The organism is Algoriphagus sp. AGSA1 (assembly GCF_021390545.1).
Taxonomy (GTDB): domain Bacteria; phylum Bacteroidota; class Bacteroidia; order Cytophagales; family Cyclobacteriaceae; genus Algoriphagus.
Map to the genome: position 1 here is coordinate 1 of NZ_JAJUWR010000003.1, position 115,343 is coordinate 115,343.

Consider the following 115,343-nt stretch of genomic DNA (forward strand, 5'->3'; position numbering starts at 1 on the left):
CTTCTCCGACACGGTGATGCTTACGGCCGAAGAGACCGCTGTGGCACCTTTGTCATCCGTGGCCTTGGCGGTAAGGACGTGGCTTCCCTTGGGAAGATCCCCCCAGGTTATGCTGTAGGGGTAAGCGATGTCCGTCCCCAGCAGCGTGCCGTCCCGGTAAAAATCGACTTTGGCAATCTCCCCGTCCGCATCAGATGCGTCTGCGGCGATCGTCACGCTCTCTCCAACCGTAAATCCCTCTCCTTCTCCAGGGCTGCTTATACTGACTTTAGGGGCGGAATTCTCCTTATCCGACACGGTGATGCTTACGGCCGAAGAGACCGCTGTGGCACCTTTGTCATCCGTGGCCTTGGCGGTAAGGACGTGGTTCCCCTTGGGAAGATCCCCCCAGGTTATGCTGTAGGGGTAAGCGCTGTCCGTGCCCAAGAGCGTGCCGTCCCGGTAAAAGTCGACTTTGGCGACCTCCCCGTCCGCGTCAGATGCGTCGGCGGTGATCGTTACGCTCTCTCCAACCGTAAATCCCTCTCCTTCTCCAGGGCTGCTTATACTGACTTTAGGGGCGGAATTTGGTTTATCGATAACTGTAAAAGTTCTGATTTCTGAAATAGCGAATTGCCCACTCGTATCATAGGCTTTTACGAATACATCATGCTCCCCGGGAGAAGGATTATCCCATATAAAAGTATATGGCAAATCGTTGAGCGAGGCCTCAACATTCCCATTTACAAAAAATTCAACTTTTGTGATATAAGCCTTGTTGCTTTGTACATCTGCTGAAATATTGATTTTTTCTTCCACCAAATAACTGGAATTTAGAGATGGAGTAGTAATTGTAATAATTGGAGGCTCGATTTTATCAAAATGACCTATAATAGAAACGTCTTCAAAGGGCATTACGAACTCATAGTTAATCGAAGAACTTAAAAATTCCCCGTTCAAAGTCCACTGTTTAAATACATACCCTATTTCGGGTTCTGCAGAAAGAAAAATCCGCTTTCCACCTTCAGATTCCAAAATTTCAGTAGAAATATTTTTTTTAGTGACCTCAGGAAAGTTACTGCCGTCCAAATCTGCCCATTCATCAAATCCGGGCTTTCCATTAAGACAAAGCATGAAATTCATCCAAGGCTTATTAGGCTTTTCTGAGATGTACCCATCCTCACAATTCTTATATTTTTCATTGATTATCAAACACTTATTAATTTCTCTTACTGTTTGTTCTATTACCATCCTATCTAAACCGGAGATTATGTCGGAATGAACCTCAAGGATGTTAAAAGAGAACAATAAGATCAAGAGTAGTTTTTTAGCATACATTTTTAACAGTACTTATATTTCATTACTACTTAATTGTCGAAAACAGACAGAAATACTAATTTCATAAATATAGATACTATTTTATGCTATTAGTATTCAACAAAATGCAACTTCTATTTTGCTCTAATTTTGATAAATAAGTGCTATTTTTCCCCAATTACAAAATGCTTTTTACCAGAAATTTGAAATCTGTCTAGGTAAAAATGGTAGTCGCTCAAAAATATCATGATATCTGATTTTGGAATAATTTATTTTGTAAATCATCTTTAAAAAGTCCTATAATATAAGGTGATATTTTTTTTTATTAGCATAAGAAAATATTATAAATATTAAAAAAGCCACAAACAAACCATCTTATTAGTAGATATTTCTCTCAAACAGTTGCCCTTCCGAGTGTTTTAACAAAAAACGGAATTCTTCAAACTCCCACTCGCACTTTTGGTAATTTGAAGAAACAACACCCCTCTATTAACTATTTAAACAGATGGATAATGGGTTTATTATTCAGCCGAAGGCCTCTCCCCACTAAAATTAGAGAAAAGGCATGGTGTTGAAATTCAGAATAAACCTCAAGTAAACATCTTCTAAAACCACAGATTAGCTCCGTTCATTGAAGATTAATATCCATATTGGTCAATATTTGCAGTCAATGAAAGAAAGTTTAAAAACATATTAGGGATTTGTAATTCATCCTTTTCATACTTCCGGAAAGAACATGTTTTTAGTTGGGCTTATCCTACTCAAATTTGCGCTTCAATACCTGTTGATTCATCCTGGTTATGCTTCCATCTGGATCAAGCACATCACTTGGATTGGGGGTATATCTCTGTTCCATCGGTGACTTCCTGGTTTTCTTACTTGATATACCTCCTTGGCTACACTGCGTTTTGGTTCAAGTTCTTTCCTGCCACTTTTGGAGTGCCGTATGATTTTGCTGATATGTTAGGCTGGAAAAGTTGATCTCGCATATTCCAAAGCACCTCAGGGGGGATATACTGTAATTATTTGTGACAACTACGATCAGGCTGGAGCGATTAACTTTTACACCAAAACAAAAGACTTAAGAGCGACCACTTTGAATGCCGATTATGTCAATTGGATAAATTTAACACGGGAAATCAAAAACGTGATTTTGGTGCGTGATGCAGTAGATGGCGTAAGCGAGCGAGAAATTTCATTTTTTGAAGAATCCGAAGAAATAGGAACCATCACTGACCCAGACGCCAGGGAATTTGGCACTTCTATCCACTTACTTATAGGAGCCAAAATAGACATAAATGCGATTTTGGCCGGGGAAATTGAAGAGAAAAGAGCTGAGTTAAGGGATTGAGTCTAGGCAATTGAATTCTATCTGCCCTAAACCCTAAATAAAAATGGTCAACCAACTCAACAACCTGTTTTGAACAATGACCACAATAATTTCCCTAATCCATATAAATAAGAAATATCGGATTCCATTAAGTCGGGCTTGCTGAAAAAAGCCTCAGGTATAAAAGGCCTGCCAGCCGGCTGGTTCAAAGCGGTCAAGTGAATATTATGGAGAAAAAAAACACCGTGAGAGCAATTCGCACGGTGTTTTACAATTAATCCTATCTATATAAGTTAATCCTTCAGTGTCACCGTTCTGCTTACTTCGTTGAATCCTCCCGGTATCAATTTACCAGCTGAATCCAAAAGTTCCAGTTTGACAGTAACTTCACCTTTCGGAAGACCTTTGATGACATAAGGTGCCCATTCTGTAAGCATAAACTCATTGCCGTTAATTGTCGCCCTTACTTTGTTTCCATCCTCTGAGAGGGTTGTGTTAAGCAAAAAGAAATCAAGCAATAAGTTTTCTGTGTCTTTTCCGCTATACTCTCCTTTTGGCCGACTATAAATCATAGTTGGCTTAGCAAAATCAACATTTTTGTCGTCCCCTTCTTTACCTACCACCATTTTCTTGGCGATAAAAGACTTTTCGTTTTTCACTGATTCATGATAAGATCTGCTAAGAAAGGCAACCAAATAATGAGTTCCTTCTGGCATCTCACGTTTAAACTCACTTTCATAATGTGCTGAGTAAGGCATGTTATCCAAGATAAAATGAATGTGCTGACCATCTCCTGAATTGGCAAGGTTAGCTGCCATCCCATTTTTCTCAGTTTGGGCACCAAGTTCATAATCCCCTACTTCAAATTTAAAATCAACCTCACCTGCTTTAGAAAGGGTGGTGCTAGAAGGACTCTTCAAAGTCAGAGTAGATGTCGAATAACCTGGTGAATCTGTAAATTTCTCAATTGAAATTTCCGCCGGCGCAGCAATTTCTGTTTCCTCTACCGTTACGTCATTTTCTGCTTTTTTGGGTTGGCAACTTATTGCAATTAACAAAGCCACTGCAGATGTTCCCCATATTTTCGCATTCATAATTTTCAATGTTTAGATGTTCATGATTTTCTTACAACACTTCAAATGTTATTCCATCGTCAAGGAGAATAAACTTTATACCCAAAGCTACCTAACTTGACCTAGAAATCACATTTTTAAGTTGTCCATTTCTATGAAAAATCCCGAAAACGGCAGGATTATGCCGCATACTGCTTATATTTTTGACTACAAAAAATCAACTATTGGATTCTAAACTGTATGTAAAACCATAGCAACGTAGAACTTCTCCGTCCCCAAGCACTTCCTCAACGTGGCCAAAATCACCCTTTTACCCTAAACAGAGGAATAAACTCCCCATCCACCCCTATCTATTTGATCACTTCCAACACTCCTCTTACGTCAACTTCGGAGTCTATTTCCTATTGTGGGCTTCCTCAGAACATAATATAGTAGCCTAACTGTTTTTCGAATGAAAGCCGTAATACGGCAGCCATAAGATGGATCTAAAGAAATAAATGTAAGATCCCCGGATGCCGCATTAAATAAGACCTCCGAAGATTTTATCGACATAGTCCATCTTTATCAGCTTTAGCAAGCTGACCAGTATGCTGCATCAATCTTATCTCTTCTAGCAATTGATCTAACCTATCCCTGATCTCAGGTGGTTCTTTGACTTTGGCCACATCCCCCATGGATATTATCCACCGGACAAATCCTTCGATTGAGGAATTCATAAATGTCATATACGTTTTCCCTTCACCTTTTTCCTCTGACACAAACCCATGGTTGTATTTTGAGCTGGAAAAGTATTTTATGGAATTATCAGGAACTTCAAGAAGGATTTGATGTAATTTCTGCTCGCTGGCAACCTTATCCAAGTAGGTTTGGAGGGAAGGATGGTGTGAAGTGGAATAGAAACTTTCAGTTATCTGCAATTTGCTAAAGCGATCTAGCCGAAACGTGCGGTAATCGCTTCTCAATCTGCAAAATGCCAATAAATACCATTGTTCAAAGGAATGAAACAATCCCAAAGGCTCCAGTTTTCGTTCGGACTTTCGCTCTGGATCAAAAGTCATATAGCCGGCATCCAGTACTTTTTTCTCTGAAATAGCACGAAGGATTATCTGGAATGCCTTGCTGGATCTAGTTGGAACATGCGAAGGGTTGAATTTGAGTACCTTGATAGTATCCTGCACTTCCACCAATAAGTCTTTCTCTGTCGATTTTAATACAGCCTTGATTTTGATCATGGCTTCTTTGAAGAACCTGCTGCTCTGTTCATCCACGTTTTTTTCCACCAGTTTTTCGGCTACCAGCATAGCCAGTGCCTCTTCCCTGCTGAACATGATGGGGGGTAGCCTATAGCCCTCCACCAATGAATAGCCCTGGCCAGCCTCCCCTATAATAGGGACTCCTGCTTCCTCCAAAGACCTTACATCCCTATAGATAGTACGCAAACTGACATTAAATCGCTCTGCAAGTTCAGCGGCACGTACAGTCCGCTTCGACTGAAGATGTGTGAGAATGGCTGTAAGCCGGTCTATTCTGTTCATGGATATGCTGTACGGTTGCCTAAAAGTAATGAAACTTAAAAAAAACCGGGAAAATGTTCATAATAAGAAATCCTACTGACATAGGGCTGACACTATGCGGTTGTTTATTTGAGTATTCTTAATCAAAACATCATAACAATGGAAACAACGAAAACAACAACTTCGACAATCATCCACAAGGATCAATTATTAACCCACTGGCTGGGACATCGCAAGCTTACCCGAAAAGTATTGGAAGCTTTTCCTGAAAAAGAATTATTTGAATTCAGTATAGGAGGAATGAGACCTTTTGCCAATCTAATCAAAGAAATGCTAGCAATGGCAGCACCTACAGCACAAGGATTGGCTACAGATGAGTGGGAAACATTTGATGAGGAAAAAAAAGAACTGACCACGAAATCCTCGCTTTTGGCCAGCTGGGATGAATCCACTGACACGATAGAACATTTTTGGAAAACCATTCCTATGGAAAAATTTCAGCAACATATTGTCTCCTTCGGACAATATGAAGGAACTGGGTATAGCACACTGTTCTATATCATTGACAACGAGATACATCACCGTGGGCAGGGGTATGTGTATCTGCGTGCCTTAGGAATCACTCCTCCTAACTTCTGGGAACAATACTAGTACCTATTGTCTTATATGGAAAAGAAATGGTGGCCTGAATACAAATCAGGCCACTTTAATTTAATGAGAACATAAAAAAGCTATGAAGTCAAATTCCCGCTTCAGCTAAAAATTGCAGATAAAATACTTGTCTTTTTTGTAGCGAAACAAGCTTAGCATGCGTCATGGTATCGTATTAAAACTAAACCAACGATCACTTATGATGAGTTTAAAATCATTTGCAAAGAAAAACTTTAAATCACTTGCTGCTATAGCATTAGTATCAGGAACCCTTGGGCTTACAAGTTGCTTGGACAATGACAATGACCCGATTGATTACCCACCTGCAGGGTATATCTCCATTTACAACGGTGCTCCAGATAATAACGGAGTGATCATATTTGCTGACCAAAATCAAGTAAACAATTCTCCACTGAAGTACTCTGAGGCTTTGGCCTACAGAAACTTTCACCCAGGAGACAGACTGTTTAAATTTTCTGAACCAAACTCCCTTACCTCTCTTTACGAAGAGGAATATGAGATAAAAGTAGATTCTGTCTATTCCATGTTTATGGTAGAAGAGGCTGGTGAAATTGACGCATTTCTCGTAAAAGACAATTGGTCAGAGCCGTCTTCAAATAAAGCACAGATCAGATTGGTCAATCTTTCACCTGATGCAGGAAATGTATCTCTGTTGATAGACGACAGCGAAACTCCCCTATTCGATGGTATTGTGTTTAAGAATATCTCTGATTTCGAAAGCATAGATACTAAAAAGGTGAAAATGACTTTAGTATCCAGTTCAGGAGACACCCTCGCTACCGCCACAAACGTAGATCTACAAGGTAACAGGGTTTATACCCTTATCGTGAGGGGTTTTGTGGAATCCGCAGAAAACTCTAAAAAACTTGACCTGCAATTGCTGACCAACTATATAGAATTCTAAACCAGCTACCATCAGTCATTCTTTAGAAGAAAATCAAAAAGAATGACCCCAATCACAAGTGGGTAACCAGCCAATAACTTGTTATTCATTTGTAATTCTGCTGAGCAAGGATTGTGCACACAACTATATCACGCAAACTGAAAATCCCGATCTAAATAGACGGGATTTTTTTGTTCTTGTTTACCGCAGAAGTTCTCATGACGAAAAAGACCGCCTTTGGATCAGTTGTTAAGTGAAAAGTTAAATTAGAGGACAGAAAAGCACTGTGCGTTCAACTTGTAATAAAACAAGATCGGCAGTCGGCAAAACACCAGCCGGATTCTACCAGGACCTACTTTAAATCAGTGGAATTAATTACAACTCCTCCAGCACAGACAGAATATTTCCCGCAGGATCCTTAAACCAAGCAATCATTGGGCCACCCCCTCCACGGCAAATACCCTTTTCATCTGTTTTAATGGGATCTTCATACTGTTCAAACTTCACCCCTTTTGACGCCAATTCATCCACTGCCTTGTCCACATCCTCTACGGGGAAATTAAGAACGGTAAATGTGGCAGGCGTATGATTTGGTTTGGGATAAACTATTACATCGGCGCCTTTACTGAAATGTAGCGATAGAAACCCCATTTCATCTTCTTCTACATCCAATTCAAGTATTTCATGATAAAAAGTTTTGGCTTTTGAGAGATCACCTACGGAGAAGCTGCTGAATGCTTTGGATTTTCGGAGCATGGAAAAGGAAGTTTATATGTTCAAAATCAAATTGATAGAAGCAAAATTTCGTAAAAAAACATCAATCTTCCCAATTCCCGGGCAAGACATTTTAGAAACATGTTTTTTAGCGAAAGCTTCTGAATTTAAGCAAAAAAGTATTTCAGCAGAGAACAACTACTGTATTAATATTAACCTCGGCCTACATTTTTAATTCTGGTCAGAGTATAAAATCATAAAACTATTGCGTAGTCAAATAGCTACATATATATTTGTAGCCAAATGACTTCAGGTTGATTTTGATGCCATAGTTAGAGCCTATTAAAATTATGAATTTAAGACGGGACGTATTTCAGGCTATAGCCGACCCTACACGAAGGACAATTCTCCTACTACTTGCTTCACAGTCAATGACAGCTGGGGTAATAGCCTCCAATTTTGACAGTGCAAGACCGACAATATCAAAGCATCTGCAGATTCTGACTGAATGCGAATTGCTCAAACAAGAACAACTAGGCAGAGAAATGTACTATCACCTGAATGCTAATAAAATGAGGGAGATAGCCGATTTCCTAGAGCCATTCAGGCAGTTCTGGGATCAAAAATTCAATAAACTAGAACAAATAATGAAAGCTTATAACCCTAAAAAGTAAATGTATGGAAAACAAAACCCACATCACTGCTGAGGACAACAAACAGGAAATCCTCATTTTAAGGCAATTTGACCTGCCGGTAAACTTACTGTACAAGGCTTACACAGAAGCCGAATTAGTAGAGCAATGGATGGGTAATAAAGTGCTGAAACTAGATAACAGAACTCACGGGAGCTATTTATTTGAAACTAAGGACGCACAGGGAAACGTACTCTTCCGGGCCAATGGCTCCATTCACAAAGCGGTAGAAAACCAAACGATCATAAGGACTTTTGAAATGGAAAACAGCTCCTTTCCTGTCCAACTTGAATATCTTGACTTCAAGGCAGTAAGTGAGGATACCAGCATGCTCGAAATTAAAATAGTTTTCCGATCCATAGAGGATAGAGACAATATGCTCAGGCTTCCATTTGCCTACGGAATAAATATGGCTCATAATAAGCTACAACAAATCATCAAGACTTTAAAATAATAGCAATTAATGAAAAAGAGCCACAAAATCACTTATTGGATCGCTACTGTCTGGCTGAGTCTGGGTATGGTATCAACTGGCATAGTACAACTTATCCAAATGGAGGAAGAAGTCGAAAAGATGGGTATTTTGGGTTATCCTTCTTATTTCTTGACCATCATAGGAATCTGGAAACTCCTTGGAGTCATTGCAATTCTGGTTCCTAAGTTCCCTTTGATCAAAGAGTGGGCCTATGCAGGTTTTTTCTTCCTGATGTCCGGAGCGATTTTAAGCCATTTGGCAGTCAAAGATGAAGCTGTTGCTTATTTTGGCCCAGGACTATTACTCCTATTGACCCTGTTTTCTTGGTATTTCCGTCCAGTTGATCGTAGAATAACACGTGACTTATTATGAAAATCACGCTTAATGAAAAAGTAGATAAGTATCTGATTGACGGCTGCATGCGCTGCAAATATGGCGGCACTCCACAATGTAAAGTCAATAACTGGAGAGAAGAACTGGAACTCCTTAGGCAACTTGTGCTGGAAACCGGCCTAACGGAAGAGTTAAAGTGGGGAGTCCCCGTCTATACCCATAAAGGAAAAAATATTCTTACAGTAGCAGCATTAAAAGGTTCCGCTAACATGGGCTTCTTCAAAGGAGCACTCTTGACTGATAAACATAAAATCCTTCAGCAACAGGGAAATCTTCAATCCGACAGAATTGTGAGATTTACTGACACTTCCGATATCCACCGCTTAAAAACCATCTTGCAGGAATACGTTTTGGAAGCTGTCCAGATAGAAGTAAGCGGAAAGAAAGTAGTGTCCAAAAAGAATCCTGAACCCATTCCTGAAGAACTTCAGCAGGCATTTGAAGATGATCCAGCATTCCAACAAGCTTTTTATGCTTTGACCCCAGGAAAACAAAGAGGCTATATCATCAACTTCTCACAGCCAAAGCAAGCCCAGACAAGAATTGGAAGAATAGAGAAATATAAAGAGCAGATTTTTAGCGGATCTGGACTTCACGATAAGTATGGAAAGTAAGGCAAGCAAAGTTATCTTGAGGTGGCAATTCATTCCGTAGTCATCAATGAATGTTTCATTGGCTTACCATTACACGCCCAATTGTCCCTTGGCTGCATTAATATGGGTATCATCTTGGGTTTCTATTGCAAAGAACCCATAAGCCAAGGGGGAAGCCGCTGCTCGTTCCAAGGTTTGCTCATAGAGCTTTTCCCATATTGCACCTCCCTGTTTCTCGTATTCCGCTATAAGTTCTTTCAGACTGTCTTCACCAAAGACAGTAACATGGCCAGAAAAATCCAGGGATATATCTCCTATATGCGCAGTAGACCAGTCGATAATCCCACCAGTCACACCATCTTTTGTAGTCAGCACATGTCCTGCATATAGATCTCCATGAATAAAGCGCGTAAAACCCGGCCAGAGGGAATCATTGTCGAGCCACTGTCTATAGCGTTTTTCTAATTCTTTACTGATACCAAGTTCAGATTTCACCAATTGTAAACGGTCTGCAATTTCAGGTCGTAGTTCACTGGCATGCATTACCTTCAGTCCACTTGTCAATACTTCTGTTTCACTGATGCTATGTAATTCTACCAAGGCTTTGGCAAGAGAAGGTACATACTTTGGACTATTCTGATCGATATTCCAAGTCACAGCATAGGTACTCGCATCAAAGGTTAACGCAGGATTGTCTTTTAATAGTGGATAAGCAATAAGTTGTGGAGAGGCAATTAGCCAATCAGGCACTTGGATAGAAAGATGTTTTCCTACCAACTGAAGGATCCGTTTTTCTTTGTCAATCTGCTCCCCCAAATCACTACGCCTGGGAATTCGCAGTACCCATTGTTTTCCACCGTTATCTGTGGCAAATCCAACTTTAAAGTCGATTCCCATTTCGTTGAATTTCATGTCATCCGACAGAGTCAAGCCATGTTTTTTGGCAAGATTTATAATTTCATGAATAGTCATAAATACTCTTTTCGGTTTTTATTTTATATGTATATCCGCATTCTGCCCGTAAAACAATAAATGGACCATAGGATTCGGAAAACACTAGCGCCAAGGCTTCTTCCGTCACTTTTACTGAGCGCGGTCGAAGTATCTATCCCGTAGCAAAGAAAATAATACCACTGGCATCATTGCGGATATACACAAATTATACTAATCCAGAACTTGAATTGGGAATTTATGCCTGCAAATTTATTACGGCTTAGAGCCTACCTAACATCATCACTATGACACTATAGTGGGCTATAAATGCCATATTCGGCAGTGATCACTTTTCTCCACCACCAAAATTCAATTTCAAACTGGCTCCGAACAAGCCGAAAGTATTTCCATATCCGGACACTTGCCTCACCTGGTAGTTGTAAAACGGCATTACGACATAGTTGGCACCTTTGGTCTCCAACACTCGGAAATTAAGCCCGAAATTAAGCGTGGCAAAAGGGTAAAACCTTGCGCCGGTAGATTCCAATGAGGCACTTTGTGTCACTGCCTCCTGCTTCAGGGATACAGAAGACAATCCGGCCACATCATTATTGTAATGAGCCATTTGGCGTTCAACAGTATTTTCCTGGCTGGCAGTCTCATTCAAGGCATAGAAATTAGAAAACCCAGCCTGTATAGAGATAGAATTGCTCCGGGTCAGCGGATATTTGATAAAAACCGGCACCTCCACTTGCATTTGCCTAACCTCAAGTTTCTCTGTTTGAGGAAAGGAATTCCCAAAAGCCATTACTGTGCTTTCCTTTTCGGCATTTTGACTGAGGTAATTGACCCCAAGCCCAGACCCAAGAATCAGCTTCCCGGGAAGTTTGATGTCCACGAGCATCCCAAGGCCAACGGAAGAGGCTACAGCCACCTGATTATCGTTCTGTAAAGAACCAAAACCAGGGGAAACCCCCACACCAAGCCCCACGTTCATTTTGTCTTTAGGGATACTCGGGATTTCATTCTCCGCGACCATCTTCTCCATCTCATCAGGCATCTCGGCTTTTTCATCCTTAGCTTTAACTAGATTTTCTTCTATCGCTTGTTTAATTTCATTCTGCTTTTCTTCAGTTTCTGCGACAAGTGTAGGTTCTGTTACATTTGGATTTTCGGCTTTCTCCACCTGGGCTATAAGTTCCGGCATTTGAACTTCTACTTTTTCCGCTGACGGATCCACAGATTTTTGATCAGAACCCGTAGATAATTTGGGGGCAGATTTCAGGTCAGCCACTGTGGGCTTTTCTTCAGTCTGAGGGATAATTGCCAAAGCTCTGGCTCCGGACGGATTCTGCGATGCTTCATTGCTTTGGGCTTTATTGATCTGGGCTGGTTCATCGGGGGCTTGGTCAGTAGAACTCAGCTCCTCCTCTTTCGCTATAGGAGAATCCGCAAGCAATTCCCGATTTTCCAAGGTATCAACTGGCGTCGTTTCCACGGACACCCCTGCAGGATTTTCCTCATTTGTTGAAAGCTGGATGTTGACCAAATCAGCATTTTCGTTTTCAAAAAGCCCAGCAGAATTCAATCCCACACCCAGCAGGATCAAGGATGCGGCAATCCCTGTCACCCATGTGGCAATGGATTTATATTTAGTAGCCTTACGTTTTTTCTGGAAACTTTCCCACGCACCTATCTGGTAGGGAACGGAGGCCTCAGCTAACTTCTTTTTAAGGGAAGCAGCGATTTCCTTATCTAGCTTATCTTCCTTCATATTCTTTCAAGTGTAGTGATACTAATTTGCGAAGCTGTGCTTTTGCTCTCGCAAGGTAAACCCTGGACGAACTCTCCGTAAGACCGAGTTTTTCTCCAATTTCCTTATGGCTATAGCCCTCTATTTCATAGAGATTGAACACCATTTTGTGATCTTCTTGAAGCTGATTGATCAGTCCAATTATATCTTCAAAAGCAAGATCATGAAGTGCATTTACATCATGAAACACTGAGGTTTCTTCAGACACATCAGTTTGACTATTGAATTTTTTCTGTTTTCTGAAATAGTCTATTGCGGTATTCACGGTAATGCGGCGAAGCCAAGCCTTCACAGACTGGAAGTCATCGAATTTCTTGATCGATCCGAAAAACTTCAGGAATGAGTCATTTGTGATTTCATCAGCAAGGTTTTTATCCTTTGAATAAGACAGACTGATCCCCATGACGTAGCCATAGTATTTTTTATAGAATACCTCTTCATACTTAGCTGACCGTCGTTTGCAACCTTCGATCAGCTCCTCGTCTGTCCAATTCAATTCAAACCTTTTAATCTATGGTTTACGACATTCCTAACGGAGTCGGAATTTTCATTTATGCTGTTTATCTGCTTAGAGTTTTAAGGGGGTAATATACCTAAAACTCAGTAGCAGTGGATTTTCTGTTATTTTCCTCCTGAAAGGCAGATTTCATACAATTTGAAATTCCTTCCAGATTAGGATTATAACCAGAGTCCAATGCAAAATTAGTTGCTTCTATCGGAAATCCAGCCTTGACCTGCTGATTCTCTGAACCAGCGTTTACTGCGCTTCCCACAAATATCAACACCAAATAGATCCGTAGTAACCTTTTCATCTTGCTTTTCTACTATGACGGACGCTACTATCAATTCGCTACAGTGGATTTGAAAATAATTTCATCTTTCATTCCGTGGTATAATAATCAATATGTATATCCGCCATATCGCCGATAGCCATATTTTCTTTGTTTTACCGGCAGAAAGACGGAAACGGACTTGACGCTAATGTTTTCCGGAGCAAATGATGCTCTTATCCCATTGCTGATATGAAAACTGACAATCACGGTATTAAACAGAACCAATAGGGATTTCACAAATTCCATTGATCGCATCGAATCTCTGCAGACCTGATTACCCAACTGAAATTGCCCCGATAAACTAAAACTGATAAAAGTCAGGAGAAAAACTGAGCGTTGATAGGCGAAAGGACAGGGATAGGGACTAGTTTTGCTCCCAAATTAGGCTTATCCAAAAACCATGCTGCAACAATGATTTGCTTCTTTACAGATGACAGATCTATGGCCACAGATGATTAATGCCTGGTGACCCTACACATCAAACTGGCCAAACTGGCACGGATGCTTATGCCAGTGGTTGATGCTTTTGTCACTTAATCGGTGGAAAGACGGATATCGTATGTTCAAAATGCTTAAAACCCAACACTCTCTAAGATAATGGATTCTAAATCTCCTACACATACCTTTCACATTCCGGTAATGGGGCTAGGCTACACGGTGGACACCCCGATCAAAGTTGCCAAATATGGCATCTCCAGTGTAGTCTCCATTATGGATGACCAACTGTTGGAGGACATGCGCAAAATCTATTCGAAAAAATATGTCCGTAAGTTTACTCCTATCCCTGATAATGAAGATGATTATCGGGCAAAAAGGATTACTTCTTATCTGGACCTGACACAGTCTATCATAGAAGAGCAATTCAATAAACTGGTAAATGATGAAAGTGGACCACGCGATGAATTCCATAAATATCTTAATCTACTTCCAGTAGAATCTCCCCTGATCCCGTTGCTCGCCAAGCAAAAGTCCTCATCTGGTAATGAGAAAAATGAACTGAAATCCATGATGAAGATAGGCTCTGTTGATGTGAACATCATGACTAAAGTGGACAAAATCAACTACGACAGGTCAGGGAATGAACTGCCCAGGGAATACTCAGATGCTCTTTCTGCTTTGAGAGGATTTGCCAACAGTAGGGCAAAAGGTTCAGTGGTGTTTTCTGCGGGAATGAACCCTACATTATATAGCTACGCCGAGCAGTTTCCAGTTTTTTTTCCCGATGAAACAGGGAAAGTCGAAAAGGGAATTATCCTCAAGGTAAGTGATTACAGGTCTGCGCTGATCCAGGGAAAATTTCTTGCAAAAAAAGGGCTTTGGGTTACTGAGTTCAGAATCGAATCAGGACTCAACTGCGGAGGGCATGCCTTTGCCACAGACGGCTTACTGATCGGGCCAATTCTGGAGGAGTTCAAAAACAAGAGAACCGAGCTTTTTCAAACACTTTATGAAACATGCCAAAAAACTTTGGAAAGCAAATCATTAAATAGGCTTTCACAAAGCCCTGCTTTTAGAATCACCTATCAGGGAGGAATAGGGAATTCGACAGAGGACAGCTTTCTTCGGGCGTACTATGAGCTGGACGGGACTGGTTGGGGGAGCCCATTTCTCCTTGTTCCGGAAGCCACTTCCGTCGATGAAGACACGATGCGGCGATTATTGAGAGCAAAAAGAACAGATTACTTTCTCAGCCATGCCTCACCACTAGGGGTACCTTTTAATAACCTGCGGACATCCTCTGGAGAAGAGCAACGTATCAGTAGGATTGAGAAAAATCGCCCAGGAAGTCCTTGCTACAAAAAGTTTCTTTTAAACAACACTGAGTTTACTGAACAGCCTATCTGCACCGCATCCAGACAATACCAGAATTTTAAGACAAAACAGTTTGAAGCAGGAGAAATCCATGCCGAAGAAATGGACATAGTAAAGGCGAAGGATTGTCTTTGTGAAGGTCTGGGAGCACCTGCGATCTTGGCATCCGGAGAAACTCCCCGTAGAAACCTCACCGCGGTCACCATCTGCCCCGGACCAAACCTGGCATACTTCAATGGCATATATAGCCTTAAAGAAATGACTGATCATATTTATGGCAAATTGTCTCTAAAATCAGCTTCTGAGAGACCTCATGTCTTTGTAAAAGAATTGCAGCTGTATGTGTCTTATTTGAAAAAGGAATTTGAATCCAAGCTCACTGAAAAAGTAACAAAAAGAGAAGCGCACCTAGAAAAGTTCAAGGGAAATCTGATTGAAGGGATTGCATATTACCAGGATTTGTTGCACAATATTCAATTTGATTCCGGGAGTATTTTGCAAAAAATGAGAGAGCAGTTTACCAATTTGAAAGAAGAAATTGAATCATTCCGAATTCAGCACCCTATAGCGGTTTCGCATTAAAATGCCCAGCATACACCGTACCGCGTTCTTTCATCATGAAAAAGCAAAAAACTACAGCTCCACGACATGCTTGCCCAAGTATTTCCTTTATTCATTTTGCAGGATTCCGGCGGGATTTGTCTGATCGATTTTATATATCTGGGTACTGATAGTTGCTGAAATGACTAGGAGTAAAACAAGCACCCCAAATCCAAGAGGAATGATGCCAACACCGGCATGAAAAGCAAAAAAACTATCCAAAAAACCAGATATTATCAGCGCAGAAAGTGTTGCTCCCAAAACTGAGGCTATGCCCCAGATGATCAGGTATCTCTTCAGTAGTTTCATCGATAAATCTGCTAGGTTGGCACCAAAAACCTTTCTTACACAATAGTCTTTGATATGTGAATTCATATTCAACGACACCAATCCGAACAGTCCCAGCGCAGCCAAAACTACAGCAAGTATTGCCGAGAATAAAATAATGGCACTTACTCCCCGAACGTCTTTTGATTCACGGTCAAACACCTCATTTTGTAATCCTCCTTCAAATAATCCTCTTGGCACAGTTTCGTGCCAGATTTTCTTCACTAATTCCATAGAAGATGCTGCCGATCCCGGAGCCATCTTCAATGTAAGGTAATTGAACGTAGTGTCCGGGGAAGCCCGGATCACCATGGGTTCAATTTCACTTTGGAAAAAAATAGTATGAAAATTCTCCAATACACCGACCACTGAAAAGTCCATGCTATCAAGGGTTATCTTTTCCTTCAAAGGAAACTCCAAGCCTAATCTGTCCAAAAAAGTCTGATTCACCATGACCGACTCTTGTGTATCTGAAACCAGCGATGGATTAAACATCCGACCTTCCTTGAGTTTCAAATCCATTAGATCAGGATAAGTAGCCTCTGCGTTCAACAGCATCACCTCATACTTTTCTTCATCATAAACCAACTCATCTTTCCTGATCCAACTACCTATGTAATCCTGGCTCCCACTGATTTCATTGACAGATGCAAGTGCCGAAAGCTTGTCTTTGAGCGGTAAATAATCTTTGGAGTTGGGTATGTTCACAATGATTTTATCCCCACTGTCATACCCCCAATCCCGATTCGAATTGATGTGATTTGTCTGGACAAAAGCCACCCCGGCCACGATACTGGTCATCGCAAGGGTAAATTGAAAAGTCAGTAATACACTGGTAAAGAAACCCTTGCTTCCAATCTTCTGATTGCCTTTGAGAATGTTGATTGACTTGAAGGAAGACACATAAATAGCAGGATACAATCCCGATACAATGGTGATAAACAAGAGCATCGCTCCCAAAAACATCCAAACGTACTTATCGTTAAACAAATCAATTTTTAGACTCTTGGAAGCGATATCGTTGAATCCCGGAAGGAAGATAAAGCCCGCAAAAAGGCAGCCCAGCAAAATAGCGAAAAAACATACTATGAGATTTTCGCTCAAAAACTGAAACACAAGCTGAATTCTCCTGACCCCGATCACCTTGCGAACTCCTATTTCTTTCAGTCTTCTAGAAGCCATCAAGATGGAAATATTGATGTAGTTAAAAATTGCCAATATCAGAATAAACAGTCCAATAGCCCCTAGAAGAATCTGTGGCCCAACCCCCAAAAAATCCCTGACTCCATTTTTGATCTCACCTATTTTATGCACTAAATCCGTATAGGCGACTACTTCCAAATTCCGGTAAGGTTTCTCTGGATTAATCTGGTTTTGTTGATTTTTCAGTGCGGATAAGCCATAGTTCAGTACGCTCGGACTGGTTCCCTTTTCCAATTGGACAAACGTCCACAACTCTCTATTCCAAGCATCTTTAATCGGCAACTCAGTAGTAGAAAATGGATGTGTCTCAATATTGACCAAAAGATCAAAATTGAACATATCCATATCTTTCAGATCGGCCAAAACACCCCCTACCTTGTATAGTTTTTCATGTCCATCAACCACCAATGAAAGTTCCTGCCCTATGGGATGCGTATCTCCAAAGAGCTTTTCAGACAGTTCATTTGTCAAAATCACCTGATTTGGCTCTCTCAATGCTCCCGGATATCCGTAATCCATCCGATACACAAACATTTCCATAAACTCAGGATCCACAAATAAGGAACGCTGCCTGTAACTCTCATTATTTTGGATCAAAATGGAGAAATCAACTGAAACCCGTGTGAGTTTTTTCACCTCACCTAGTTCTTTGAAAATAAGTTCCGAAATCGGTTCAGCAACAGTGCCATAAGTCACCAAACCACTTTCCTCCTCCACAGTATAGGTTAGTTGATAGATTTCGTCTTTGTTCGGCTGAAGCATACCTTTGAACCAAATCTGGGCGATAAAAAGATATGCTACCATACAGCAACCCACAGCACAGGCCAATCCAAACACAGAAATAAACGTGGTTCCTTTTTGCTTAAGGAGATTCCTCCAGCCGATTTTAAAATAGTTCTTTAACATAGCCCCTTGGTTAAATGATCGATTAGTTGGTTTGGTACGTCTGATGTTGCACCACCTGAAAAAACTGAGCACATGGATAAAAAACCGGAACCTTGCGTACCGGAGGCCTTTTTCCTCCAAGTCCAAGTAGAACAATTCATGCGCATCTCCCTGTATCTGCTCCAATCGACTCGGGTTGCAGTAGAATTCCAGAAAACGATCCGGCCATTTGGGAGGATAATGCTTGAGCTTACTGTCCATTGGAGAAGTCTAAGGCTAATGGAGGAAGTTGGTCAAAAAGTCTGTTTCTCTGGTTTTTGACTTCTTCAATAGCCGATCTGCCTGCCGCAGAAAGTGTAAATAACCGCTTACGCCTACCTCCCCGTTCTTCAGTGGCTCCGCCCATGCAGGATTTTAGAAACCCCTTCTCTTCCAACCTATTCAACACAGTATGTATTGCCGAAATATTGACTTTTCTGCCTGTTTGATTTTTGATCTCTTCCAATACAGCGACTCCATAAGCCTCCTGATGCAAGATCCCCACTGTCAGCAAAATCAACTCTTCCAATTCACCCAAATGATAACCCTTCATCTATGTTCTATTATATTTACAAATATAAATGTAATACATTATTTCCATATTTGTAAATATAATAGCTGAAAAACAGTTATGAACAGTCCCTTAGTAATCCGTCTTGATCAGAAAAGCGGCAAAAGTCTGGAATAATTAACCAGACCTGTTTCGAAGCCTGCTGGGCTTTAGGGCTCGCAGTCATAGAGTAATTGAAGGATAACTAAACTTCAGAAAAATTTCAAATTGAATACCTTAACTTGGGAACCTGAATGTTGAAGTAACGACAGGTCAACAATTAAAAGAATCTATTCTAAATAAGTTTTCTAGCAAAACCCCTTTCTCATGCCAGTCCATACTATTCTAGGTGCCAATGGCAATATTGCTAAAATTGTATCGGAAGAACTCGCCAAGTCAGGAATATCAGTCCGTCAGTTCAGCCGAACTCCCAAAAAAGTAAATCCCTCAGATGAACTGATTTCCGGCGACTTACTGGACTCCACTGCTGTGTCGAAGGCAGTAAAAGGCTCAGAAGTAACATTTTTATTGGCGGGAATCCAGTACAAATCCGCTGTTTGGGAAAGAGACTGGCCGATAATCATGAGGAACACACTAGATGCCTGTATCGCCCATGGATCCCAGCTGGTTTTCTTCGACAACATGTATGCCTGCGACCCATCACAAGTCAGTCATCTCACAGAAAAAACCCCACTCAAACCTCAAAGTAGAAAAGGAAAAGTCAGAAAGCAGATTTTGGACATGCTATGGGCTGAAGTGAAAAGCGGAAAAATTTCCGCTATTGTGGCTAGAGCCCCAGATTTCTACGGGCCAGGTGCCAGCAATTCGGTGCTGGATGAACTGGTGATCAAACGGATGAGAACCGGTAAAAACGCACAATGGCTTTACTCCGGAGATAAAAAGCATTCCTTCATCTATATCCCTGACGCAGGAAAAGCAACGGCATTTTTGGCATTGCAGGAAGACTCCTGGAATCAAACATGGAATTTGCCAACCGATGATTCCTATCCTACTGTAAAAGAAATTGTAGAAATGATCAATCATGAGCTTGCCACACAACTCAAACTGCAAGTGATGCCGGCTTGGCTGGTCAGTACCCTCGGACTTTTCATGCCTGTAATGAAAGAAATCGCCGAACTCCGCTATCAATTGGATTCACACTACTGTTTTGATTCCTCCAAAATCGAGAAAGCTTATGGGCTCAAGCCTACCAAGATGAAAGAAGGGCTGAGGTTTTGCTTGAAAGACTGAAATTACTTGGCATTAAGCTGTAATGTGTATAGTATAACCCCATCATCTTCTGTCTCAGATAAGCCGGCTACTTTTGAAACAACCAATTCTCCTTCATTATTGACCACCATCGGGTAGTTGCTTGTGCTTGGAAATGGGACATTTGTTGCCAATTGGTTAAATTCCTTGTCAAAAACCGCAGCATAGTTTGGATTCTTTTTGCGCTGGGACAGCCCGCCGTCATTTGGTTGGCCAAGCTCAGCCATCTGCGCTTCTGAAATGCCCTTAGTATAGACAACCACATAGTAATTTCCCACCTTGAAAAGGTTGGTTAAATTGCCTGACAATTTCTTTGAAAAACCTTCAAAAAATTGCTCTGCCTTATCCATAGGGACAGGATCATAGTGAACCCAATCTGGAATGTTCACCTCCACAGTTCTTTCATATTCAAACTGATCCCCTACTTTATTGTACACATAGATTCTTGGTTCTAACCACATACTTAGGAGTAACTTATTCTGATCCATGGTATAAACCGGTATAGGAAATCCGTGAACCTGATCATCAAGTAAGGGAGAAGTTTCCGGTAATCTCAGCACTGCAAGTGTATCACCCGTGGTTTTATCCTGGGATTCAATTATCGGAAGTCTATACAAGGTTTGAAAGAATTCGCCTTCTTCGATATTGATGGCAAGGGATTCAGGCCAAGGCTTCGGATAATAGATTTTGTTACTGGATTCGAACAAGCCCAGCTTTGGGTAAATCATAAAAATTACATGAGGATATGAAATAGTGATTTCTCCTACTTTAAGAGAATCCTGAAATCTAGAGTAACCCTTTGGAGGATTGAAGACAGTCACATCTCCATTGAAATAGCCCAAACCAAGTGGAGAGCTCACGGCGTCTATTCCATCCTCATTGAATTTATTGTGATTAAGAATTTTTCCCTGTGCATCAACCTCTAAGTATTCCTGATAAAATTCCGTGGAGAGCAAGTATTTTTCGGTTTTCGGATCAAAGTCGATCAGCATCATTTCCCCGAGATAATCTATCTGAACCGAGTCAATGATGTCGAGGGAAAAAGTCTTAGGAACGGAGTTTTTTCGGTTCTCCACCACAGGATATAAGTCCGAAAACTGTCGTGCAGCGTGCAAATAAAACCAAGTAGCGTCTCATGGGAAATGGAAAAAGTCAGAAAGTGAAAAGTTTTACATAATTTTCTATATCAATGGTAAAAAACTAAATGCCAAGCAATTCCCCAACTAAACCTACGTGAGTTAACCCATTTTAACAGAATGAAAAAGTGTGATCAACGACAAAATTGAAACAATTATCACTCAAAAGTTATGGCTACTGAAGTACTAAGTTAAGTAGGTGATAGATTATCTGATTTTTGAATTGTGATTCCAAAAAACGACTGCGATATCCCCAATCAAAAGATCTGCGGGAATTTGGGTCTTTTCTGCGCTAATCAGCGGGAATGCTTCTTAACTTTTCAGGAAAAAAACTTTAAAAAAGATCACATTTTTGTCCAGATCCGGAAATATGATTGTCATAGAGGTATAACAATCAAAATTCTAACATCATGGAAAAGCGAATTAATTTATTTGAAAAAGCAACAGACGGACTGAAACCAATCTATGCTATGGGAGCTTATTTAAAAAAGGCAAGCATTGAAAAACCCTTACAAGAACTGCTTCTCTTTAGAGTTTCTCAGATCAACGGCTGCGCATTTTGCCTTGATATGCACTCTAAAGATGCCCGGGCAGCAGGGGAAACAGAGCAGCGACTTTATGGATTAAGTGCATGGAGGGAAACTCCCTACTATACGGATCGCGAAAGAGCCGCCTTGGCATGGGCAGAAGCAATCACTGCTTCAAAAGTCAGCGATGAAATCTATGCGAAAGTAAGTGGACATTTCACCGAAGAGGAATTGATCGATCTCACATTCATTGCTACTTCCATCAACACCTGGAACCGGTTGCAATCGGCTTTTCCTGTAAAAGCAGGCTCTTACACAGTGGGTCAGTTTGGTTGATTCTGTAACTTTAAAAAAAAAATAGTACTATGGAAGAGTTCTTATTGATATTCAGGAGAGATTTCAACTCCAAGGAAAACCAACCATCTGCCGAAGGTTTGCAAAACCATTTGAAACAATGGCAGGATTGGTTTGCAAAGTTATCCGAAGAAGATAAACTTTCCCGGCCGATTCAGCGCTGGGACAGAGAAGGAAAAATTGTGAAATCAAAGAATCAGATTCTTAATGGCCCGTACGTTGAGATCAAGGAAGCTATTGGAGGTATGATTTTCATCAAAGCATCCAGTTACGATGAAGCTGCAGAGATAGCCAATGGATGTCCGATCTTGGAACTCGGCGGAAATGTAGAGATCAGAAAAGCAGTAACGCCTGTAGAGCATTGAGCGGAAATGGAAAAGCAGTTTTCAGTAATTGCTTTTCCATTCTAATTTTATTTTAGGTTTTCACTTTTTACAGTCTAAAATGTCGGACAAAGAAGAATTACTCCCCCATCTATTTCGAAATGAGTATCAGAAGATCGTTTCAGTCTTAATCAATCTATTTGGTATAGCCCATGTGGAAGTGGCTGAAGATATCGTCAGTGACACTTTTTTATCCGCTACAGAAAACTGGAGCCATCATGGATTGCCGGATAATCCAACCGCTTGGCTTTATACCGTAGCCAAAAACAAGACAAAAAACCATCTGAAGCGGAATCGATTATTTGAAGCAAAGCTCGTCCCACAAATCAAAATAGATTCTTCCTTGAGTGAGGAACTTGAATTGGATCTGTCCTATCAAAACATCTTTGATAGTCAGCTGGCAATGATTTTCGCAGTATGCAATCCCATCATTCCGTCTGAATCCCAGATCGCATTAGCCCTAAACTTACTTTGTGGCTTTGGCGCACAGGAAATCGCTGATGCTTTTGTGACCAACAAAGAGGTCATATATAAGCGGATTAAACGGGCTAAAGAAACCCTGAAAGAAGCTAATCTCCCGATTTCCCAACCGAGTATATCTGAAATCGCCGAAAGATTGGAAACTGTCCTGACTACGCTATATCTTTTGTTTTCGGAAGGTTATTATTCCACTTCACAGCAAACCAATCTCAGAAAGGACTTTTGCATGGAAGCAATGCGACTGAATTACATGCTTATCCAAAATGCAGCCACAAATTCTCCAAAGGTAAATGCATTGATGGCACTCATGTGTTTTCACTCTTCCCGCTTTGATGCCCGAACCGACAAGCTGGGAGAAAGTGTGCTATATCATGAACAAGATGAAAATCTTTGGAACCAAGAGCTTATTGAACGGGGAAATTACTTTCTCAACAACGCTGCGACAGGGAACCATCTTTCAAAATATCATTTGGAAGCGGGAATAGCAGCCTGGCATACCCAAAAGGAAGATACCCCAGCTAAATGGGAGCAAATCCTGCAAAGCTATGATCATTTGCTTCAGTTGGAATATTCCCCAATAGCTGCCCTCAATAGAGTCTATGCACTTTCCAAAGTATCCGGAGCAAATCCTGCTATCAAAGAAGCTGAAAAACTAAATCTCAGGGACAATCAATTCTATTTTTCACTTTTGGGCAAACTCTATGCTGATGTAGATGCTAAAGTGGCCCTTTCGCACTATCAAACTGCCCTCGGATTAGCTCGCGCCGAAACAGATCAACTGCTGATCAAACGAAATATAGAAAGTCTCCATACCCAATTATGAAGTATGGACATAGCTGCTAATTAGCCAAAATCAATTGACAATTTGATTAAAGCAGGTGGCAAAAGCACTTCGATTTTCCAGCTCTATCATTCTATTCTTAGCGTAAAAATGGTGCAACAATAGTTCTCAACGTAGGTACTACCTGCTCTTCAAACCAAGGGTTTCTCCTCCTCCACATAAGATTGCGCGGTGAGGGATGTACAAGCGGCATAAATTCCGGTAGGTATATTTCATAATTCCTTACCGTCTCTGTGAGGGTTTTCTTCCGGCTGTTTTTCAGGTAATAGTTCTGGGCATATTGCCCTATAAGCAAAGTCAGTTGCACCTCCGGCATCGCCGCACGCATCTGCTCATGCCAAGTAGGTGCACATTCTGGCCTAGGCGGCATATCTCCACCCTTCCCTCTGCCCGGATAGCAAAATCCCATAGGCATAATCCCAAAAACCTTTGGGTTATAAAACTGCGCTCTATCCACACCAAGCCAGCGTCTGAGTTCATTTCCGCTGGCATCGTTCCAGGGAATTCCAGTGGCATGCACCTTAGTCCCCGGAGCCTGACCGATGACCAGAACTTTACTTTCAGGGTGAACAGAAAAAACCGGAAGTGGGTCGAGAGGCAAAACTGCCGAGCAAAGTGTACACGCCTGAGCGTTAGCGACTAATTTTTCAAACCTATTCATTATACATAATTATCTTCACCGACATGCTTATTTCCCTGAGAGAAGAAAGTTATTTGAGTTCATTTTACTTATTCTATGGATTTTACATTAAATTAATTGACTACTTAATTGAACTTCAATACATTAGATCAAACAATTATTGTTAATTTAAGTTAATCCATCTTTAGGATCCATACGTATCTCATCAAATACCTTCAACCACTCAATCCGAATGATATGAAAAATACCTACCTCGCTTTCATCCTGGTGATTTTTATTTGCTCAGGATGTTTTTCGTCCAAGGATTATGTAACTGACTATGACTACAATTACCAAGCTTCTTTTAAAAAATACAAAACGTTTGCATTTGTAGTTCCAACAGAAAAGGACACCAGTCTGATTTCCCCAGTTCTGAGCGCTACTATCGGAGCCAGACTTGGATCCCAGGGATTTAGAGAACAAGAATCAAAACCGGATTTGCTGGTCAGCTATAAAATCTTCACTGACTCCATTAGATATCGTGGGTATGTACAGCCAGAATTTGATTACTATCTGCAGCGAGTGAGTAATGTGCCGGAGAAAGAAGACGGAGAGCTCGACAAGGAGCAGGAAAAAGACGAAACCTATAATCAGGTAAGATACAGTGAGAATAGAGGAATGCTGGTCATCTATGTGATCGACAGCAAACGGGGAAATACAATCTGGCAGGGATACACCGCTGCTAACTTCAATTATGACGACCCTAACTTTCAGTCAGACATTACCAGGGCTGCTTACCGGGTGATGAATGAATTCAAAGTACTAAACAACAGACAACTGGAATAATACCTTCCAATGAGTATCTTCATAGGCAACCTGTGTAGCCATTCCACAGTTTTGAGAAGAAGTCCCAAACGAAATTCGGGACTTCTTTTTTATTAAAAAACCTTCTTTGTGCAGCTCAGACGGTTATTTGGTGACTTTTTCAGGAAAGTGGTGATGATTTTCAGTTGTGGCAATTCCTTTGAAATGTCTTAACGAGATACAAAGAACTCAACTATGAAAAAATCACTAATTGTTACCGGACTGCTGAGCGCCACTGTGATGGCCTCCTGTGTTTCCAAGAAAAAATACACCGAACTGGAAAGCAATCTTTTTAGAACCCAAACCGAACTGGCTACTACTGAGCAAGAAAAAGCTGAGCTAGAAGAGAAGATGCAGATCATCGAAAACAGAGTTGCTGAATACAATGCAAGAATCAACTCTCTCCGTGATACTAATGACGCATTGACCTTGCAGAATGATGGGATGTACAGCTTGGAAGGAGCTACTATGATGTCCAAAAACTCCAAGGAAAAAATGAAGCAAACCTTGGCAAATGTGGACCAGCAGAAACTAGCCCAAGCACAGACTTTAGAAGATTCCGTCAATCTGGCCGTGGAATATAACCTGAAGAAAAACATCACCGAAACCACCGTAGATGGTGAGGAAGATGATGTGAATATCAGCATTGACCAGACGGTAGTAATGATCTCCGTATCGGACAAACTTCTTTTCAATACTGGCAGCTATAGAATCAATAGCAAAGCAAATCCTCTTCTTCAGAAATTGGCTGAGGTGATCAACGCTGAGCCAAGCCTCCAGGTGATGATCGAGGGACATACGGATCCCAGAACAATCTCCACAGGAGTAGTTCAGGATAACTGGGACTTGTCTGTCAAGAGAGCGACCAGTATCGTAAGGAAACTTCAGCAAGATTACAATGTAGCTCCTGAGAAAATGATCGCCGCAGGAAGGGCTAGTTATATGCCGATAGTAGAAAATGATTCACCGGAAAATATGGCGATCAACAGAAGAACCAGAATCGTTTTGATACCAGATCTGGACATGTTCTTTGCGATGCTTTAAAACATAAAAAACCACCGATTAATTTTAACCACCACAACCGTAAAGCAGGCCCTACAGCCTGCTTTTTTTTATCCCATTTTCAGTAAATTATCCCCTCATCAAGAATTTATAATTGTGACACAAAAGGAATTAGATGAATTAACCTACAAAATAAATGGTGCTGCCTTTGAGGTTCACAAGCATCTAGACCCTGGACTATTGGAAAGCGTATATCAAAAATGTCTTGCAGAAGAATTGAGGCTACGAAATATCTCTTTCCAACAAGAACTTATTTTACCTATTGTGATTATCCGCAATGATGCCAGTAACCATATTTTCTTTGCTTTACTGTACGGAAGACCGAAGACAGGTCACCGAAGTGGCCTTGACGCTGGTGTTCTCCGAATCCTATGATGCTTTTGTTGTTTTACTGGCAAAAAGGCGGATATACATATTACCTATTCAATACAAAGGCATTTCAGTTTTAGCTGATTTAAGGTTAGACTTTTTCATTGAAAAAAACATAGTCGCAGAATTAAAATCTGTTTCAGAAATTCTACCGATTCATCAAGCTCAATTGATGACCTATATGAAGTTGATGAAAGCACCAAAAGGCATTTTACTGAATTTCAATGTTGTAAATCTATACCATGAAGGGCAAAAAACTTTCGTAAATAATTACTTCTCAAATTTAGACAGAGGCCAAGATTGCTTAACCACAAAGTCATAAAGAAAGCAAGGAAGTTAGATTTACCTCCTTATACTTTCTTATACTTTGAAATATTTTAGATTTCTCTTCTTTGTTGATTTTGCGACTTTGTGGTGACAATTAATAGAACAGTTTCAATCCAATACTTCTAAGGTACCCAAGGCATGCTGCATCAACACATCCTGAAAAAAGCGTGTGTAAACAGCCTGCGCTTGGTCAGCCTGCGCACTTACCAGTTGCTGATTGGCAGTGGCAAGATCTACAAAATTGGAAATCCCCAATCTGAACCGCTCTGAAATCGCATTTTGGGCTTCTTCTGCAGCCATCACCTGAACCTCCGTATTTGCCTCCTTTTTCACTGCCGCCATGTAGTTCATATAAGCCAGTTTTACATCCTGGTAGATTTTCCTATCGATGGATTCTTTTTGTAAAACCTGATTTTTGTAGGCCACTCTGTTACGGCTTACGTTCAATTTATTTTGGAAATTGTTGAAGATGGGTATAGCGAGGCTTAATCCCATAGAATTCTGCGGGTATATTTTCAAGAGTTGGTCTTGTAGTGTCCTATCATCCAACGAAGTGAAAAACGTGTTATAGTTATAAAAGGCCGTTACCCTTGGATAATACATCGCCTTGCTGGCTTTCAGGTTTTTCTCTAAGGATTCCACAAGTAATTTCTGCTGTGTGCCATCTGGTCGGTTCACTAGCGCTATATCGTATAGTTCCTTCATACTCATATCATCAAAACCCATAACATCCGTCCCAGGATCAACAGATTCCAACACTGGAACCACTCCAGGTTCCAGCTGCAAATATTCGGACAGATCCCACACATCATTCTGATACTGCAATTCAGCATCTACCAACACAGACTCCAGTCTTGCCACTTCTGATTGCTGATTATATTTGTCCGATAAAGTTCGAAGTCCGGCATCCACAAAACCATCTATCTGCCGCAATGTCTCCTTTTGGTTCTCTAAATTCTCTATAGAGATTCTCACCAATTCCTGGTCCAGAAGCACCTGAAGGTACCTTCTGGCAACATCGAACACGATTTGCTGAGAGGCTCTGTCAAGCCCTTTTTCCCCTGCTTCATAAGCGAGTTTTGCGGACTGGGTGTCCAGAATCCTTCTGCCTGCATTGAAAATAGGCATACTCATATTCAATCCTGCGTTCACCACTTCATTCGTCACACTGGTCACCACTATCTGCCCTTCTATCTGTTGCGTTTGCTGGCCTTTCTGTTGGGAAAATGAGCTATTGATATTCACATTGGGAAAATGTGAGAGAAGTGCTGACTGCTTTTGAACCTTCAGTACTTCCATGTTATTTGATAGTACCTGATAATCAACATTCGCAGAAAGAGCCAAATCGACCGCCTGACGAAAATTGATTTTCAAGGTATCCTGAGCCTGTACTGTTACTGAAAGCAGGATGCCAACAACTAAAGCACTATATTTTCTATGCATGAACAATCGCTTCATCTTTTTCTATTTTACCATCCAGCATATCGATCAGTCTGGTTCCATAATCCGCATTTTCTCTCGCATGGGTGGCCTGTATAATTGTAGTTCCCTCGCGGTGCAATTCCTGGAAGACTTCCATGATCTCTTTGGCCTGACCTGAATGAAGATTTCCAGTGGGCTCATCGGCAAGCAGCACTCTAGGCTTACCGGCGACAGCTCTTGCTATGCCGACTAGCTGCTGTTGGCCACCCGAAAGCTGGGCAGGAAACAAATCTTTTTTTGCCACCATATTGAACCTGTCCAGCAGATTGGCGATGATGCTTTTGCGCTCATTTGATGACACATTTCTATACAGGAGAGGTGTCTCGATGTTTTCATACACCGTCAGTTCGTCAATAAGATGGTAAGCCTGAAAAATGTAGCCAAACTCGCTTTTATGCAAAGCAGCCCGTTCACGTTCCTTCATTTTTTTAATATTCCTATCGCCGAAAAAGTATGCCCCATCATAATCTTCATCGAGCAAGCCAAGGATGTTCAACAAAGTAGATTTCCCTGCCCCACTTGGCCCCATAAGTGTGACAAACTCTCCTTCGTTTATGGTGAGATCTATTCCTTTGAGAATAAATATGCGTTGAAACCGTGATTCAATGTATTTATCTACTTCTTTGAGTTCAATCATTTGAATGATACTTATATAGTTAGTATTAATTAATCGCTTTTTAATGTTTTGGATGGATTCAATCTGAACACCTTCCAACTTCTATAACTAATTGTCAATCCAGCCAGGAATAATACCAGCAAAATCGCTAAAACATATGGCCATGGCGAGAATGAGACACGGTTGGCAAAGGACTGCAGCCAAGTATCACTAAACCAAAGTCCAAATCCTACCGCCAATACCGAAGCTACCGAGAGCAGCTTGAAGAAATCAGATGCCAATACTGAGATGACATCCTTTTGAGTAGCTCCAAGTACTTTTCGGATACTGATTTCCCGTGTTCTACGAAGTGCTACATAGGACACTAGACCAAACAATCCCATACAGGCAATCAAGATAGCTATGCCCGAAAACAGGGTGAAAATCACACCTACACGCTCTTCTGAGCGGTAAAGCTGAGCATATTCCTGATCTATAAATTTATAGTTGAACGGCCGTTCCGGGACAAACTTCTTCCACACCTCTTCAAGTGTTGCAAGGGTAGCGGCGGGATTTCCCGCAGGTATTTTCACCAGAAGCACATTCGCATTTCCCTGATCTTTAAATATGCCCAACGGACCAATATTTTCATGCAAGGAATTAAAATAGAAATCTCCCACCACCGCTTTGATTCTTGCATCTGAATATCCAAAATTCACTGTTTTTCCGATGGCCTCTTCAGGACTCCAACCCATTTCCCTGATAGCAGATTCATTGAGGATAATCGGAACCAAGTCTTCATTATCATTAGCCTCCTCTCTGGAGAAGTCATTTGCATTGAGATCAGTACCTGCGAGAATTGCCAGGTTTAGCGTTTTGACAATATCCTCATCAGTGGAATATCCCGTAATCATAAACTCGCGCTGATTGTCCCCTCCCGGAAATATCCTATATCCTGCCTTGATGTGTACAGGCATGTCTCCCGCAAGGGCTATGGAATACGCAGCACCAGATTTCAGCATTTCAGCCTTCATGGTCTCAACCGCATTTCGCATCTTGTAGTGATAGGGCAGCGCTACCACTTGTTCCCTATCGTAGCCTAAACTGACGTTTTGCATGTAGTCCAGTTGGTTTTTTACGATAAAAGTAGCTATCAACAGGCCAATGGAAACGAAGAACTGGAACACTACCAGAGATTTTCTCACCCAAGCTCCTCCACCCATTTTCGTTTTATTTGCCAGTGCTTTGATCGGCTCCATGCCTGACAAAATCAAAGCCGGGTACATTCCTGCCAACAAGCCCACAATCACTATCAACCCTATCATAAGACCGAGCCCGCCAAAATTCATTAAGGAATCCGTGCTTAGCAGCACCCCGCTGATCGTCGAGAATTTTGGTAGAATCAAGTAAAGGCACACAATACTCAATAGCGTAGCTGCAAAAGTGAGTAGCATAGATTCGGAGACAAACTGACCAAACAACTGTCCTCTCCCTGCTCCCATTGCTTTGCGAAGCCCAACTTCCTTATTGCGCTCGGTAGCTTCTGCCGTGGCCAAGTTCACATAATTGATAATCCCTATTGCAATAAGCAACAAAGCAACTATACCGAAAATATATAAGTAGCGAATGTCTGTTCCCGGCTTGATACTGCCAAGTGATTGATCTCCCAAATGTATTTCACTGACTGGCTGCAGGTGGAAAAACGTTCTATAGCCATATTCTGCCAGTTCCTTGCCAAGGTATTTCTCCTTGATTTCCTCTACTTTGGCCTGAAAAGCACCCACATCCGTTCCGGATTTCAACTTCACATAAGTATAGTAATTACTTGGAGACCATTCAGGATTCTTTCCGTGTCTGTGCGATTTGAAAGATGCCAAAAAATCAAATTCCATGTGACTGTTGCTAGGAAAATCCTCCATCACTCCGGATACCGTAAAATCATTCCCTTCCACCTTCATTATTTTGCCGACAGCAGTGGCTGCGTCACCAAAATAGCGCTCAGCAGTTTCGTTTGTTAGCACCAGCAGATTTGGCTCTGACAATACTTGGCTGGAATTACCTGACAAAAGATCAAAGTCAAATACGTTGAAAAAGTTTTCATCTGCATAAGCAAAGGATTGCTCCTCCTGATTTCCCTCACCGCCATCTATCAGTACAGAAGAGAAGATACTAAGGTCAAAAACCAATGTACCTGTCTCCACCTCCGAAATTTCCTCTATAAGCGTAGGAATCAGACTGGACGGAGTGGAACTCACTAACTGGCTTTCTCCTTCAGACACGAACTCCTGATTGAATTTATATATGCGCTCATAATCCCCATACATTTTATCATAACTCCATTCATGTTGGATATAGAGGCAGATTGCCAAAAAACTCACAATGGCTACGGTCAATCCGATAAGATTGATGCCGGTGTAGAGTTTGCGTTTCTGCAAATTACGAAAGGATATTTTAAGGTAGTTTTTCCACATAGAATAAGGATTGAATATTGCCAAATTCAAAAGACTTGTCTGCCGTGGCAGATTTGGAGATTGAGTATTCCCAAGTATTTATTTTAAATTTTAAGTCTATTCGTACATCCTCCCTCCTCTTTTCCACTTTTATGCCACAAAAAAATGCCTCTGAATAAACCCCAGAGGCATTTTTACACTTTTGATAGGATTACTATCTCGAACATTTTTGTCCGCTGGCGAACAAAACAACTTATCAATGATCAATTCTCAAGACAAATGACAAACCTCAAATCTATTCTAAACTCTCGATTCTTGGCTCTTGCATCTAAAATCTTATGTCTTATACCTTGATACGTATGTCTTGATACTAGAACTTTCGGTACTTCCCTTTCAAGAATTTATTTGCTTTCTTCTCGGCAAACTTCGCTTTTTTGCTGTCCCAATGAAGGGTTTCATTAGGGAATCTGCCTGCGATTACACCCAATAAAATGGTCTCTGTCAATCGTGAGGCGTATGAGAATGGTGCGGTAGTTTCTCCCTTTCCCAGACAGGCATCCACAAACTGGTGGTAATGCTTCTTGCTTTCGGAATCGTAATCCTTCACGGGTTTGCCCAGATTGAATGATTCTATGTCCATTTCCACATACTTACCATCGACGATTTTTCTTGGCAACTGTTGAAAATGCGGTAATAGTAACCTGCCCTTTTCTCCCATAAACATCGCTCCTTGATCAGGCAATTCATCACCATTTGGCAATACCAGATCTTCATGTGCTTCAGGGGCCCCGATTCCATCATACCATACCCACTTCAGTGTTTCTGCAGTATGCTTGGTTCCCGGAAACTCATAAGTCACTACATTGTTTGCGGGAAAACCAAATCCTGTAGGTTCGCGGCATTCATTGATGATGGTTCTTGGCACATCGAGTTCAAGTGCATTATATGGCGTATCGAAAATATGCACCCCCATATCCCCTAGCGTACCACAGCCATAATCCATTATTTTTCTCCAATTGCCCGGATGATAAAAGCCTTCCTTGTAAGGCCTCTCGGGAGCAGTTCCCTGCCAGAGGTTCCAATCTAAGTTAGCAGGTACAGGATCAGCTCCTTCCGGCTCAGGGCCATCATAACCCCAATCCTTTGGGGACCAAGCACGGACGGTATGCACCTTACCGATGATTCCAGACTGAATCAGTAAGGTCGCCAACTTATAATCGTAAAAAGAATGCACCTGAATCCCCATCTGGGTCACCAAATTCTTCTTAGTCGCCAGCTTATTCATTGCCCTGGCCTCTGACACATGGTGAGTCAATGGTTTCTGGCAATATACAGGCTTACTCATCTTCATTGCCATGATCGAAGCCGGTGCATGGGTATGATCAGGAGTAGATACCACTACAGCATCTATTTCATTTTCCATGTCTTTCAGCATCTCCCGATAGTCAGCGTAGGTCTTTGCATTTGGATGAAGCGCTTTCGCATTGGCCATCATATTCGAATCCACATCGCAAAGTGCTACCACGTCCACCAACTCATGGGACGAAATCGCATCCAAATCGGCCATGCCCATCATTCCAAGTCCTATATGGGCAGTCCTTAGACGTTCGCCTGCATTTAATCTGGCCAAAAGGGAAGGAGCCAAGGCGGCACCCAATAATCCTAAGCCACTCTTTTTGACAAAGTCTCTACGGCCTATACTTTCAATGTTCGTACTCATGTTTCAGTGAATTTATTTCAAGGTTATTTTATAGTTCTTTGATTCTGATATTCTTAAAGCGGACTACATCTCCGTGGCCTAAGAAACCAATGTGGCCTGAACTCCGCTGCAATCCAGGATGATCCTTATTGTCCAGAGTTCCGTTATCGCTTGCCTCAAGATAGTCACCATCCAGGATGGTTTCTCCATTAAGGATAACTTTAATATGTGGATGATTAACGACAACCTCTTGCTGATTCCAATCTCCCACAGGATTCAAATATCCCCTTTTGGCTGGAATCACACCATAGACCGAACCGTGGTATTGGTACTCCTTCAAGTTCGCAAATTTGTCTGCGGTATTATCCAATATTTGTAGCTCTTTGCCTACGTATGCAGCATCGCCCTCAAGAGGCGCATGGATACCCAAGCCATTATTTGCGCCCGGGGTAAGCTGAAATTCAAACCTGAGGATAAAATCCCCATATTCCTTTTCAGTAAATAAATTCCCTCCTCCAGTTCCTTGGGGATCTATTACAATCATGCCATCCTCTGCATGATAAGACGTTTTGTTACCAATCCATCCATCGAGGTTTTGCCCATTGAAAAGCGAAACGAATTCCTCATCTGAAATGCTTTTCTGCGAGCCGCATGCATACACAAGAATTGCAACAACAAAAAAAACGAGACTTAAAACAGAATTAGATTTGGTCATCAGAGATTATTTAAAGCGTTTTTGGCATTTAGCGCCACAAACAGGAATGCAATTTAAGGTTTCATGCCAATTTGCGAACAATAAACTTAATTAAAAATTTTATTTACACCTCAGGTATTTAAATGATTTTTTTGGAAAAGGTGGTTTCCCAAAAGTATTGAGTAGCTAGTATCAAGATTCCAAAGGAGCCGCTTGCACCTAGCTCAATACTTCAGTCTTGGACTTAATGCAATGCGGTCTTCAGATTGCCGTGACGATCCGATATGCGACTAACAATTTCATGAACTTCGTAATTGCTTCACCTAGACAATTACATAAATTATCTCCCACAACCCCGACACTTTCCGTCCATATCATTTTCCATCCTTTTACGTATCCTTATCTCCCGGTATATTGAAATCAAATGGAGCAGAACGAAGCAGAAAGCTATTTCAAAGGGCGTGGGTCGCAGATTAAGACGGACAACAAATTCCTCAAATATCGCTATGTGAGTGAGCATATTGAGGGACTGGATGAAGCCTTGATCCAGTCTCCACACACCAAAGTCTATCAGGAGCATTCCAAGAGCATAGTAAACAAAATCGAAAGCCCTGATCTGGGCATGATGTACTCACTAAATCCTTATCAAGGCTGTGAGCATGGATGCAGCTATTGCTATGCTAGAAATACGCATGAATATTATGGATTTGATGCGGGTCTTGACTTCGAAAGCAAAATTATAGCTAAAGCAAATGCCGCCCAGCTTCTGGAAAAGTTGTTTCACAAACCTACTTGGAAACCCGTCCCTATCAGCATAGCCGGCAACACTGACTGCTATCAACCACTGGAACGCAAGATGGAACTTACGAGAAGTTTGCTGAAAGTCTTTGCCCGCTACCGTCACCCTGTAGGAATGATCACTAAGAACAGTTTGATCTTAAGAGACAAAGATTTACTTCAAGATTTGGCCATGGATAAACTGGCCAAGGTTTTCATTTCCATCACTTCACTTGATGAACATGTGAGACGTAAAATGGAACCACGAACTGCCAGTGCATCCAAACGGTTAAAAACCATAGAAGAACTTTCTTTGGCAGGCATCCCCGTCGGGGTCATGTGTGCACCCATCATCCCGGGCCTGACTGATCATGAGACACCCGCTATCCTCAAAGCTGCCGCGGATCATGGAGCACTTACGGCCGGAATGACCGTAGTTCGTCTTAACGGAAGTGTAGGCCCAATTTTCGAAGATTGGGTTCATAAAAACTTTCCCGACCGAGCGCATAAAGTAATAGCTCAAATCTGCTCAATGCACGGCGGTCAACTCAATGATTCCCAGTTTGGAAGAAGGATGCGGGGCGAGGGTAAGGTAGCTGAGATGATCAATCTGCTTTTTGCCACCTCAAAGAGGAAGTATTTTGCAGGCAAGACTATGCCCGAATTCGACCTCTCTAAGTTTAGAAAAGGTGGGAATTTGAATTTGTTTTAGTCTCCCATTATAAATCCCCCTGCCCCCGTTGTAAAGGGGGAGTCACCTCAACTGAACCTCAGATATCAATCAATACAGTGAAAAATATTAATAAAGAGGGGTCAAAGTACCATTGAGGCTATTCCCTCCGCCGTGGCGGAGAGTTAGGGGGATTTCTAGGATTTCCTAAATCTCAAATCCACCCTACTCACTCTTCAGCACTTTGGCAGGATTGGTCTGCGAAGCCACATACGAGTGAATACCCACGATAAGCATACATATTACCATCACTCCCAGACCCGCTCCCACAAACATCAAATAAGGCATTTCCACCCGGGTATTGAAGCCGCTTAACCAATCGTTGAGAAAATAATAGGCAGGGAATACGGCGATCAGGAATGAAACTCCCACCAAAATCATGTATTCTTTGGAGATCAGAAAGAGAATCTGCTGTAGAGTTGCCCCCAAGACCTTCCTGATACTGATCTCTTTGGTGCGCTGGGCTATGGTGAAACTGGAAAGTCCAAACAAGCCAAGGCAAGAAATCATAATCGCAAGCGCACAGGCAAAGCCAAGCACATTTTTGATTTTCACATCTTCTTGATAGAATCTATCTAGTTGAGTATCCAAGAAATTGAAAGACACTGATTCATAAGGATAAACTGTTAGATAAATCTTCTCCAATTTCTCCTTTGCCGCAGCCAAGTTCTGATCTGAATTCAGCTTTACATTCACCGTTTGAAAAAACTTGGGATTATAGGTAAAGAGAAGTGGGCGAATCCCCTCTCTAAGTGTCCTGGAATGAAAATCAGCGACCACTCCGATGATTTTGCGTTGCTCCCCGCTATATCCTATCTCTACCCCCAGCGCATCTTCAGCACTTGTGAAACCGGCTTCTTTCACAAATTGCTCATTGACCAATAGCTCATCTTTTCGATCTATCCCATCCGAACCTGCTATCAGCGGAATACCATTTACCCGCACAAAGGCTGAATCCACATTCATCACCTGTATATACATCTCCTTTTCAGTCGTGTCCATAGGCACTTTGGCATCAGACGTCCAAAGGCTCGTGGACGACACTAAACTACCGCTCAAACTGGCACTTTGCACCATTGTCTCCTGATTAAAGCGATCCTGAAGCTGAAGCATTTTATCGGGATCAGACATGAATGGAAGAGAGGCGTACACCACGGCTTCCTTATCAAACCCCAGCGGCTGGCTGGTCACGTACTTCAGTTGATAGTTCAGTACCAAAACCAGAATAATAAAAGCAATAGAAGATGACAGTTGAATCACTGTCAGGTTTTTTCTCAGAAATACTCCCACGGAAAACTGACCGCTCTTGATCAATTCCCCTTTCAAAGCCCGCTGTGGGTTATAGTTAGAAAGAATCAGAGCCGGATAAATCCCCGCAATCATGGAGACCAAAACAGGGAACCCTGTATAGAAAAGAACATTGTAAACAGAAAAATATTCAATACTGAAATTCTTAGGAAGATAGTCTGCGAATAACCCTCTAATTCCTTCTACGAATACCATAGCTAGGATGGTACTGCACAAGACGATCAAAAATGTCTCCGCAAGAAATTGAGTAATCAGCTGCAGCCGGGTTCCACCTATTGTTTTTCTGATCCCCACTTCCTTGGACCTACTTATCGCCTGGGCGGTTTCAAGGTTTACAAAGTTCAGTACTGCAAGCACAAGAATGATCAAACCTATCAGAATCAAACCGTTCAGGAAAACTTTAGAAACGTTGTCATAGGAATAATTCTCTCCAAAATGCATTTCGGACAGTGGTTCTGTAAAAAATCTTGTGCCATATCCACTATCGGCTTTAGCCTCCATATTTTTTGCAATCAGCGGTTCAAAGGCATTGTCCACTGACTCACGAGACACCCCTGTAGCCAGTTTGACAAAAAGTTGACTGCTTGAATTGACCGATGTCCAGTCATGCAAACCATACCATTCTATTTGCTCCTCTGTCCGAATTGTGCTAAAAGAGATGAAATCAGTGAAAATAAAGTCTGTTTTTTCCTTATAGTCAGCAACTACACCTGTAACTTTCGCATAAATAGAATCTGAATCCGCAAACATCAACTCCTGTCCCAGTACATCGGACGCTTCAGAACCAGGAAAGTACTTATGCAAGCTCTCTTCTGTGATCACGACTGATTCAGGCTGGAGCAAGGCGGTTTCAGGATTTCCTGCCAACCACTCCCTCGGGAAAATCTTAAAGAATCCCCCATCCGCAAAAGTTGCATTATTCGATCTTCCAAACACTTTGCCCGAGGAAGGCAAGGCTACTAAAGTCTGAGACATCGTATAGAGTCTCCCCTTATCTTCTATCCCCGAAACTTCTTCCTGAATCACTTCTCCAAGTGGCCCCGGGGTTCCTGAATTAGGAAAAACCCCCTCATCCCCCCAGTCCGTCAGGGTATTTATCCGGTATATTCTCTCCTTGTCCGGATGAAAGCGGTCAAAACTATAAGAATGCGTCACCACGTTGAAGATCAAAAAACAGATGGCAATCCCTATAGAAAGTCCAAGGACATGGATAAACGAACGCATCTTATTTCTAAGAATGTTTCTCCAGGCTATTTTAAAGTAGTTCTTTAGCATTTTATTCGAATTGGAAAATTGGAAGATTCTAAAATTGGAAGATTGACACAAGCAAAGCGCATAATTATCAATTTGATTTTTGGTTTTAGAATCTATATTCTTGAATCTAAAATCTTGATTCTAGATACTCTCTACTTGATACTTGAAACGCTACTCATCCTTCAACGTCTTCACCGGATCCATCTGAGTGGCCCTAAAAGACTGGGCAGAAACTATTGCGATAGTAAACGCGATTCCTCCCAATCCCAAAAAGGTAAAGTTGACCCAGGACGGCCATTCTTTCACTGCAAACTGCTCAATCCATCCCTGCATAAAATACAGGCTTAAGGGTAAAGCCACCAGTACCCCTACGCAAGTAATGGCTAGGAATTCCTTGTTGAACATCCAGGAAATGCTCCAGCTGGAAGCCCCCAGCACCTTTCGGATGCCTATTTCTTTGGTTCGTCCGGCTATACTCAGTGCCGCCATGGCAAACAATCCCATTGCTGCGATCAGGATAGCAACACAAGCGGCCAGAAAGACCATTTTCCCCAATCGCTCATCTGCTACATATTCTTTTTGAACGGCCTCATCAAGAAAGCTGAAACTAAAAGTCTCCATTGGAAACACCCGACTCCATTCATTCTCAAGCATAGACTTGAAAACTTCGAAATCCGTCCCGCTGCTTTTCGCCATGACCTTCGGATTGGTGCCTGAACTGATCATCAGCATATTGATTCCGCTAAATACTGTTTCAGGATTTTTCGCCAGGATTACCGGTTCTATCTCCTTATACAGGGAATTATGATTAAAATCCTTTACCACGCCCACGATTTCATGGTTGCCTATTTTATTACTCGGAAGTGATTCCCCTAGAGGATCCTCCCATTTCATAGCTTTTGCAAAAGTCTCATTGATCAATACCGCGTTGCCGTCTGATCCGGTTTCAGGATTGAAATCCCGACCGCTTACCAGCTCCAGACCAAGGGTTTTCAGATAATCCCCACCCACAAAATTCAATCGGAAATTAAACTGCTTGCCATCTTCCGTAGGAAATCCTCCATCCCAAAACGCATCGTCACCATAGGTTGCGATAGTAATTCCTGCAGATTGCACTTCTGATCTGCCTTCCAAAGCCTGGCGGTATTTCTCCGCCTGCGCAAAGCTCTCATTTATCGATTTCACAAAACTCGTACTCGGCACATCAGGAATATCCACCAGCACCACCATATCCTGGTCAAAGCCCAAGTCATAATCCCTAATTGCTTTCATCTGATTGACCATAATCAATGTCGAGGCTATTAACACAAAGGAGATGAAAAACTGAAATGCCACCAAACCCTTTCGCAATGCCTGCTTCCCAAAGCGTATCGAGAGATTTCCTTTCAGTACTTTGATCGGCTTCAGGCTGGACATAAAAAAGGCCGGATATGCCCCTGCCATCGCAGTAATCAAGACTACCAAACCACCTAATATCAAGAGTTGAGTCGGCCCATAAACCAGGTCAAGTTGCTTGTCAAACAGATTGTTAAAAATAGGAAGCAGAGCTTCTGCCAAGATCAATCCGAAAACCAATGCTGCGATAGTGATCAGAAATGCCTCTGTCAGAAACTGAAAAACCAACTGTCCGAAATCTGCTCCCATGGTCTTGCGAACACCCACTTCTTTGGCACGGGTAGTTGACCTGCCTATTGCCATGGTGGTAAAATTGATGCAGGCTATCAACAGAATCAAAAATGCGATTCCAGCCAAAATCCACAATAACGATGGACGGGTGGTTTCTACCATTCCCGTATCGGGATTCTCTGTCAGGTGCATTTCAGCAATCGGCTGGAGCGTGAACGTATATTCCCCTGGCTTGTATTGTTCTCCCAGAACCTTTTTCATCATGTTTTCCACCCCAGCCTCTACCGAGGCTTTGTCTTCTGCACTTTTTAATTTGACGTAGGTGTCCCCATAGACATTAAACCAAGAACTCTGATTTTGTTCCGCAACATTAAAATCCAGGTTGCTGTCGTTCATCAGCATATCAAACTTTATACTGCTGTTTGATGGCAGGTTCTCCAAAAGACCGGAAACTTTATACTCCTCGTAGTTGTCTCCCATTTTCAACCGGAGAGATTTGCCGATGGGATCAGCATTGCCAAAGTACTTTTTGGAAACTTCTTCAGTGATCACCACACTAAACTTATCTTGAAGTACTTGCTCTTTGGCCCCCTGAAGCAACCTAAAACTAAAAATCTCCAAGAACTCCGGGCTCACCATCAAATAAGGTTGATTTTGGGTAGTCTCTTCATCGAGATAAGTCTGGGCTGCGCCGCTCACTAAACGTGTGGTATGGGTAACTTGGGAAAATTCATTGGCAAAAGTAGGCGCAGTGATAATAGGAGTGGAAAAAGAAGCATTCATTTCCCCATCTTCTACCTCAAATCGTTGTATTCGAAAAATATGATCGCCTTCGCTATGAAAATCATCAAAATTGCTCTCAAACTGTACAAAAAAGAAAATCAACGTGCTAACACCCAAGCCCAGTGTAAGACCGATCAAATTGATTCCTGTGTGTAATTTGTTTTTGGACAGATTACGGATTGCGATTTTAAAGTAGTTCTTCCACATTGTGTAACTGTTGTTGGTTTTTAATTTCACCTTTATACAGGCACCTTAGTTTAACCCTGTAGGAGTGCTAAACACCTGCGTTAGTATTCTCAAGAAAAGAGAGTTCCGTAATACAGCTATCAAATTTCTATGCCATTAAAAAAGGGTTCCTAAACCAATGATTTCGCCACTACAACCTATCTCAAGCAAATCAATCGGACATTTTTGTCCGCCAGTGGTCAAAAACCATAAAGCGGCAATCAGCAAAGAGTAGTTTTTGACGCTAAAGTGTACTGAACTTTATCGGCTATGCAATTAATAATAACCTATGCTTAATACCACTTAAAGAATTGTCCGGGTCAGCATGCCGCAATAACCCGCAAGATTTTTAATTTTACCAATAGGTACTTTCTCTACTCTCTTATGACTAAACCTGAAATAAACAGCACAAAGGATACGCAAAACATACTAAGGGATAGGCGCTCTTTTCTAAAAAAAAGTACTTGGGCAACACTGTCAACGCTGCTTGGTGCAGAGATTGTCCATGCGGCCACCATGCCTGAGGATTATATTCCTGTAGCCTTGGAACAGGAGTTTGATCCAATGAAAGGCAAAAGCGAAGGAATGATTATCCGCAATGAAAAACCATGGAATGTAGAGCCTGCCCCACATCTATTGAATGATCCTATAACCCCTATTGCCAGCATTTTCATTAGAAACAATGGGTTGATCCCGGAGGATGTGGATGCTGCCACCTGGACGCTGACCATCGGCGGTGAATCTGTGGTAAAAGAGAAAACCTATACCTTGGATGAGCTGAAGAAAAATTTCAAATCCTACACCTATCAACTACAACTGGAATGCGGTGGGAATGGACGGGCTGGTTTCTATCCTCCAGCCTCTGGAAACCAATGGGCGGAAGGAGCTATTTACTGTTCGGAATGGACAGGTGTACGACTAAAAGATGTTTTGGAAGATGTGGGGGTCAAATCGGATGCGGTGTACATAGGCTATTACGGAAAAGACAAGCACCTCAATGGCGATCCAAATAAAGTGGTGATCTCCCGCGGAGTGCCTATTGCAAAAGCAATCCAGGATGAAACCCTGCTGGCCTTTGCGCTTAACGGAAAAGAAATTCCTTTAGCGCATGGCTACCCACTTCGCTTGGTTTGTGGAGGTTGGCCTGCTTCCGCTTCTGGTAAGTGGCTTCACAGGCTAGTAGTAAGAAACAAAGTGCATGATGGCGAGAAAATGATGGGTGATTCATATAGAGTCCCCAAATATCCCGTGGCACCCGGCGAAAAAGTCCCGGATAAGGATATGAAAATCATAGAATCCATGCCGGTAAAGTCCATCATCACCTATCCAAAATCGGGTGCGATGTTCAATACTTCTAAAAAGCTAACCGTACAGGGACATGCTTGGGCTGGGGAGTATGAAGTAAGTCAGCTGGAGGTCAGTACGGATTTTGGCGCAACATGGAGAAAATGCAGTCTTAAAAAACCGGTAAACCGACTCGCCTGGCAGCAGTGGTCCATTGAGTTGAGTTTCCCTCAGGTCGGTTACTATGAGATCTGGGCAAAAGCAACGGATGAGCAGGGGATCTCCCAGCCTATGGTGATGCCGGGATGGAATCCAAAAGGGTATCTGAACAATTCCTGTCACCGAATTGCAGTGAAAGTAAGCTAAGCCCATGAAGAATTTCATCGACCCTAAGTCCCAGTCTTCCAATTCTGAGAAAAACAAACTGTTCAACGGGCTGATGAAGTCTGTGCTGGGAATAGTTGTGATTCTGTTTTTACTGCTTGGACTCATTGTCTTTTTGATTATCCAACCTGACCTATCAGGCGTGGTAAACTCAGGATCTGAAGTGCCTAAGGCTGAACTTCCAGAAAGTGGTTTTTCAACTTCGTCCGAAGTAGTAGATGGAAAAGATATGGAAACCGGCTTGATAGCCTCCAAAGGCTTGGAACTGGTAAAAGCAAACTGTACCAATTGCCACTCCAGCGCACTGATATTACAGAACCGGTTTACCCGGGAAGATTGGCACGCCAAGATTGTATGGATGCAGGAGACCCAAGGATTATGGGAATTAGGAGAAAGTGAATCCCTTATTCTGGACTATTTAGCGGAAAACTATGCACCGGAAGCCCCTAAGGGAAGAAGAATTCCGCTTAGTGGGATCGAATGGTATGAGTTGAAGGATTGAAATCACCTAGCCAATTTCTCTTGAAACTTCTCCATCCAAGTCTCTCTATTAGATATCACAAAATCATACTCACGTCCGTCCACTAGTGTGAGCCGCAAACCATTGCCAACCAGCATGCCAGTCTTTCTTGGTGAGACTTCGGAGATCAAGTTATACGAAATATCAGACTGCCCGGTATTGATATTGAATTTATGGGATTTAAAAATCACTCGCTCATTTGTAAGGAAAAGCTTGCCTCCTACCGCCTCCGCACCTCGGAATAAATTGGCAGACTCTTCAGTTTCTATTATTTCCCCTGGTTCCAGATCAGGGGAGATAATTTTGCCCGCCTTCTCCGCCATCTTTCTAAAAATCAAAGGGTAAACCAAAGCCATAAATAACCCGAAGAAGAATCCCTGAAAAAGCAGGCTTTTCCAGTCATAAAATTCACTGGTGCAGATTAACATCAACCAAAATCCCCAAAGTATCTTTTACCTTGTTAGGGATTTCTTCTAATAATTTTTTAGCCTCCTTTAAGTCAACTACATTTCCGGTATCGTTCTTTCCTATAAAAATGGTTCCGACATAAGCATTTGCAAAACCACAAATCCATTTCAAGTATTAGTCTCGCCAAGTTACTTTGAACTCAATATTTTGTGATTCTGAACTCACTGCCGATAATTAATCATGTTTTAGTTTCAAATTTACTCTTTTTCCTAATGTCATTTTTATGTTCGGGTTTTCCACACTGAGCGATAACGAGTCGCTATACGCAACTCCCTTCCCTCCCTCTAAACCTACTAAACATTTTTAAAACTTCAATCATCACAGAAAGCCGATAAATTCACTTTATCCGACAACAAACGACTACTATCGAATACAAACGACTAGCTACCGACTAAGCGCTGCCACATCCCCCAACTTTGGGTCATAAGTTTTACCTCTGGCGAAAACGACAAACAAATTTTCTAACCAAAACAACAAACATCATGAATGCGCTAAGAAACAAAGTACAGCTAATCGGTCACTTAGGAACCAAAGTAGAATTAAAAACCCTGGAAAGTGGCAAGACCGTAGGGAACGTAAACCTTGCGACCAACGAATATTACAAAAATAAAAAAGGCGAACGTGTCAGCGAAACTACCTGGCACAGACTCGTGGCATGGGGTAAAACCGCAGAACTGCTCGAAAAATATACCGACAAGGGTTCAGAGATCGCCATCGAGGGAAAAATCACCAATCGAGACTACAGCGATAAGGATGGCGTGAAGCGATACGTCACTGAGGTGGTGGTAAACGACTTCCTCTTTTTAGGGGAGAAATCTTCCAAAGTAAGAGAGGAAACCGCTCTTCCTTTCTAAGAGAAAAGAAACATATTTATGGAAGGCTGGATGTTTTATGACTTTCAGCCTTCTCACTATTTTTCAAATACCTTCATCCTAGTCTCTGGATTTTTCAAAATAAAGCTCCGGTAGAATGATTTTAACCTCCTTACCAAAACCTTCTTTCCGCCAATAGAGAATGAAATTAACTTTAGCACTTTTCAAATAATAATTCCTTTCTTCCAAATCTTCAATCTTTTTTATAAAATCTCTAGAGAACTTCAATACTATTCTGCAAGATTATACAAATTGAAACCTTCATTGCTCTGAATGAGCTTTGCCTGCCAGCCATTTTTTATGAGAAGTCCTGTGATTTGAAGTGCTTTCCCAATAGTCTTTGTAAGCAAACAACTAGTTCCACTGAGCCCAGTCATAAGTATATTTTGATCGAATCATTCAAAGGATTTTTAGTATCATCAGACTGTAGCTTGTCGTCTTTTAATAATGCGTGATAGGGTCTGGTAGGAAAAAGTAGCGGTGAGAGATACTATGTATAGATGATATTTGAAGCGTCCACGCCCGCAACAGTCACTGCTTTACCAATGTAGTTCAGATCGTGCTTAAGATCATTATGCCCGCAAATGTATCGGATGCCATTTAGGAACTGGCTAAACTCAGAAACCGACGATTTGTGAAAAGAGCTACCATCATCTTTGATACTTCCTATGTCAAGAATCTTACGGCTTTTTGACTCAATCTTGGTATCAATAAATGCAAGGACTTCATATTCCTATAATGATCATTCTATTCATTTTTCAAGGTGATCATGTCTTTTTTATACTGTGGAAAATGGGAACTTTTGTTTAGTTGATCAGTAAATCCAAAATAATAAATTAATTTTCAAGCACATTCATCAACCTCTTATTTAGGTATAGCTTTTCCTTCCCCCCTACTAAACTTTTTTATAACCTCCTCCCCTCAGAAAGCGAAATATCCCGCTTTATCCGACAACAAACGACTACTATCGAATACAAACGACTAGCTACCGACTAAGCGTTGCCACATCCCCCAACTTTGGTTCATAAGTTTTACCTCTGGCGAAAACGACAAACAAATTTTCTAACCAAAACAACAAACATCATGAATGCGCTAAGAAACAAAGTACAGCTAATCGGTCATCTGGGCACCAAAGTAGAATTAAAGACCCTGGAAAGTGGCAAGATCGTAGGGAATGTAAGCCTCGCGACCAACGAATATTACAAAAACCAAAAAGGCGAACGTGTCAGCGAAACTACCTGGCACAGACTCGTGGCATGGGGCAAGACCGCTGAGCTACTCGAAAAATACACAGACAAAGGTTCAGAGATCGCTATTGAGGGAAAAATCACGAATCGAGACTACAGTGACAAAGATGGTGTGAAGCGATACCTCACAGAGATCGTGGTAAGTGACTTCCTCTTTTTAGGTGAGAAACCAGCTAAAGTCAATGAAGAGGTGGATCTCCCTTTTTGAGGGATTCTGCCCATCAAATTCAAAAGGCCGGAAATCTGAATTTCCGGCCTTGTAATACCTTTTGAATCTCACCCCATTATTGGTGCTAGAAGTTCTTGTCGAACTCACCTCCTCTTTCCAGGCACATAGCGTTCCTCTGCCCTGGCCTCCACATCTTCCCTGTAGAAGGCCACATCCTTAAACTTACCATCCACATAATCCTGAACTTGATCATAAAAATGTGGAGAATCCGGATCTGAGCTTTGTCCTCCCGCAAGAATCGACTTAGCTTTTACTTTTTCACCAAATTCCACAGCTGCCACAAAGCTATTCCCTCTATAGCCGTACAACCGCTTCGTACCAGGATAGGCCTTTGCTCCGAAAGCCGCCAAAGCCCCCCAAGTCCCGGAAGCCATACCCACTGGAGTATATTCCTTCGAATCATCGAAAGGCATATCAATTTCCCCGGTCAAGCGCTGAAATCTATTGATCTCAGACCATGGGATATTCCAGGTTCCAAAATCAGCATTCATCTCATCAAGAGTCTGACTAAATGTCGCCAGTAACTCATTGGGTAATGGGGTAGCGATTTTACTTTTTCCTTCTTGATTGAATGCGATGAAGTTGTTGATACTTCCGTGGTTCCTCATGAAGTTCATACCATAGAAATGTGCCAATGACATAGCCACGGATTCTTTGGAAGTGCGATAGTCCCAAGCTTCTAAAACGCTGATCGGCTCCTTGAATTGTGGATCGGCCACCCCTCGCTTTTCATAAGCTTTTAGCAGCATAGGTATCAGTTTTTCAAAGGCGGGCAAGTAAGGATCATGAGCCAGCTCTATCAGCTCATCCAATGTCAGCTGTGAAGCTTCATTCAAAACCTTAACCGCGTGAACCCCCCGATAATTCTCCTGATCAGGAGCCATGTACAACGGATAATTCTCCCGCTTAGGGCTAAATTCTCCCGCTGCGGTAAATGGCGTGGAATTACAGTTCTGTATCCAGCCTGTGCCGGGATTTAAGATCATAATACTTTCGTCCACGGTATGTAGCCCTTGCCAATCGGAATTGGGGTCTGAGCCTTCCACTGGGTTGGAAAAGTCAAATCCTTCGTTTCTCTTTGGGATAAAATTGCCGTGGAAATAGGCAATATTTCCTTCTGCATCAGCAAAAACCGTATTGTTGGAAGAGTTTGTACGGATATCCATCATTTTCTTAAACTCAGCATGATTACTCAGTTTAGTTCTCGTAAAACTCTGGATAAGGGCGTTTACCGGATCCCAATTGATTTTAGTAGCAACCCATTTGTCATCAATTTTATGAGTGATCGGGCCATGATGGGTCCTGTAAAAAGTGAAAGGCTTTTCTTTTAATTCCTCCTCCACCTTATATTTCAAAGAAACCTGAAATTTTTCCAACGCCCGGCTTTCCTCTCCATACCGATACTCATATCTCCCATCTTTTTCGGTAATATCCTCCACAAACTCATCCATGAAATCCACTTGGGTGGAAGTATGCATCCAGCCTGTTTTTTCATTAAATCCCTGATAGATAAAAAACTGCCCCCAGGTCACCGCACCGTAAGCATTCAACCCCTCTTCGCTCACCACATGAACTTCCGGTCTGAAATAGAATGAGGTATGCGGATTGATAAGCAGCATGGCATTGCCGGAGGCGGTCATCCTACCATTCAAAGCGATTCCGTTAGAGCCCTTTGGTTCATCCAAAAGAGAATGACGGTCAAACCCTTGATCATAAAAAGCCATGACATCTGATTCCTTTTCCGCATAAAAGGCCTGGATCTTTCGAATCGGAATCTGCTCTATATCACCTCCTATAGATCCTTCACTAAAAAACATCGGCATCCAAGGTTCATAGCGGGTGATTACCTGAGGCTTAACTTCAGGATGTGTTGCCAGATAGTAATTCACCCCATCGGCAAAGGCCGTACAAAGTTCCTTAAGCCAATCAGGAGCTGACTCATAAGCGGCTTTTGCTTCGGCTTCGGTCATATAAAGATTAGCTCTAAGATCACTGTATATAGCCCCATGTCCTTCCAGCTCGGCCAGTCTTCCCGTGGCCCATATATAATTACGCTCCACTCTTCTGAAATCATCCTCGCACTGCGAATACAGCAGTCCGAACACAGCATCTGCATCGCTTTTCCCGTATATATGAGGAACTCCATAATCATCCCGGATAATTTCCACCCGACTGGCTGTATCCTCCCATCGCTCAGTCTCGGTAAGTTCCTTGGGTTCGCATGACCAGATTAAAACAGGTAAAACAAAAAGTAACAGTCTAAATTTCATATTTGGGTATTTTTAAAGGCAAAGTAAAATATACTCTTCCAAAATAGACTATTTGTGGAATCTAGGCAATGCGAATTTTATCTGTGCTGAGTATATCTGTTCAGCGGTATGTTCATAGAGATTCTTTTTACCACCTCATCAGAAATCATTTCTTGCTGCCGATAGGCGAAAATCAATTTTTCAACCTGCTCTACCGAACTTGCCCCTATCACCAGGGAACCAACAGCTGGCTGGAGCAATCCAACCCGAATCAAAAAAGCCTCTGGAAGCAAACTGGATTCTGTGATCAACTCACGGATTTCTTTTACCTCAGCTGCTGAATAATCCAAAAACGGTTCTTCTGATTTATTGATCAAAAGCCCTTTTGCGAAAGCTCCCCGAACCAAAACTCTCGTATCTGATTCAGCGATCATAGGAAAAACCGTTTCCTCCGGTCTTCTATCCAAAGGGCTGTACTGCATCATGATTGTGGCTGGTTCACTCATTCCCAGCACCTTTCGGATCACATTGGGGCGAATAGACGAAATACCAAAAGCCCGGATTTTCCCTTGACTTTTCAAGAGATCAAATGCTTCAAGTGTTTCTTCCCAAGGATCTTCCAATGTCCCTCCATGCAATTGATAGAGGTCTATGTAGTCGGTTTGCAACCTTTTCAAACTTGCTTCTACTGCTTTCAGAATATAGGATTTTCTAGGATTCCAGTCCCAGCCGCTACCATCTTCCCTCCATTGGTTTCCGACTTTGGTAGCCAGGAACACATCTTTTCTTTTATGCCGAATAGCAGCCCCTACTACTTCTTCATTCAACCCTTTTTGGTACAAATCTGCAGTATCCAGCAGATTGATGCCACCCGACAAGGCGGTGTCTATTATATTCTTATCCTCTTGCAATTGGCCTTTCAGCGACATGCATCCCAATCCCACAGGGCTGATATCTTCATTTAAAGCAGGCAATCTTCTTTTTTTCATACACCCAAATTCAGCTTTTTAGTGCTGGAATTCAAGTGCTTTTCAAAATCAGGATTTATTAAAAGTTTAATAATTTAAGAAACTGAGAGCATTCTTTCTATAATCCTTATTTTTGGGCTTTAAACCTACTAACATGAAATCGGGTCTGCCTACCTGTGGGGCAGGTAGATTCAGGGCAGGTTATGATCAATGAAAGACAATTGGATATATGAAATCGAGCATGTCGCAGGCGACACACAGAGAGATGATTATCTACTATGCGAGATTCCATGTGACCTATAAAAATCAAAAATAAACACATGAAAAAAATAGCAGTTTTTACTTCTGGAGGGGATAGTCCCGGCATGAACGCTTGTGTGAGAGCAGTCGTTCGTACAGCTATTTTCAAGGGATTGGAGGTATATGGAATCTATCGCGGGTACGAAGGCATGATCGATGGTGACATCAAGCGCATGCAGTCCCATTCGGTAAGCAATATAGTACAAAGAGGAGGTACTGTGTTGAAGTCTGCCAGATCCATGGAATTCAAAACTCCTGAAGGAAGAAAAAAGGCATACGATAATCTCACCGCTCATGGTATCGAAGGATTGGTGGCGATAGGTGGGGACGGTACATTTACGGGAGCCAAAATCTTTTTCGAAGAATATGGAATCCCCACTGTAGGTTGTCCTGGCACTATCGATAACGATCTTTATGGCACTGATTATACGATTGGCTTTGACACGGCAGTCAATACTGCTCTGGAGGCCATAGATAAGATCCGGGACACTGCCGCGGCACACGATAGGATATTCTTCATAGAAGTGATGGGCAGAGATGCCGGATTTATAGCGGTAGAGTCAGGAATTGGCGGAGGTGCTGAGTTCGTGATGGTACCGGAAGCCAAAACCGACCTGGATTTTGTGGTCAAATCCTTGAAAAACCTAAGGAAAAGCAAGTCTTCCAGTATCATCGTGGTAGCTGAGGGTGACGATGCCGGGAATGCCCAGACAGTGATGGAAAAGGTAAAAACCAAACTCAATGACCCTACCAAAGACTTCAAGGTAACTACCCTTGGACATATACAACGTGGTGGCAATCCCACAGCCCGCGACCGGGTTTTGGCCAGCCGATGTGGAATGTCTGCCGTGGAAGGACTGCTCGCAGGATACCAGTATCACATGGCAGGGATCGTAAACCACGAGGTGGTGTTTACTCCGTTTGCGGATTGTATCGGAAAGACCAAACCTCTAAACGAGGACCATCTCAAATTAATGAAAATTTGCAGTATATAAGATGGGGTTCATTCCACTGTTTATCATGCTCGGAGGTGGATGCCTCCTGTTTTTTCTTACCGTAAAAAACACCCTGCAACGCAAACTCAATCACCAGAAGGAGCTTTTATTTAAGTTGAATTCCTTAAATCCGGCATTGGGAATAGTGGTGGAAGACGCATCTGACCCGGATTGGCTGATCGCAGAACTTAAGGACAAAAAACTTGAAAAAGGTATCACCCAAAAGGCCCTGACAATTATCAGGGATCTTAAAGTCAATCGCATCCAATACAACAATCTGCTCCAAAAAGCCCCTTACAACTGGGTAGGAAAAATCGCTCGTTTTCAGCCTATCTGAGATTCTATATAGGCAATGATTTGATCTTTCATTTCAGGTGAAAACCACCTGACCGATTCATCCTTTTTGAACCAGGTCATCTGCCGTTTGGCATATCGTCTTGAATTTCTTTTGAGCAGACGGACTGCTTCTTCCTTGTCGTACTTGCCATCCATAAATCCGAAAATCTCAGAATAACCTACGGTCTGCAATGCATTGAGGTGCCGCCTATCATAGAGCCCGGATGCTTCATCGAACAACCCTGCCGCTATCATACGATCCATCCGCAGATCAATCCTTGTATATAATTCTTCCCTCTCCCGCTCAAGTCCTATTTTGATAACTTTAAAGAACCTATTCTTTTTCGATTTCACTCGGAATGAACTGAACTTTTCACCTGTTCCCCTCCAAATTTCCAACGCTCTCATCAGACGTTGGGGATTTTTTTGATCCACATGGGAATAATACTCAGGATCGTGGGCAGCTACCTCCTCCTGCAGAAACGCTATCCCCTTTTCCTCATATTCCTGGATTAGCTGCCGCCTCACTTCTGCCGGGACAGTGGGCATTTCATCCAGACCATTGACCACCGCATCTGCAAAAAGCCCGGATCCTCCGGTCATTACCACCACTTGATGTTTTGCAAATAAATTTTCAAGCAAAGCTATTGCGTCCTGTTCAAACCTTCGGACATCGTATTCCTCCTCAATGGACAAACTATCCACAAAATGATGGGGAACCTGATTTAATTCCTCAGCAGTAGGTTTGGCAGTACCTAAATTCATTTCCCGGTAAAATTGTCTACTATCGCAGGATACAATTTCAGTCTTGTAATTTTTGGCTAGATTTAAACACAGGTTGGTCTTCCCAACTGCCGTGGGACCCACTACTAGAATCAAATAGGATTGGTGTGACAAAATCAAATCGGATAAATTGCTGAATGTCAAAATTCCAAAGTATTGTAATGAAAAACAAAAAGGTCTTGATTGTAGATTACAATGATGTACACAGACAGCTGATGAAAAACCTGATTGGTCAGCTATACACCGTAGAATCAGTGAAATCTGGCAATCTCGCACTGGAAAGAGTGGCCAACAATAAATTTGATCTGATACTCATAGCCATACAAATGCCTGACCTGGATGGAATCTCTATAGCTAAAGCCATTTGGAGACTATCAAGCTACCAGTACCCCATCATCGCTGTTTCTTCTTATTCTGCAGAATCCGCCAGACAGTGTTTTCTGGAAATCGGCTTTATCGATTTGATCAACAAACCTATCAGACCAAAAGAATTTCTAGACAAAATCGCTGGGTTTTTCACCTCCCAAATTGAAAATGAAAACGGATCAAAAGACAGCGTATCAATCTTGGACAAAAATATTTTACACCAATTATCAAAGTATAAATCTGCAAAGAACATAAGGTCTTTGTATATTGATTTTCTTGCTGAATTCGACCAATTGATGGAAAAGCTGGAAATAGCTTTTGAAGAAAAAAACAAAAAAAACCTGATCGAAAATCTTCATACCATAAAAGGAAATTCAGGAAGTTTGGGTGCAAATGTGATTTATACAGTAGCTACAAAAGCTGATAGGCTGGCACGTGCCGAAGATTGGGATACTCTGGAAAACATGCTTGAAAAACTCAGAAATGAACGCGTTTTATTTGAAAAATATCTCGAAGAAGAAACTACTTTTAACCTATGAATGACTCCAAAAAAATTCTCGTCGGCGAAGACAGTTCTATTATTCTAAACTTGACGAAGAGCATTCTTTCTTTTGAAAATTATCAGATGAAAGCAGCTAAAAACGGCAAACAGGTACTGGAAATGCTCGAAAAAGAGAATTTCGATCTAATCTTAATGGATCTAAACATGCCTGTGCTGGACGGGGCTACCTGTACCAAAATGATCAGAAGCTTATCCGACGAAACTAAATCCAAACTGCCTATTATAGCCATTACAGGCAATATGGGTAATTTTACAATGGATGAGTTCAGGAGACTGGGTTTTGATGACTTCATACAGAAGCCACTGGATTATGACAAACTACTGGCTACGGTCAAGAAATTTCTAAGTTGATATGGTAATCAAACACACCAAGCACTTTTTGGACAAACTGGAAAATCTATTCGCTTCGTCAGAATACATGCTGCGTTATGAAAAAGGAAACTTCAAATCCGGCTACTGTGTATTGAAGGATGCTAAAATCGTTATAGTAAATAAATATTTCCCCCTAGAGGGAAAAATCAATGCACTTATAGATATTTTGATTGATCTGAACCTTGACCCCTCAGACTTCCAGGACAAAGCAAATCATGACTTTCTCACCGAGCTGAGGCAAACCCAATTAAAGTTTTGAAAGTTACTTTTTTAGGAACCGGCACTTCTCAGGGAGTACCATTGATAGGATGTAATTGCAAGGTATGTAGATCGCTGGATTTCAGAGATAAGAGATTCAGGGCTTCGATCCATATCCAGATCGGTGAATTGTCACTCGTCATCGACACCGGGCCGGACTTTAGAAGCCAGATGTTAAGGGAGGGGATTACCAGGTTAGATGCGGTGGTTTATACCCATGAGCACAAGGATCACACAGCAGGCCTCGACGATATCAGACCGTTCAACTTTAAGCAACAAAAGGACATGCCAGTCTTTGGCAGAGTTCAGGTGTTAGATCAGATCAAAAGGGAATTCTCCTATATTTTCACGGGGAAAAAATATCCCGGTGTCCCAAGGGTAAGGACTATTGAAATCGACGAGAACCCTTTTACCATCCATGGAATCACGATCACCCCTGTTCCGGTGATGCATTATAAACTGCCCGTTTTAGGTTTCAGGATCGGTGATTTCACTTACATCACGGATGCTAACTATATCCCAGAAGAATCATTCAGACTTATGGAAGGTACAGAAACCCTGGTTCTAAATGCTTTGCAGAAAGAACCCCACATTTCCCATTTCACTTTGGGAGAGGCTATAAGTGTCGCAAAGAGAATCGGGGCTAAACAGACCTATTTCACGCATATCTCCCATAAACTGGGCCTGCATCGTACAGTCGAAGAGGAATTACCTGCAGGAATAGCCTTGGCCTATGACGGGCTTCAGCTAACTTTGGGATAATGCATCTTAATTATCACTTTCTGAAATACCTCTGCCCCGAGCTGGAAGCAGCTTTTATAGGCAAACGATTCACTTCCTGTTTTTCACAAAACAAGGACGAATTGATCTTAGAAGCGCATGATGGGATAGAGTCAAGGTATATCCGTGCACATTTTCATCCTCCCCAGATTTATCTTTCCTTCCCTGCAGATTTCCAGCGCGCCAAACGCAACAGCATAGACCTCTTCAAAGAACTGATCGGGGATGACATTGTAGCTTGTAAAGCAGTGGATTTTGAACGTGCTTTTTATTTCAAACTCGGATCAGGCAAAACCCTCCTTTTCAAACTACATGCAAACAGAAGCAACGTATTGCTTTACGAGCCAGACAGCGAGTTCCCTAAAATAATCTTCCGAAATGGGATTGCTGAGGACAGAGAGCTGAATTGGATGACTTTGAACAAGGAATTTGACTTAAGCAGGAAAAACTTCGAAGTGTTAGCCGGGAATGCTTCCAAATTCCTTCCGACATTAGGCACTGTTCCCAGACAGTGGCTTAAAGAAAAAGGCTATCCCGAGACAGATCTTGACAGCAAATGGGCTCTCATGCAGGATCTTCTGGACATGCTGGACACACCGCTCTTTTCTTTAGTTGAAAAAAAAGGAGAAATCCATCTCAGCCTCCTACCTGAAGAAAATCCAATCAAGACTTTTTCCAATCCGATCCAGGCAGTCAACGAATTGTTTTATTTGGCACTGGTTAGGGGGAATTTTGAAAAAGAAAAAAACACGCTGCTGAAAAAATACCAAGAACTCCTCAAAAGAACCAATTCCTATATCTATAAATCCGGACAAAAACTGGATGAACTCCGAAATGCCGCACCTCCATCCCAGCTAGCGGATGTCATCATGGCTAATTTACATGAGTTTCAAGCTGGGAAACTGCAAGCTGAATTGATGGATTTTTACACAGGAAAAACTATCCTGGTAAAGCTCAAGCCCAACCAAAAACCCCAAGATTATGCGGCTTCCCTTTACCGGAAAAATAAAAACAGGAAGCTGGAATGGGAGCAACTGGAAAAAACCATAGAGTCAAAAATAAAACTGGCAACCTCCTTGGAATCTAAAATTGAGGAGCTGGGCACTATAGAAGATTTCAGAACTTTAAAGGCCTTCCAAAAGACACATGGCGAGGACAAAGCAATACTAAAGGAGGCTGTGGTATTGCCTTTCAAAACATTTGAATTCGGCGGATTCCCTATATATGTAGGCAAATCCTCACAGACAAACGATGAAATGCTTCGTGGCTATAGCAAGAAAGACGACATCTGGTTACACGCCCGAATGGTAGCGGGCTCCCATGTGTTGATCAAGACCTCTGGCCTGAAGCACATTCCCGGAGCAGTACTGGAAACTGCCGCTGCTTTGGCGGCATTCTATTCCAAAAACAAGAATGAGACCCTGGCTCCGGTCATCTACACAGAGGCAAAATATGTAAGAAAGGTAAAAGGATCACCTGCAGGATCGGTGATGGTCGAAAAGGAAAAAGTCTTGATGGTGGTACCACGAGGCCCAGAGGAGATTTTTGGCAAGGCAGAATAGCCTATAGCCAGTCGCTGTGACCAACAGTTAAAGTTTAAGGACAGCCACCTTTTATAGTTGGGATCTTATTAGACATCATCTGTTCTCTTTACCCCCTCAGCCCAGAAACAAAAAAAGTCCTCGGTAGATCCAAGGACTCTTATTTTGATCAAGGAAAACCTATTCTACAATGTGAATCTTGAGCATATTGGTTTTACCATTGGATTTAAGCGGCATGCTGCCTGTATTGATGATTATATCCCCTGACTTCACATGATCATCATTTTTCAGCGTATTTTCAATATCCAAGAATGTCGCATCAGTGGAAACTTGATTTTCGTAGAAGTAAGCCCTTACTCCCCATACAAGGCTCATCTGCGTGATCAGAGGCTTATTTCTGGTGAACACAAAAATGCTCGCTGATGGTCTGTGGGAAGCAATTCGAAATCCTGTAAATCCAGAAGAAGTGATTCCCACAATCGCTTTTGCCTTCACGTTTCTGGACAATCTGGAAGCCATCAAAACCAAATTGTTGCTTAAGAAGGTGTCGTCATCTTCAGGGATTTTATAAAGGTTATGGTAGATATCAGCATTTTTCTCGAGGTAACTGATGATGCTGCTCATGGCTTTCACCGCATTTACCGGGTATTTCCCAGAAGCAGTTTCTGCAGAAAGCATCACTGCGTCAGCACCGTCCAATACGGCATTGGCAACATCATTCGTTTCCGCCCGTGTAGGTCGTGGATTAGTGATCATACTTTCCATCATCTGGGTAGCGATGATCACAGGCTTACAGGCTAGTTTACATTTCTCCACTATTCTTTTTTGCCAAAGGGGGACAATCTCCATAGGTACCTCCACTCCCAAATCACCTCTTGCGACCATTATAGCATCAGTAGCATCTATGATAGCATCTATATTCTCAAGTGCTTCCGGCTTTTCGATTTTGGCTACAATCTTACAAACCTTGTCTTTGGCTTCTATTCTTTGTCTTAAATCAATGATATCTTCTGCCGATCTCACGAAGGAGAGCGCTATCCAATCTACCTCTTGTTCTAAGCCGAAGGCTAAATCTTCAATATCCTTTTCAGTAAGAGAAGGGGCACTTACTTTGGTACTAGGCAGATTGATTCCTTTTCTTGATTTCAATATCCCCCCGTGGATGACCGTACAATTGACATTTTTCCCGTCAGTATCATTTACCACAACCTCCAGATTACCGTCATCTATTAGGATTCGGTCACCTGTCACCACATCGTTAGGAAGGTTTTGATAAACAGTACTCACGAGGCTGCTATTGCCTACTACTGGATCATTGGTAATTGTGATTGAATCCCCCGCTTTGATTTCCACGCCATTATTTTCCACTTCACCTACTCGGATTTTCGGGCCTTGAAGATCCTGAAGGATCCCAAGATTGAGTCCATCTTCCTTGTTTATTCTACGGATAATATCCGCTACTTCAGCATGGATATCATGTGTGCCATGGGAAAAATTGAGTCGAAACACATTGGCACCGGCTGCCGCAAGGCTTTTGATGGTTTCGTAATTATTGGAAGCTGGGCCTATTGTTGCGAGAATCTTAGTTTTATTGAAATGGCTCATTATTGAATTAATAAGTTAATAGGTTTTCTTTTGATTTAAGTTTACTTACGTCCAGCTTCATTACATTTTGTACGTAGCGATTTTTTGCCAGCTGGTTGGCAAATGTATTAATACTTATTTGAAAGGTCTCGTCCTGGACCAAAAGGAAATAGTCCATTGATTTCAGTTCAGGAATCAAATAGGCCACTTGGTTGGTAGAGTTTAACGCCTTATTTCGGAGTAGCTGAACAAATCCATGCGGTAAAGAAAGGAAATATTGGGCGATTTTCAGGCTTGGTTGGGTCATAAATTCCAAAGAAAGATCATCTGATTTGATTAGATTGAGGTCTAATTCTCTATTGATCACCCAGGCCATCTTATAATCCCTAACAGGCGATACAAGACCCAAAACCTCGAAATCATACGTATGTTCTATTAGTAATTTGACCTTCTTCATGCAGGGAAAAAATGAATCAAAACAAAGTTAGAAAATATAATTCAACTTCCGGGAACTATCAATTGCATAAAAATTTACTTGGATCTTTTCTTTGTCAATTAGGTATTAAATATATTTCTTTGCGAAGTGTTATTAACTAAACTGATCACAAAATGTCTGAAATTGCACAAAAAGTAAAAGCCATCATTGTTGACAAACTTGGCGTAGAAGAGTCTGAAGTTACTTTGGAGGCTAGTTTTACCAATGATCTTGGTGCTGATTCTCTTGATACTGTAGAATTGATTATGGAGTTCGAAAAAGAATTCAACATCTCTATCCCTGATGATCAGGCAGAGCAAATCGGGACTGTGGGACAAGCAGTTACCTATTTGGAAGCTAACGTAAAATAATAATTCCTAAATTCATTATATGAATTTAAAAAGAGTTGTTGTAACAGGTATAGGTGCCCTCACACCAATAGGCAACACCGCAGAGGATTTCTGGAACGGTCTGGCTAATGGTGTGAGCGGTGCTGCGCCGATTACCAAGTTCGATGCTTCCCTTTTCAAAACACAGTTTGCTTGCGAGGTCAAAAACCTTGACGTAGAGCAGTTCATTGACAGAAAAGAAGCTCGGAAAATGGATCCTTTCACCCAATATGCCATGATTTCCGCAGAGGAAGCTATAGCGAGTTCGGGGCTGGATCTTGAAAAAATCGATAAATCTAGAGCCGGAGTCATCTGGGGATCAGGAATAGGGGGATTAAGGACATTCCAAGACGAAGTGACCTACTTTGCAGAAGGAGACGGAAATCCCAGATTCAACCCATTCTTTATACCCAAAATGATCGCTGACATCAGCGCTGGTTTCTTATCAATTAAATATGGTTTTCGCGGTCCAAACTTTGTGACGGTTTCTGCCTGCGCCTCTGCTACCAATGCCCTCATCGATGCATTCACTTACATTCGAATGGGCAAAGCTGATATATTCATCAGTGGCGGTTCAGAAGCAGCGGTGACCGAAGCGGGTATTGGTGGGTTCAATGCCATGAAAGCCCTTTCCCAAAGGAATGATTCCCCGGAGACAGCTTCCCGGCCTTTTGACAAGGACAGAGACGGCTTTGTGTTGGGGGAAGGTGCAGGAGCTTTGATCCTGGAAGAATACGAACATGCAAAAGCCCGCGGTGCCAAGATCTACGCAGAGCTCGTAGGTGGAGGGATGACTGCTGATGCGCATCATATCACGGCACCCCATCCGGAGGGGTTAGGTGCCAGCAGTGTGATGAAAATAGCTTTGGAGGACGCAAATCTCCAGCCTGAACAGATCGATTACATCAATGTACATGGTACCTCCACTCCTCTAGGGGATGTGGGAGAAATCAAGGCAATACAAAAAATCTTTGGCGAACACGCCTATAAGCTGAACATCAGCAGTACCAAATCCATGACTGGTCACTTGCTGGGAGCAGCAGGAGCCATAGAAGCCATCGCTTGTATTTATGCTTTGAATAAAGGTATCATCCCTCCTTCCATCAATCATTTCACAGATGATGAGGCATTTGATCCTAGGCTGAATTTGACTTTCAACAAAGCACAAGAAAGAGAAATCAACTATGCTTTGAGCAATACCTTTGGTTTTGGTGGACATAACTGTTCGGTAATTTTCAAAAAACATAATTAATCTGGATTTTGAAATTATTTCAAAGGCTCGGGTTTAACAATCTCTTCTTAAGTAAAAAAGACAAAAGGCTTGCTGCCTCCATCAGACTGATGACGGGGAGCAGGCCTTTTAATTTATCACTCTACAAGCTGGCACTGACACCCTCCGGACTGGGAGCTGAAACTTTGCAGGGATTCCGGCTCTCCAATGAACGCCTTGAATTCCTCGGGGATGCGATTCTGGGAGCTGTCATTGCCGAGTACCTCTTTCAAAAATACCCTTTCCGCGACGAGGGCTTTCTCACAGAGACCAGATCAAAGCTTGTCAACAGAGAAACACTCAACGACACGGGTATAAAAATAGGCCTGCGAAAAGCACTGGATATGGAAATCGGAGAAAGACATTTCACCGGGAACAAATCGCTCTACGGCGATATGTTGGAAGCTTTCCTTGGGGCTATTTATCTGGACAAAGGGTATCATTTCACCAAAAAATTCATAATCAAACGTATCCTTCTTCACTTTGATGTGGATAGCATGATCGCCACCACAACCAACTACAAAAGTAAAATCATAGAGTGGTCACAGCGCGAAAACAAAGTGATAGAATATCTGGTAATAAGTGTGACCGGCAATCAAAGATTTAAGGAATTCAAGGTCGCCCTTCACGTAGAAGGGAAGGAAATAGCGCTTGGAAAAGGAAGTACTAAAAAGAAAGCGGAGCAAGAAGCATCCAAAAATGCATGTGATGCACTGGATATTGCCACCTAGCTGATTAATTTTAGAATTAATTAAATCTACCATGTCTTCATTAAAAATAGCGGGAGCCACCGTCAATCAAACCCCTCTGGACTGGGCTGGCAATTTAAACAGGATAATATCTGCCATAGAAGAAGCCAAAAGGCAAGGAGCGGAAATTCTGTGTCTACCTGAACTGGCAATTACTGGATATGGATCAGAAGATTTGTTTTTAAGCTACTGGTATCCCCAAAAAGCTCTTTCTCAACTTGCTCTATTGCTCCCGCATTGTAATGGGATAACGGTGGCTGTAGGGTTACCTGTCAGGATCCAGGACAAAGTCTATAATACCATCGCAGTCATTGAAGGCGGCGAAGTGGTTGGTTTCGTGGCCAAGCAGTTCATGGCTATCGACGGAGTGCATTACGAATTCCGCTGGTTTACACCCTGGCTGGCTGATGAAGTCACAGAAATAGAGTTTCAAGGAAAGAAAGTAGCATTCGGAGATCTTACTTTTCATCACAAAGGAATTAAGTATGGATTCGAGATCTGCGAAGATGCCTGGAGAAGCCTGCTGAGACCTGGATTTAGACTTTTCAAACGGAACGTGAATCTGATATTCAACCCTAGTGCAAGTCATTTTGCAATGGGAAAGACACAGCTCCGCAAAGAATTAGTGGAGGAAAGCTCCAAATCTTTTGATTGTTACTATTGCTATGCCAATCTACTGGGAAATGAAGCCGGCAGGATGATCTTTGACGGGGAGATCATGCTGGCTAAATCAGGGGAGTTGCTTTTCCGAAACCGCCTCCTTTCATTTAAAGACGTCCATGTCGCCAGCTTTTATCTGGAATCAAAAGACCAGGGTATCGCTCCTATCGATTCAAAAAATGAAGAATTTGTCCAGGCCTCTGCCCTGGCACTTTTTGACTATATGAGAAAAAGCCGAAGTACTGGTTTTGTACTTTCCCTATCTGGAGGGGCAGATTCCTCATCAGTAGCAGTACTGGTGGCGGAAATGGTGAAGCGAGGGATAGCTGAACTGGGACTTGCTGCTTTTTGTGAAAAAGCCGGGATTAAAAAAATCCCTACTTCAGCAAACCCTGAAAAAGAATTGATGAAACAGCTTCTCACCACTGCCTATCAGGGCACTAAAAATTCATCTGAAGATACCTTCTCTTCCGCAAAATCTCTGGCAGAAAGTATAGGAGCGACATTTTATCACTGGGAAATCGATGAGGAAGTCAACTCCTACACTGCCAAAATAGAAAAAGCAATTGGAAGAAAACTGAGCTGGGAACAGGACGATATCACCCTGCAGAACATCCAGGCAAGAACCAGATCGCCAATCATCTGGATGCTCGCCAATATCAATAATGCCTTGCTCTTGGCCACTTCCAACCGCAGTGAAGGGGATGTAGGGTATGCTACGATGGACGGAGACACATCCGGAAGTATCTCTCCAATAGCTGCCGTGGATAAATATTTCATCCTAAACTGGCTTCGATGGGCTGAGCGAAATCTGGATCAACCCGGACTGGCAAAAGTAAACTCCCTACAACCTAGTGCCGAGCTACGTCCATTGGAAGAAACCCAGACAGACGAGAAGGACTTAATGCCTTACGCTGTAATTGTGGAAATAGAAAAACTTGCTATCCGCGACCGCCGTTCACCCATGGATATTTACCTCATCCTATCCGATGAACTGGACTTACCTACTGATACTTTAAAGGGCTATATCAAAAAATTCTTCCGACTTTGGTCACGCAATCAATGGAAAAGGGAAAGATTGGCTCCTTCCTTCCATTTGGATGAATTCAATGTGGATCCCAAAACCTGGTACAGATTCCCTATTTTATCTGGGGGATTTGCAGAAGAACTCATACAACTAGATCAACTATAAACTTGAAACTATGCTTGAATTAATCATGAACTATATCGTATGGGATCCCAATCCTTCTGTGATCCCCGGTTGGGAACGCCCGCCATGGTATAGTATTCTTTTCGCGGCAGGATTTGTTATTTCCCAACAGTTCATGGTTCATTTTTTTAAAAAAGAAGGCCAGAACCCTGAATTGGTGGATAAGCTGACTATCTATATGGTCGTGGCTACGATCATTGGTGCCAGATTAGGTCATGTCCTTTTCTACGAACCTGCAAAATACTTAAGCAATCCGATAGAAATCCTTAAAATCTGGGAAGGAGGACTTGCCAGTCATGGAGCAGCTATTGCAATTCTGTTCGCTTTGTGGCTTTATGCAAAAAAAACACCGGGGCAAAGCTACCTGTGGGTAGTGGACAGGATTGTAATCGTGACCGCATTGACTGGAGCATTGATCCGCTTTGGCAACCTGATGAACTCTGAGATAGGGGGAAAAGACACAGGATCAGATTATGGTATAGTGTACGCCTGGGACTCGGAGGAATTACTCTCCACGCTCAAGGTTCCCATAGAGTCTGTCGATCCGTACAAGCCTGCTGACCGCCAAAATGAAATGGTTGGAAATGGTATCGTTCCGCTCAATATTGACTTGGAGATCTCTAAAGGTTCCTATTCTTTGGATGAATTGGAAAGCACCTTAAGGAGGGATGTCAAATACGCTTTGACCCAGTTCAAATCCAGCCAAGAGTATCTGGCAGAGCCAAAAGAAAGCCCGCTGGATCTAGCTATCGTGGACAAAGGCGATCATTACTTAGTAACGGTGAGAACATTTGGAAGAGCCAAACACCCTACACAAATCTATGAGTCACTCTCCTACTTGGTGATTTTCTTAGTGCTTTTTGGTCTTTGGAATAAATATAAAGAACGCTTGCCTGAAGGAATACTCCTTGGTATATTCTTGATATCCGTATTTGGAATGCGATTTATCTGGGAATTCTTCAAAGTAAGCCAGGTGGATTTTGAAGACTCCATGGCCTTTAACATGGGGCAATTTCTAAGTATCCCGCTGGTGATTGCCGGTGTGATCCTTGTGGCACGTGCGCTGAAGAATGGATTAAAACCTCTAAAGAACTAAGGTACTGGATCATGCCCGTGGCCTCCCCAGGGATGGCAACGGGCAATCCGCTTAGCCCCCAACCATCCACCTTTGAAGACCCCATGCTTCAAAATTGCTTCCTTTGTATACTGGCTACAAGTAGGTGTGTACCTACAGCTTGAAGGAAACAAGGGCGAAATAGTATATTGATACACCAAGACTGGAAATATAGCTATCTTTCGAAGAATGGATTTGGCCATGGATTTAAGTCTTCCTGCTAAATGATTCCGTAAGTAACCAAATATCAATCTGAATTCCCTCTTGATTACCAAGATTAAAAAACCACTTCTTTTCTTTTTTCTGTTTTCCGCTCTTTGTATGGAGTCGAGAAATAATATTGTCTATGCGCAGGACGACACTTCCTTTGCGCCGGCAAACACAACTGCCCCTGATAGTGTCAAGGTTAATAACATATTCATCGTAGGAAATGTAAAAACAAAAAAGAGCGTAATACTACGGGAGTTGGATTTCATCACAGACTATTCTTACGACTGGAATACATTTTTGCAAATACTCCTCGCTGATCAGAAAAAGATTTACAATCTCCAACTTTTCACTTCAGTAGAAATCACCCCACTTCTTACAGGAGACAATGAAGCGGAAATACTTATCACTGTAAAGGAGAGATGGTACATCTTACCTCAAGTGATTTTTGAACTGGCTGACCGGAATTTTTCAGAATGGTGGACGAATCAAAACAGGGATTTTTCCCGAGTGAACTACGGAATTAGGTTAAGCCATAATAATGTAGGGGGAAGGAATGAAAGACTAAAATTTGCCGGACAGTTAGGATTTACCAGAGCATTGGATCTCCAATACAGCAAGCCTTACATCGATAAAAACCAAAAGCATGGATTGGCCGTCCAGCTCACCTTCAAAGAGAACAAGACCATTCCCCTTAAGTCAGAATACAATAAGCAGGTTTTTTACACCAATGAAAACGAAGATATTATCAGGAAAAATTTTGCTGCAGCCTTGCGGTACACCTATAGGAGGAGCTATTACAATTACCACTTCCTTAGCCTAGGATACAGCAATACCTGGGTTGCTGATGATGTTCTGATCGAAAATCCGGATTACTTCCAGCATGGTGGAAATAACCTGAGATATTCCTTTGCCTCTTATACTTTCCGCCACGATCGTAGAGACAATGTCTCCTATGCAACTGATGGTGAGTTGCTCCAGGCATCTATCACTAAATACGGGATTTTTTATACGAAGGATTTAGATGAAGTAGAGGTAAATCTTACCGCCAATAAGTACTTCAAAATCACTGATACATTTCACTTCAACACCGGCCTTACAGCCAATTGGTTTTTGAGTCAAAGCCAGCCTTACACTTTGGTAAGGGGGGTGGGATATACCCCGAATTTCATCAGAGGATATGAGCTCAATGTGGTCGAGGGCCAGCAGCTCTATGTACATAAAAACAGTTTCAGGTGGAAATTCGTAGATTGGGAAATAGATATTTCCAATTTGACCAAGCTGGAACAGTTCAGTACCATACCTATTCGCCTGTATCTCAGTGCCAATTTTGATCATGGATATGTCAAAGACAGAAACCTAATCCCTGAAAACGCACGTTTGTCCAATAAATACTTAATGGGATACGGTACCGGGATAGACTTAGTAGGCTTTTATGATGCTGTGTTCCGCTTTGAATACTCCATGAACAATAGCAAGGAAGGCAACTTCTTTTTTAACTTTTCCGCACCGTTCTGACCTGATTGCCTAAGAGTTAAAATCGAAGCGATAGCAAATCGTGAAAGCTCAGGCAGTTGTAACTTGAGCTAAAACCTCCAATTCACCCCAAATCCCAATGTTTTACTGGGATTAACTACTTTTTTTAGTAAAAAACAACTAATACTTTGCGTTGGTTATCAATATTTTAACTAAATTAGTTAAGGTTTTTTTCGATCCAACATGAAGCTGTTGACTTTTTCATTCTTCCTGCTTTGCCTGCATTCAACGGCACTGGCACAAATAGACCCGCTCACTCAAGTTCACGGCGCGAGAGGTCAGGGAATGGGGAATCTGCGTGTCCACGGTATGGATGTATGGAGCTATTTTAACAATCCAGGAGGGCTCGCTAAACTGGAATCTTCCGCAATTTCAGTAGGATATGATAGCCGTTATGGACTAAAAGAACTCAACACCGTAGATATGATAGGTGCCTGGAAGATAAAGCCAGGGACCTTGGGTTTTGGGATTTCCCGCTTCGGAGGCAAACTATTCAACCAGCAATCCCTAGGTATGGCGTTCGCCAATCAGTTGGGGATAGTCAGTATTGGTGGAAGGCTGGATTGGTTTCAAACCCAGATAGAGGGGTTCGGGACTGGCAACAGCATCATCTTCAGCATGGGTGGTATAGCTGAGCTGAGCCCTGAATTTTCGATTGGGGCGAGTATTTTCAACCTAAACCGAGCCGGTATCTCCAAAAACTCCGAATCAAGGCTTCCAACGGGCGTAGTAATGGGTATATTCTATAACCCCATCACCCAAGTCCAGATCCATCTCGAAGTGGAAAAGGATATACAGATCAAACCCATCGTAAAAGCCGGTTTGGAGTACGGAATCAAAGATTGGGTTTTTCTCCGGGCTGGCATTAACAGCAACCCAAGCAGATTGTTTTTTGGAATCGGACTGAAGTCCACACGCTTTACTGTGGACTACGCATACGGACAAAATCATGCCCTGGGCAGTACCAGTCATGTAAGTTTAGGATTTAGCTTCAGTGAAAAATGAGAAGCTTTATTCTCATAGCAAGTATGTGGCTTTGTCTTCTTACGTGCGCCTTTGCCCAACAGCCCCCTCAGCAGGATATAGATCTGGAATCTTTTATAGAGCGTCTATTTCCCGTACAGGATGAAGACATAGATTATGAGTCAATTTACGAGGTACTCCTGCAGTTATACCTAAATCCTATGGATATCAATAAAGCTAATGCAGAAGCGCTTGCCGCCTGCTACCTTTTGGATCCCACCCAGATCAGTAACTTAATTTCCTATAGAACTAAATTCGGCCCCTTGATATCGCTCTACGAATTACAGGCTGTACCGGACTTTGATCTGAACACAATAGAAAATATACTTCCATTTTTAACGCTAGGAACTGGGAAATCAACCCAAACAAGACCTTTATGGCAGCGAATTGTAGGTGAAGAGCAAGCTTATCTCCTATTCCGACACCGTCGCACTTGGGAGACACGCAAAGGTTTTACTCCGGCAGACACAAGTTCCTCCGGAAGAATCTCAAGTCGGTATCTAGGTGATCCCAATGAATTTTACGTCAGGTTCCGAATCCAGCATACCCGGGATTTCAGTCTGGGATTTACGCTTGACAAAGATCCGGGTGAACAGTTTATCTGGGATAGCAAAACAGCTAGATACGGTTTCAACTTTTTTTCTTTTCACTTTACTAAATATTACACAGGCAAGTGGAAGACAATCGCTTTGGGAGATTTCCAGGCTCAGTTCGGACAGGGATTGGTTTTCGGCGCAGGCTATTCACTGGGCAAAGGAGCGGAAACTGTCCCTACAGTACGGCGAAGTAGTGTAGGGATTTTGCCTTATACAGCAGCGTTGGAATTCGGTTTTTTTCGAGGTGCCGGACTTACCTATCAGAGCGGGAATTGGCAAAGTAGCCTCATTACATCCTTTGCCCCACGGGACGGACGGGCAGGCAATGCACTGGACACACTAAGTACAGAGCATATCACGATCAGCTCTTTTAACCAAAGTGGGCTCCACCGTACCAGCAGTGAACTCAGTACTAAAAACCAATTTAGGGAATTAAGTCTTGGAGGAAATGTGCAATATTCCTCCCCTTCAGGAAAACTCCAGATCGGCTCCAATTTACTTTACATCAGATTCAATCATCCTTGGGTAAAAAATCCCACACTTTATAATCAATATGATTTTTCAGGGCAAAGAAACACAGTGGGAAGCCTATATCTGAATTACAATTGGAAGAATTTCTTCATGTTTGGTGAATCAGCTCTTTCCCAGTCTGGTGGAAAAGCGCAGATAGTGGGATTTGTATCCAGCCTCACCAGGCAGGTGGATTTTTCGCTTCTCTGGAGGAAATATGATGAAAATTTCCATAGCTTCTATGCAAATGCCTTTGCGGAAAGCACCCGACCCGCCAATGAACAAGGGGTATATGCGGGAATTCAGATCAAGCCGATCTCCAAATGGAAACTTAATGCATACTATGATTTTTTCAGATTCCCATGGTTCAGGTATAGAGTCTATGCGCCATCCAAGGGTTACGAATGGTTAGCCAGGATTACTTACCAGCCCTCCAGAAACCTAACTGCCTTTTTTCAGATCAGAGAAGAGCAAAAAGACCGTAACCTACCCGATTCAGGAGAGCCTTCATTACCTTATCTTGTAAGACCTATAAATAAAATAAACGGTTTAATCAGTCTTGAATATCAAGTAAGCAAAAATTTTTTCTTCCGCTCAAGAATCCTGTTCAGCAGAGTAGATCACAATGATCTAAAACCTACAGGATTTATGATTCTCCAAGATGCCCAACATGGTTTTGGGAAATTCAGGATTACAGGCAGACTGGCATTATTTGATACGGATGACTATGACACCCGGATTTATGCCTTTGAGAACAATGTGCTCTGGACATTTTCTATTCCAGCATTTGCAGGACAGGGAATGCGATATTACCTCCTTTCCCAGTACCAATTCAACTCCCGCCTCACAGCCTACTTCCGCTTCTCCAGAACCTCCTATACCGACCGTGAAAAAATCAGCTCTGGACTCCAGGAGATAAACGGCTCAAATCAAACCGAAACCACCTTGCTGATCAGGTACATGCTTCATCGCTAGATTTCCATCAATGGTATGCTTCTGCACCTACTTTTTTGATATTTTGTACCTAAACTAAAAAACCACTATGAAACTAATCCTATACCTGACCACTTTCTTGCTGTTTTCTCTCAATATTGCTTTTGCCCAGAACCTTGATTTATCAAAAATGAGCAAACGGGATGGATTTATCCCTTTTTACTTAGATGGGGATAAAGGGAAGATTTATCTCGAAATCAGTAAGCTGGAATGGGAATTCCTATATGTAAACTCACTCACAGCTGGGGTGGGCTCAAATGACATCGGACTAGACAGAGGCCAACTGGGAAACACCCGGATTGTCGAGTTCAGAAAATCCGGAAACAAGTTGTTTTTGGTTCATAAGAACTATGACTTCAGGGCATACTCTGATAACCCGGCAGAAGTGCAGTCCGTACAGGATGCATTTGCGGAATCCATTCTATGGGGTTTTGAGATAGCCCAGACTGAAGGGGATAAACTTATTGTAGATGCGACCAACTTTTACCTTCAGGATGCTCATGGGGTGGCTGAAACATTAAGCCGGAGTCGTCAGGGCTCCTTTCGCACAGATGCAAGCCGATCCGGTCTGTACTTACCGATGACCAAGAATTTCACCCAAAACACTGAAGTGGAAGCAACGATCACCCTGACAGGTCAGGCTGCGGGCGGAAATCTAAGGTCTGTGACGCCATCACCGGATGCAGTCACCGTGCGTCAAAGACATTCGTTTATTGAGCTTCCGGATGACAACTATCGGCCGAGGGAATTTGATCCTAGAGCCGGTTATGGAAGCATTTCGTATATGGACTTTACCTCCCCCATTTCAGAGCCGATTCTCAAAAAATTCATCGCTCGTCATCGCTTGGAAAAGAAAGATCCATCCGCGGAAATGTCCGAAGCCGTGGAACCTATTGTCTATTACCTTGATCGAGGCACACCTGAACCTGTGGCCTCCGCCTTGATCGAAGGAGGGAATTGGTGGAACCAGGCTTTCGAAGCTGCTGGCTTTATCAATGCTTTTCGAGTGGAGCTGGCACCGGAAGGCATGGATCTGATGGATGTACGCTACAACGTGATCCAGTGGGTTCACCGATCTACCCGAGGCTGGTCTTACGGTGCGAGTGTACGTGATCCCAGGACGGGGGAGATTTTGAAAGGCCATGTATCATTGGGCTCTTTGCGTGTAAGACAGGATTATTTGATTGCTCAAGGGCTGTTGCAGCCATTTGAAGACGGTGCTCCTGCAAATCCTCAAATGTTGGAAATGGCTGTTGCCAGATTGAAACAACTGTCAGCTCATGAGATAGGCCATACGATCGGACTTGCCCACAGCTATGCTACCTCAGCAAATAACCGCAGCTCAGTAATGGACTATCCTTACCCAATGATAACTGAGAAACCAGACGGTGAGCTGGACTTTAGCAATGCCTATGATGACAAGATAGGAGATTGGGATAAGTGGGCCATCAAATATGGCTATGCAACAGTACCCGTGGGCGAAGACGAGCAAGCCTTTCTCAAAAGAACACTGGAAGAAACCTATGATGCCGGCCACCAGTTTATCACTGATTCTGACTCGAGAAACCCCAGTGGAGCTCACCCCACTTCACATCTTTGGGACAACGGAACCTCAGCTTCTTCAGAACTTCTGAGAATGCTGGACTTGCGTGCAAACAGAATGAAAAGCTTTGGATTAAATGCCATCCCTGATGGGCACCCCCAAGCTCTGTTAGAAGAAGTTTTTGTGCCGTTATATATGATGCATAGATTTCAAATCGAGGCCACAAGCAAGCTTCTGGGGGGTGTGGACTATCGGTATAAAGTAAAAGGGGACAATCAGGAAAAACATGGATGGGTTGGGCCTTCAGAACAAACGGAGGCACTAGATGCCCTATTATTGGCAATCTCACCAAGTCATCTTAAGGTGCCGGATCACCTACTCAAGCTAATTCCCCCGAGGCCATTTGGCTATAGCCGAAACAGGGAAACCTTCGTTTCCAGAGTGAACCCGATCTTTGATCCAATCGCACCAGCGGAAAGTATTGTAGATCTCACGTTTGATTTTCTGCTAGACGGAAACCGAATAAACCGGACTTATTTACAGCACTTACAACAAAACCAGTTGCCGGGACCTAATGATTTACTTACAAAAATAGAGGAGCGGCTTTTCGCCAATTACAACAAAGAAGACATCAATCTGGAAATCATCTTGATGACCCAGTCTAAATATGTGGAACATTTGATTGAATTGGCAAAAAACTCAGGGGTTTCCACTACAATACGGGCTATTGCCAGAGGAAGACTGCGCTATCTTGCCAATACCAAATTCCTTTCTGATTTGGACTGGAATCCAGCTGCTCAGCACAGGGTGTATTTGAGCGAAAAAATCAATGCCTTTTTAAATCTACCGGAAGAACTCGTAGCCCAAGAACAGCTGAAGATACCGGATGGATCCCCTATCGGCATGGACATTATGAGTTGTGACTTTGATTTTTAAGCGACTGCTAAACTAGCTTCAGATATCTGAAGCTAGTTTTCTTTTCGATTTTATTTCTATTGAGAACTCCTAAGGCAATCCAACGCAAATAAGTAAATTAGCATCTGAATTGCCCACAGGGGTCCATCAGATGGAACTTCCTTTACAGTTCCTTCCTTAATCAGCAAACGATTCTAGAAATATGAACAACCCATTATTGGCGGATTTCGCCACACCTTTTGATACTGCCCCTTTTGATAAAATCTCACCGAACCATTTTCTTCCTGCAGTTAAAGCTGCCATTTCCGAAACCAAAAAAGACATTACAGCCATAAAAGAAGTAGCTCTACCTACCTTTGAAAACACCATAGAAGCACTCGATGAATCAGGTAAGCGACTTGGCATTATAGCAGCTATATTTTTCAACCTGAACTCCGCTGAGACAAATGATGAAATTCAAGCCCTGGCACGGGAAATCTCACCTTTGCTCACAGACCATGGAAATGACATTTTACTGGATCAGGCTCTATTTCAGCAGGTTTCTCATGTTTTTGACAAAAAAGACCAGCTTGAATTAAGCGCTGAACAGGTCACCCTTTTGGAAAAAACATATAAATCTTTTGTCAGAAACGGAGCGAAGCTCAGTTCAGATAAGGCAGAGCAACTGAGAAAAATTGACCAGCAATTAGCCCAAACCTCTTTGAAGTTTGGAGAAAATGTACTGGCTGAGACCAACAAATTCGTGCATTTTGTAGATCAGGAATCTGACTTGGACGGGCTTCCCGAAGGGATCAAAGAGGCTGCCGCACAAATCGCCGAAGAAAAAGGAGAAGCCGGCAAATGGGCATTTACCTTGGATTACCCCAGCTATATTCCCGCGATGACCTATGCCCAGAACCGTGAGCTTAGAAAAATTCTATTCTTGGCCAACGGCACAAAATGTGCGAAAGGTGATGAGTTGGATAATCAGCAAAACATCAAAGACATCCTTAAACTCCGCCATGACCGGGCAGTGCTCTTGGGCTATAAAAGCCATGCGGACTTCGTATTGGAGGAGCGCATGGCCAAAAGTCCGGATCAAGTAATGTCCTTTTTGAATTCCTTGCTTGAAAAGGCAAAGCCGAAGGGAGTTGCAGAGCTACAAGAGCTGGAGGCCTTTGCTAAAGAACTAGACGGGCTGGATAGCCTGAAAAAATGGGATTTCGCCTATTATTCTGAGTTGCTCAAAAAGGAGAAATATGCGCTTGATGATGAGTTGCTTAGACCTTATTTCCAATTAGAAAAAGTAGTAGATGGAGTGTTTCAAACTGCCGAAAAACTCTATGGGATTACATTTGTGCCCAGAACAGATATCCCTGTATATCATAGAGATGTTACCGCTTATGATGTAAAAGATAAGGCAGGAAACCATCTTTCTGTATTTTATGCGGATTTTTTCCCACGCCCAGGCAAAAGAAACGGTGCCTGGATGACCAGCTACAAAGGTCAGCATATGAAAGACAACCTGGACATACGTCCCCATGTCTCTATTGTGTGCAATTTTACCAAGCCTACCAAATCAAAGCCAAGTCTGTTGACCTTCAATGAAGTCACCACACTCTTCCATGAATTTGGCCATGCGCTCCATGGTATGATGGCGAAAGGCAGGTATGAGTCACTTTCAGGAACGAGCGTTTACTGGGATTTTGTGGAATTGCCTTCTCAGATTTTAGAAAACTGGTGCTATGAAAAAGAATGTCTTGATCTCTTTGCGAAGCACTATGAAACAGGAGAGAAAATCCCTGAAGAGCTGATAGAAAAAATCAAAAGAGCTTCAAATTATCAACAGGGCTACCAAACAGTGAGGCAAATCAGCTTTGGGTTATTGGACATGGCTTATCACAGCAAGGATCCAGCTGACATTACCAGTGTGTTTGATTTTGAAGAATCAGTGATGAAGCCTACCGATCTGCTCCCAAAAGTGCCAGGAACCCTGATGAGCACTTCCTTTTCGCATATCTTCCAAGGCGGATATTCTTCCGGATACTATAGCTATAAATGGGCAGAAGTACTGGACGCAGATGCTTTCGAGTTATTCCAGGAGAACGGGGTTTTTGACCCAGATACAGCTGCATCTTTCATGAAGAATGTATTATCCGCAGGAGGCAGCGAGCACCCGGATATTCTTTATAAGAGGTTCAGGGGCAGAGCACCAAAACAAGATGCATTATTGAAAAGAGCTGGATTGATATCAGAATAAATCGCTTTCTTTACTCGACTATAAATTGAATCGTACTATATAATAAGCCCTTATCCTGATGAAAACGTCAGCTTTGCAACTTCCTGCCTACTTAAAGGCTCTGTCGGTAATGGTATTCATTATTGTGCTGGTGTTTTTTCTCATTGTCGGGAAGAGTTTACTTGTCCCATTATTTATGGGTGGTTTCTTCGCGATCTTATTCACACCCTTGTCGATCTGGCTGGAAACGAAAAAAACCCCAAGGATCCTTTCCTGCATCATCTCATTACTCTTGATGATTGCGCTGGTTGGGGGGCTGTTGACGTTTATCATCGGGAATGTGGCAAATTTCACCAAGGATTTTGATGATGTCTCAGGAAAACTGGTTGCCTATGCAGTCGATATTGACACCTGGGTCATGGACACTTTCTCTTATGACGCGGCGATAGCTGAAAAAGCGAATACGGATTATTTAAAGAATCTGCTGACAGAAAACAGTTCAAGTATAGGCGATTTTGCCTTAAAAACAGTAGGGTCTCTCACTGGTTTGGTACTAATCCCGGTTTTCATGTTTTTCTTTCTATTGTATAGAAATCACCTGACCAATGTGCTGATCCATATTTATAAAGACAAGGATCCAGAGCTGGTAAAAACAAGAATAGTCAGCCTTCGCAAAGTCATACTCAACTATATCGTAGGGGTGGTAAAAGTAATGGGGATTTTAGCAATACTCAACATTACGGCTTTCTCATTGCTGGGCATAAAACACGCCGTGTTTTTCGGTACCCTGGGAGCTATGCTGAATATTATACCTTACGTAGGCCCATTCTTTGGAGCCATGTTGCCGATGGTTTATTCTTTCCTCACCAAGGACAGTTTATTCTACCCGGTAGGGGTACTTGTCAGCTATCAGATAATTCAAATGATCGAGGGGAATTTTCTTACCCCGAAAATTGTAGGCGGAAATGTGAACCTAAATGCCTTTATCACATTTCTAGGTCTGATCATCGGGGGTACAATCTGGGGAGTGGCCGGAATGATCCTGATCATCCCTATGATGGCAATCTTGAGGGAAATATTTGACTTGAGTGATTCTACTCGCCCATTTGCCCTGTTACTCGGAGAGGAAAAGGAAGAAGATAAGGAAGAATCCATACAAGAAGAGTCTGAAGAACAACATGAAAAAGAAAACGATTAATTTATTTTTAGCATTATTCATCGCCTATTCTTCATTTTCTTGTGATTCCGATGAAAGTAAAAAAGGCAGGTTTCTCCTAAAAGGCAATGAAAAAATGGAGGAAAATGACCCTAAAAGTGCGATGGGTTTCTATAGGGAAGCTTTGAAAATCGACTCCACCTTTTCGGAGGCATATTTTAATAAGGCACTTGCACATAATCAGCTCAATCAAATTAGTGAAAGTATCCTTGACCTCAATCTAGCTATCAGATACAAACCTGGTTATTATGAAGCTTTTTTTCAACGGGGGTTAAATTATCTGGACAACGGTGAATTCTACAAAGCCAGGGAGGATGCTTCCAAACTAATACAACTCGACGACCAAAACTGGAAAAGCCATTTCCTGACCGGGTTGGTTGAAGAAAAATTGAAGAATTTGCCGGAAGCCTTAAAGGCCTTCGAAAAAGCATCCCAAATTAATCCGGAAAACTCGGACCTTATTGTCAACCAGGCCACTATCCTCTATTACATCAAGGACTACGAAGGATCAAAAGAGATTCTTGACAGTGCCATGACTCTTAATCCCATGGAACCCAACCTGCACAACCTCAGGTCAATGATCTATTTTGAGGAAAAAAAATACCCAGAAGCCATTAACGCAGTTGAGAAAGCCATATCACTGGACAAAAGCCAAGCATATTTTTATAATAACAAGGGGTTGTACCTACTCTTTTTAGACCAAAAAGAAGCAGGACTTGAGCTTATCAACCAAAGTATCAAAATGGATCCCAAAAACCCTTATGCATTAAGAAACAAAGGGATATACTATGTGATGCGAGGTGATAGGGTCTCCGCCTTGCAGTATTTGACGGAATTGAATCAAAAGTATCCTGATATGGAGTTGGTGGCAGAATATTTGAAAATGGCTCAGGAGCTATGATTTCGCTCAAGTATAATTTCGAGAATCATTTTCCTTAATTCATTGGCATCAATCGGTTTGGAAACAAATCCATCAAAACCGCAATCCTCGATACGGTCCTTAACTTCTAGTCTGGCAACAGCTGAAAGTGCGATAACCGGAACATCAGAAACCTGTTTGATGGCAAGCGTGGCATCAAACCCGTTCATTTCCGGCATCTGTAAATCCATCAAAATGCAATCAAAGGATGATTTTTTAGCCGCGGCCACTGCCTCTGCACCATTCCTGGCGCGTTCGAAGGTAAAACCCCATTTCGATATGATTTTTCCCAGAACCAACGCGTTCACGTCGTTGTCCTCAGCCATAAGCAGATTGAGCGGTAAAACGGCATCAGGATATTCCACCTCATTGCCGGAACTTCCCCTCTGATCTTCAGCCACTTCAAATTCCAGGTCAAAAAAGAACCGGCTACCTACATTTAAGGTTGATTCCAGTTCAATATTACCTCCCATTAGGTTCAATAGCTTTTTGGTAATCGACAGCCCTAGGCCAGTTCCACCATACTTTGAACTGAAAGTTGGTTTTATCTGATCGAAATCCCTGAAAATTTTCTCCTGGTGCTCCGGTGCGATCCCTATTCCATTATCACTGACTTCAAAATACACCCTTACCCTCCCGTTTACTTTTTCAAGTAAGTTTACCGTCACCTTCACTTCCCCATCCTTGGTGAACTTAAGCGCATTGGTTATCAGGTTGTTCAAAATTTGGGACAAACGGGTTTTATCTCCTAATACCGTGATGTCCAATCCATCTGAGAGCGATGCTTCTAATTTATTGTTGCTGTCACTCGCATGAAATGATAGCCCTTTAAGTAATTGCTTAATAAAAGATTTCAGCTGGAGAGGGGATTTTTCAATAGTCAATTTTCCGGCTTCTATTTTCTGAAAATCAAGTAAATCATTGATCATAATGATCAGATTATCCACCGCAAAATTGATGGTGTCCAATTCTGATTTCTGATGGACTTGAGGATGGTCATTCAGTAAGGTATAAGTGGATCCAGAGATAGCATTCAGCGGTGTCCGGAGTTCATGACTGATCATGGAAAGAAAATCAGATTTAATCTGGTTTGTCCTTTCCGCTGCTTTTCTGGACTCATCCAGCGAAGCCTCAAACTCTTTCTGCCTACTGATGTCAGTCAAGTATCCATACCAAACCATATCGCCATTATTAAGTGTTTGAGGCCGCGCAGTGCCTAAAAGCCACCGATACTCATCCTTATCGGGATCGGGTTTCACCCTGAACTGGCACTGCCATGGTTCCTGCTTTTTAGCTGATGCTATCGAGGAAGTGACCACCTGGGGTAAATCCAACGGATGGATCCTGGACATTGCCGTGGATATATCCGTGATATTTTCCATCTCTTCTGGACTCAGTCCTAACACCAGAGCTATTCCCTTAGAAAGGAATGAAAAGCTCATTTCTCCCTTACTGTCTAGTACAAGCTGGTACAGCCCTCCCGGAACCTGCTCGGTGAGGTTCATTAAGAATTGGCTGCTATCCACCAGTTTTTTTTCAAGCGTGGTCTTTTCCGGGATGTTTTTCAATGAAAAAATTATATACTGATTTGAATCCAGTTTCACTTGCTTTGCGACCACTTCCAGTTCAAGATGAAGATCCGGTGAAAGGCGAAGAATGGATGAAAATCTATGGGGAACAGGATTAGCTATAGCTTCATTGATCCAAAATCCCCATTGCTTGGAATCTTCAAAATAAGGCTCAATCTCCCTGAAATGGCTAAACCTCTCTTTATTGCTCACCCCAAAAAGCTTCAATGCTTCCTTATTGACAAAAAAGACCTCACCTTCAGGCTTTAAAACAAACTGTGCCTCTGCGGATTCCATCAAAAACAGCTCAAGTTCCCTTTTCGTAGGAAGCCCATGATTTCTTACCTTTTCTCCTTTATAGAATAAAAAATAGTTTACTGAGCTGTCTTGTGGCAGTTCAATTTGAAAGTCGAATTCATTCCCTGCATAAGAAAATCTCACTTCCTCACTGAAAATGAAATCACTTATCTCCATCCCCATGCCTACAAGACTTCTGTCATCCAAACTTCCACCTATATGATCTTCAAAGGATTGATTTGAATAAAAAATAGAATAGGGATAGCTATCATCTGTAAGAAACACCATTTCTGCTGACTCGTAGATCAGTTTTTTAAACGTGCTGTTGATGCCTTTTTCTTGCATGGATAAGCTGCTTGCATAGAATGGTGGGCAATTCTCCAAGAATCACCGGGTTCAAACGAACCATCACAGCTTCAAAAATACAGTATTTTGTATTTTATACCAAATAATACGTATTATAAATAATAACTATTAATTCCCAAATCTACTTGAAAAGTTGCAAGCCAGTAGTCGTGAATAGTTGCAGTATTCATTAGACCATTTCGCCAAACATACCCTAGGTTCCCCTGTAGTTTTATACAGTGACCGTTCAGGTACCTGGTATAACCGAGAGCTACTTCCTCCAGCCTTTCTTCATATTCGTTGATTTCTTTATTGGGAAGAAACACAGAATACCTCTTTGCCAATTCTGAGTTTCTCGAAATCATCCCACTAAATTGGGGCAATAAAAAAGCCGCAACGAGAATTCGCCACGGCTTAAAAACATTATAATATATATCTTATGCTTTAGCTTTGATCAGATTCAATGCTGATCCAGCTTTGAACCATTCGATCTGACCTTCATTATAAGTATGGTTCACTTGTATGGTGTCAGAAGACCCATCTGTGTGGTTGAGCACTACCTGTAGCTGCTTACCAGGTGCAAATGATGTCAATCCAACGATATCTATAGAATCATCCTCCTGAACCAAATCATAGTCAGCAGGATCAGCGAAGGTCAATGCAAGCATACCTTGTTTCTTAAGGTTAGTCTCGTGGATTCTGGCAAAAGACTTAACCAAAATAGCACGGACTCCGAGGAATCGAGGCTCCATAGCAGCATGTTCCCTAGAGGAGCCTTCTCCATAGTTTTCATCACCGACCACAACAGATCCTATTCCGTTTGCTTTATAGTCACGCTGAGTGGCCGGCACTTCACCATACACCCCGGTCAATTGATTCTTAACTGAGTTTGTAGCATCCGTATATGCATTCACCGCGCCTATCAGCATATTGTTAGAGATATTGTCCAAGTGACCTCGGAACCTCAACCAAGGGCCAGCCATAGAGATATGGTCGGTGGTACACTTTCCTTTAGCTTTGATCAGAAGTTTGAGACCTTTAAGATCTACCCCTTCCCAAGGCTTAAATGAATCCAACAATTGAAGACGGTCTGAAGAAGGATTTACTACAACAGATACCTTTGACCCATCTTCCGCAGGCTCTTGATATCCGGCATCTTCTACTGCAAATCCTTTTATGGGCAATTCCAGTCCTGAGGGCTCATCCAACTTCACTGACACACCTTCTTCATTGATCAGACTATCGGTCATAGGGTTGAAAGTCAGGTCACCCGCGATTGCCAAGGCTGTTACAATTTCAGGAGAAGCTACAAACGAGTGTGTGTTTGGATTACCATCCGCACGCTTTGCAAAGTTTCTGTTGAAAGATGTGATAATGGAGTTTTTTTCCTGTTTTTCAGCTCCATGACGAGCCCACTGCCCGATACATGGGCCACAGGCATTTGCCAACACCACACCGCCCATTTGGCCAAAAGTATCCAAGAAACCATCTCTGTCCACAGTGAAACGGACCTGCTCAGATCCCGGGGTAATGGTATATTCAGATTTGGCAACAAGTTTTTTATCTACTGCCTGCTGCGCTAGTGAAGCAGCTCTGGAAATGTCCTCATAAGAAGAGTTTGTACACGAACCTATCAATCCTACTTCCAGTTTCGCAGGCCAACCGTTTTCTTTAACAGCAGCAGCAAATTTAGAGATCGGCCAGGCCAGATCTGGAGTGAACGGACCATTTACATGAGGCTCAAGCTCAGAAAGGTTGATTTCTATTACTTCATCGAAGTAAGTAGCAGGATTTGCATATACTTCTTCGTCACCAGTCAGATGCTCGGCGATTCCATTAGCCAGTTCAGCCACATCGGCTCTTTCAGTAGAAGCCAAATAAGCGGCAGATTTCTCATCGTAACCGAAAATCGAAGTAGTAGCCCCGATCTCTGCCCCCATGTTGCAGATTGTTCCTTTTCCTGTTGCGGATAAAGATCTGGCTCCTTCTCCAAAATATTCAACGATAGCACCTGTACCACCTTTTACAGTAAGAATTCCGGCTACTTTTAAGATCACATCCTTGGCAGATGTCCAGCCAGACAGCTTGCCTGTAAGCTTTACCCCGATCAATTTTGGGAACTTCAGCTCCCAAGGAAGACCTGCCATCACATCGCAGGCATCGGCACCACCTACTCCGATAGCCACCATTCCCAAACCACCGGCATTCGGGGTATGGGAATCAGTCCCTATCATCATACCTCCGGGGAAAGCGTAGTTTTCCAGCACTACCTGGTGGATAATACCTGCCCCAGGCTTCCAAAACCCCAGCCCATATTTATTGGATACTGAAGCTAAAAAATCATAAACTTCCTTGTTTTTATCTTTGGCTTTGATCAAATCCTGGTCTGCACCTACTTCAGCCTGGATCAAGTGATCACAGTGAACTGTGGATGGAACAGCTACCTGACTTTTGCCAGCCTGCATAAATTGCAATAAAGCCATCTGGGCGGTGGCATCTTGCATTGCAACCCGATCCGGTTGAAAATCAACGTAAGAAACACCCCTGCTAAATGACTGCGAAGCGGCGCCTTCGCTCAAGTGTGCGTAAAGAATCTTTTCTGTCAAAGTAAGTGGACGCCCCACAGCCTTGCGGGCCGCAGCGATACGATCAGGGTATCTGGCATACACTTTTTTGATCATTTCAATATCAAAAGCCATTGTATAAGGTTTTTTGTTTGGTAAAAGTTTCGATTTTTATGGAGTGCAAATATAGGAAGTTAGCTCAATAATTTGTAACCAAACACCCCATATAGGATAAGCTGTTCCTTATTTAAAACCATTTTACTCTCATCAGTTCCGCTGGGTGGCAGATGATTCAGAAAAACGGTCTGTACCACATTTAAATCATCCTCCTGATCACTTGCTGCAAGGCTCTCTCCAAAGCCATGATAAAAATCAGTCCTCATCACACCTAAATAATACCTAAATTGCACATTGTAAAACCACTCCCCAGATCTGCGCTGAATGGAACTTGTTTTCAATCCATTTTCTGTCTCTCTCCTACTATCAGGACTGCTGGTCGGGGGGATGTCCCTTTATATCGCAATAAAAATTGAAGATGCTACGCGGTGGATAGCCATGACTATGCTATGCGCGGCCATTTGGGGTTTTTTCTATGGATTGGAACTCAGTGTCTCCACCTTGGTGGCGATGATGGCACTTTTGAAACTCGAATACCTGGGCATTGCGTTCCTAGCCCCATGCTGGCTGATATTCAGTCTGAAATACACCAGCTACAAATCAAACAAACCAGGACTGCTGCTGGGACTGATACTGCTGATCCCGGTCATCACCTATATCTTGGTCATTACCAATGATTATCACTACTTCTATTATGAATCAGTCAAAGTGATCAGTACAGGCCCTTTTCCTACTGCAAAAATAGAAATCGGCCCATGGTATCTAGTGAATTTATTTTATATCTATTTCGCCTACGGGTTAGGTAGCTTTATTATTTGGAAAAGGTTCAAGTACTCAGACCCTCTATTCAAGACCCAAACCAGGATCATGCTTTCTGCGGGCTTGTTCCCCTTGGTTTTCAATCTATTCTACCAGACCCATCTCTTCAGACCTTACGAAGTCATAGACCTCACCCCATTTTCTTTTTTGCTTACTTATTTGGTATTAGGTTTTGCTGTCCTCAAGTACCAGCTTTTCAGTCTAAAGCCAATTGCCAGAAATAAAGTAATGGAAGCAATTACCAAAGGGGTATTGGTACTTGATTCCGAACACAAAATTGTTGACTTTAATCCTGCTTTCATCTCATCCTATTCGCCAAGCCTGAAAAAAATCAAAGTTGCTTCCAAGGCAGACGCTATTTTCAAAAACCACGGAGACATCCTGGATCTAATAGCCCAGCAAAAAGCTGCTACGATAGAATGCCATACTGTTTTTGGAGAAAAAGAAAGAATCCTAAGAATAGAGGCGATTCCACTTGTGGATAAAAAGGAAGTGGCTTCTGGATTGATCTTACTTTTTGATGATATCACCGAACAACAAGCTATTAATCAAAAACTAAAAGACCAAGCTTCGGAACTACAGCAATTAAACAATCTAAAAGACAAATACTTCAGCATCATCTCCCATGATCTCAAGGGGCCTGTTTTTGGTATAAAAGAACTTATCTATCATACCAATACAGGCTTGATCTCCAAAGATGAATTTATAGAAATGCTTCCCGAGGTATCTAGAAACTTGGAGCAGGTCGCACTTTTGCTTGAAAATCTACTTGCCTGGTCCAGTTCCCAATTAAGAAGCGGAGAAACAGTCCAGTTTCAGGAATTTGATGCTCATAAGATTCTAATACAGCAAAAGGGAATACTGGAAAGAATCGCAAACGAAAAGAAAATAACCATAGAAATTTTCCCTGAGGCCAAATCAATGGTAATGGCTGATAAAAACATGATAGAACTGGTTCTCCGGAACATCATTAACAATGCCATCAAATTTTCCCCTCAGGGAAGTAAAATCAAGATAAGTACCCAGGATGACCAGGATTTCATCAAGATTTCCATAGAAGATTTTGGCAAAGGAATCCCTAGCGAAAACCTCTCTAAAATACGTGGAGGAATTTCATTTACAACTACGGGGCAGAACAACGAATCAGGAACTGGACTGGGCCTCCTTCTAGTGAATGAGTACATAAAAAAAAACAAGGGTAAGCTAGAGGTAAATTCAGAGGAAGGCAAAGGCACTCTATTTTGTATTAGACTCCCTAAAATCAACAAAAAAGAACTGGCTTGAACCCTACTTACCCCAGACTAAGTAGGGCATGCTGAAAAACGTCAGCAATAGATAAAAAGCTATCATTTCATGTGTTTATTTTTGATTTTCATAGGTACATGGAATCTCGCATAGTAGATAATCATCCCTTTGTGTGTCGCCTGCGACATGCTCGATTTCATATGATTAACCATTTTTCATGCGAGCTGTTTTTCAGCAATCCCTAAGTAAAAAAGCCATTGTATCCACTTCATCGGCATATTCCCATGGTTCAGGATTCTGAGCTGAGCCAAATGGAACACGCCCCGGCCCTTTGCCAACTATGCACTGGATTTTCTCTTTCACTCCTTCGAGTCTCTCTGACAATTGCTTTTCATCTTCATAGAGTTCATAAAAGAGGACCGATATAGGAGATGCCAGCTCTTTGCTTTCCTTCAACAATAAAAACCCATTATCCAGATGTTCCTCTAGGTTCACCAAATAAATCGACTTATTATAGTCGTAATTGTTGTGGTATTTGTGATGAGCACCGATAGGCGCATAAATTTCCAATGCGTCGAGTAAAGCCTGGAGTTGATTTACAGATTTAAGGAAAATCTTGGAAACATTTCTGCACCCCAAGCCATAGTACTGAAAAATATCCTTGCCCAACCGAACATAATCCTCCACGGTCTCCTCTCCGCTTAACACAGCCACCGAGACCCTGTTTTGTCTGATCATATGGGGATATTTGCCAAAGTAATAATTGAAATAACGGGAAGAATTATCGCTCCCTGTAGCAATATAGGCATCCATCCCTTTCAACATCTCCTCTATGCGAATCCGTTCCGCAAGTCTGGAGTCAATCCCAATCAGGGTTTTAATAATCCATTTCATCAGGACTTCGTCGGAAGAACTCAACTTAATCACGGCCTGATGCCCTGCAAGCACCACACACATCAGATCATGGAACCCAACCGCCGGGATATTCCCAGCGAGCATTAGCCCGACAGACTTGGGGCGATCTACCTTCTGCAAATCATACCCTTCCAACCAGGCAGCCAATTTGTCGGGTGAAAGCATAAACGCAACCCCTTCTAGCGCTGCTTCTACTGAGTTTGCGGAAAACCAGCTATTATTGTTTTCAGCTCTCCAGAGCAGTTCCTCCCTCTCATCGGCACCAAGTGTCTTAATAGCTTCACCCAGTTTTACAAATGCTGAAATACGTTCTGATGGATTCATGTTATGTGATTAATGGGACAAATTTAGGCTTTTTGAAAACAAGCAACCTTAGAATCGAATTAAATTAGTTAGTGTGACAACTTTTTTATTGCCTTACAGTTTTATGGTTATTACTTTTGGTCTTTAAACAATTGAAGTTATGGCTATAATGATCACCGACGAATGCATCAACTGCGGTGCATGCGAACCAGAATGCCCAAACACTGCTATCTATGAAGGTGGAGTAGAGTGGACTTGGGGTGGCGGTACCAGTTTGAAAGAAGTTACCCTAGAGGACGGCACAGTAGTGGACGGAAATGAGAAGCAGGATCCTGTATCAGATGAATTCTATTATATAGTTACCGACAAATGTACCGAGTGCAATGGCTTCCATGAGGAACCTCAATGTGCGGCGGTATGCCCTGTGGATTGCTGTGTAGATGATCCAGATCACCGTGAGACAGAAGAAGAACTGCTCGCTAAAAAGGCGATGATGCATGGAGAATAAGTCTTAATCTGTGGGTTTTTCCCCCAACTAACAATAAAACAGAATAAAAAAACGTCCAAAGAGTAAAATAATAAGGCTCTGATTTGAATTCTCGGGTCTAATTGTTTTATCTTAGGTCGAATTTTATACAACCTTATACTTATAACATAAAGAATTGTGGACGATCAAAGAGGATATGACAGAGAGGAAATTTTCTCTAAAAAAGTAAAAGCAGGTAAAAGAACGTATTTTTTTGACGTAAAATCGACTCGCTCAAACGATTATTATCTGACTATTACCGAAAGTAAGAGAAAGATAAACGGCGAAACCTTCACCTACGAGAAGCACAAAATCTTTCTTTACAAGGAGGATTTTTTCAAGTTTACAGAAGCGCTTAATGAAGCGGTAGATCATGTGAAAAATGAATTATTACCGGATGTGGATTTTGAGCAATATGAAAGAGAAGAATCCGAATCAGAATACAACGACGAACTGAAATGGGATTAATGCAATTAGTTTAGTAGAGGTTCTAGTTTAAAATAAGAGAAACAGTATATTAGAGGAGACAGAAATGTCTCCTCTTTTCATTCCAGAATATGCAGCGTCTTTTTATTTACTTCGTCCTTTTCATAGCAGCTTTTATGCTATTTGGATGGTATTTCTCCAATATCACTCTTTATCTGATCATCTCATTAATTCTCGCGGCACTATTAAGACCCCTTACCAACCACCTCAATGATTTTCATGTTTTAGGTCAGCATGTGCCCAGATGGCTTGCGGTTCTCCTCTCCTATTCCGCCATAGTTTTATTGCTGGTGTTGCTTGGCTTTTTGTTTTTCCCGTTGATTAATAATCAGATCATCGTTCTCAGCGACCTGGATCTTAACGGCATTTATGAGCAAATCCAGATTCCTATATCCCGGGTGGAAGGGTTTCTTATCCGACACGAACTTCTTGACACCAATCCCGGGTATTTATTTGGCCGGATGAAATCCACAATGATCGATATGATCAAAGGTTTCGACTTCACCTCTTTCATAGGGGGAGTGATCAATATTACAAGTAGCTTGTTCATCGGTATCATGGCCATTGCATTCATAAGTTTTTTCCTTCTTCTGGAAAATGGATTGCTGCGGAGAAATCTACTAAACCTGATCCCAAACCCTTATTTCGAACTTTCTGTAGCCACCTTTACCAAAGTAGAAAAACTATTGTCCAACTACCTGTCTGGCCTACTACTGCAAATGCTGGCCGTTTTCTCCCTGGCCAGTTTCGGGCTTACTATTATGAGTGTGGAATATGCCTTGACCATAGCTCTATTTGCAGCAGTAGCAAATTTGATTCCCTATGCAGGCCCTTTGCTAGGCGCTACATTTGGTATCATAGTGGGAGTGTCCTCAGGGACATTTGAGAACAACACAGAACTTAACTATCTAATTATAAAGATTCTTTCGGTATTCGCACTGGTACAGGTGACCGATAACCTGCTCCTACAGCCTATGATTTTTTCAAAATCTGTGAAAGCGCATCCCCTTGAAATATTTGTTGTTATCTTTGCCGGGGCAAAAATCGCCGGAGTAGTCGGAATGATCTTAGCGATACCTGTTTACACCATCTTTAGAGTATTCATTATGGAGTTCTATATGGGGTATAAATCTTATAGAATATTTAATAACAAAATAACGAATTAATGGCATTACAATGTGGCATTGTAGGACTCCCGAACGTAGGGAAATCCACTCTGTTTAACGCCCTCTCCAGTGCAAAAGCGGAAGCTGCTAATTTCCCTTTCTGTACTATTGAGCCAAACGTGGGTGTAGTCACCGTACCGGACAAGAGATTGAAAATCCTCGCGGATCTAGTGAATCCACATCGGGTACTACCGACAGTGATAGAATTTGTAGATATCGCCGGTCTAGTGAAAGGTGCCAGTAAAGGTGAAGGCTTGGGGAATAAATTCCTTGCAAACATCCGGGAGGTGGATGCTATTATCCATGTGATCAGGTGCTTCGATGATGAAAACATCGTCCATGTAGCAGGTGGTGTAGATCCCATCTTCGATAAAGAAGTCATAGATACTGAGCTTCAGCTGAAAGATTTGGAATCTGTGGAGAAGAAGATCCAGAAATCTGAAAAAACAGCTAAATCCGGAGATTCCAAAGCCAAAAAAGAACTGGAAACCCTTTTGCTTTTCAAAAAGGCGCTGATAGACGGCAAAAATGCCCGCTCAGTAGATGTGGATAAAGAAGATCTGGAAGCAGTACGTGACCTTCATTTACTGACTATCAAGCCTGTGATCTACGTAGCTAACGTAGACGAGGAAAATCTGAAAACAGGCAATCAATATGTGGACAAGCTTCGCGAAGAAGTGAAGGACGAGAATGCCGAAGTAATCGTCCTTTGTGCAGCGATAGAAGCCCAAATAGCTGAATTTGATGACCCTGAAGAGAAGGAAATGTTTCTGGGAGAATATGGCCTGGAAGAAAGTGGCTTAAACAAATTGATCTCAGGAGCGTATTCATTATTGGACCTGATAACCTATTTCACCGCAGGAGTTCAGGAAGTAAGAGCCTGGACCATCAAAAAAGGATGGAAAGCTCCAGCCGCCGCAGGAGTGATCCACACTGACTTCGAAAGGGGGTTTATTAAGGCCGAAGTGATCAAACTTGCTGAATATCAGAAGTTCAAAACAGAAGCCGCCTGTAGAGAAAATGGAAAAATCGCCATCGAAGGAAAAGAATATGTGGTTCAGGATGGTGATATTATGCATTTTAGGTTCAATGTGTAATAATTTCTAAAAAAAAATGATAATTTTGTAATTGCTTATTCACCCAAACGTTACAGTTTTATCTTATTGATTGTCTCATTTTATTTTTAATTCACCGTGAGAGTTAGACTAATATTTTCCCTAAAAAACAAAGGTTCGTACTTACCGTTCCATCACCAGTACATCTTGGCCCAATTCCTCAAAGGATTAATCGTCAAAGGTGGAAGAGAAGAGTTTTACAATTACAACTACTTCAACTTTTCTGGCCTGAAAGGTCAGACCAAAGTGAGTAGAAGTGGATTGCATTACTATTCCAGCTTAGTTACCCTGGTATTGTCTTCCCAGAGCGAAGACTTCATGGACTATCTGCTAGAACAGGTATTTGCCACACCTAAAATCGAGCTCGGAAACCTGATATTGGTTCCAGAGTACACTGAAATCGAAGTCGAGCCTGTCTTGGAAACCTCAAACAAATTTGTTTGTATTTCCCCATTGGTATTGATCACCCCTGCTTTCAATGAAGAAGCAGGAAAGCGATTCATCAACCCCGACAGCGATGAGTTTTCAGATCTACTTTATGAATCCACGCTTACCAGAATGGAGCGATCAGGATGGTACACTGCCGAGCAAATGGAAACTTTCTACAAGTTCCAGGTAGTTCCTGACATGGTTTATGTAAACAAATTGAAGGAAGCCCAAAAGAAATTTGCAAGAATCTATGCAGTGTATGACATGGATGTGAAATATGAAGTAAGAGGATACACCCTTCCGATTACCTTGTATGCAGCACCGGAAGTACAGGACTTCGTGTTCAAATGCGGACTAGGGGCATTTACCCATAAGGGCTTTGGTATGCTGGATTTGGCCAATCATCCCCCTGGCCCAAGAACAAGCACTTATAAATTCAAAAGAGAAGGCTTTGTCCCTTATAAGCCAAGTGAGCGGGTTCGTGAAAATGTAGCCCCTCCAGCTGACGAAGACATTGATTCTTCTTCAGAGGAATCTTAATAAAAATCCCTTCCGATTGTTCGGAAGGGATTTTTGCTTTAATGTCACATTGTTTGCTGCAGGCAAAGCAGTGAAAACGGATCAGTCCAAAAAGTTGGGGATTCATTTGACAGTGAGCTGTGAAAATTTGTATGAATAAGCTTTTAATTTTCCCAATACCCTCCTTCATTTCCCTAGAATGAAGAACCTGTTTTTTGTGCAATGTGCTTTTGCTCACTGTATAGCCTACACGACAGCCAACTGCCCTATGACCTATTCATGTTGTCGGGCTGATCACAAATACCTTTACACTACTGATCGTGCCGTTGGCACTCTGAAAATCATATAAACTATATCCTTAACCCAGAATTGCATTCTGGGCATATACAGGCCTTGCCTTTGGCAAGGAAAATTATTTCGCAGGAAATGAGTTGATTTAAGCGTTTGTGCCAAAGGCACAACAGGTAACCGCCCTTAATGTAGCTAAGCGAAATTCAGGGTTGGGGAAACCGAATGAATTCGCCAAGAGTGCCAAGGGCACGATCGGTAAATCCTGGGGCACTCCTAGAGGTGGGGATTCCTATAGCTCTGGTAAAAACTATGTTGGCTTGGTTGCTATGGAATCCAACACAAGTTAACTACCTAATCAAACATCGATCCCACTCCAGATATTCAGACTGATCCGTGAAAACATCTTAAGCTTATCTAAACGCTAGCGCCTGGCCCGCTTTGGCACTCGATCCCTTCTGCTGAAGAAAGTCGAAGTATCGATTTTTCAAAAGTAAACCAAAGAAAGAATGAACATTACCATCTTTTTACCAATGATATGTTTGGGAATTGTGATGAATATAGCATCCCTATAGTTCTCTTCTCCGCCGCGGCGGATCGGAATGACATTACAACGTCATTCCGATTTTGTGCGGTTGGCAACCAAACATTAAGTCTCGAAATGACAGGTGAATACTGCCTTGCTTAACCCCAAAACCATATGGATATGGATCTATCCTGTAACCGTACCCCCTCTATTTCACGGTCTTCTACGGTTAGGATGCAGATAAATATATCCTACTAGCTGATCATAGCGTGAACCCAAATTCCTGAAGTAAACCAATACCTCATACTCATTTTCTGTTTCAAAATAGCTGCCTTCGAATGGCTGGGTAACAAATTGACCATTTTCTTTATAGGCATACTGATAGTCATACCATCCTTGTTTAGCTAGAAGAGACGTGGTATAAACCCCCATTTCAGGTTCCCATTCAAGTTTTGCTTCAGGAGCATCTCCCCAATCGGTCAAAGCTCCCACAAGATAAATAGATTGTGGACTCTTTTCTATTGCCAGTCTAAATGTCATAAGCATATATTCACTTTCCACTTCGGGATTGCCCCCTGGTCTATCCTTAGTCTCTACGATGTATTGTCCGTTCAGGTCCAAGTATTGTGAGTAGGCAGTTACAGGCCTGGGCTTATCTATACTTCCGTCAGCAAAAATCACATCTGATTCCACCCGTATATTAGCTACGTTTACACCATTTGCCCTTATAAACCTCAAGTCCACAAAACGAAACTCATTGCTGGCATCGAATGTATTGCTACCATCAAAAGATTCGTAACGGAGTGTTTTGGAACTCTCATTCATGAATGTTGGCTTGGCAAGAAGCCTGACATTATCCCAGCGTTGATTTTGTCTTATATATATCTTGATCTGTCCATCAGGGTTTGCCACCTCCCCTGCCGAATAATTCACCGCTACATTGATTTGCTGGGAGGTATTTCTATCAGCCGTCCGAGATGGAGGTACTACCGTCGCACCTATCTGGAAGATATCTTCATAAACCATAAACCGTTTGGTCAGAATCATATCAGCCTCGTCTCTCTGCCGATAAACTTTTAGAATGTAATTACCGGATTTAGTAACATTGGGAAGTTCAAACCTATAATGTATGTAAGGAATCCGGGTATTGACTGAGTATGTATAGTCCTGAATATTGAATTCATTGTAGGTGAGCGTGAAATCATTGTCTTTCAGCTGGGATTTTTGCCAGTCCGCATCACAGTGGACCAGCTTAACAGTGTATAGCTCTGGATCGAAGGCCAGATCATCGAACAATAAGACTAAAGGCTTTGCTGAGTTTATCGGTATTGCAGGGGAATCTGTAGAGGAATCAAATGCCACTCCTGCGGGGAAAAGTCTGACCGACTGGATATGATCTTTGTAAACTTTATCTTCTAGTTCCTGGCCAAAAAGCTGAACAATAGCAAAAAAGCACAGCAAAAAAGAAATAAGTAGGGATTTGGTCTTCATCCTGAAAAATAGGCAAAATGAAGACCAAATCCAGATTTTTCTACTGAAGGACTTCCTGTAAAGAAGAAATTTTATCCACCAAAGCCTCCCACTGCTCATTGGACGATTTCAACTTAGCTTGCAGTGCTTGGTAATTTTCCTGGGTTTCCTGAGCCTCTTCCTCTCTGGCGTATAGTTCAGGGTCAGCCATTTTACTTTCTAAATCCAGTTTTTTCTCCTCCAACTTTTCCACTTCCTTCTCCACGCGTTCCAATTCCTCTTCAAGTTTCCGAATCTCTTTCTTAGCCACCAGAGCTTCCTGATTGTTCACAGTAGGTTTTGGCTTGGGTGGCTTCTCCTTCTTATCTAGCTTTGATGGGTTGGATTCTGGAGCCTGGGCAAGTTGTCTATCACGCCATATTTCATATTCAGCGTATGTTCCAGGATACTCTTTGATTTCATGATTCTCAATATACCAGATTTTATTCGCCACACCTCTGATGAAATGCCTGTCGTGGGAGACCGTCACAAAAGTGCCTTCATATTGCTGAAGTGCCTGAATCAGAATATTTACAGACTGAAAATCAAGATGGTTGGTAGGCTCATCCAGCAACAAAAAATTAGCTTCAGAGATTAGCGTTTTTGCCAAGGCCACCCTTGATTTCTCACCACCGGAGAGCACTTTTATTTTTTTAAACACTTCCTCATTGGTAAACAAGAAACAGCCTAAAACCCCTCTTAGCTCCATTTCAGTCTTTCCGCTCCCTGCCTGGGCCATTTCTTGAAGTATCTCATTGTCCAAAGTCAGTGCTTCCAGCTGATGTTGGGCAAAGAAAGATTTTATCACATTGTATCCTTCAGTTCGTCCCTTTACCCCTGGCTCTGAACCGTCGATAATCCTCAGCAGTGTAGATTTACCTTTACCGTTGGCACCGATCAAAGCGATCTTATCTCCCCGTTCGATTCTCGCAGTAGTGTTTTTTAAAATGACATTATCACCATAAGCCTTCGAGATATTATCCAGAATCACCACGTCCCGACCGGATTGCTTGGAAAATTTAAATTTGAAATTGACAGAGACCTCATCATTCACTACTTCATGTACCTTGTCCATTCGATCCAACGCTTTGATCCTTGACTGCACCTGATTTGATTTGGTGGCTTTAGCCCGAAATCTCTCGATGAACTTTTCAGTCTGCTTGATCATCTGCTGTTGATTTTCATAGGCATTCTGCTGGATTTCCATCCGCTCTTTCTTTTCTTCCTTATAGAAAGAATAGTTTCCAGAATAAAGCGTCAAAGTGTGATTGGCAACTTCGACTGTGCTGCTGATGCAGTTATCCAAAAAAGTCTGATCGTGAGAGACGACTATCACGGCACCTTCATAGTTCTTCATGTAGTTTTCCACCCATTCTATAGAAGGGAGATCAAGGTGGTTGGTAGGTTCATCAAGCATAAGCAACGATGGCTTTTCCAGCAGAAGCTTGGCGAGCATTACCCGCATCCTCCATCCTCCAGAGAATGTCCTTAGAGGTTTTGTCAGATCTGCGGATTTAAAGCCTATGCCCTCCAGTACCTCCTCTGCTTTTGCTTTGATGGTATATCCTTCATTTGCCTCAAATCTTTCCTGAAGAAAAGCCAGTCTATTGATCATCTCATCAGAATAATCGGTCTCCATCTTTTTCAGAATCACCTCAATCTCATCCTGAAGTGTCAGAGTTTCCTTGAAAGCTGCCAACGCTACGCTCAAAATGCTGTCATCAGACTGATAAGAAAGCAGATCTTGGTTTAAAAAGCCAATCGTACAGTCCTTAGCCTTCTGGACTTCTCCGGAACTCGGCTGATAGTCCCCGTTGATGATTTTCAGTAATGTGGATTTTCCTGTACCATTTTGGCCCACCAGGCCAATCTTGTCCTTAGGTTTTATATGTAAGTTGGCGTTTTCATACAATGGACGCCCACCGATAAAGTAAGAGAGATTGGAAATTGATAACATGTCGCAAAAATAACCATTAACCCATTCATAACCCTTTCAATCATAAACATTCTGAAAGTTTCTTAACTTACTGTATCAAAAAAACACCAGGTTATGAACTACCTATCCAAACTCACACCTATACTCGTACTAGGAACCGTATTATTTTCCTTTGGCTGCGAGCAAAACCAAAAGGTGAAAGCACAAAGCATTGAAACTCCAAACAGTGCGAATAAAAGAGACATCAGTAACGCTAAAGCGGATGTAAAACTTGACAAAATCAAATTGCCTGCGAATTTCAAAATTGATGTGTGGGCCGCTGACATCCCCAATGCACGGGAAATGGCAATTTCTGAGGAAGGAGTAGTATTCGTAGGTAGCAGACAGGAAGGCAATGTTTATGCTGTCATTGATGAAGACGGTGACGGGAAAGCCGACATCAAATTTACTCTGGCTGAGGATCTTCAGATGCCAAATGGGGTTGCATACAAAGATGGCGATCTCTATGTTGCAGAAGTGAGCAGAATTCTACGATTTAAAGACATCTTAAACAATCTGGATGCACCAAAACACGAAGTTGTTTATGATAAATATCCCACTGAAACCCATCATGGATGGAAGTTCATAGCCTTTGGGCCGGATGGAATGCTTTATGTGCCTGTTGGCGCACCATGTAATATTTGCGAACCGGAGAAAGAAATTTTCGCCTCCATCACCAGGCTGGATGTGGGTTCACCGAACCCAACTCCGGAAGTTTACGTGTATGGCGTAAGAAACTCAGTAGGTTTTGACTGGGATCCCAAGACCGGAGACATGTGGTTTACCGATAATGGACGGGATATGATGGGGGACGATGTGCCGAATTGTGAACTGAATCATATCACAGAAGCCGGTTAGCATTTTGGTTATCCTTATTGGCACGAAGGAACAGTAAAAGACCCTGAATTTGGAGATAAGGGTGGCCCTGCAAGTGACTATGTAGCACCTGCTGCAAAACTTGGTGCCCACGTAGCTCCGCTGGGCATGAGATTCTATGAAGGCAGCATGTTCCCTTCGGAATATAAAAACCAAGTGATTGTTGCCAAGCACGGATCCTGGAACAGAAGCAAAAAATCAGGGTATGTGCTTACCTCACTTAACGTGAACGGGGCAAATGCCACCAATGAGCAAGAGTTTGCGTCGGGATGGCTGGATGAAGAAGCACAAGAAGCCTGGGGACGGCCAGTGGATGTGCAGGAAATGAAGGACGGGAGTCTGTTGGTTTCTGACGATATGGCCGGGGTGATCTACAGAGTTACCTACTCGGCAAAGTAATTCAGTACTAAGGGAAGCGATTCGATTTGCCTCCCCTTCAGAATCTATACAATTCAACCCTTTTAACCAGCCCCTTAATTAGATCAAGTGAATTTTGGTTTTCAATTTCATTCTCAATGACTTTGAACAGCGGCTTCATTCCTTCTCTCATGCCCAATACCCCTTAATACCTTTAAAGTAAAACTAATATAGTATTCGACCAAACGACACAAGGCTACTTCGGTCTTTTGTCATTGGTCTTCTAGCCCTGCGATTACCCCAACCACTCCGGTTTTGTAGTCACCACTTCGGCTTGGAGCTGATTCAGGAGATTATACAATCCAAAGTACGTTCTGTTTACATACAACCCATGTCTGGATCCTCGGGCCTGATTGGACTTCTTGAACAACTTGTCATTGGAAACCCGATCACCCAGATCAAAGATCTGCTGGAAAAATCCATCATCGGAAAAGTCAAATTTATCCACATGAAAAGGCTTGCCTAGCAGGGAAATCATTTCCTTAAATACAGACTTGAAATACTGCTGCTCCTCCGGAGTATCCTTTGCAGATATAAATTCCAGATCGAAGAACACCTGATCCAGTTCATTGCTATTGATCAGCAGATCCTTTTTGATCAAAGCAAAATATCCTTGGTAGAAGTCCTCAGGAATCACTTTTACACACCCAAAATCAATAATCCCCAGTTGATCATTCTTCTGGATTATAAAATTTCCCGGATGCGGATCGGCATGAACCTGCTTGAGATGGTGAACCTGATGATGGTAAAAATCCCAGAGGGCTTGTCCTATCTGATTTCTCGATTGCTGACTCGGATTGGTTCCCAGCCACTCCTTCATATGAGCTCCCTCTATCCAATCCATCGTGATGATCCGTTCCGCACTTAATTCATCATAGTACGTTGGGAATTTCAAATTGGGAATATGGCCGCACTCCCCTGAGATCTCTCTGGATCGCTTCACCTCTAGCACATAATCCGTTTCTTCCAATAGTTTCTCCTCCACTTCGGCCATATAGTGATCCAATTCCTTTTCATTCATATTGAGCAGGCGTAGCGCAAATGGACGCACAAGTTTCAAGTCTGAACTGACCGAATCTGCAATACCGGGATATTGGATTTTGACTGCCAGCTTTTTATCACCCAAGGTAGCCTGGTGCACCTGACCAATCGAGGCTGCATTCACTGCCGATACGGTAAAGGTATCGAAGATCTGATCAGGGATTTTGCCAAAGTACTTCTGGAATGTTTTTACCACCAGCGGGTAAGATAAGGGCGGTGCGGAATACTGTGCCATCGTAAATTTATCCTGATAGGCCCTAGGCATCAAATTTTTGTCCATGGACATCATCTGGGCCACTTTCAGTGCAGATCCTTTGAGCTGGCTCAGAGAATTGTAAATATCGGATGCATTGTTTTGATGGAGCTCTTCCCTATCCATGGAGGGATTCACCATTTTTTTGGCGTAGTGCTTCACATAATTCCCTCCGACTTTTGCCCCTGTAGAGATGAATTTGGCAGCACGCTGCACTTTTGAGACAGGGATTGCCTGTTGCTCATTTAAGTTGTCTGTCATGGGTTATTTAGACTGATACATGAACTTCGCAAAATCCAAAAAGGAATCCAGCGCGCTTTTGCCCATCAGGTCAAAACCAAGATTTACTGATTTCTCAATTGCCGCATCGGTCTTCTCAAATCTTGGAGATGTGTCGTCCAACCAGTATCTGAACACAAATCCTACCTGAATCCATAGCGCTTCATCGTATCGATCAGAAATCACCGGTCGGGTTGCGATTTCTTGCGTCTCCTTGCCTTGGAGGATTATTTCATTGGCAAAAGCCTTAAACTTCTCTTTAAACTCAGCTGACTCCTTTGGTAAGGTGACAAAGGATTTTGCCTTACTCTCATAGAGGCTGAGCAAATAGGATCTATTCTTTTTCAGGACTTCAATCCATGTGAACAGAAAGCTCAGAAATTTCTCTCTTGCCGAATACCCTTCAAAGACTCCCTGCTTATCAATTTCAGTAAGTGTTTCATCGAAGATATCAACAAGGATGGTGGATTTGATCGATTCGAAAGAGGTAAAATAAGTATAGAATTCCTCCTCCTTCATCTTCAAGTCCTTGGCAAATCTGAATATGGATTTCGGTAAGTCGCCATATTCGAGTACATGATTTTTGAATCCTTCCAGAATCAGTTTTCTATAGTCTTTCTTGGTCGTTTTCTTAACAGTGGTAGTTTCCATAGTGTCTCTTTGTGTATAAGGACTTAACAGTCAAGAGGCACATCAGGTTTAGAAAAACGCAAAAAAAACCGAGGTTATTTCCCTCGGTTTAGTTTTTTTATTTCTATTGAAATCAACCAGTTACTTTCTCAATCACCAAGTTATGATTGGTATAAATACAGATATCGGCAGCGATATTCAGGCTTTCTCTTACCATTTCTTCCGCACTCATGTGGGGGGCAAACTGCTTCATTGCTCTTGCTGCCGACTGGGCATACATACTACCCGATCCTATAGTGGCGATCTCCATGTCAGGCTCTATCACATCTCCGGTCCCCGATATGATCAAAATATCATCTTTGTCCGCAACGATCATCATCGCCTCAAGTTTCGAAAGCATACGGTCTGTTCTCCACTCCTTTGCCAACTCCACCGCCGAGCGCTTCATATTATTGCCAAAAGCTCCCAACTTCTCTTCAAATTTTTCCAAAAGGGTAAATGCATCAGCGGTAGAGCCTGCAAAGCCTGTGACGATCTTACCGCCCTGCAATACCCTGAGTTTCTTTACACTGCTTTTCGCTACCGTATTTCCCATTGTGGCCTGCCCGTCCGCCCCTATCACTACCTCTCCATTCTGGCGGATTGCAACAACGGTTGTTGATTTTATCTTTGTCATGTTCTTGGTTATGGTGTGATGCTATACTTACCAATAAGCGTACAAAAAACAAAAAGTCCTGAAATCAGGACTTTTTGGCAGTTTATTAGTTGAATTATACCAGTATTCTGACCGGATCTTCAAGTAGGCTTTTCAGGGTAATCAAGAAAGCAGACCCCACTGATCCATCCACGACTCTGTGATCACAAGACAAAGTCACCTTCATCAGGTTTCCAATCTTAATCTCTCCATCCTTCACAATAGCTGTTTCTTTGATACCACCTACAGCGAGGATACACGCATCCGGCGGATTGATGATAGCTGTGAATTCATCAATACCGAACATACCCAAGTTAGAGATGGTGAAGGTATTTCCTTCCCAATCCTTAGGCTGCAATTCTTTATTCTTGGCTTTTCCTCCCAAACTTTTTGCTTGGGTAGATATCTGGGATAGTGAAAGGCTGTCGGCAAATCTGATTACCGGAACCAACAATCCTTCATCCACTGCGACCGCCATACCGATATGGATATGGTCATTATATCTAATTTTATCACCTAGCCAGCTGGAATTTACTTTAGGATGCTGGCGCAAAGCTGCTGCCGCTGCCTTGATCACCATATCGTTAAAGGAGATCTTCACCGGGGAGATTTCATTCATGCTCTTTCTGGCTTCTATGGCTTTGTCCATGTTGATCTCCATGGTGAGATAGAAATGTGGCGCTCCAAACTTACTCTCTGCAAGACGTTTTGCTATCACTTTTCTCATCTGGGAGACTTTCTCTTCTTTAAAGCTCTCTACACCTAGACCTGGTGCAGCAGTCCCCACGGCATCCCCTCCTTGGGGTGCCGCTGCTGGCACAAAGTTTTCAACGTCCCTTTTGATCACTCTTCCTCCTTCACCGGAACCGCTTACTGTCCGTATATCTATGCCTTTATCCTCAGCCATTTTCTTGGCCAAAGGAGAAGCTTTCAATCTATCGCCCTCGGCTGTAGTGGACGGAGTGCTGTTTGAAGTGGATTTAGTTTCTGTCTTTGGGGCTTCCTCTTTCTTTGTTTCTTGAGCAGGATCAGCCGGTGCTTCAGCCGGTGCTCCGGAAGACTCTGATTTTTGAGCTTTTAAAAGCGTTTCGAAATCCGCTCCTTTTTCACCGATCACAGCTATCACGCCATCGACTGGCACACTGTCACCGGCTTCTACTCCTATGTAAAGCAAGGTGCCGTCATCATAGGACTCAAGCTCCATGGTAGCTTTGTCAGTTTCCACCTCGGCGATGATCTCACCTGATTTCACATCATCACCTACTTTCTTCAACCATGAGGCAATCGTTCCCTCTTGCATGGTGTCAGACATCTTAGGCATGGTAATCACGGTAGCGTTGATATTTGACACATCAATCTTCTCTTTCGGAGCCTCAGATTCGGCTGGTTCCGCCTTTTTCTCTTCAGCCTTTGGCGCCTCTTCTTTCTTATCTTCCGCTGGAGCATCACCACCGTCAAGCAGGTGCTGATAATCCTCACCTTTCTCACCGATCACAGCTATCACGCCATTTACAGGCACAGCATCTTTTTCTTTAACTCCAATATATAAAAGCACACCTTCGTCATAGGATTCAAGCTCCATAGTTGCTTTGTCGGTCTCTACTTCAGCCAGAATATCTCCCGGTTTTACTGAATCTCCAACTTTCTTCAACCATGCAGCGATCACACCTTCTTCCATTGTGTCGCTCATTTTAGGCATTCTTATTATTTCGGCCATAGGTTTATCCGCGCTAATTCGTTTTTTAAAGTGTCCAAAAATAGTTTTTAAAATGGCTTTATTCAAATTTAAAACTAGTAATTTCCCCAGGCATTTCAGCCTATAAACCCCAGCCCTCTGATATGCCTTTACTAGGGAACAGCACATACAAAAGACCCAAGTGGCTGTTTAACGGACACTTAGAGACTATTTATCCCTCTCTTTTCAGGCATGTATATGCTCCAAATCCTGTTAAAGAGAGGATTTTAACTTCTGACGGAGATTTCCTTGATTTGGAATGGTATCGCCAAAACAGCCAAGAATTAATCATATTAAGTCACGGATTAGAAGGGAACAGCAACAGATCCTACATGTTGGGTATGGTGAATAGTTTCCTGAAGAAAGGCTACGATGTACTTGCCTGGAACTTCCGGAGCTGCAGTCATGAGATGAACAAGCAGGTGATTTTCTACCACTCTGGAGCTACCTATGATTTGGACAGTGTAGTCAATCATGCCCACGACAACTATGATCGGCTTCACTTGCTAGGATTTAGTCTAGGGGGAAATTTAACACTAAAATATCTTGGGGAAAGCTCCAGCCGTTCTAAAATCCACAGTGGTGTAGCCATATCGGTTCCACTACACCTGGGAAGCTCTTCCAGAAAAATCTCTGAAATGGAAAACACACTTTACTCTAAACGGTTTTTACGGAGTCTAAAAAAGAAAGTAATTGACAAATCTGCTTCCCATCCAGGACAAATCCCCTTGGAAGCCCTTAAAAACATTAAAACTTTGGCTGATTTTGATGATGTTTTTACAGGCCCTTTACATGGGTTCGCAGATGCTGAAGAATACTATGAAGTGAACTCTTCCTTGTTTTTTCTAGACAGGATAAAAGTGCCTACATTGATCCTAAACGCGTTAAATGACCCATTTCTAAGCGAACTCTGCTTTCCTTATCATCTGGCTGAATCGCTGGATTATGTCTATTTTGAATTTCCAAAACATGGAGGACATGTGGGGTTTACACCAGAAAACTCATCCAAACTTTATTATTCAGAGCAGCGGGCAGTTGAATTTATAAGCGCTGTTATCTAACTTCCTGCCAATTACAGCAATATAAAATTATGTGTGGACGATATTCCCTTAGCAAAAGTAAAGAAGAATTAGAAGAGCGTTTTCAGGCAGAGATGCTTTCCGATATAAAACCTAGATACAATATTGCTCCTACTCAATTGGTGCCCGTAATAACCACTCAAAGCCCAAAAGGATTTTCTTACTTCTACTGGGGCATTACTCCGGAATTTGGGAAAAACAGACCTGTTGCCCAAAAACTGATAAATGTCAAAGCAGAGACCATACATGAGAAAATTTCCTTAAAAACAGCCTTTCGGCAAAGAAGGTGTATAATACCTGCCGACGGCTTTTATGAATGGAAACGTCTTGGTAAAAAAACATCAGTCCCCTATAGATTCACTTTGCGTGAAGGCGAACTTTTTTCATTTGCAGGAATCTGGGAAGAATATGAATCCTCCAATGGGGAAACCCAGCATACTTTTCTCATACTCACCACTACCCCAAATGAGGTAGTCTCAGAGATCCACGATAGAATGCCGGTAATTCTGGATCGAAATTCTGAAAAAAAATGGTTAAATACTTATACGGGTGAGGAAGATCTTTTAAAGTTGCTCACCCCTTATCCAGCGGATTCGATGCTGGCATTTACTGTCTCTCCATTAGTGAATTCTGTACAAAATGATAGCCCTGCAATCATACGAAAGACCTCCCCTATGGATCAGCATGGCAACTACACGCTCTTCGGTTAATTGGCCCACCGATCCAATCCTCCTTTGCTAGAGTAAATTGATCTAACGATATTGGCAGCCAATTAGCGATACCCGATTGTACATGAAAAAATCTAGAATATTAGGTGTTGGTCATTATGTGCCTGAAAGAATCGTGACAAATCACGAACTATCTGGGATGATGAATACCAACAATGAGTGGATAGTAGAAAGAACAGGCATTGAATCCAGGCATTGGTTCACACCGGGAGTGGATACAGTGACTAATATGTCTGCTAAAGCTTCAGAAATGGCATTGCAAAGAGCAGGGGTAAAAGCTTTCGAGATAGAATTCATAGTATTCGCTACCATCACCCCTGATTACTTCATCCCAGGAAACGGCGTACTGCTACAAAGGGAGCTGGGCATGGGAACAATAGGCGCATTGGACATCCGCAATGCCTGTTCAGGATTTATCTATGCGCTGTCCGTTGCAGATCAGTTTATAAAAACGGGAATGTATCAGAAAATACTGGTAGTAGGTGCGGAGATACAATCATCGGCACTGGACAAAAGCGATGAAGGCAGATCTAGTTCTGTTATTTTCGCCGACGGTGCAGGTGCCGCAGTATTGGGTGCGGTAGATTCAGGCCAGCCTGGGATTTTGAGCACCCATCTACATGCGCAGGGCGAACACGCAGAAGAACTGTATTGCAAGGACCCGGGGAGTAGCAGGGAAGTCCGGATCTCTCCTGAACTGATAGAATCAGGAAGTTTTTTCCTGAAAATGAACGGAAATGCAGTCTTTAAACATGCAGTAGTGCGATTCATGGAAGCAATACAAGAAGCACTGGAGGCAAATAAGCTGGATCAGTCAGCCATAGATTTACTTGTTCCGCACCAAGCCAACCTGAGGATTAGTCAATACATTCAAAAACAACTTGGACTTTCTGAGGACAAAATCTTTAATAATATTATGAGCAAAGGAAACACTACAGCTGCGACCATCCCCATTGCGCTGAGTGAGGCATGGGAACAGGGCAAAATTAAAGAAGGGGATGTGGTGTGTCTGGCAGCTTTTGGATCAGGCTTCACATGGGCTTCCGCTTTACTCCAATGGTAAATGGTAGAAAATCCGCAAAACCTGGATCTTCAACTTTGGCTTGACCAAGACATAATTCCAAGACAAAATAAACTTAAAGCAAAATTTTGGGAATTACTTGGTGAAGTTGCCAATGCTATAGATACGGAAGAATTACGCAAACTTCATTCAAGCAGTCGGGGAGTCAAGCTTTCCAAAGGAAACGATCTAGAAGGGTATCCCTATCAGGTCATGGATCTTATCAGGGATTTTGACATAGAGGAGGGTCTTAACATCAGATTGCTAAATTGGTTTGGTCATGGACTTTTCCTCTTTGTACTTATAGGTAAAAACCATACACTCAAACCGCACCGTGAGTTGGTCACAACTAATTGGGTTTTTGATCAATCCTCTTCTCCTTTTGATTATCCTGAAATTCTACTGAATCACACTTCGACAAGCTCATCCACAAAGGATCCCACTTATAAATCCACCTTTTGCCAGTGGCACAAAACCTTAAAAATATCCCATGATAGCTTGGCTGTAAAACACAGTATATTGAAAGAACTAAAAAATCTACTATCCGTGCTTTTGAAAAAAATGGGATAAAGCCGGAAATAGCTTATTTTTAAACAGGAATTAAGTTCTTCCGTACACTATTCCAATCATCACAAAAGCTGTGCGAGGGAACTCGGAACAAAAACCCATGGGAACTGACGCATACTTAACGGAATACCTAGGAGAACAAAATGTGACTACCTACCTTTAGACCGATTAACACAAGACTCCCCGCCTTCCGGAAGATGGAAAAGACCTATGAAAAAAATTATAAACACATGAAATATATCCTCATCGCTTGTATTCTTTTTAGTTCCCCGCTCCTAGCACAAGAAAACACCGTGGTACGTCAGTACAATGCAGACTCCACACTGATGGCTACCGGGATCCTTACCAACAATACCCGTGAGGGATTATGGAAATATTACAACCCCAAATCCAACACCCTACTCACAGAAGGGGCTTTTAAAAACGGCCTTCGGGACGGAACTTGGAGCAGCTTCTACCCTGATGGCAACAGAAAAGTTGTGGCAGAGTACAAAGAAGGGATACTTTTTGGACCATCTAAATTTTACGATGAAAATGGGGCATTAAAAAGAGAAATGATTTTTCAAGATTCCGTTTTAGTAGGGAAATATGTGGAATATTTCGGCAAGACAGGCATGCCGGCTTATATCGATGCGGCCCAAGTGGCTGTAGAAGGCCAGTATGAAAACAATAAAAAAACCGGCCAATGGGTCCAATATTATGACTTTGGTGAAGTAGCTGTCAGAGAATTCTATGTCGATGGACTCAGAGAAGGACCTTACCTAGAATACGATCCAGAGGGCACCCTGGTCACAGAAGCGGTCTATAAATCAGGCGAACTGGATGGCACCTTTAAAAGACTTACCTACCCAAATCTTGTGGTGGAAACCGGGACTTATGATAAAGGGAAAAAAATAGGTGAATGGACCCGATATTTTCCAGGGACTAAAACCAAAGAGTCTGAAGAGTTTTATAATCAGAATGGTAAACAGCACGGAACCTGGAAGTATTATTATGAAAATCAAAGGCTGGCAAGAATAGAAATGTATGAAAATGGTATAGCTGTAGGAACATGGGAGGAATACTTCCCCAACAAGGCCATTGCCAAGCGAAAAACTTACGAACTGGGCGTGCCCGTGGGTGATTATGTAGAGTACCATAGCTCAGGTCAAATATCAGTTGCCGGTCAATACGTCAATGGAATGAAAACAGGATTATGGAAGAGTTTTTTCCCAAACGGGGAACTCTATTCCATCGGGGAATATCGAAATGATTTAAAGACAGGGCTATGGAAGTATTTTAACAAAATAGGCATCTTAGTCGCTGAAGGCGAGTATTCTCTTGGTCTAGAAGATGGCCAGTGGGTCTATTATTACGACGGAGGGCAACTTAAATCTGTAGGAAGCTACAATATTGGGTTTGAAAATGGTATATGGGGGCTCTTCTACGACAACAAAAAACTCACACAGGAAGAAACCTGGGACAATGGACGTCTCATGAATATAAGTGATTACAATACCTACGATGGCTCTGCAACTCTTGATAAAGGAACACTAAAAGATGGAAATGGCACCCGTATCACTTACTATGTCAATGGAAAGAAAGAATCTGAGGGCAACTACAAATCTGGAAAAGCAGACGGCACATGGCTCTTTTACCATGAAAACGGAAGGAAAGCATCTGAAGGCCTAATGAAAGACGGCAGAAAAGAAGGTACGTGGAGATATTACAATCCATCGGGCCGACTGGAGGATCTGATCAATTACGAAAATGATGAAATCCAGGAAGATTCACTTTCTCAGTCTCTCAATACACTGAATCGGTAATCCCAACATCCCCTAATCCCACATTAATTATAACAGCAGCTAATACAGCAAAGTGTGATAATCTAAATTGGCTACAGGTCTAAAACAAAGCCGACTACGGAACCAGGCTTTTACTATATTTCAGGCAACGTAACAGCAAGCATATTTAGGGGCTGTAGAAAAAGTCTCAGGTATGCCAGATCTTCCTGTATTCCAAGGTTCAAAGCGGGGGAGTGAAGATGTATGCTTATACTTCGACATAAGACCAACGCAGAAGATGGTATGGCTGAGACTAGCTAAAAATCACGATTTTGGTGTTTTTTGGTGCAAGGATCAAGACCTATTGTCGTCAAAAAGCTTGCACTTGCTAAAAAACCGCTCGCTTGAAAAATGAGCTGATCAGTCAAAACGATAACCCTTTAATCTATTACCTATGTTTTTCAACATGTCCTATTTACGGGAGTAATCATCCTCGAGCCTCACGATATCCTCTTCGTTCGATGGGTTTTCAGGATCTACGTGCATCCATATCTCCGCTACTATCCCCCAAGTATCCAGACCTACCAATCTATGCCGCTCTCCTTGCTTTAAAGAAACTGTTTTATTGAGTACCATATCTTCTAAAGCTCCCAACTCATCCGTTTCACTACGGACTATTCCTGATTTTCCATTAACCAGCTTCCAAAGCTCAGCTCTTCTGAAGTGATATTGCCAGGACAGTCGGGCACCTGGCGCCACCAAGAGAAATTTGGGACTCAACTTCTGTTCTAGCTGCTTCTCGGATAATTCTACATCCTCAAAGAACATCGATCTGAATTTAAGAATCTGCCCTTCATCCAATACAAAAAAACCTCCCCAGGGTCTGGTTTTATCAATTTTGGAGATCCTAAACCCTTTTTCATTCAGAAATTCCTCAACTTTCTGAAATACATCTTCTTTACTCAACCCTAACGTGTTATCTATCAAATCCATAGTTAAAATTCGAAAAACATTTCTCCAAAAATACCGATTTCGATGGAAAATAAAATCATACCCCCTCTACTCACATTTAAAATCTTTTCTGATATAGTCTATCTTCGTATCTGCATATCCTATGTTTTTACCAAAACTCATACAGTCGTTAACTTATTTTTTTAAGAAAGTGCTTTTTTGAAAAAAAAAAATTGCCGTAATTCAGGCATAACATTGACCTATGAACCTAATTAATCCTCAAGAGGTAATCCAAAAAATGGATGGAGTGGTAGAAATAAAAAGCTACCTTAACAAACTTAAGATAATAAAGAACCTCTACGCCAAACGGGCGAATACCGCAAGTGAAATCTGTTCAGAAGTAGGGATTTCACTACCTACAGTCAACGCCCTTCTCGGAGATTTGATGACAAGTGGAGAAGTGATCAAGCAAGGCCGGGCTGAGTCTCAAGGCGGCAGAAAACCTGACTTATACAGATTGGCTCCAGATGCATTCTATGTGCTATCGGTCGATCTTTCCAAGTATAACATGAATCTGGCACTCTACTCATGTAATCACGAAATAATTACCACTAAGGAGAGTCATAGGATCAGCCTTGACAATGAAAAAGAAACATTTGACTCCATCTGTACACTGATAGAATCCTACCTCGAAAATTCTGGCATTCCTGCCGACAAAGTCATCGCCATTGGTTTCTCTATGCCTGGTCTTACTGATTCTGTGGGCGGTGTGAATTACACTTATCTGAGATTTGGACACAACACGCTACTTGAAAATCTGGAGAAAAGGTTTGAAAAAAAAATATTTCTGGAAAATGATGCAAGGGCAATGACTTTGGCGGAGTATAAATTCGCCACAGATCATAGCTACAAGAATGTACTGGGATTATTCATTGGATGGGGTATAGGGTTAGGGATCATCATTGATGGCAAACTATACCAGGGAGCATCCGGATTTGCCGGGGAATTCAGCCACTCTCCGCTATTCGAATCAAGGGATGTTACATGTATTTGCGGAAAAAAAGGGTGCCTGGAAGCGGTGGCATCCGGAACAGCAATCGTAAAAATGGCGGAAGCTGCCATTGCCCTGGATAAAGACAGCATATTAGCCAGGATGGCAAGAAATCATGTAGGTGACCTATTGCCAAGTCTGGTGGTAGATGCGGCTTTGGCAGGAGACCAGCGGGCAATCACCATACTTTCGGAAGCAGGATTGGATCTGGGAAGAGGGATATCCATGCTAATCCAGGTATTGAATCCGGAACTGATCATTATCGGAGGGTCAGTAGCCGAAGCAAAGCAATATTTAATCACTCCAATCCAACAGGCTTTGAATATCTACAGCATGGCCAAATCCCGTGAAAAATCACAAATTGCCCTGTACCAATTAGGTGAAGATGTGGGACTACTAGGGGGAGTTGCCGTGGTGAATGAACAGCTCTTTGAAGATGTGATCAATCGACTGAATTAAAAACCGCCACCATATAGACTGATGCGTTTCCCCAACCTCCCCAAAACAGTACTTACACTGATTTTAGGATATATCTCTATCCTTCAAGTAGGGAACAACACACTTCTAGCTCAATCTTCCAACCCCGCTTTTGAAAGAATTTCCCATAAGAAATCCGGAGTGACTTTCAAAAACCAGCTTAAAGAGGATGCTTTCAATAACATCCTCCGATATGAATACTTCTATAATGGTGGTGGAGTAGCAGTCGGAGACTTGGACAACGACGGGCTGGAAGATATCTTTCTCACTGGCAATATGGTGGCCAACAAGGTTTATAAAAACCTTGGAAACTTCAAATTTGAAGACAAAACAAAATTTTCCGACATTTCCGGAAAAGTCTCTTGGACTACGGGAGTGACTATGGCAGATGTGAATGGAGATGGACTCCTTGACATCTATGTGAGCTATTCAGGAAAAGGAGATGCCGCCAGCCGCCGAAATGAACTTTGGATCAACAAGGGGGATTTCAAATTTCAAAATGAGGCAGAAGCGTACGGTCTGGATGATGCCGGAAATAGTACCCAGGCATTATTTTTTGATTTTGACAGAGATGGGGATCTCGATATGTATTTGCTTAATCACCACATCGAGTCGATCCATGAAATGGAATTTAGTGAGGTGAAATCAATCCGGCATCCTACAGCGGGAGATAAACTCTTTAGGAATGATGGAGGAAAATTCATAGATATATCGGAAGAAGCCGGAATCAAAGGATCTGCACTGGGATTCGGATTGTCTGTGATTTCCTCAGACATAAATCAAGACGGCTGGCCGGACTTGCTAGTGACTAATGATTACATTGAGCCTGATTATCTGTATGTCAATAATGGAGACGGCACGTTCACCGACCAGTTGACAGAATACTTTCAGCATATTTCCCACTTCTCTATGGGCGCTGATATCGCTGACATTAACAATGACGGCAAACCGGACATCTACACGCTCGACATGCTTCCTGAAGATAACAGGAGACAAAAGTTGCTATATGGCCCCGAGAACTATGAGCAGTACGCACTAATGATCCAAGAGGGGTTCTACCATCAAAATATGCGAAATATGCTTCAGGTGAACCATGGAGACGGGCTCTTTTCTGAGGTGGGACAGATGGCAGGTATTTCGAACACGGATTGGAGTTGGTCCGCCCTGTTTTTTGACGCAAACAATGATGGACAAAAAGACTTGTTTGTCACCAATGGCTATTTTCGGGATTACACCAACCGGGATTTTTTGAAGTATAAGGGCGATTACTATTTCAAACAAGCTATTGCGGCGGAAAAAGCAGACACCTTGCATCTGGTCACCAGCATGAGTTCAACGCCCATCCATAATTATATTTTTGAAAACAACGGAAACCTGGACTTTTCGGATCGCTCTCAGGACTGGGGATTCACTGAAAAGAACTTTTCCAATGGGGTTGCTTATGCTGATTTAGACAATGACGGCGATCTGGATTTGGTCATAAACAACCTGAACGACCTGGCGGGAATTTATGAAAACAAACTAAATCCAGTCAATTATTTACAAATCCAACTCCTCCAAGACGATCAGAACAAATTTGCCATAGGAGCCAAAGTGGAGATCTATGATGGAGAAACGCGGCAATTTGCGGAAATCCAACCCGTACGGGGCTTTCAGTCTTCAGTAAGCACAAGATTGCACTTCGGTTTGGGCTATCAAAGTGAGGTTGTGACAATAGAAATCACCTGGCCCGATGGAAGTTTTCAGCTTCTGGAAAATGTAAAAGCAAATCAACTTCTGAAGATCACAAAAGAAAACACAAGACAACCAGCAGAGATAGCTAAGCCTTCTCCTGTATTCTCACTATCTGAAAGCCCACCTAACTTTCATTCGCAGTCGGCAGGGTTCAATGATCTCAAACGTCAGCCTTTGATGATTAACATGCCTAGTTATATCAGCCCAGTTATGGCTCAGGGAGACCTCAACGGAGATGGAAATCCCGAGATTTTCATCGGTGGTACTAAGGGGCAACCGGCAAGGATTTTCACGTTTAAAAATGAGGAATGGGTTACCTATCAAGGCTTTCGCTCCTCTGGAGAATTTACTGACGCAGTGGCTATTTTTGAAGATTTCAATGGAGACGGTGCACAGGATTTATTCGTAGGCAGTGGCGGCTACCATAACTATTTGAGTTCAGAAGAGAGTATCCAAGATCGATTGTACCTAAATGATGGCTCTGGCCAGCTTACCCGAGCGACCAATTTTCCAGACTACACTTTCAGCACAGGTGACGCAGTTGCAATAGATGCCAATGGAGACGGAGCATTAGACCTATTTGTAGGCGCCAGACTTATCCCTGGCAGGTATCCATTGATCACGCAAAGCAAACTATTGATCAATGACGGTGCAGGGAATTTTTCTGACCAGACTGATAACTATCTGCCCAAATCAGGGAATCTCGGTCTTGTCACCGGAGTAGAAAAAACAGATATAAATGGAGATGGCCTCTATGATCTGGTTATTGTTGGCGAGTTCATGCCAATAACCTTCCTGATAAATCAAAATGGGAAATCATTTGAGGATCAAACTTCAGGCTTTCTGGACAAGACACTATCAGGCTGGTGGGAAAGTGTTCATGTGGCCGACATGGATGGGGACGGGGATCTCGATTTGATCGTAGGCAACTACGGACTAAATAATCAGTTTGAGGTAAATGAAAATAAGCCTATCAAACTCTACGCCGATGACTTTGACAAAAACGGATCAATTGATCCCATCTATGAATGCTTTGTCGGGGATGAAGCATTTCCTTATGCCAGTAGGGACGAGCTATTGGATCAGATGGCTAGTATGAGAAGTAAATTCACCGATTACGCTTCTTATTCCAATGCGAAAATAGAAGACCTATTTACGGTACAGCAGCTGGAAGAAGCGCAGGTTTTAGTGGCAAATTCTCTGGAAAGCATGTATCTGGAAAATACTGGATCAGGCTTTAAGTCTACTCCTCTCCCACGAGAAGCACAGGCTTTTCCCATATTCGCGATTCAGTCATTGGATGTGAACCAGGATGGAAACATGGATTTAGTCATCGGAGGAAACCAAACCTTCACAAGAATCAGAATCGGGATAATTGATGCCGGATTTGGATTGGTAATGCTCGGTGATGGCAAGGGAAACTTTCATCCACTTTCTCCCTCAGAGTCGGGAATAGGAATAAAAGGGGACATTAAGTCAATATTGCACCTTCAGTCTTCAGGTGGATCAAGCCTTCTTTTCGGTATTCATAACCAGCCAATTCAGCGATACGATATCCCATGATCAGATTCCTACTTAGCGCTCTATTTTTCACTGTTTTGAATAGTGCACAGCCAAAGACTACTACCAAAGAAGTCAATTGGCCTGAACTATATAAGGAGGAGTTATTCCATATCACAGAAGTGATGGTAACCGATGTGGCATCTCCCCCCGTGGCTGCGCGGATTTACGCCTATTCAACCCTTGCTGCGTATTTGATCGCCAAAGAATGTAGAGAAGGATTTGAAAACAAGAATCTCCTAGAGCATACGTATTTAGCTGACCAAGATTGGGCAATCACAGATCCGGCGATCAGGTCCCTGGAATTTTCCGCTATCTACGCGATGCTGAAGGTAGGCGAAGCCATCATGCCCTCCGGATATTTGTTGAAAGAAAGACAACAAGAGTGGGCTGAGAAAGCCTTGAAAAGCAAGATTATTTCCAAAAAACAGCTTGAAGACCATATAGCCTACGCAGACAAAATTGCTTCTCAGGTGATGGGTATTGCCAAAAAGGACGGCTATCTACAGCTTTCTACACTTGTCAGATATACGCCTCAAAAGGGAGAGGGATTTTGGTATCCCACACCCCCTGCGTACATATCTGCGATAGAACCAGAATGGAAAACAATCAAGCCATTTTTCATCCAAGATCTGGAAGAGTATAAACCTGCTCCGATGGCTCCTTTTGATATGAGCGAAGGCAGTTTGTTTCACAGGCAATTGATGGAGGTATATTATACTACCAAAGAGTTGAATGAGGAAAGAAAATTGATTGCCAATTTCTGGGATTGCAACCCCTTCAAAGTTGAATTCTCTGGTCATATGGCAATTGGAGTAAAAAAAATATCCCCAGGAGGCCACTGGATGGGCATTACAGGCATCGCCGCTCAAAAAGCCGGGCTTTCATTTGCTGAAACAGCCTACGTCCACACACTTGTAGGACTCACCCTACACGATGCTTTCATTTCTTGCTGGAAAACAAAATACGAAACCGATAGAATCAGACCTGAGACTGTCATCAATCAGAAGATAGACCAGCGTTGGAAGCCTCTGTTGCAAACACCCCCATTTCCTGAGTACACCTCAGGGCACTCCGTGATAAGTAGAGCTTCAGCAGTAGTTTTGACTGGGTATTTTGGAGACAATTTTGATTTTATAGATAGTTCAGAGACCTACTTTGGCCTACCGGAAAGACCGTTCAAATCCTTTTTGCTTGCTTCCGAGGAAGCGGCTATCTCCCGCTTGTATGGAGGAATTCATTTTAGGGATGCCATAGAAGAAGGTATAAAACAAGGGGAGAAAATCGGAGAAATGGTGTGGTCAAAAGTCGGAAAGAACAAGTACTAAAAACCTCTCAAGCTATGCGTCTCTCCCACTTACTCTGCCTTTTTTCACTTTTTATTACTTTAGCATGGCTCACTTCCTGTAACACAAAAACTGAAGAGAAAGAAAAAACCTCCTCCTCCAAGCCAAATATCATCCTGATTTTTGCTGATGACATGGGGTACGGCGACTTAGGGGTGTATGGAGCCACAGCATGGGAAACACCAAATCTCGACCAAATGGCTGCGGATGGTGTTCGGTTTACCCAATTTTATGTGCCACACGCCGTTTGCTCCGCATCCAGGGCAGCACTTCTGACAGGAACATACTCCAATAGGTTGGAGATTTTCGGAGCTTTAGACCATACTGCCACCCATGGCTTGAACTCAGAGGAAATGACCATTGCGGAAATGCTCAAGGCAAATGGTTACGCCACCGGGATGGTTGGGAAATGGCACTTAGGGCATCAAGTGCCTTTCCTCCCTACAGAACAGGGCTTTGATTCGTATTATGGGCTTCCTTACTCAAACGACATGTGGCCGCATCACCCTGAGGCTAAGGATTACTACCCCCCACTCCCCGTGTACAGAAACGCTACGGTGATCGACACACTGGACGCTCAAAGTATGCTTACTACCCATTATACGGAAGAGGCAATCAAGTTCATAGAAAAAAGTAAGGATAGGCCTTTCTTCTTGTACTTCGCACATAGTATGCCCCATGTTCCACTTTTTGTTTCTGATAAGTTCAAAGGGAAATCCAAACAGGGGCTTTACGGGGATGTGATGATGGAAGTGGACTGGTCTGTAGGTGAAGTAAGAAAGAAAATCGAAGAACTGGGAATTGCAGATAACACCATTATTATTTTCACCTCTGACAATGGCCCTTGGCTTTCTTACGGAGAACACGCCGGCTTAACCGGAGGCCTCAGAGAGGGAAAGGGAACGTCTTGGGATGGCGGAATACGCGAACCAGGGATCTTTGTCTGGCCTGGTCATTTCCCTGCCGGAAAAGTTGAGGAACAAGCCGCTATGACGATTGACATTCTTCCTACTTTAGCTGAGATTACCGGATCTAATCTCCCAGAGTTGCCCATCGACGGCAGGAGTATTTTAGCTATCCTGGAAGGTAAAGAAATGGAGGCAAAACCATACTTCGCCTACTACAACACAAATGAACTGCAAGCTGTAATCCATGGACAATGGAAGCTTGTTTTGCCTCATTCCTACCGGAGTATCCCAGAGGGAACAACTAGGAGAAAAGACGGGATTCCCGTAAAATACCACATGCTAAAGCTGGAAGAAGATGCACTTTTTGACCTCAAAAACGATCCAAATGAAACGACGGACGTATCTGCTAACAATCCAGAAATATTGGCCAAATTGAATCAATTTGCCGAAGAGGCCAGAGCTGATATGGGAGACGCTCTCACAAAAACAGAAGGAACCGGACTAAGAAAGGCCGGAAGAGTGGAATAGATAGGGCCTGCTGGGATTTTCTGGTGCATGGATAACGACTTATTAGTCGTATAAAAGCTTGCACTTGCTGAAAAACCGCTTATATGAAAAATGGAGTTAGTATTGTAAATGATAGGTTTTGGTCTAATATGGGCGTTTTTCAGCAGTCCCTAGATAGAATCTAATGTCTCTGTAAATCACTTTCCACAAAAGGCAAACAAGCTCCAATCAATGCCGCGCGCTCTCCCAATACAGAAATATTAATGGGAACAGGATAGCCCATAGTTTGCAAATAGGCTCTGGTCGTAGGCAAATAATACGCTCCCGCCAAACTGATTTTACCTCCCAGCACAACTCCTTCAGAATGAAGACGGACCAAATATGGAAACAAAAATTCACCAAGGGCTCTGCCGAATGTCTCAAATATTTTGATCGAGACTTCCGAATCAAAATCAGAAGAAAGTAAATCCTTCGCTCCCAAAATCCCGACTCCAAATTGCTCTAGTGCATATTTTTTAAACCAGGCGGTTCCTAGATAATCCTCGGCGATTCCTTCTCGAAATGGCGCTGTCCATAGCTTTGCGTCTTTGACCACCTCATGGACTTTAATGGCAGATCCGAGGCCTGTGCCTAAAGTGATCCCAACCGAGTTTTGAAAACCCTTTCCTGCTCCGGCATAGCTTTCTCCTATCAGAAAAGCCTCTGCATCGTTGGTGAACGTCAGGTGAGACGACGGCAAGCCTAGGCTTTCTGCCAACAAATTCTTAACAGAAAGCTGATACAGGGAAGCCATTTTTCCCTGGTTCTTAATCAGAGAAATCCCATTCTCATAGTCGTAGGGACCCGGTATGGCAATTCCCACTTTATAATCGGTAGATTTTCCGGCTGCTTTTCTTATAACCTCTGTCCAGGCCGAAACAATACTTTCTCTGTCACCGAATGTATCCACATCAGCTTCCTCAAAGCAGTCAAAAGAAGCTACTTGGCCTACAAATGTTATTCTTGCCGCAGAGATATGTGAACCTCCGATATCAACTCCAATTAAATCCATTAAACCAGATTTTCGTCCAACTGCAAATTAACATAAAAAATAGAGGCTTTGAATTGAATCAAAGCCTCTATCGGAAATCTAACCTTAACCTAACTCAGGAATTAATTACCTCCATCCCACCATACTCTGTTAATCCAAGTATCTCCACCCATATTGGAAATTGCGTTAGCCAATCCTTGTGGGTTAGTAGAGCCTTCCGAAGCAGGATAAAGTTGTCTTCTCGGGATTTGTCCCGATGAGAAATTTCCTGAATAATTCACAGGGGTCAACTCAGGATAACCTGACCTCTTCCAGTTGTTCCAGGATTCTACAAAGTTTGCCAAAATTCCGGTGGTCGCCCAAATCTGCTCATTGATCATTTTCAGTGATGCGGTAGAACTACTGATATCCAAAGGATTGCTCCCTACAAAAGCAGACGCTGTGGAAGCAGGAACAGTTGCCCCTCCAAATTTGCCAATAGTCGCCAATGCGCCTTCCAATCCGGCAGCATAATATTCAGATGCAGTACCTGGTACTGTATATCCTCTTGCAGCAGCATCAGCCAGCAGAAATTGAATCTCCGCATACGTCAAAATAAATACAGGTGCATCCCTATCCCTATAGATGGCTGTAGGTCTGGAATAATTTCCAATTGGTGCGACATCACTTCCAGTTCCAGTTGGCCCAGGGTAATTAGGCTCATTGCTGACATCAGTACTTCTACCACTCAAATCGTAACCGTTAGGTAGTCCTATTTGGATGCTTGGATTATTATTACCGACAGCCGTGCTTCGATTTGCAGCCAAACCCGCAGCCGGTACTTCAGCGATTATGGATAGTCGAGGATCATTATTAGCCTTTAGAAAATCTATAAGCTTTTTTGACCAACGTACCTCATATACATCATCAGTGACGTTTAAGGCATTTGCGCTAGAATTAGAATATCCGTTAGTATCATCTGATATCAAAGTTGCCTCATCATCTACGGAAGAGAAGACACCGCCTGCAATCGCTTTTTGTACATACGACTGAGCTGTTGACGGATCTACCTCTACCAATCTCATTGCCATGCGCAACATGATAGAATATCCCAGTTTTCTCCATTTTGTCAAATCTCCTCCATAAAGCACATCGTTTTTAATTTCATCCCCGGAATCATTGATGGAAGAAAGGGCACCCTCAAGATCTGAAAGCATAGCCAAATATGCTTCTGATTGAGAATCGTATTTTGGCTGGGTAATTCCGGCTTCAGCCTGCAATGCTTCAGAATATGGAATATCCCCATAGATATCTGAAACAAATGAAAGGGTGAGCACTTTCCAGATTTCGCCTACTGCCACTAAGTTGGTCAACCCTTTTGATTCTGCCAGTGCCTGCATTTGATATACTCTGGATGCAGCAGAATAGCCATCATTCCAGACGCTTTGTATGTAACTGTTTGTACTCCCAGATGCCACATATTTATCTGCATTGGAATAATAGTTAGCCCCTCCGGTAGAGGTGGAAGCCATCACCTGTACCCACATACTTTGAAACAAAATTGCGCCAGTATAGCCAGTCATCATGTTTCCGTAGTTATAAGAAACTGTAGGAAGGATCAAATTTGGGTCAAACACCTGACCGTCGGCGCGGTTTGGATCGGTATTGATGTCTGCAAAATCCCCATCACAGCCAGACACCGCCAGCATAACGCCTGTAAGAAATATGCTTATATATTTTTTCATATTAGTTCAATTTGAAATTAAGGTTAAACCCAAAAGATCTAGTGCTAGGCAAATTACCACCCTCGATTCCTGTATAATTTATATTAGAACCAAAACTTGCTTCTGGATCAATGTTCTTGGCTTTACGCATTAAAATTGCAAGATTCCTACCTACCAGAGAAACATCAAGTCCCTTTAAGATAGGCATATTCCCAAACCATTTTGACGGGAAAGAATACCCCAAAGTCAATTGCCGAAGCTTGATAAAATCACCGTCAACAACACTAGTTCTGGTGATGTTTTGGGCCAAAGCCTGATAGTATTCTTGAGCTGGAGCAGTTACACCACCATTAGTTACGCCCTCTTCTCTGCCTTCAAGGGTTATTTGGTTAAGCCCTCTGAAGGTAGAGTAGAACTCAGTAGCAGATAATACTTTGTTACCGTAGTTATAATCAATCAAGAAAGAAAATGTAATTCCCTTGTAATTGAATTCGTTATTCCAACCACCATATAACGTCGGCAAAACAGTACCCATATTAATCAGTTCTCCCCTAACCGGCAGACCTGCCTCATCTACTTGAATAGAGCCGTCTGCATTATATGCATAATCATATGCCCTGATCTGAGGGCCGGCTTCGCCTACCACATATGCAGTCACGGCATTTCCTAAGGTTGCTCTGTTCTGTCCAAGATTTACTGGGTTATTGTTGTTATCAGTACTAAGTACTTCATTTTTCACTTTAGACAAGTTAAAGGACGATTTCCAAGTAAAATTGGTCGTTTGAACCGGTGTACCGGTAACCAACACTTCCAATCCCTTATTGCTGGTGGAACCAGTTGCAACAACTGCGCTGTTGAAACCTGATGTAATGCTGTAATTGGCATTCATGATTTCGTTATGCGTCTCTTTTTCATAATAGGCAATATCAAACCCCAGTCTGTTGTTGAAGAAACTTAGATCTACCCCCAATTCTATTTCACTGGTAGTAAATGGCTTCAGGTTCAAATTAGGCAAAGAAGTGGGGGAAGAACCCGCTGGGACTCCATTATAAGAGTTGGCAGAATTATAATAGAATCTATCAATATAGGCATTGAAGGGTTCCCCACTCGTGACCGCATAAGAGGCTCTAAACTTACCGAAATCTAAAGCAGAGCTATTCAACAATTCACTGAAAACAAATGCTGCCGCAACCGAAGGCGAGAAGATATTATTATCCGCTATAGGCAAAGTACTATACACATCATACCTACCAGTAGTAGTCAAAGTCAATATGTTGTCGTATCCAATACCAACGGAATAAAATGCAGAATGAACCTCACGCTCATTATATTCATATGTTCTGGAGAAAGTCTCTAGGTTGAATGGGGAATACAAGTAAGGAAGGACAAAACGACTGCCACCCACCCCTACTGACTCAAATTTATTATTTCTCATATTGGCCCCTGCCAGTACATCAAGATTTAACTTCTCTGTCAAATTAAATTTACCTCCTAAAATACCATCAATATTCATTTCAGATCTTTGGGACTGACCACGACCACTTAAATTTCCTCTCAAGTCTGCTGTATAAGCCAAACCATATGGTTCCACACTAAAGAAATCATCATTTGAAGCATCATTCCCAACTCTTATCATTGCGTAAATATCCTTTGTAAAGTCGTACTTGGTAGATATTGCAGTAATAATCCGTTTTCTACCTACATCATTAACTCCTTGATTTACAACAAAATAAGGATTCGTAACATAAATATCATCACTAAAAACTGTCTCAGCACCTGTCTCTGTGTTATAGCCTGGCGCAAAAATGCTCTGGCTGATATTTGGCGCAAGTAGCAGGAAATTATTAGGATTTTGCGGCCCATCACTTAGACGGGGGATGTTGTTGGATTTCTGATCGATGTAATTTACCATCGCAGTCACACTCAACTTATCTGTAATATTCTGCTCCACGTTTAAATTGATAGTCAATCGATCTACACCACTATTGGGCACGATGGATTTCGCATCCAAATTCGAAACGGACATTCTAAATGAGCCATCTTCACCCAAACCCTTTGATACAGAAACTGTATTGGTGAAATTAGACCCGGTTCTGTAAAAATCAATGTACCTGTCG

Annotated in this window: 99 protein-coding genes (1 of these 99 running past the window's edge); 58 read left to right on the top strand and 41 right to left on the bottom strand. The window is 42.4% G+C overall.

Annotated elements, in window-relative coordinates:
* The coding region (locus LZF95_RS02260) for an Ig-like domain-containing protein (RefSeq protein WP_233753371.1) at nucleotides 1-1,122 on the bottom strand (1,122 nt) is incomplete at its 3' end.
* Nucleotides 1,123-2,392: 1,270 nt separating this feature from the next.
* On the opposite strand from LZF95_RS02260, the gene LZF95_RS02265 reads away from it, so the two are divergent.
* Entirely contained in the window at nucleotides 2,393-2,647 is a 255-nt protein-coding gene (locus tag LZF95_RS02265) for a hypothetical protein (protein WP_233753372.1), read from the top strand.
* 272 nt (nucleotides 2,648-2,919) lie between these two features.
* Here the strand turns inward: LZF95_RS02265 and LZF95_RS02270 are convergent, their stop codons facing one another.
* Nucleotides 2,920-3,720 carry a hypothetical protein gene (locus LZF95_RS02270; protein ID WP_233753373.1) on the bottom strand — a complete coding sequence of 267 codons (801 nt, stop codon included), beginning with the start codon at nucleotides 3,718-3,720 and terminating at the stop codon, nucleotides 2,920-2,922.
* Nucleotides 3,721-4,241: 521 nt separating this feature from the next.
* Nucleotides 4,242-5,234 carry a YafY family protein gene (locus tag LZF95_RS02275; RefSeq protein ID WP_233753374.1) on the bottom strand — a complete coding sequence of 331 codons (993 nt, stop codon included), beginning with the start codon at nucleotides 5,232-5,234 and terminating at the stop codon, nucleotides 4,242-4,244.
* Nucleotides 5,235-5,372: 138 nt separating this feature from the next.
* On the opposite strand from LZF95_RS02275, the gene LZF95_RS02280 reads away from it, so the two are divergent.
* On the top strand, nucleotides 5,373-5,864 hold the full coding sequence (locus tag LZF95_RS02280) for a DinB family protein (RefSeq protein ID WP_233753375.1): 492 nt from the start codon (nucleotides 5,373-5,375) through the stop codon (nucleotides 5,862-5,864).
* A 199-nt stretch (nucleotides 5,865-6,063) separates the two neighbouring features.
* Nucleotides 6,064-6,789, top strand: coding sequence for a DUF4397 domain-containing protein (locus LZF95_RS02285; RefSeq protein ID WP_233753376.1), 726 nt, complete (start codon nucleotides 6,064-6,066; stop codon nucleotides 6,787-6,789).
* Nucleotides 6,790-7,143: 354 nt separating this feature from the next.
* Here the strand turns inward: LZF95_RS02285 and LZF95_RS02290 are convergent, their stop codons facing one another.
* Nucleotides 7,144-7,524, bottom strand: a complete 381-nt coding sequence (locus LZF95_RS02290; protein WP_233753377.1) for a VOC family protein — start codon at nucleotides 7,522-7,524, stop codon at nucleotides 7,144-7,146.
* A gap of 308 nt (nucleotides 7,525-7,832) precedes the next feature.
* Here LZF95_RS02290 and LZF95_RS02295 point away from each other — a divergent pair, with 308 nt between their 5' ends.
* Genes LZF95_RS02295 through LZF95_RS02310 form a run of 4 tightly spaced genes read left to right on the top strand, consistent with a single transcriptional unit; the run spans nucleotide 7,833 to nucleotide 9,656 of the window.
* Nucleotides 7,833-8,156 (top strand): helix-turn-helix transcriptional regulator, encoded by a 324-nt coding sequence (locus tag LZF95_RS02295; protein WP_233753378.1) that lies wholly within the window; start codon nucleotides 7,833-7,835, stop codon nucleotides 8,154-8,156.
* Nucleotides 8,157-8,160: 4 nt separating this feature from the next.
* A complete protein-coding gene (locus LZF95_RS02300; RefSeq protein ID WP_233753379.1) occupies nucleotides 8,161-8,628 on the top strand; it encodes an SRPBCC domain-containing protein in 468 nt (155 codons plus the stop codon).
* Between the two features lie 9 nt (nucleotides 8,629-8,637).
* Entirely contained in the window at nucleotides 8,638-9,021 is a 384-nt protein-coding gene (locus LZF95_RS02305; RefSeq protein ID WP_233753380.1) for a DoxX family protein, read from the top strand.
* A complete protein-coding gene (locus LZF95_RS02310) occupies nucleotides 9,018-9,656 on the top strand; it encodes a YdeI family protein (RefSeq protein WP_233753381.1) in 639 nt (212 codons plus the stop codon). Before LZF95_RS02305 ends, LZF95_RS02310 begins: the two co-directional genes overlap by 4 nt.
* A 69-nt stretch (nucleotides 9,657-9,725) precedes the next feature.
* Here the strand turns inward: LZF95_RS02310 and mph are convergent, their stop codons facing one another.
* The 4 genes from mph to LZF95_RS02330 all read right to left on the bottom strand — a co-directional run bounded on the left by mph (nucleotide 9,726) and on the right by LZF95_RS02330 (nucleotide 13,193).
* Nucleotides 9,726-10,607 carry an Mph(E)/Mph(G) family macrolide 2'-phosphotransferase gene (gene mph / locus LZF95_RS02315; RefSeq protein WP_233753382.1) on the bottom strand — a complete coding sequence of 294 codons (882 nt, stop codon included), beginning with the start codon at nucleotides 10,605-10,607 and terminating at the stop codon, nucleotides 9,726-9,728.
* A gap of 307 nt (nucleotides 10,608-10,914) precedes the next feature.
* On the bottom strand, nucleotides 10,915-12,342 hold the full coding sequence (locus LZF95_RS02320) for an outer membrane beta-barrel protein (protein WP_233753383.1): 1,428 nt from the start codon (nucleotides 12,340-12,342) through the stop codon (nucleotides 10,915-10,917).
* Nucleotides 12,329-12,877, bottom strand: coding sequence for an RNA polymerase sigma factor (locus LZF95_RS02325; RefSeq protein ID WP_233753384.1), 549 nt, complete (start codon nucleotides 12,875-12,877; stop codon nucleotides 12,329-12,331). The genes LZF95_RS02320 and LZF95_RS02325 overlap by 14 nt, the downstream gene beginning before the upstream one ends.
* 97 nt (nucleotides 12,878-12,974) lie before the next feature.
* Nucleotides 12,975-13,193: a hypothetical protein gene (locus tag LZF95_RS02330; protein ID WP_233753385.1), complete on the bottom strand. Its 219-nt coding sequence runs from the start codon at nucleotides 13,191-13,193 to the stop codon at nucleotides 12,975-12,977.
* Nucleotides 13,194-13,811: 618 nt separating this feature from the next.
* On the opposite strand from LZF95_RS02330, the gene LZF95_RS02335 reads away from it, so the two are divergent.
* Nucleotides 13,812-15,608 (top strand): hypothetical protein, encoded by a 1,797-nt coding sequence (locus LZF95_RS02335; protein WP_233753386.1) that lies wholly within the window; start codon nucleotides 13,812-13,814, stop codon nucleotides 15,606-15,608.
* Between the two features lie 87 nt (nucleotides 15,609-15,695).
* On the opposite strand, the gene LZF95_RS02340 is transcribed toward LZF95_RS02335, so the two are convergent.
* Both LZF95_RS02340 and LZF95_RS02345 read right to left on the bottom strand, forming a co-directional pair.
* On the bottom strand, nucleotides 15,696-18,302 hold the full coding sequence (locus tag LZF95_RS02340; RefSeq protein WP_233753387.1) for an ABC transporter permease: 2,607 nt from the start codon (nucleotides 18,300-18,302) through the stop codon (nucleotides 15,696-15,698).
* A complete protein-coding gene (locus LZF95_RS02345; RefSeq protein ID WP_233753388.1) occupies nucleotides 18,292-18,633 on the bottom strand; it encodes a PadR family transcriptional regulator in 342 nt (113 codons plus the stop codon). The genes LZF95_RS02340 and LZF95_RS02345 overlap by 11 nt, the downstream gene beginning before the upstream one ends.
* A 324-nt stretch (nucleotides 18,634-18,957) precedes the next feature.
* On the opposite strand from LZF95_RS02345, the gene LZF95_RS02350 reads away from it, so the two are divergent.
* Complete coding sequence (locus LZF95_RS02350) at nucleotides 18,958-19,881, top strand: NAD-dependent epimerase/dehydratase family protein (protein WP_233753389.1); 924 nt, start codon at nucleotides 18,958-18,960, stop codon at nucleotides 19,879-19,881.
* Nucleotides 19,882-19,883: 2 nt separating this feature from the next.
* Here LZF95_RS02350 and LZF95_RS02355 read toward each other — a convergent pair whose 3' ends face one another.
* Nucleotides 19,884-21,014, bottom strand: a complete 1,131-nt coding sequence (locus tag LZF95_RS02355) for a hypothetical protein (RefSeq protein WP_233753390.1) — start codon at nucleotides 21,012-21,014, stop codon at nucleotides 19,884-19,886.
* A gap of 431 nt (nucleotides 21,015-21,445) precedes the next feature.
* On the opposite strand from LZF95_RS02355, the gene LZF95_RS02360 reads away from it, so the two are divergent.
* The 3 genes from LZF95_RS02360 to LZF95_RS02370 all read left to right on the top strand — a co-directional run bounded on the left by LZF95_RS02360 (nucleotide 21,446) and on the right by LZF95_RS02370 (nucleotide 23,602).
* Nucleotides 21,446-21,898 (top strand): carboxymuconolactone decarboxylase family protein, encoded by a 453-nt coding sequence (locus tag LZF95_RS02360; RefSeq protein ID WP_233753391.1) that lies wholly within the window; start codon nucleotides 21,446-21,448, stop codon nucleotides 21,896-21,898.
* A 29-nt stretch (nucleotides 21,899-21,927) separates the two neighbouring features.
* A complete protein-coding gene (locus LZF95_RS02365; RefSeq protein WP_233753392.1) occupies nucleotides 21,928-22,281 on the top strand; it encodes a YciI family protein in 354 nt (117 codons plus the stop codon).
* A gap of 79 nt (nucleotides 22,282-22,360) precedes the next feature.
* Nucleotides 22,361-23,602 carry an RNA polymerase sigma factor gene (locus LZF95_RS02370; protein WP_233753393.1) on the top strand — a complete coding sequence of 414 codons (1,242 nt, stop codon included), beginning with the start codon at nucleotides 22,361-22,363 and terminating at the stop codon, nucleotides 23,600-23,602.
* 97 nt (nucleotides 23,603-23,699) lie between these two features.
* On the opposite strand, the gene LZF95_RS02375 is transcribed toward LZF95_RS02370, so the two are convergent.
* Nucleotides 23,700-24,281: a uracil-DNA glycosylase family protein gene (locus LZF95_RS02375; RefSeq protein ID WP_233753394.1), complete on the bottom strand. Its 582-nt coding sequence runs from the start codon at nucleotides 24,279-24,281 to the stop codon at nucleotides 23,700-23,702.
* Between the two features lie 216 nt (nucleotides 24,282-24,497).
* Here LZF95_RS02375 and LZF95_RS02380 point away from each other — a divergent pair, with 216 nt between their 5' ends.
* From LZF95_RS02380 to LZF95_RS02395, 4 genes are all read left to right on the top strand, one after another.
* Complete coding sequence (locus LZF95_RS02380; RefSeq protein ID WP_233753395.1) at nucleotides 24,498-25,085, top strand: DUF4136 domain-containing protein; 588 nt, start codon at nucleotides 24,498-24,500, stop codon at nucleotides 25,083-25,085.
* 213 nt (nucleotides 25,086-25,298) lie between these two features.
* Nucleotides 25,299-26,147 (top strand): OmpA family protein, encoded by an 849-nt coding sequence (locus tag LZF95_RS02385; RefSeq protein WP_233753396.1) that lies wholly within the window; start codon nucleotides 25,299-25,301, stop codon nucleotides 26,145-26,147.
* Between the two features lie 114 nt (nucleotides 26,148-26,261).
* A complete protein-coding gene (locus LZF95_RS02390; RefSeq protein ID WP_233753397.1) occupies nucleotides 26,262-26,540 on the top strand; it encodes a GxxExxY protein in 279 nt (92 codons plus the stop codon).
* Nucleotides 26,506-26,856, top strand: coding sequence for a GxxExxY protein (locus LZF95_RS02395; protein ID WP_233753398.1), 351 nt, complete (start codon nucleotides 26,506-26,508; stop codon nucleotides 26,854-26,856). The genes LZF95_RS02390 and LZF95_RS02395 overlap by 35 nt, the downstream gene beginning before the upstream one ends.
* Nucleotides 26,857-26,969: 113 nt before the next feature.
* Here LZF95_RS02395 and LZF95_RS02400 read toward each other — a convergent pair whose 3' ends face one another.
* The 5 genes from LZF95_RS02400 to LZF95_RS02420 form a co-directional block, all read right to left on the bottom strand.
* The gene (locus LZF95_RS02400; protein WP_233753399.1) at nucleotides 26,970-28,319 is read right to left on the bottom strand and encodes a TolC family protein; all 1,350 of its coding nucleotides are present in this window, start codon (nucleotides 28,317-28,319) and stop codon (nucleotides 26,970-26,972) included.
* Nucleotides 28,297-28,980, bottom strand: a complete 684-nt coding sequence (locus tag LZF95_RS02405; protein ID WP_233753400.1) for an ABC transporter ATP-binding protein — start codon at nucleotides 28,978-28,980, stop codon at nucleotides 28,297-28,299. The genes LZF95_RS02400 and LZF95_RS02405 overlap by 23 nt, the downstream gene beginning before the upstream one ends.
* A gap of 29 nt (nucleotides 28,981-29,009) precedes the next feature.
* A complete protein-coding gene (locus LZF95_RS02410; protein WP_233753401.1) occupies nucleotides 29,010-31,409 on the bottom strand; it encodes an ABC transporter permease in 2,400 nt (799 codons plus the stop codon).
* 349 nt (nucleotides 31,410-31,758) lie between these two features.
* Nucleotides 31,759-33,108: a Gfo/Idh/MocA family protein gene (locus LZF95_RS02415; RefSeq protein WP_233753402.1), complete on the bottom strand. Its 1,350-nt coding sequence runs from the start codon at nucleotides 33,106-33,108 to the stop codon at nucleotides 31,759-31,761.
* Between the two features lie 28 nt (nucleotides 33,109-33,136).
* Nucleotides 33,137-33,802 carry a DUF1080 domain-containing protein gene (locus LZF95_RS02420; protein WP_233753403.1) on the bottom strand — a complete coding sequence of 222 codons (666 nt, stop codon included), beginning with the start codon at nucleotides 33,800-33,802 and terminating at the stop codon, nucleotides 33,137-33,139.
* 403 nt (nucleotides 33,803-34,205) lie between these two features.
* On the opposite strand from LZF95_RS02420, the gene LZF95_RS02425 reads away from it, so the two are divergent.
* The gene (locus tag LZF95_RS02425) at nucleotides 34,206-35,270 is read left to right on the top strand and encodes a PA0069 family radical SAM protein (RefSeq protein WP_233753404.1); all 1,065 of its coding nucleotides are present in this window, start codon (nucleotides 34,206-34,208) and stop codon (nucleotides 35,268-35,270) included.
* Nucleotides 35,271-35,453: 183 nt separating this feature from the next.
* Here the strand turns inward: LZF95_RS02425 and LZF95_RS02430 are convergent, their stop codons facing one another.
* The gene (locus tag LZF95_RS02430; protein ID WP_233753405.1) at nucleotides 35,454-37,871 is read right to left on the bottom strand and encodes an ABC transporter permease; all 2,418 of its coding nucleotides are present in this window, start codon (nucleotides 37,869-37,871) and stop codon (nucleotides 35,454-35,456) included.
* 150 nt (nucleotides 37,872-38,021) lie between these two features.
* A complete protein-coding gene (locus tag LZF95_RS02435) occupies nucleotides 38,022-40,466 on the bottom strand; it encodes an ABC transporter permease (RefSeq protein ID WP_233753406.1) in 2,445 nt (814 codons plus the stop codon).
* 402 nt (nucleotides 40,467-40,868) lie between these two features.
* Here LZF95_RS02435 and LZF95_RS02440 point away from each other — a divergent pair, with 402 nt between their 5' ends.
* Nucleotides 40,869-42,134, top strand: coding sequence for a sulfite oxidase (locus LZF95_RS02440; protein ID WP_233753407.1), 1,266 nt, complete (start codon nucleotides 40,869-40,871; stop codon nucleotides 42,132-42,134).
* A 4-nt stretch (nucleotides 42,135-42,138) separates the two neighbouring features.
* Entirely contained in the window at nucleotides 42,139-42,654 is a 516-nt protein-coding gene (locus tag LZF95_RS02445) for a hypothetical protein (protein WP_233753408.1), read from the top strand.
* Nucleotides 42,655-42,656: 2 nt separating this feature from the next.
* On the opposite strand, the gene LZF95_RS02450 is transcribed toward LZF95_RS02445, so the two are convergent.
* Together LZF95_RS02450 and LZF95_RS02455 are read right to left on the bottom strand one after the other, a co-directional pair.
* A complete protein-coding gene (locus LZF95_RS02450) occupies nucleotides 42,657-43,100 on the bottom strand; it encodes a GRAM domain-containing protein (RefSeq protein WP_233753409.1) in 444 nt (147 codons plus the stop codon).
* Complete coding sequence (locus LZF95_RS02455; protein ID WP_233753410.1) at nucleotides 43,081-43,251, bottom strand: helix-turn-helix domain-containing protein; 171 nt, start codon at nucleotides 43,249-43,251, stop codon at nucleotides 43,081-43,083. The genes LZF95_RS02450 and LZF95_RS02455 overlap by 20 nt, the downstream gene beginning before the upstream one ends.
* Before the next feature lie 371 nt (nucleotides 43,252-43,622).
* Between LZF95_RS02455 and LZF95_RS02460 the strand changes: the two genes are divergently transcribed.
* Both LZF95_RS02460 and LZF95_RS02465 read left to right on the top strand, forming a co-directional pair.
* A complete protein-coding gene (locus LZF95_RS02460; RefSeq protein WP_233753411.1) occupies nucleotides 43,623-43,994 on the top strand; it encodes a single-stranded DNA-binding protein in 372 nt (123 codons plus the stop codon).
* Nucleotides 43,995-45,095: 1,101 nt separating this feature from the next.
* Nucleotides 45,096-45,467 carry a single-stranded DNA-binding protein gene (locus tag LZF95_RS02465; RefSeq protein ID WP_233753412.1) on the top strand — a complete coding sequence of 124 codons (372 nt, stop codon included), beginning with the start codon at nucleotides 45,096-45,098 and terminating at the stop codon, nucleotides 45,465-45,467.
* A gap of 104 nt (nucleotides 45,468-45,571) precedes the next feature.
* On the opposite strand, the gene LZF95_RS02470 is transcribed toward LZF95_RS02465, so the two are convergent.
* Both LZF95_RS02470 and LZF95_RS02475 read right to left on the bottom strand, forming a co-directional pair.
* Nucleotides 45,572-47,758, bottom strand: coding sequence for an acylase (locus LZF95_RS02470; protein ID WP_233753413.1), 2,187 nt, complete (start codon nucleotides 47,756-47,758; stop codon nucleotides 45,572-45,574).
* A gap of 77 nt (nucleotides 47,759-47,835) precedes the next feature.
* Nucleotides 47,836-48,726 (bottom strand): aldo/keto reductase, encoded by an 891-nt coding sequence (locus LZF95_RS02475; RefSeq protein WP_233753414.1) that lies wholly within the window; start codon nucleotides 48,724-48,726, stop codon nucleotides 47,836-47,838.
* A gap of 299 nt (nucleotides 48,727-49,025) precedes the next feature.
* Between LZF95_RS02475 and pfkA the strand changes: the two genes are divergently transcribed.
* Together pfkA and LZF95_RS02485 are read left to right on the top strand one after the other, a co-directional pair.
* Entirely contained in the window at nucleotides 49,026-50,000 is a 975-nt protein-coding gene (gene pfkA / locus LZF95_RS02480) for a 6-phosphofructokinase (RefSeq protein ID WP_233753415.1), read from the top strand.
* Between the two features lies 1 nt (nucleotide 50,001).
* Entirely contained in the window at nucleotides 50,002-50,337 is a 336-nt protein-coding gene (locus tag LZF95_RS02485) for a hypothetical protein (protein ID WP_233753416.1), read from the top strand.
* Here the strand turns inward: LZF95_RS02485 and miaA are convergent.
* Nucleotides 50,325-51,233, bottom strand: coding sequence for a tRNA (adenosine(37)-N6)-dimethylallyltransferase MiaA (miaA, locus tag LZF95_RS02490; RefSeq protein ID WP_233753558.1), 909 nt, complete (start codon nucleotides 51,231-51,233; stop codon nucleotides 50,325-50,327). The genes LZF95_RS02485 and miaA overlap by 13 nt on opposite strands.
* Nucleotides 51,234-51,280: 47 nt before the next feature.
* Between miaA and LZF95_RS02495 the strand changes: the two genes are divergently transcribed.
* The 5 genes from LZF95_RS02495 to LZF95_RS02515 are packed head-to-tail and all read left to right on the top strand — an operon-like array spanning nucleotide 51,281 to nucleotide 55,019.
* Nucleotides 51,281-52,024 carry a response regulator gene (locus LZF95_RS02495; protein WP_233753417.1) on the top strand — a complete coding sequence of 248 codons (744 nt, stop codon included), beginning with the start codon at nucleotides 51,281-51,283 and terminating at the stop codon, nucleotides 52,022-52,024.
* Nucleotides 52,021-52,398: a response regulator gene (locus tag LZF95_RS02500; RefSeq protein WP_233753418.1), complete on the top strand. Its 378-nt coding sequence runs from the start codon at nucleotides 52,021-52,023 to the stop codon at nucleotides 52,396-52,398. The genes LZF95_RS02495 and LZF95_RS02500 overlap by 4 nt, the downstream gene beginning before the upstream one ends.
* A gap of 1 nt (nucleotide 52,399) precedes the next feature.
* The gene (locus tag LZF95_RS02505; protein WP_233753419.1) at nucleotides 52,400-52,678 is read left to right on the top strand and encodes a hypothetical protein; all 279 of its coding nucleotides are present in this window, start codon (nucleotides 52,400-52,402) and stop codon (nucleotides 52,676-52,678) included.
* Nucleotides 52,675-53,439, top strand: a complete 765-nt coding sequence (locus LZF95_RS02510) for an MBL fold metallo-hydrolase (RefSeq protein ID WP_233753420.1) — start codon at nucleotides 52,675-52,677, stop codon at nucleotides 53,437-53,439. The genes LZF95_RS02505 and LZF95_RS02510 overlap by 4 nt, the downstream gene beginning before the upstream one ends.
* Complete coding sequence (locus LZF95_RS02515; protein ID WP_233753421.1) at nucleotides 53,439-55,019, top strand: NFACT RNA binding domain-containing protein; 1,581 nt, start codon at nucleotides 53,439-53,441, stop codon at nucleotides 55,017-55,019. Before LZF95_RS02510 ends, LZF95_RS02515 begins: the two co-directional genes overlap by 1 nt.
* Nucleotides 55,020-55,178: 159 nt before the next feature.
* Here LZF95_RS02515 and pyk read toward each other — a convergent pair whose 3' ends face one another.
* Together pyk and LZF95_RS02525 are read right to left on the bottom strand one after the other, a co-directional pair.
* The gene (gene pyk, locus LZF95_RS02520; protein ID WP_233753422.1) at nucleotides 55,179-56,603 is read right to left on the bottom strand and encodes a pyruvate kinase; all 1,425 of its coding nucleotides are present in this window, start codon (nucleotides 56,601-56,603) and stop codon (nucleotides 55,179-55,181) included.
* Between the two features lie 7 nt (nucleotides 56,604-56,610).
* Nucleotides 56,611-57,039 (bottom strand): IPExxxVDY family protein, encoded by a 429-nt coding sequence (locus LZF95_RS02525; RefSeq protein WP_233753423.1) that lies wholly within the window; start codon nucleotides 57,037-57,039, stop codon nucleotides 56,611-56,613.
* Nucleotides 57,040-57,191: 152 nt separating this feature from the next.
* On the opposite strand from LZF95_RS02525, the gene LZF95_RS02530 reads away from it, so the two are divergent.
* The 5 genes from LZF95_RS02530 to LZF95_RS02550 are packed head-to-tail and all read left to right on the top strand — an operon-like array spanning nucleotide 57,192 to nucleotide 62,431.
* The gene (locus tag LZF95_RS02530; RefSeq protein ID WP_057940051.1) at nucleotides 57,192-57,428 is read left to right on the top strand and encodes an acyl carrier protein; all 237 of its coding nucleotides are present in this window, start codon (nucleotides 57,192-57,194) and stop codon (nucleotides 57,426-57,428) included.
* 19 nt (nucleotides 57,429-57,447) lie between these two features.
* Nucleotides 57,448-58,698 carry a beta-ketoacyl-ACP synthase II gene (gene fabF, locus LZF95_RS02535; RefSeq protein WP_233753424.1) on the top strand — a complete coding sequence of 417 codons (1,251 nt, stop codon included), beginning with the start codon at nucleotides 57,448-57,450 and terminating at the stop codon, nucleotides 58,696-58,698.
* A gap of 8 nt (nucleotides 58,699-58,706) precedes the next feature.
* Nucleotides 58,707-59,447 carry a ribonuclease III gene (rnc, locus tag LZF95_RS02540; RefSeq protein ID WP_233753425.1) on the top strand — a complete coding sequence of 247 codons (741 nt, stop codon included), beginning with the start codon at nucleotides 58,707-58,709 and terminating at the stop codon, nucleotides 59,445-59,447.
* A 31-nt stretch (nucleotides 59,448-59,478) separates the two neighbouring features.
* A complete protein-coding gene (gene nadE / locus LZF95_RS02545; protein WP_233753426.1) occupies nucleotides 59,479-61,317 on the top strand; it encodes an NAD(+) synthase in 1,839 nt (612 codons plus the stop codon).
* Nucleotides 61,318-61,327: 10 nt separating this feature from the next.
* Nucleotides 61,328-62,431: a prolipoprotein diacylglyceryl transferase gene (locus LZF95_RS02550; protein ID WP_233753427.1), complete on the top strand. Its 1,104-nt coding sequence runs from the start codon at nucleotides 61,328-61,330 to the stop codon at nucleotides 62,429-62,431.
* Here the strand turns inward: LZF95_RS02550 and yidD are convergent.
* Nucleotides 62,428-62,652 carry a membrane protein insertion efficiency factor YidD gene (yidD, locus tag LZF95_RS02555; protein WP_233753428.1) on the bottom strand — a complete coding sequence of 75 codons (225 nt, stop codon included), beginning with the start codon at nucleotides 62,650-62,652 and terminating at the stop codon, nucleotides 62,428-62,430. The two genes, LZF95_RS02550 and yidD, sit on opposite strands and share 4 nt — an antisense overlap.
* A 118-nt stretch (nucleotides 62,653-62,770) precedes the next feature.
* Between yidD and LZF95_RS02560 the strand changes: the two genes are divergently transcribed.
* The 7 genes from LZF95_RS02560 (at nucleotide 62,771) to LZF95_RS02590 (ending at nucleotide 74,107) form a co-directional block, all read left to right on the top strand.
* Nucleotides 62,771-64,174, top strand: coding sequence for a POTRA domain-containing protein (locus LZF95_RS02560; protein WP_233753429.1), 1,404 nt, complete (start codon nucleotides 62,771-62,773; stop codon nucleotides 64,172-64,174).
* 201 nt (nucleotides 64,175-64,375) lie between these two features.
* Nucleotides 64,376-65,197, top strand: a complete 822-nt coding sequence (locus LZF95_RS02565; RefSeq protein WP_233753430.1) for a hypothetical protein — start codon at nucleotides 64,376-64,378, stop codon at nucleotides 65,195-65,197.
* Complete coding sequence (locus LZF95_RS02570) at nucleotides 65,194-67,296, top strand: helix-hairpin-helix domain-containing protein (RefSeq protein WP_233753431.1); 2,103 nt, start codon at nucleotides 65,194-65,196, stop codon at nucleotides 67,294-67,296. The genes LZF95_RS02565 and LZF95_RS02570 overlap by 4 nt, the downstream gene beginning before the upstream one ends.
* Before the next feature lie 67 nt (nucleotides 67,297-67,363).
* Nucleotides 67,364-69,793 (top strand): zinc-dependent metalloprotease, encoded by a 2,430-nt coding sequence (locus tag LZF95_RS02575; protein WP_233753432.1) that lies wholly within the window; start codon nucleotides 67,364-67,366, stop codon nucleotides 69,791-69,793.
* Between the two features lie 181 nt (nucleotides 69,794-69,974).
* Complete coding sequence (locus LZF95_RS02580) at nucleotides 69,975-72,011, top strand: M3 family metallopeptidase (protein WP_233753433.1); 2,037 nt, start codon at nucleotides 69,975-69,977, stop codon at nucleotides 72,009-72,011.
* A 58-nt stretch (nucleotides 72,012-72,069) separates the two neighbouring features.
* Complete coding sequence (locus tag LZF95_RS02585) at nucleotides 72,070-73,188, top strand: AI-2E family transporter (protein WP_233753434.1); 1,119 nt, start codon at nucleotides 72,070-72,072, stop codon at nucleotides 73,186-73,188.
* Entirely contained in the window at nucleotides 73,169-74,107 is a 939-nt protein-coding gene (locus LZF95_RS02590) for a tetratricopeptide repeat protein (protein WP_233753435.1), read from the top strand. Before LZF95_RS02585 ends, LZF95_RS02590 begins: the two co-directional genes overlap by 20 nt.
* Here LZF95_RS02590 and LZF95_RS02595 read toward each other — a convergent pair.
* From LZF95_RS02595 to LZF95_RS02605, 3 genes are all read right to left on the bottom strand, one after another.
* Nucleotides 74,095-76,335, bottom strand: a complete 2,241-nt coding sequence (locus LZF95_RS02595; protein ID WP_233753436.1) for a hybrid sensor histidine kinase/response regulator — start codon at nucleotides 76,333-76,335, stop codon at nucleotides 74,095-74,097. The genes LZF95_RS02590 and LZF95_RS02595 overlap by 13 nt on opposite strands.
* Before the next feature lie 437 nt (nucleotides 76,336-76,772).
* Nucleotides 76,773-79,034: an aconitate hydratase gene (locus LZF95_RS02600; RefSeq protein ID WP_233753437.1), complete on the bottom strand. Its 2,262-nt coding sequence runs from the start codon at nucleotides 79,032-79,034 to the stop codon at nucleotides 76,773-76,775.
* A gap of 59 nt (nucleotides 79,035-79,093) precedes the next feature.
* The gene (locus LZF95_RS02605; RefSeq protein WP_233753438.1) at nucleotides 79,094-79,282 is read right to left on the bottom strand and encodes a hypothetical protein; all 189 of its coding nucleotides are present in this window, start codon (nucleotides 79,280-79,282) and stop codon (nucleotides 79,094-79,096) included.
* A 58-nt stretch (nucleotides 79,283-79,340) separates the two neighbouring features.
* Here LZF95_RS02605 and LZF95_RS02610 point away from each other — a divergent pair, with 58 nt between their 5' ends.
* Nucleotides 79,341-81,119: a histidine kinase N-terminal 7TM domain-containing protein gene (locus LZF95_RS02610; RefSeq protein WP_233753439.1), complete on the top strand. Its 1,779-nt coding sequence runs from the start codon at nucleotides 79,341-79,343 to the stop codon at nucleotides 81,117-81,119.
* 192 nt (nucleotides 81,120-81,311) lie between these two features.
* Here the strand turns inward: LZF95_RS02610 and LZF95_RS02615 are convergent, their stop codons facing one another.
* On the bottom strand, nucleotides 81,312-82,319 hold the full coding sequence (locus LZF95_RS02615) for an acyl-CoA reductase (RefSeq protein WP_233753440.1): 1,008 nt from the start codon (nucleotides 82,317-82,319) through the stop codon (nucleotides 81,312-81,314).
* Between the two features lie 139 nt (nucleotides 82,320-82,458).
* On the opposite strand from LZF95_RS02615, the gene LZF95_RS02620 reads away from it, so the two are divergent.
* The 6 genes from LZF95_RS02620 to LZF95_RS02645 all read left to right on the top strand — a co-directional run bounded on the left by LZF95_RS02620 (nucleotide 82,459) and on the right by LZF95_RS02645 (nucleotide 87,177).
* Entirely contained in the window at nucleotides 82,459-82,806 is a 348-nt protein-coding gene (locus tag LZF95_RS02620; protein ID WP_233753441.1) for a 4Fe-4S binding protein, read from the top strand.
* 156 nt (nucleotides 82,807-82,962) lie between these two features.
* Nucleotides 82,963-83,292: a DUF3276 family protein gene (locus LZF95_RS02625; RefSeq protein ID WP_233753442.1), complete on the top strand. Its 330-nt coding sequence runs from the start codon at nucleotides 82,963-82,965 to the stop codon at nucleotides 83,290-83,292.
* An 89-nt stretch (nucleotides 83,293-83,381) separates the two neighbouring features.
* Nucleotides 83,382-84,476 (top strand): AI-2E family transporter, encoded by a 1,095-nt coding sequence (locus LZF95_RS02630; RefSeq protein WP_233753443.1) that lies wholly within the window; start codon nucleotides 83,382-83,384, stop codon nucleotides 84,474-84,476.
* A complete protein-coding gene (ychF, locus tag LZF95_RS02635; RefSeq protein WP_233753444.1) occupies nucleotides 84,476-85,573 on the top strand; it encodes a redox-regulated ATPase YchF in 1,098 nt (365 codons plus the stop codon). The genes LZF95_RS02630 and ychF overlap by 1 nt, the downstream gene beginning before the upstream one ends.
* Before the next feature lie 96 nt (nucleotides 85,574-85,669).
* Nucleotides 85,670-86,560, top strand: coding sequence for a CRISPR-associated endoribonuclease Cas6 (cas6, locus tag LZF95_RS02640; protein ID WP_233753445.1), 891 nt, complete (start codon nucleotides 85,670-85,672; stop codon nucleotides 86,558-86,560).
* Nucleotides 86,561-86,985: 425 nt separating this feature from the next.
* Nucleotides 86,986-87,177, top strand: a complete 192-nt coding sequence (locus LZF95_RS02645) for a hypothetical protein (RefSeq protein WP_233753446.1) — start codon at nucleotides 86,986-86,988, stop codon at nucleotides 87,175-87,177.
* Nucleotides 87,178-87,566: 389 nt separating this feature from the next.
* Here the strand turns inward: LZF95_RS02645 and LZF95_RS02650 are convergent, their stop codons facing one another.
* Together LZF95_RS02650 and LZF95_RS02655 are read right to left on the bottom strand one after the other, a co-directional pair.
* The gene (locus LZF95_RS02650; protein WP_233753447.1) at nucleotides 87,567-88,844 is read right to left on the bottom strand and encodes a DUF5103 domain-containing protein; all 1,278 of its coding nucleotides are present in this window, start codon (nucleotides 88,842-88,844) and stop codon (nucleotides 87,567-87,569) included.
* A gap of 40 nt (nucleotides 88,845-88,884) precedes the next feature.
* Nucleotides 88,885-90,819 (bottom strand): ABC-F family ATP-binding cassette domain-containing protein, encoded by a 1,935-nt coding sequence (locus tag LZF95_RS02655; RefSeq protein ID WP_233753448.1) that lies wholly within the window; start codon nucleotides 90,817-90,819, stop codon nucleotides 88,885-88,887.
* A gap of 93 nt (nucleotides 90,820-90,912) precedes the next feature.
* Between LZF95_RS02655 and LZF95_RS02660 the strand changes: the two genes are divergently transcribed.
* Both LZF95_RS02660 and LZF95_RS27660 read left to right on the top strand, forming a co-directional pair.
* Nucleotides 90,913-91,695 carry a sorbosone dehydrogenase family protein gene (locus tag LZF95_RS02660; RefSeq protein ID WP_306422255.1) on the top strand — a complete coding sequence of 261 codons (783 nt, stop codon included), beginning with the start codon at nucleotides 90,913-90,915 and terminating at the stop codon, nucleotides 91,693-91,695.
* Nucleotides 91,696-91,821: 126 nt separating this feature from the next.
* Nucleotides 91,822-92,112, top strand: coding sequence for a sorbosone dehydrogenase family protein (locus LZF95_RS27660; protein ID WP_306422256.1), 291 nt, complete (start codon nucleotides 91,822-91,824; stop codon nucleotides 92,110-92,112).
* A 253-nt stretch (nucleotides 92,113-92,365) separates the two neighbouring features.
* Here the strand turns inward: LZF95_RS27660 and LZF95_RS02665 are convergent, their stop codons facing one another.
* The 4 genes from LZF95_RS02665 to LZF95_RS02680 all read right to left on the bottom strand — a co-directional run bounded on the left by LZF95_RS02665 (nucleotide 92,366) and on the right by LZF95_RS02680 (nucleotide 96,744).
* Nucleotides 92,366-93,685, bottom strand: a complete 1,320-nt coding sequence (locus LZF95_RS02665) for an AarF/ABC1/UbiB kinase family protein (protein WP_233753449.1) — start codon at nucleotides 93,683-93,685, stop codon at nucleotides 92,366-92,368.
* Nucleotides 93,686-93,688: 3 nt separating this feature from the next.
* Complete coding sequence (locus LZF95_RS02670) at nucleotides 93,689-94,354, bottom strand: TetR family transcriptional regulator C-terminal domain-containing protein (RefSeq protein ID WP_233753450.1); 666 nt, start codon at nucleotides 94,352-94,354, stop codon at nucleotides 93,689-93,691.
* Between the two features lie 112 nt (nucleotides 94,355-94,466).
* A complete protein-coding gene (gene hslV, locus LZF95_RS02675) occupies nucleotides 94,467-95,009 on the bottom strand; it encodes an ATP-dependent protease subunit HslV (protein WP_233753451.1) in 543 nt (180 codons plus the stop codon).
* 94 nt (nucleotides 95,010-95,103) lie between these two features.
* Nucleotides 95,104-96,744, bottom strand: coding sequence for a pyruvate dehydrogenase complex dihydrolipoamide acetyltransferase (locus tag LZF95_RS02680; RefSeq protein WP_233753452.1), 1,641 nt, complete (start codon nucleotides 96,742-96,744; stop codon nucleotides 95,104-95,106).
* Between the two features lie 122 nt (nucleotides 96,745-96,866).
* Between LZF95_RS02680 and LZF95_RS02685 the strand changes: the two genes are divergently transcribed.
* From LZF95_RS02685 to LZF95_RS02705, 5 genes are all read left to right on the top strand, one after another.
* Nucleotides 96,867-97,823, top strand: a complete 957-nt coding sequence (locus LZF95_RS02685; protein WP_233753453.1) for a YheT family hydrolase — start codon at nucleotides 96,867-96,869, stop codon at nucleotides 97,821-97,823.
* Nucleotides 97,824-97,852: 29 nt separating this feature from the next.
* Complete coding sequence (locus tag LZF95_RS02690; RefSeq protein WP_233753454.1) at nucleotides 97,853-98,551, top strand: SOS response-associated peptidase; 699 nt, start codon at nucleotides 97,853-97,855, stop codon at nucleotides 98,549-98,551.
* 82 nt (nucleotides 98,552-98,633) lie between these two features.
* The gene (locus LZF95_RS02695; protein WP_233753455.1) at nucleotides 98,634-99,632 is read left to right on the top strand and encodes a 3-oxoacyl-ACP synthase III family protein; all 999 of its coding nucleotides are present in this window, start codon (nucleotides 98,634-98,636) and stop codon (nucleotides 99,630-99,632) included.
* Nucleotides 99,633-100,199: a hypothetical protein gene (locus LZF95_RS02700; RefSeq protein ID WP_233753456.1), complete on the top strand. Its 567-nt coding sequence runs from the start codon at nucleotides 99,633-99,635 to the stop codon at nucleotides 100,197-100,199.
* Nucleotides 100,200-100,426: 227 nt separating this feature from the next.
* Complete coding sequence (locus LZF95_RS02705; protein ID WP_233753457.1) at nucleotides 100,427-102,001, top strand: toxin-antitoxin system YwqK family antitoxin; 1,575 nt, start codon at nucleotides 100,427-100,429, stop codon at nucleotides 101,999-102,001.
* Nucleotides 102,002-102,430: 429 nt separating this feature from the next.
* Here LZF95_RS02705 and LZF95_RS02710 read toward each other — a convergent pair whose 3' ends face one another.
* Nucleotides 102,431-102,952: a phosphoheptose isomerase gene (locus tag LZF95_RS02710; RefSeq protein WP_233753458.1), complete on the bottom strand. Its 522-nt coding sequence runs from the start codon at nucleotides 102,950-102,952 to the stop codon at nucleotides 102,431-102,433.
* A 220-nt stretch (nucleotides 102,953-103,172) separates the two neighbouring features.
* On the opposite strand from LZF95_RS02710, the gene LZF95_RS02715 reads away from it, so the two are divergent.
* Genes LZF95_RS02715 through LZF95_RS02730 form a run of 4 tightly spaced genes read left to right on the top strand, consistent with a single transcriptional unit; the run spans nucleotide 103,173 to nucleotide 110,514 of the window.
* Nucleotides 103,173-104,420 carry an ROK family protein gene (locus LZF95_RS02715; RefSeq protein WP_233753459.1) on the top strand — a complete coding sequence of 416 codons (1,248 nt, stop codon included), beginning with the start codon at nucleotides 103,173-103,175 and terminating at the stop codon, nucleotides 104,418-104,420.
* Nucleotides 104,421-104,441: 21 nt separating this feature from the next.
* The gene (locus LZF95_RS02720) at nucleotides 104,442-107,735 is read left to right on the top strand and encodes a VCBS repeat-containing protein (RefSeq protein WP_233753460.1); all 3,294 of its coding nucleotides are present in this window, start codon (nucleotides 104,442-104,444) and stop codon (nucleotides 107,733-107,735) included.
* Nucleotides 107,732-109,060 carry a vanadium-dependent haloperoxidase gene (locus LZF95_RS02725; RefSeq protein WP_233753461.1) on the top strand — a complete coding sequence of 443 codons (1,329 nt, stop codon included), beginning with the start codon at nucleotides 107,732-107,734 and terminating at the stop codon, nucleotides 109,058-109,060. Before LZF95_RS02720 ends, LZF95_RS02725 begins: the two co-directional genes overlap by 4 nt.
* Before the next feature lie 14 nt (nucleotides 109,061-109,074).
* Nucleotides 109,075-110,514 carry a sulfatase gene (locus LZF95_RS02730; RefSeq protein WP_233753462.1) on the top strand — a complete coding sequence of 480 codons (1,440 nt, stop codon included), beginning with the start codon at nucleotides 109,075-109,077 and terminating at the stop codon, nucleotides 110,512-110,514.
* A 160-nt stretch (nucleotides 110,515-110,674) separates the two neighbouring features.
* Here LZF95_RS02730 and LZF95_RS02735 read toward each other — a convergent pair whose 3' ends face one another.
* From LZF95_RS02735 to LZF95_RS02745, 3 genes are all read right to left on the bottom strand, one after another.
* Nucleotides 110,675-111,544 (bottom strand): ROK family protein, encoded by an 870-nt coding sequence (locus LZF95_RS02735; protein WP_233753463.1) that lies wholly within the window; start codon nucleotides 111,542-111,544, stop codon nucleotides 110,675-110,677.
* Nucleotides 111,545-111,645: 101 nt separating this feature from the next.
* Complete coding sequence (locus tag LZF95_RS02740) at nucleotides 111,646-113,247, bottom strand: SusD/RagB family nutrient-binding outer membrane lipoprotein (RefSeq protein WP_233753464.1); 1,602 nt, start codon at nucleotides 113,245-113,247, stop codon at nucleotides 111,646-111,648.
* A 1-nt stretch (nucleotide 113,248) separates the two neighbouring features.
* Nucleotides 113,249-115,343, bottom strand: the 3' portion of a protein-coding gene (locus LZF95_RS02745; protein WP_233753465.1) for a SusC/RagA family TonB-linked outer membrane protein. Its footprint extends 971 nt past the window's final position; only the last 2,095 of its 3,066 coding nucleotides appear in the window; its start codon lies off the right edge, out of view; it ends in the stop codon at nucleotides 113,249-113,251.

Coding starts and splice junctions, on each gene's coding strand:
- LZF95_RS02270 (WP_233753373.1), bottom strand. CDS start 3,720: ATGAATGCGAAAATATGGGGAACATCTGCAGTGGCTTTGTTAATTGCA.
- LZF95_RS02275 (WP_233753374.1), bottom strand. CDS start 5,234: ATGAACAGAATAGACCGGCTTACAGCCATTCTCACACATCTTCAGTCG.
- LZF95_RS02280 (WP_233753375.1), top strand. CDS start 5,373: ATGGAAACAACGAAAACAACAACTTCGACAATCATCCACAAGGATCAA.
- LZF95_RS02285 (WP_233753376.1), top strand. CDS start 6,064: ATGATGAGTTTAAAATCATTTGCAAAGAAAAACTTTAAATCACTTGCT.
- LZF95_RS02290 (WP_233753377.1), bottom strand. CDS start 7,524: ATGCTCCGAAAATCCAAAGCATTCAGCAGCTTCTCCGTAGGTGATCTC.
- LZF95_RS02295 (WP_233753378.1), top strand. CDS start 7,833: ATGAATTTAAGACGGGACGTATTTCAGGCTATAGCCGACCCTACACGA.
- LZF95_RS02300 (WP_233753379.1), top strand. CDS start 8,161: ATGGAAAACAAAACCCACATCACTGCTGAGGACAACAAACAGGAAATC.
- LZF95_RS02305 (WP_233753380.1), top strand. CDS start 8,638: ATGAAAAAGAGCCACAAAATCACTTATTGGATCGCTACTGTCTGGCTG.
- LZF95_RS02310 (WP_233753381.1), top strand. CDS start 9,018: ATGAAAATCACGCTTAATGAAAAAGTAGATAAGTATCTGATTGACGGC.
- mph (WP_233753382.1), bottom strand. CDS start 10,607: ATGACTATTCATGAAATTATAAATCTTGCCAAAAAACATGGCTTGACT.
- LZF95_RS02320 (WP_233753383.1), bottom strand. CDS start 12,342: ATGAAGGAAGATAAGCTAGATAAGGAAATCGCTGCTTCCCTTAAAAAG.
- LZF95_RS02330 (WP_233753385.1), bottom strand. CDS start 13,193: ATGAAAAGGTTACTACGGATCTATTTGGTGTTGATATTTGTGGGAAGC.
- LZF95_RS02335 (WP_233753386.1), top strand. CDS start 13,812: ATGGATTCTAAATCTCCTACACATACCTTTCACATTCCGGTAATGGGG.
- LZF95_RS02340 (WP_233753387.1), bottom strand. CDS start 18,302: ATGGACAGTAAGCTCAAGCATTATCCTCCCAAATGGCCGGATCGTTTT.
- LZF95_RS02345 (WP_233753388.1), bottom strand. CDS start 18,633: ATGAAGGGTTATCATTTGGGTGAATTGGAAGAGTTGATTTTGCTGACA.
- LZF95_RS02350 (WP_233753389.1), top strand. CDS start 18,958: ATGCCAGTCCATACTATTCTAGGTGCCAATGGCAATATTGCTAAAATT.
- LZF95_RS02360 (WP_233753391.1), top strand. CDS start 21,446: ATGGAAAAGCGAATTAATTTATTTGAAAAAGCAACAGACGGACTGAAA.
- LZF95_RS02365 (WP_233753392.1), top strand. CDS start 21,928: ATGGAAGAGTTCTTATTGATATTCAGGAGAGATTTCAACTCCAAGGAA.
- LZF95_RS02370 (WP_233753393.1), top strand. CDS start 22,361: ATGTCGGACAAAGAAGAATTACTCCCCCATCTATTTCGAAATGAGTAT.
- LZF95_RS02375 (WP_233753394.1), bottom strand. CDS start 24,281: ATGAATAGGTTTGAAAAATTAGTCGCTAACGCTCAGGCGTGTACACTT.
- LZF95_RS02380 (WP_233753395.1), top strand. CDS start 24,498: ATGAAAAATACCTACCTCGCTTTCATCCTGGTGATTTTTATTTGCTCA.
- LZF95_RS02385 (WP_233753396.1), top strand. CDS start 25,299: ATGAAAAAATCACTAATTGTTACCGGACTGCTGAGCGCCACTGTGATG.
- LZF95_RS02400 (WP_233753399.1), bottom strand. CDS start 28,319: ATGAAGCGATTGTTCATGCATAGAAAATATAGTGCTTTAGTTGTTGGC.
- LZF95_RS02405 (WP_233753400.1), bottom strand. CDS start 28,980: ATGATTGAACTCAAAGAAGTAGATAAATACATTGAATCACGGTTTCAA.
- LZF95_RS02410 (WP_233753401.1), bottom strand. CDS start 31,409: ATGTGGAAAAACTACCTTAAAATATCCTTTCGTAATTTGCAGAAACGC.
- LZF95_RS02415 (WP_233753402.1), bottom strand. CDS start 33,108: ATGAGTACGAACATTGAAAGTATAGGCCGTAGAGACTTTGTCAAAAAG.
- LZF95_RS02420 (WP_233753403.1), bottom strand. CDS start 33,802: ATGACCAAATCTAATTCTGTTTTAAGTCTCGTTTTTTTTGTTGTTGCA.
- LZF95_RS02425 (WP_233753404.1), top strand. CDS start 34,206: ATGGAGCAGAACGAAGCAGAAAGCTATTTCAAAGGGCGTGGGTCGCAG.
- LZF95_RS02430 (WP_233753405.1), bottom strand. CDS start 37,871: ATGCTAAAGAACTACTTTAAAATAGCCTGGAGAAACATTCTTAGAAAT.
- LZF95_RS02435 (WP_233753406.1), bottom strand. CDS start 40,466: ATGTGGAAGAACTACTTTAAAATCGCAATCCGTAATCTGTCCAAAAAC.
- LZF95_RS02440 (WP_233753407.1), top strand. CDS start 40,869: ATGACTAAACCTGAAATAAACAGCACAAAGGATACGCAAAACATACTA.
- LZF95_RS02445 (WP_233753408.1), top strand. CDS start 42,139: ATGAAGAATTTCATCGACCCTAAGTCCCAGTCTTCCAATTCTGAGAAA.
- LZF95_RS02450 (WP_233753409.1), bottom strand. CDS start 43,100: ATGTTAATCTGCACCAGTGAATTTTATGACTGGAAAAGCCTGCTTTTT.
- LZF95_RS02460 (WP_233753411.1), top strand. CDS start 43,623: ATGAATGCGCTAAGAAACAAAGTACAGCTAATCGGTCACTTAGGAACC.
- LZF95_RS02465 (WP_233753412.1), top strand. CDS start 45,096: ATGAATGCGCTAAGAAACAAAGTACAGCTAATCGGTCATCTGGGCACC.
- LZF95_RS02470 (WP_233753413.1), bottom strand. CDS start 47,758: ATGAAATTTAGACTGTTACTTTTTGTTTTACCTGTTTTAATCTGGTCA.
- LZF95_RS02475 (WP_233753414.1), bottom strand. CDS start 48,726: ATGAAAAAAAGAAGATTGCCTGCTTTAAATGAAGATATCAGCCCTGTG.
- pfkA (WP_233753415.1), top strand. CDS start 49,026: ATGAAAAAAATAGCAGTTTTTACTTCTGGAGGGGATAGTCCCGGCATG.
- LZF95_RS02485 (WP_233753416.1), top strand. CDS start 50,002: ATGGGGTTCATTCCACTGTTTATCATGCTCGGAGGTGGATGCCTCCTG.
- LZF95_RS02495 (WP_233753417.1), top strand. CDS start 51,281: ATGAAAAACAAAAAGGTCTTGATTGTAGATTACAATGATGTACACAGA.
- LZF95_RS02500 (WP_233753418.1), top strand. CDS start 52,021: ATGAATGACTCCAAAAAAATTCTCGTCGGCGAAGACAGTTCTATTATT.
- LZF95_RS02505 (WP_233753419.1), top strand. CDS start 52,400: ATGGTAATCAAACACACCAAGCACTTTTTGGACAAACTGGAAAATCTA.
- LZF95_RS02515 (WP_233753421.1), top strand. CDS start 53,439: ATGCATCTTAATTATCACTTTCTGAAATACCTCTGCCCCGAGCTGGAA.
- pyk (WP_233753422.1), bottom strand. CDS start 56,603: ATGAGCCATTTCAATAAAACTAAGATTCTCGCAACAATAGGCCCAGCT.
- LZF95_RS02525 (WP_233753423.1), bottom strand. CDS start 57,039: ATGAAGAAGGTCAAATTACTAATAGAACATACGTATGATTTCGAGGTT.
- LZF95_RS02530 (WP_057940051.1), top strand. CDS start 57,192: ATGTCTGAAATTGCACAAAAAGTAAAAGCCATCATTGTTGACAAACTT.
- fabF (WP_233753424.1), top strand. CDS start 57,448: ATGAATTTAAAAAGAGTTGTTGTAACAGGTATAGGTGCCCTCACACCA.
- nadE (WP_233753426.1), top strand. CDS start 59,479: ATGTCTTCATTAAAAATAGCGGGAGCCACCGTCAATCAAACCCCTCTG.
- LZF95_RS02550 (WP_233753427.1), top strand. CDS start 61,328: ATGCTTGAATTAATCATGAACTATATCGTATGGGATCCCAATCCTTCT.
- yidD (WP_233753428.1), bottom strand. CDS start 62,652: ATGGCCAAATCCATTCTTCGAAAGATAGCTATATTTCCAGTCTTGGTG.
- LZF95_RS02560 (WP_233753429.1), top strand. CDS start 62,771: ATGGAGTCGAGAAATAATATTGTCTATGCGCAGGACGACACTTCCTTT.
- LZF95_RS02565 (WP_233753430.1), top strand. CDS start 64,376: ATGAAGCTGTTGACTTTTTCATTCTTCCTGCTTTGCCTGCATTCAACG.
- LZF95_RS02570 (WP_233753431.1), top strand. CDS start 65,194: ATGAGAAGCTTTATTCTCATAGCAAGTATGTGGCTTTGTCTTCTTACG.
- LZF95_RS02575 (WP_233753432.1), top strand. CDS start 67,364: ATGAAACTAATCCTATACCTGACCACTTTCTTGCTGTTTTCTCTCAAT.
- LZF95_RS02580 (WP_233753433.1), top strand. CDS start 69,975: ATGAACAACCCATTATTGGCGGATTTCGCCACACCTTTTGATACTGCC.
- LZF95_RS02585 (WP_233753434.1), top strand. CDS start 72,070: ATGAAAACGTCAGCTTTGCAACTTCCTGCCTACTTAAAGGCTCTGTCG.
- LZF95_RS02590 (WP_233753435.1), top strand. CDS start 73,169: ATGAAAAAGAAAACGATTAATTTATTTTTAGCATTATTCATCGCCTAT.
- LZF95_RS02595 (WP_233753436.1), bottom strand. CDS start 76,335: ATGCAAGAAAAAGGCATCAACAGCACGTTTAAAAAACTGATCTACGAG.
- LZF95_RS02600 (WP_233753437.1), bottom strand. CDS start 79,034: ATGGCTTTTGATATTGAAATGATCAAAAAAGTGTATGCCAGATACCCT.
- LZF95_RS02605 (WP_233753438.1), bottom strand. CDS start 79,282: ATGAGGACTGATTTTTATCATGGCTTTGGAGAGAGCCTTGCAGCAAGT.
- LZF95_RS02610 (WP_233753439.1), top strand. CDS start 79,341: ATGGAACTTGTTTTCAATCCATTTTCTGTCTCTCTCCTACTATCAGGA.
- LZF95_RS02615 (WP_233753440.1), bottom strand. CDS start 82,319: ATGAATCCATCAGAACGTATTTCAGCATTTGTAAAACTGGGTGAAGCT.
- LZF95_RS02620 (WP_233753441.1), top strand. CDS start 82,459: ATGGCTATAATGATCACCGACGAATGCATCAACTGCGGTGCATGCGAA.
- LZF95_RS02630 (WP_233753443.1), top strand. CDS start 83,382: ATGCAGCGTCTTTTTATTTACTTCGTCCTTTTCATAGCAGCTTTTATG.
- ychF (WP_233753444.1), top strand. CDS start 84,476: ATGGCATTACAATGTGGCATTGTAGGACTCCCGAACGTAGGGAAATCC.
- LZF95_RS02650 (WP_233753447.1), bottom strand. CDS start 88,844: ATGAAGACCAAATCCCTACTTATTTCTTTTTTGCTGTGCTTTTTTGCT.
- LZF95_RS02655 (WP_233753448.1), bottom strand. CDS start 90,819: ATGTTATCAATTTCCAATCTCTCTTACTTTATCGGTGGGCGTCCATTG.
- LZF95_RS02660 (WP_306422255.1), top strand. CDS start 90,913: ATGAACTACCTATCCAAACTCACACCTATACTCGTACTAGGAACCGTA.
- LZF95_RS27660 (WP_306422256.1), top strand. CDS start 91,822: ATGAGATTCTATGAAGGCAGCATGTTCCCTTCGGAATATAAAAACCAA.
- LZF95_RS02665 (WP_233753449.1), bottom strand. CDS start 93,685: ATGACAGACAACTTAAATGAGCAACAGGCAATCCCTGTCTCAAAAGTG.
- LZF95_RS02670 (WP_233753450.1), bottom strand. CDS start 94,354: ATGGAAACTACCACTGTTAAGAAAACGACCAAGAAAGACTATAGAAAA.
- hslV (WP_233753451.1), bottom strand. CDS start 95,009: ATGACAAAGATAAAATCAACAACCGTTGTTGCAATCCGCCAGAATGGA.
- LZF95_RS02680 (WP_233753452.1), bottom strand. CDS start 96,744: ATGGCCGAAATAATAAGAATGCCTAAAATGAGCGACACAATGGAAGAA.
- LZF95_RS02685 (WP_233753453.1), top strand. CDS start 96,867: ATGCCTTTACTAGGGAACAGCACATACAAAAGACCCAAGTGGCTGTTT.
- LZF95_RS02690 (WP_233753454.1), top strand. CDS start 97,853: ATGTGTGGACGATATTCCCTTAGCAAAAGTAAAGAAGAATTAGAAGAG.
- LZF95_RS02695 (WP_233753455.1), top strand. CDS start 98,634: ATGAAAAAATCTAGAATATTAGGTGTTGGTCATTATGTGCCTGAAAGA.
- LZF95_RS02700 (WP_233753456.1), top strand. CDS start 99,633: ATGGTAGAAAATCCGCAAAACCTGGATCTTCAACTTTGGCTTGACCAA.
- LZF95_RS02705 (WP_233753457.1), top strand. CDS start 100,427: ATGAAATATATCCTCATCGCTTGTATTCTTTTTAGTTCCCCGCTCCTA.
- LZF95_RS02710 (WP_233753458.1), bottom strand. CDS start 102,952: ATGGATTTGATAGATAACACGTTAGGGTTGAGTAAAGAAGATGTATTT.
- LZF95_RS02715 (WP_233753459.1), top strand. CDS start 103,173: ATGAACCTAATTAATCCTCAAGAGGTAATCCAAAAAATGGATGGAGTG.
- LZF95_RS02720 (WP_233753460.1), top strand. CDS start 104,442: ATGCGTTTCCCCAACCTCCCCAAAACAGTACTTACACTGATTTTAGGA.
- LZF95_RS02725 (WP_233753461.1), top strand. CDS start 107,732: ATGATCAGATTCCTACTTAGCGCTCTATTTTTCACTGTTTTGAATAGT.
- LZF95_RS02730 (WP_233753462.1), top strand. CDS start 109,075: ATGCGTCTCTCCCACTTACTCTGCCTTTTTTCACTTTTTATTACTTTA.
- LZF95_RS02735 (WP_233753463.1), bottom strand. CDS start 111,544: ATGGATTTAATTGGAGTTGATATCGGAGGTTCACATATCTCTGCGGCA.
- LZF95_RS02740 (WP_233753464.1), bottom strand. CDS start 113,247: ATGAAAAAATATATAAGCATATTTCTTACAGGCGTTATGCTGGCGGTG.